Origin of the sequence: Methylocapsa palsarum, from assembly GCF_900114285.1 — a bacterium.
Classification (GTDB): Bacteria; Pseudomonadota; Alphaproteobacteria; order Rhizobiales; family Beijerinckiaceae; genus Methylocapsa; species Methylocapsa palsarum.
In genome coordinates this window covers 1-110,502 of record NZ_FOSN01000013.1, presented here as the reverse complement: position 1 = coordinate 110,502, position 110,502 = coordinate 1, and the positions used below count along the sequence as shown (strand labels likewise).

Annotated in this window: 83 protein-coding genes and 9 pseudogenes; 43 read left to right on the top strand and 49 right to left on the bottom strand. The window is 58.7% G+C overall.

All coding sequences use genetic code 11. The annotated features are described in order from the left end of the window. The coding region (locus BM177_RS14295) for an integrase core domain-containing protein (RefSeq protein ID WP_244532342.1) at nucleotides 1–457 on the top strand (457 nt) is incomplete at its 5' end. Nucleotides 458–655: 198 nt separating this feature from the next. Here the strand turns inward: BM177_RS14295 and BM177_RS14290 are convergent. Both BM177_RS14290 and BM177_RS20090 read right to left on the bottom strand, forming a co-directional pair. Then, the gene (locus BM177_RS14290) at nucleotides 656–997 is read right to left on the bottom strand and encodes a DUF5335 domain-containing protein (protein WP_091684788.1); all 342 of its coding nucleotides are present in this window, start codon (nucleotides 995–997) and stop codon (nucleotides 656–658) included. A gap of 433 nt (nucleotides 998–1,430) precedes the next feature. After that, complete coding sequence (locus tag BM177_RS20090) at nucleotides 1,431–1,808, bottom strand: hypothetical protein (RefSeq protein ID WP_175492612.1); 378 nt, start codon at nucleotides 1,806–1,808, stop codon at nucleotides 1,431–1,433. 23 nt (nucleotides 1,809–1,831) lie between these two features. Between BM177_RS20090 and BM177_RS20085 the strand changes: the two are divergent. The 4 genes and pseudogenes from BM177_RS20085 to BM177_RS14265 form a co-directional block, all read left to right on the top strand. Beyond that, nucleotides 1,832–2,100: pseudogene (locus BM177_RS20085) on the top strand (site-2 protease family protein); the annotation flags it as partial. Between the two features lie 151 nt (nucleotides 2,101–2,251). Continuing rightward, nucleotides 2,252–3,253 (top strand): aldo/keto reductase, encoded by a 1,002-nt coding sequence (locus tag BM177_RS14275; RefSeq protein ID WP_342028916.1) that lies wholly within the window; start codon nucleotides 2,252–2,254, stop codon nucleotides 3,251–3,253. Between the two features lie 28 nt (nucleotides 3,254–3,281). Continuing rightward, nucleotides 3,282–3,806 carry a DUF1993 domain-containing protein gene (locus BM177_RS14270; protein WP_091684779.1) on the top strand — a complete coding sequence of 175 codons (525 nt, stop codon included), beginning with the start codon at nucleotides 3,282–3,284 and terminating at the stop codon, nucleotides 3,804–3,806. 213 nt (nucleotides 3,807–4,019) lie between these two features. Then, nucleotides 4,020–4,583: a peroxiredoxin gene (locus BM177_RS14265; protein ID WP_091684817.1), complete on the top strand. Its 564-nt coding sequence runs from the start codon at nucleotides 4,020–4,022 to the stop codon at nucleotides 4,581–4,583. Between the two features lie 137 nt (nucleotides 4,584–4,720). On the opposite strand, the pseudogene BM177_RS14260 reads toward BM177_RS14265, so the two are convergent. Beyond that, a pseudogene (locus tag BM177_RS14260) lies at nucleotides 4,721–5,196 on the bottom strand (SDR family oxidoreductase); the annotation flags it as partial. Between the two features lie 58 nt (nucleotides 5,197–5,254). On the opposite strand from BM177_RS14260, the gene BM177_RS20710 reads away from it, so the two are divergent. Then, nucleotides 5,255–5,662 (top strand): hypothetical protein, encoded by a 408-nt coding sequence (locus BM177_RS20710; RefSeq protein ID WP_244532341.1) that lies wholly within the window; start codon nucleotides 5,255–5,257, stop codon nucleotides 5,660–5,662. A gap of 529 nt (nucleotides 5,663–6,191) precedes the next feature. Further along, nucleotides 6,192–6,428 (top strand): annotated as a pseudogene (locus tag BM177_RS14250) (ATP-binding protein); the annotation flags it as partial. A 243-nt stretch (nucleotides 6,429–6,671) separates the two neighbouring features. Here the strand turns inward: BM177_RS14250 and BM177_RS14245 are convergent. The 4 genes from BM177_RS14245 to BM177_RS14230 form a co-directional block, all read right to left on the bottom strand. Beyond that, nucleotides 6,672–6,980 carry a c-type cytochrome gene (locus BM177_RS14245; RefSeq protein ID WP_091684815.1) on the bottom strand — a complete coding sequence of 103 codons (309 nt, stop codon included), beginning with the start codon at nucleotides 6,978–6,980 and terminating at the stop codon, nucleotides 6,672–6,674. 121 nt (nucleotides 6,981–7,101) lie between these two features. Beyond that, the gene (locus BM177_RS14240; protein WP_091684773.1) at nucleotides 7,102–8,451 is read right to left on the bottom strand and encodes an erythromycin esterase family protein; all 1,350 of its coding nucleotides are present in this window, start codon (nucleotides 8,449–8,451) and stop codon (nucleotides 7,102–7,104) included. 186 nt (nucleotides 8,452–8,637) lie between these two features. Further along, nucleotides 8,638–8,982 (bottom strand): HPF/RaiA family ribosome-associated protein, encoded by a 345-nt coding sequence (locus BM177_RS21165; RefSeq protein ID WP_091684771.1) that lies wholly within the window; start codon nucleotides 8,980–8,982, stop codon nucleotides 8,638–8,640. Nucleotides 8,983–9,149: 167 nt separating this feature from the next. Continuing rightward, complete coding sequence (locus BM177_RS14230) at nucleotides 9,150–10,766, bottom strand: oleate hydratase (protein ID WP_244532340.1); 1,617 nt, start codon at nucleotides 10,764–10,766, stop codon at nucleotides 9,150–9,152. A 730-nt stretch (nucleotides 10,767–11,496) separates the two neighbouring features. Between BM177_RS14230 and BM177_RS14225 the strand changes: the two genes are divergently transcribed. The 8 genes and pseudogenes from BM177_RS14225 to BM177_RS14195 all read left to right on the top strand — a co-directional run. Next, nucleotides 11,497–12,144, top strand: coding sequence for a BON domain-containing protein (locus tag BM177_RS14225; RefSeq protein ID WP_091684768.1), 648 nt, complete (start codon nucleotides 11,497–11,499; stop codon nucleotides 12,142–12,144). Between the two features lie 150 nt (nucleotides 12,145–12,294). Further along, a pseudogene (locus tag BM177_RS21030) lies at nucleotides 12,295–12,969 on the top strand (NAD(P)H-hydrate epimerase); the annotation flags it as partial. Between the two features lie 39 nt (nucleotides 12,970–13,008). After that, nucleotides 13,009–13,923: an NAD(P)H-hydrate dehydratase gene (locus BM177_RS21025; RefSeq protein ID WP_342028917.1), complete on the top strand. Its 915-nt coding sequence runs from the start codon at nucleotides 13,009–13,011 to the stop codon at nucleotides 13,921–13,923. Nucleotides 13,924–13,974: 51 nt separating this feature from the next. Further along, nucleotides 13,975–14,958 (top strand): zinc-dependent alcohol dehydrogenase family protein, encoded by a 984-nt coding sequence (locus BM177_RS14215; RefSeq protein WP_091684764.1) that lies wholly within the window; start codon nucleotides 13,975–13,977, stop codon nucleotides 14,956–14,958. 53 nt (nucleotides 14,959–15,011) lie between these two features. Then, nucleotides 15,012–15,551, top strand: a pseudogene (locus BM177_RS14210) (ABC transporter permease subunit); the annotation flags it as partial. 3 nt (nucleotides 15,552–15,554) lie between these two features. After that, complete coding sequence (locus BM177_RS14205) at nucleotides 15,555–15,797, top strand: ABC transporter permease family protein (protein WP_091684763.1); 243 nt, start codon at nucleotides 15,555–15,557, stop codon at nucleotides 15,795–15,797. A gap of 25 nt (nucleotides 15,798–15,822) precedes the next feature. Continuing rightward, entirely contained in the window at nucleotides 15,823–16,224 is a 402-nt protein-coding gene (locus tag BM177_RS21160; protein ID WP_091684761.1) for a transposase, read from the top strand. A 27-nt stretch (nucleotides 16,225–16,251) separates the two neighbouring features. Next, nucleotides 16,252–16,626: pseudogene (locus BM177_RS14195) on the top strand (phosphate ABC transporter ATP-binding protein); the annotation flags it as partial. 179 nt (nucleotides 16,627–16,805) lie between these two features. Here the strand turns inward: BM177_RS14195 and tpiA are convergent. Together tpiA and BM177_RS14185 are read right to left on the bottom strand one after the other, a co-directional pair. Beyond that, the gene (gene tpiA, locus BM177_RS14190) at nucleotides 16,806–17,603 is read right to left on the bottom strand and encodes a triose-phosphate isomerase (protein ID WP_210185916.1); all 798 of its coding nucleotides are present in this window, start codon (nucleotides 17,601–17,603) and stop codon (nucleotides 16,806–16,808) included. 193 nt (nucleotides 17,604–17,796) lie between these two features. Further along, nucleotides 17,797–18,465 (bottom strand): sensor histidine kinase, encoded by a 669-nt coding sequence (locus tag BM177_RS14185; protein WP_175492618.1) that lies wholly within the window; start codon nucleotides 18,463–18,465, stop codon nucleotides 17,797–17,799. Nucleotides 18,466–18,847: 382 nt separating this feature from the next. Here BM177_RS14185 and BM177_RS14180 point away from each other — a divergent pair, with 382 nt between their 5' ends. From BM177_RS14180 to BM177_RS14145, 8 genes are all read left to right on the top strand, one after another. Next, nucleotides 18,848–20,650, top strand: a complete 1,803-nt coding sequence (locus BM177_RS14180) for a glycoside hydrolase family 15 protein (RefSeq protein WP_091684808.1) — start codon at nucleotides 18,848–18,850, stop codon at nucleotides 20,648–20,650. 681 nt (nucleotides 20,651–21,331) lie between these two features. After that, a complete protein-coding gene (locus BM177_RS14175; RefSeq protein ID WP_091684757.1) occupies nucleotides 21,332–21,934 on the top strand; it encodes an HdeD family acid-resistance protein in 603 nt (200 codons plus the stop codon). Nucleotides 21,935–22,214: 280 nt separating this feature from the next. Beyond that, on the top strand, nucleotides 22,215–22,820 hold the full coding sequence (locus BM177_RS21155; protein ID WP_210185914.1) for an RpiB/LacA/LacB family sugar-phosphate isomerase: 606 nt from the start codon (nucleotides 22,215–22,217) through the stop codon (nucleotides 22,818–22,820). A 500-nt stretch (nucleotides 22,821–23,320) separates the two neighbouring features. Then, nucleotides 23,321–25,750 (top strand): phosphoketolase family protein, encoded by a 2,430-nt coding sequence (locus tag BM177_RS14165; protein WP_091684755.1) that lies wholly within the window; start codon nucleotides 23,321–23,323, stop codon nucleotides 25,748–25,750. Continuing rightward, entirely contained in the window at nucleotides 25,747–26,844 is a 1,098-nt protein-coding gene (locus BM177_RS14160; protein ID WP_091684753.1) for a class I fructose-bisphosphate aldolase, read from the top strand. Before BM177_RS14165 ends, BM177_RS14160 begins: the two co-directional genes overlap by 4 nt. A 20-nt stretch (nucleotides 26,845–26,864) precedes the next feature. Then, nucleotides 26,865–27,473 carry a histidine phosphatase family protein gene (locus BM177_RS14155; RefSeq protein WP_175492620.1) on the top strand — a complete coding sequence of 203 codons (609 nt, stop codon included), beginning with the start codon at nucleotides 26,865–26,867 and terminating at the stop codon, nucleotides 27,471–27,473. A gap of 78 nt (nucleotides 27,474–27,551) precedes the next feature. Beyond that, nucleotides 27,552–28,295 carry an HAD family hydrolase gene (locus BM177_RS14150; RefSeq protein ID WP_091684750.1) on the top strand — a complete coding sequence of 248 codons (744 nt, stop codon included), beginning with the start codon at nucleotides 27,552–27,554 and terminating at the stop codon, nucleotides 28,293–28,295. After that, nucleotides 28,292–30,601 (top strand): glycoside hydrolase family 65 protein, encoded by a 2,310-nt coding sequence (locus BM177_RS14145; protein ID WP_091684748.1) that lies wholly within the window; start codon nucleotides 28,292–28,294, stop codon nucleotides 30,599–30,601. Before BM177_RS14150 ends, BM177_RS14145 begins: the two co-directional genes overlap by 4 nt. A 125-nt stretch (nucleotides 30,602–30,726) precedes the next feature. On the opposite strand, the gene rpe is transcribed toward BM177_RS14145, so the two are convergent. The 3 genes from rpe to BM177_RS14130 form a co-directional block, all read right to left on the bottom strand. Beyond that, nucleotides 30,727–31,506 carry a ribulose-phosphate 3-epimerase gene (gene rpe / locus BM177_RS14140; RefSeq protein ID WP_244532336.1) on the bottom strand — a complete coding sequence of 260 codons (780 nt, stop codon included), beginning with the start codon at nucleotides 31,504–31,506 and terminating at the stop codon, nucleotides 30,727–30,729. A 481-nt stretch (nucleotides 31,507–31,987) separates the two neighbouring features. Beyond that, nucleotides 31,988–33,001 carry a phosphogluconate dehydrogenase (NAD(+)-dependent, decarboxylating) gene (gene gnd, locus BM177_RS14135; protein WP_091684744.1) on the bottom strand — a complete coding sequence of 338 codons (1,014 nt, stop codon included), beginning with the start codon at nucleotides 32,999–33,001 and terminating at the stop codon, nucleotides 31,988–31,990. Nucleotides 33,002–33,032: 31 nt separating this feature from the next. Continuing rightward, nucleotides 33,033–35,861 (bottom strand): bifunctional transaldolase/phosoglucose isomerase, encoded by a 2,829-nt coding sequence (locus BM177_RS14130; RefSeq protein ID WP_091684741.1) that lies wholly within the window; start codon nucleotides 35,859–35,861, stop codon nucleotides 33,033–33,035. Nucleotides 35,862–36,611: 750 nt separating this feature from the next. Here BM177_RS14130 and BM177_RS14125 point away from each other — a divergent pair. From BM177_RS14125 to BM177_RS14115, 3 genes are all read left to right on the top strand, one after another. Then, nucleotides 36,612–36,938, top strand: coding sequence for an HdeA/HdeB family chaperone (locus BM177_RS14125; protein WP_175492617.1), 327 nt, complete (start codon nucleotides 36,612–36,614; stop codon nucleotides 36,936–36,938). A 733-nt stretch (nucleotides 36,939–37,671) separates the two neighbouring features. After that, a complete protein-coding gene (locus tag BM177_RS14120; protein ID WP_091684737.1) occupies nucleotides 37,672–41,196 on the top strand; it encodes a plasma-membrane proton-efflux P-type ATPase in 3,525 nt (1,174 codons plus the stop codon). A 245-nt stretch (nucleotides 41,197–41,441) separates the two neighbouring features. Continuing rightward, the gene (locus BM177_RS14115) at nucleotides 41,442–42,311 is read left to right on the top strand and encodes an ADP-polyphosphate phosphotransferase (protein ID WP_091684734.1); all 870 of its coding nucleotides are present in this window, start codon (nucleotides 41,442–41,444) and stop codon (nucleotides 42,309–42,311) included. Between the two features lie 82 nt (nucleotides 42,312–42,393). Here BM177_RS14115 and BM177_RS14110 read toward each other — a convergent pair whose 3' ends face one another. The 7 genes and pseudogenes from BM177_RS14110 to BM177_RS14080 form a co-directional block, all read right to left on the bottom strand. After that, nucleotides 42,394–43,563, bottom strand: coding sequence for a glycosyltransferase family 4 protein (locus BM177_RS14110; protein WP_091684732.1), 1,170 nt, complete (start codon nucleotides 43,561–43,563; stop codon nucleotides 42,394–42,396). 799 nt (nucleotides 43,564–44,362) lie between these two features. Next, nucleotides 44,363–45,439, bottom strand: a pseudogene (locus BM177_RS14105) (ISAzo13 family transposase); the annotation flags it as partial. Between the two features lie 358 nt (nucleotides 45,440–45,797). Continuing rightward, a complete protein-coding gene (locus BM177_RS14100) occupies nucleotides 45,798–46,952 on the bottom strand; it encodes an ABC transporter permease (protein WP_091684730.1) in 1,155 nt (384 codons plus the stop codon). Between the two features lie 5 nt (nucleotides 46,953–46,957). Further along, the gene (rbbA, locus tag BM177_RS14095) at nucleotides 46,958–49,768 is read right to left on the bottom strand and encodes a ribosome-associated ATPase/putative transporter RbbA (RefSeq protein ID WP_091684728.1); all 2,811 of its coding nucleotides are present in this window, start codon (nucleotides 49,766–49,768) and stop codon (nucleotides 46,958–46,960) included. Beyond that, nucleotides 49,765–50,733: an HlyD family secretion protein gene (locus tag BM177_RS14090; RefSeq protein WP_342028915.1), complete on the bottom strand. Its 969-nt coding sequence runs from the start codon at nucleotides 50,731–50,733 to the stop codon at nucleotides 49,765–49,767. The genes rbbA (BM177_RS14095) and BM177_RS14090 overlap by 4 nt, the downstream gene beginning before the upstream one ends. Before the next feature lie 490 nt (nucleotides 50,734–51,223). Further along, nucleotides 51,224–52,387 carry an alkene reductase gene (locus BM177_RS14085; RefSeq protein ID WP_091684724.1) on the bottom strand — a complete coding sequence of 388 codons (1,164 nt, stop codon included), beginning with the start codon at nucleotides 52,385–52,387 and terminating at the stop codon, nucleotides 51,224–51,226. 252 nt (nucleotides 52,388–52,639) lie between these two features. After that, nucleotides 52,640–52,909: a helix-turn-helix domain-containing protein gene (locus BM177_RS14080; protein WP_175492616.1), complete on the bottom strand. Its 270-nt coding sequence runs from the start codon at nucleotides 52,907–52,909 to the stop codon at nucleotides 52,640–52,642. A gap of 530 nt (nucleotides 52,910–53,439) precedes the next feature. Here BM177_RS14080 and BM177_RS14075 point away from each other — a divergent pair. From BM177_RS14075 to BM177_RS14040, 8 genes are all read left to right on the top strand, one after another. Further along, entirely contained in the window at nucleotides 53,440–55,125 is a 1,686-nt protein-coding gene (locus tag BM177_RS14075; protein WP_244532334.1) for a PHA/PHB synthase family protein, read from the top strand. Nucleotides 55,126–55,128: 3 nt separating this feature from the next. Next, entirely contained in the window at nucleotides 55,129–56,532 is a 1,404-nt protein-coding gene (locus BM177_RS14070; RefSeq protein ID WP_091684719.1) for a bifunctional enoyl-CoA hydratase/phosphate acetyltransferase, read from the top strand. Further along, nucleotides 56,529–57,725: an acetate/propionate family kinase gene (locus BM177_RS14065; protein ID WP_091684716.1), complete on the top strand. Its 1,197-nt coding sequence runs from the start codon at nucleotides 56,529–56,531 to the stop codon at nucleotides 57,723–57,725. The genes BM177_RS14070 and BM177_RS14065 overlap by 4 nt, the downstream gene beginning before the upstream one ends. Nucleotides 57,726–57,728: 3 nt before the next feature. Next, nucleotides 57,729–58,508 (top strand): enoyl-ACP reductase FabI, encoded by a 780-nt coding sequence (gene fabI, locus BM177_RS14060; protein ID WP_091684714.1) that lies wholly within the window; start codon nucleotides 57,729–57,731, stop codon nucleotides 58,506–58,508. A gap of 215 nt (nucleotides 58,509–58,723) precedes the next feature. After that, entirely contained in the window at nucleotides 58,724–59,803 is a 1,080-nt protein-coding gene (locus BM177_RS14055; protein ID WP_091684711.1) for an HlyD family secretion protein, read from the top strand. Next, on the top strand, nucleotides 59,800–62,538 hold the full coding sequence (gene rbbA, locus BM177_RS14050) for a ribosome-associated ATPase/putative transporter RbbA (protein ID WP_091684709.1): 2,739 nt from the start codon (nucleotides 59,800–59,802) through the stop codon (nucleotides 62,536–62,538). The genes BM177_RS14055 and rbbA (BM177_RS14050) overlap by 4 nt, the downstream gene beginning before the upstream one ends. A gap of 1 nt (nucleotide 62,539) precedes the next feature. Beyond that, nucleotides 62,540–63,742 carry an ABC transporter permease gene (locus BM177_RS14045; RefSeq protein ID WP_091684706.1) on the top strand — a complete coding sequence of 401 codons (1,203 nt, stop codon included), beginning with the start codon at nucleotides 62,540–62,542 and terminating at the stop codon, nucleotides 63,740–63,742. Nucleotides 63,743–64,897: 1,155 nt separating this feature from the next. After that, a complete protein-coding gene (locus BM177_RS14040) occupies nucleotides 64,898–65,962 on the top strand; it encodes a mechanosensitive ion channel family protein (RefSeq protein ID WP_091684704.1) in 1,065 nt (354 codons plus the stop codon). A gap of 260 nt (nucleotides 65,963–66,222) precedes the next feature. On the opposite strand, the gene BM177_RS14035 is transcribed toward BM177_RS14040, so the two are convergent. The 10 genes from BM177_RS14035 to BM177_RS13990 all read right to left on the bottom strand — a co-directional run bounded on the left by BM177_RS14035 (nucleotide 66,223) and on the right by BM177_RS13990 (nucleotide 77,161). Beyond that, entirely contained in the window at nucleotides 66,223–66,423 is a 201-nt protein-coding gene (locus BM177_RS14035) for a hypothetical protein (RefSeq protein WP_139223637.1), read from the bottom strand. A gap of 1,507 nt (nucleotides 66,424–67,930) precedes the next feature. Continuing rightward, nucleotides 67,931–68,581 carry a tetratricopeptide repeat protein gene (locus BM177_RS14030; protein ID WP_091684700.1) on the bottom strand — a complete coding sequence of 217 codons (651 nt, stop codon included), beginning with the start codon at nucleotides 68,579–68,581 and terminating at the stop codon, nucleotides 67,931–67,933. 61 nt (nucleotides 68,582–68,642) lie between these two features. After that, entirely contained in the window at nucleotides 68,643–69,722 is a 1,080-nt protein-coding gene (locus BM177_RS14025; protein ID WP_139223636.1) for a hypothetical protein, read from the bottom strand. A 254-nt stretch (nucleotides 69,723–69,976) separates the two neighbouring features. Beyond that, nucleotides 69,977–71,218, bottom strand: coding sequence for a plasmid replication protein RepC (repC, locus tag BM177_RS14020; protein WP_091684694.1), 1,242 nt, complete (start codon nucleotides 71,216–71,218; stop codon nucleotides 69,977–69,979). 203 nt (nucleotides 71,219–71,421) lie between these two features. After that, nucleotides 71,422–71,937 (bottom strand): helix-turn-helix domain-containing protein, encoded by a 516-nt coding sequence (locus BM177_RS14015; protein ID WP_175492615.1) that lies wholly within the window; start codon nucleotides 71,935–71,937, stop codon nucleotides 71,422–71,424. Between the two features lie 227 nt (nucleotides 71,938–72,164). Continuing rightward, nucleotides 72,165–73,184, bottom strand: coding sequence for a plasmid partitioning protein RepB (gene repB, locus BM177_RS14010; RefSeq protein WP_175492614.1), 1,020 nt, complete (start codon nucleotides 73,182–73,184; stop codon nucleotides 72,165–72,167). Then, nucleotides 73,181–74,371: a plasmid partitioning protein RepA gene (gene repA / locus BM177_RS14005; protein ID WP_091684687.1), complete on the bottom strand. Its 1,191-nt coding sequence runs from the start codon at nucleotides 74,369–74,371 to the stop codon at nucleotides 73,181–73,183. The genes repB and repA overlap by 4 nt, the downstream gene beginning before the upstream one ends. Before the next feature lie 736 nt (nucleotides 74,372–75,107). Further along, complete coding sequence (locus tag BM177_RS14000) at nucleotides 75,108–76,274, bottom strand: site-specific integrase (RefSeq protein WP_091684685.1); 1,167 nt, start codon at nucleotides 76,272–76,274, stop codon at nucleotides 75,108–75,110. Nucleotides 76,275–76,593: 319 nt separating this feature from the next. Next, the gene (locus BM177_RS13995) at nucleotides 76,594–76,932 is read right to left on the bottom strand and encodes a type II toxin-antitoxin system PemK/MazF family toxin (protein WP_210185912.1); all 339 of its coding nucleotides are present in this window, start codon (nucleotides 76,930–76,932) and stop codon (nucleotides 76,594–76,596) included. After that, nucleotides 76,922–77,161, bottom strand: a complete 240-nt coding sequence (locus BM177_RS13990) for an addiction module antitoxin (protein WP_091684679.1) — start codon at nucleotides 77,159–77,161, stop codon at nucleotides 76,922–76,924. The genes BM177_RS13995 and BM177_RS13990 overlap by 11 nt, the downstream gene beginning before the upstream one ends. Before the next feature lie 516 nt (nucleotides 77,162–77,677). On the opposite strand from BM177_RS13990, the gene BM177_RS13985 reads away from it, so the two are divergent. From BM177_RS13985 to BM177_RS13975, 3 genes are all read left to right on the top strand, one after another. Continuing rightward, nucleotides 77,678–78,847, top strand: coding sequence for an RHE_PE00001 family protein (locus BM177_RS13985; RefSeq protein ID WP_175492613.1), 1,170 nt, complete (start codon nucleotides 77,678–77,680; stop codon nucleotides 78,845–78,847). A gap of 254 nt (nucleotides 78,848–79,101) precedes the next feature. Continuing rightward, a complete protein-coding gene (locus BM177_RS13980; RefSeq protein ID WP_091684674.1) occupies nucleotides 79,102–80,388 on the top strand; it encodes a metallophosphoesterase family protein in 1,287 nt (428 codons plus the stop codon). Beyond that, nucleotides 80,378–83,848 carry an ATP-binding protein gene (locus BM177_RS13975; protein WP_091684671.1) on the top strand — a complete coding sequence of 1,157 codons (3,471 nt, stop codon included), beginning with the start codon at nucleotides 80,378–80,380 and terminating at the stop codon, nucleotides 83,846–83,848. Before BM177_RS13980 ends, BM177_RS13975 begins: the two co-directional genes overlap by 11 nt. 290 nt (nucleotides 83,849–84,138) lie before the next feature. Here BM177_RS13975 and BM177_RS13970 read toward each other — a convergent pair whose 3' ends face one another. From BM177_RS13970 to BM177_RS13955, 4 genes are all read right to left on the bottom strand, one after another. Next, nucleotides 84,139–84,717 (bottom strand): hypothetical protein, encoded by a 579-nt coding sequence (locus tag BM177_RS13970; RefSeq protein WP_091684669.1) that lies wholly within the window; start codon nucleotides 84,715–84,717, stop codon nucleotides 84,139–84,141. A 248-nt stretch (nucleotides 84,718–84,965) separates the two neighbouring features. Beyond that, nucleotides 84,966–85,283, bottom strand: a complete 318-nt coding sequence (locus BM177_RS13965) for a hypothetical protein (RefSeq protein WP_091684667.1) — start codon at nucleotides 85,281–85,283, stop codon at nucleotides 84,966–84,968. Between the two features lie 188 nt (nucleotides 85,284–85,471). Next, a complete protein-coding gene (locus BM177_RS13960; protein WP_091684664.1) occupies nucleotides 85,472–85,987 on the bottom strand; it encodes a GNAT family N-acetyltransferase in 516 nt (171 codons plus the stop codon). Beyond that, nucleotides 85,984–86,271: a type II toxin-antitoxin system TacA family antitoxin gene (locus BM177_RS13955; RefSeq protein ID WP_091684797.1), complete on the bottom strand. Its 288-nt coding sequence runs from the start codon at nucleotides 86,269–86,271 to the stop codon at nucleotides 85,984–85,986. Before BM177_RS13955 ends, BM177_RS13960 begins: the two co-directional genes overlap by 4 nt. Nucleotides 86,272–86,664: 393 nt before the next feature. Between BM177_RS13955 and BM177_RS19575 the strand changes: the two genes are divergently transcribed. Continuing rightward, nucleotides 86,665–87,105: a site-specific integrase gene (locus tag BM177_RS19575; RefSeq protein WP_139223635.1), complete on the top strand. Its 441-nt coding sequence runs from the start codon at nucleotides 86,665–86,667 to the stop codon at nucleotides 87,103–87,105. 71 nt (nucleotides 87,106–87,176) lie between these two features. Here the strand turns inward: BM177_RS19575 and BM177_RS13945 are convergent, their stop codons facing one another. The 4 genes from BM177_RS13945 to BM177_RS13925 form a co-directional block, all read right to left on the bottom strand. Then, a complete protein-coding gene (locus BM177_RS13945; RefSeq protein WP_210185915.1) occupies nucleotides 87,177–89,354 on the bottom strand; it encodes a copper-transporting P-type ATPase in 2,178 nt (725 codons plus the stop codon). A 622-nt stretch (nucleotides 89,355–89,976) separates the two neighbouring features. Then, a complete protein-coding gene (locus tag BM177_RS13935; protein WP_091684655.1) occupies nucleotides 89,977–90,828 on the bottom strand; it encodes a hypothetical protein in 852 nt (283 codons plus the stop codon). Nucleotides 90,829–90,867: 39 nt separating this feature from the next. Then, nucleotides 90,868–91,752 (bottom strand): IS1595 family transposase, encoded by an 885-nt coding sequence (locus BM177_RS13930; protein WP_139223634.1) that lies wholly within the window; start codon nucleotides 91,750–91,752, stop codon nucleotides 90,868–90,870. Between the two features lie 754 nt (nucleotides 91,753–92,506). Then, nucleotides 92,507–93,574 (bottom strand): transglutaminase family protein, encoded by a 1,068-nt coding sequence (locus BM177_RS13925; protein WP_244532332.1) that lies wholly within the window; start codon nucleotides 93,572–93,574, stop codon nucleotides 92,507–92,509. A 308-nt stretch (nucleotides 93,575–93,882) separates the two neighbouring features. Here BM177_RS13925 and BM177_RS13920 point away from each other — a divergent pair, with 308 nt between their 5' ends. Continuing rightward, nucleotides 93,883–94,689 carry a transglutaminase-like domain-containing protein gene (locus tag BM177_RS13920; RefSeq protein WP_091684649.1) on the top strand — a complete coding sequence of 269 codons (807 nt, stop codon included), beginning with the start codon at nucleotides 93,883–93,885 and terminating at the stop codon, nucleotides 94,687–94,689. 225 nt (nucleotides 94,690–94,914) lie between these two features. Here the strand turns inward: BM177_RS13920 and BM177_RS13915 are convergent, their stop codons facing one another. Further along, the gene (locus tag BM177_RS13915) at nucleotides 94,915–95,388 is read right to left on the bottom strand and encodes an HflX-like GTP-binding protein (protein WP_244532331.1); all 474 of its coding nucleotides are present in this window, start codon (nucleotides 95,386–95,388) and stop codon (nucleotides 94,915–94,917) included. Between the two features lie 974 nt (nucleotides 95,389–96,362). Beyond that, entirely contained in the window at nucleotides 96,363–96,701 is a 339-nt protein-coding gene (locus tag BM177_RS13905; RefSeq protein WP_091684795.1) for a hypothetical protein, read from the bottom strand. Nucleotides 96,702–96,814: 113 nt separating this feature from the next. On the opposite strand from BM177_RS13905, the gene BM177_RS13900 reads away from it, so the two are divergent. Next, nucleotides 96,815–97,849 carry a LysR family transcriptional regulator gene (locus BM177_RS13900; protein ID WP_091684793.1) on the top strand — a complete coding sequence of 345 codons (1,035 nt, stop codon included), beginning with the start codon at nucleotides 96,815–96,817 and terminating at the stop codon, nucleotides 97,847–97,849. 287 nt (nucleotides 97,850–98,136) lie between these two features. Continuing rightward, on the top strand, nucleotides 98,137–98,346 hold the full coding sequence (locus tag BM177_RS13895) for a cold-shock protein (protein WP_091684641.1): 210 nt from the start codon (nucleotides 98,137–98,139) through the stop codon (nucleotides 98,344–98,346). A gap of 128 nt (nucleotides 98,347–98,474) precedes the next feature. Here BM177_RS13895 and BM177_RS13890 read toward each other — a convergent pair whose 3' ends face one another. From BM177_RS13890 to dinB, 6 genes and pseudogenes are all read right to left on the bottom strand, one after another. Next, complete coding sequence (locus tag BM177_RS13890) at nucleotides 98,475–98,813, bottom strand: Ros/MucR family transcriptional regulator (RefSeq protein WP_280140563.1); 339 nt, start codon at nucleotides 98,811–98,813, stop codon at nucleotides 98,475–98,477. 18 nt (nucleotides 98,814–98,831) lie between these two features. Beyond that, nucleotides 98,832–99,080, bottom strand: a complete 249-nt coding sequence (locus tag BM177_RS13885; RefSeq protein WP_091684636.1) for a zinc-finger domain-containing protein — start codon at nucleotides 99,078–99,080, stop codon at nucleotides 98,832–98,834. 92 nt (nucleotides 99,081–99,172) lie between these two features. After that, complete coding sequence (locus BM177_RS13880) at nucleotides 99,173–99,526, bottom strand: hypothetical protein (RefSeq protein ID WP_210185911.1); 354 nt, start codon at nucleotides 99,524–99,526, stop codon at nucleotides 99,173–99,175. Between the two features lie 148 nt (nucleotides 99,527–99,674). Next, nucleotides 99,675–99,965, bottom strand: coding sequence for a hypothetical protein (locus tag BM177_RS13875; RefSeq protein WP_139223633.1), 291 nt, complete (start codon nucleotides 99,963–99,965; stop codon nucleotides 99,675–99,677). Nucleotides 99,966–100,195: 230 nt separating this feature from the next. After that, on the bottom strand, nucleotides 100,196–100,468 hold the full coding sequence (locus BM177_RS13870; protein ID WP_139223632.1) for a hypothetical protein: 273 nt from the start codon (nucleotides 100,466–100,468) through the stop codon (nucleotides 100,196–100,198). 128 nt (nucleotides 100,469–100,596) lie between these two features. Next, nucleotides 100,597–101,260, bottom strand: a pseudogene (gene dinB / locus BM177_RS13865) (DNA polymerase IV); the annotation flags it as partial. On the opposite strand from dinB, the pseudogene BM177_RS13860 reads away from it, so the two are divergent. Next, nucleotides 101,259–101,435 (top strand): annotated as a pseudogene (locus BM177_RS13860) (helix-turn-helix domain-containing protein); the annotation flags it as partial. The pseudogenes dinB and BM177_RS13860 sit on opposite strands and share 2 nt — an antisense overlap. Nucleotides 101,436–101,805: 370 nt before the next feature. Here BM177_RS13860 and BM177_RS13855 read toward each other — a convergent pair. Then, the gene (locus BM177_RS13855) at nucleotides 101,806–102,705 is read right to left on the bottom strand and encodes a LysR family transcriptional regulator (protein WP_091684625.1); all 900 of its coding nucleotides are present in this window, start codon (nucleotides 102,703–102,705) and stop codon (nucleotides 101,806–101,808) included. Nucleotides 102,706–102,811: 106 nt separating this feature from the next. On the opposite strand from BM177_RS13855, the gene BM177_RS13850 reads away from it, so the two are divergent. Then, nucleotides 102,812–104,032: a hypothetical protein gene (locus BM177_RS13850; RefSeq protein ID WP_244532330.1), complete on the top strand. Its 1,221-nt coding sequence runs from the start codon at nucleotides 102,812–102,814 to the stop codon at nucleotides 104,030–104,032. A 558-nt stretch (nucleotides 104,033–104,590) separates the two neighbouring features. Here BM177_RS13850 and BM177_RS13845 read toward each other — a convergent pair. The 3 genes from BM177_RS13845 to BM177_RS13840 all read right to left on the bottom strand — a co-directional run bounded on the left by BM177_RS13845 (nucleotide 104,591) and on the right by BM177_RS13840 (nucleotide 110,407). Then, entirely contained in the window at nucleotides 104,591–106,849 is a 2,259-nt protein-coding gene (locus tag BM177_RS13845; RefSeq protein ID WP_244532343.1) for an ATP-binding protein, read from the bottom strand. 253 nt (nucleotides 106,850–107,102) lie between these two features. Beyond that, nucleotides 107,103–107,678: a Swt1 family HEPN domain-containing protein gene (locus BM177_RS20690; RefSeq protein WP_244532329.1), complete on the bottom strand. Its 576-nt coding sequence runs from the start codon at nucleotides 107,676–107,678 to the stop codon at nucleotides 107,103–107,105. 8 nt (nucleotides 107,679–107,686) lie between these two features. Further along, entirely contained in the window at nucleotides 107,687–110,407 is a 2,721-nt protein-coding gene (locus BM177_RS13840) for a DUF1156 domain-containing protein (RefSeq protein WP_091684622.1), read from the bottom strand. Between the last annotated feature and the right edge of the window lie 95 nt (nucleotides 110,408–110,502).

Here is a 110,502-nt window from a genome sequence, read left to right as displayed (position 1 = left end):
ACTCCCATTTCCGCCAAGCTCGTCGCCAATCTCATTACAAGGGCGGGCGCCGATCGTGTTCTTACAGTTGATCTTCATGCCGGCCAAATTCAGGGTTTCTTCGATATACCGACGGATAATCTTTATTCGGATCGCCGCCGTCGGATCCCAGACGGCCTATATCGAGCCCGGCAGCCCGTGGGAGAATGGCTACTGCGAGAGCTTCAATTCGAAGCTCCGCGACGAGCTGCTTAACGGTGAGTTGTTCTTCAGCCTGGCCGAGGCTCAGGTGATGATCGAGGCCTGGCGGCGGCATTTCAACGCCGTGCGCCCACACAGCTCTCTCAGCTATCGGCCGCCAGCGCCCGAGACAATTATCCCCCGCGGCGGAACCATCGCGCCATGGGCGAGCGCGCCAGCTATTGGAAGCGCGCGCTCGCCCAACCCCAGAATGGCGTCAGAACGCCGAATGCACTAACATTGAACCTGGATCACCCCTCGGGGCCAGGCCAATGTGATCCGTCCTTGTCACCGCTTCCCAACCTTTTCGCAGTTAGCAATCGAACCGAAAGGCCTCGCACTCAGTGAAACGGAGAGGATCAGACCGCGATCCCCCGGAGCTTAATTTTGGTCGAGCAATCGCTGGAGCATCTCGAAAGGAGACCGGCCGGCTCGCTTACGATGACTTAACCGGCGCGCCGACTGGCTCCTTGAGCTTGACGATCTGATGGTAATTGTCGCCATCGATGATTTCCACGCTGAAAAGCTTTCCGGCTTCCTCTTCCACATTGACTTCGCGCGGCCTATGGATGAGGTGGTCGAGCCCCTTGAGGGCGATCTCGCAGATATCGTCCTTCTGGTCGTAGACAATGCCAAACAGAGGTAACCAGTTAACCTGAACCTGGTCGCCAAGTTTCAGCGAGGCTATTTCAACCTGGGCCTGCGCATCCTTGAGGCCTTTCGACAGGTCATTGAAGAATTGACCCCATTCGGACTTTTCGAGTTTTCTCACGGTCATTGCCGTCTTCCTTCTTGGTTGTGGGGCAAGTGCTTATTGGCCTGCTGGGACGAAAAAAGCTCGACTAGTCGAACAGGAATGCGGTCAAGGGCGCGATGGCTTCGCTTCTTAGTCAAGCCTGTTCTGGCAGAGGGTGCCGTAGAGATAACACCGTTTTTCCGGTCCAAAACCGATTAATCTACCCTACCCCCACCCAACGTTTTATAAGCGGCAAGACCGCGGCGATGCGAAGATCGCCATCATTTGCTGGCGGCGTCACTACAAAAACGTGCGCCCTCATAATCGCTGGGCTACAAGGCACCGCCCCCGCAGGTCCGCGTTCCCACCATGATCGCGTTGGCCACAGGACCGTCAATGCAATATAATTTGAACTGGATCCGGCAGGAGGAGATCGCCCAGTCATTGTCGAACTGAAACTTGAAGTCATAGGAGATCAGCGAATTGCACGGCGTCCGGCGGCTGGTTCGGGTCGCCGAACGAGCGGGTTACCGGGATGTTCGCCGGATACAGAGTAGCGCGGACGGGCGTATAGGGATTGAAGTTGAGGTACGGGCCGGAGCTTCTGCTGGCCGACATAATCTTGTGAGTTCTGATGCGTATATTCGGCTTCAATGGTGAATCTGGTCGAGGGATCGATATTCCAGGATGAGGCAGGCGCGAGAAACACGTTTTGATTAGTGATGAAGTCGACGAATTGGCCGCCATGCGTAACGCTGCAGGAAAGCCGGTAGCTGACGGACTTGTCGGCGAGGCGCTGAATCTGGACAGGTCCGGTCAGATCGAATGCGCCAAACGACGGTAATTTACCCACTCGAATTTCAAAAGAGCCTGCTTATCTTTGTTTGCGTCGTTCTCCACGAATTCGGCCACATCCTCATGGCGCGGCGCTTCGGCATCGAGACGCCCGACGTGACCTTGATGCCCATTGGGGGCGTAGCGAGCATGAAGCGCATGTCTGAAAAGCCCGCGCAGGAACTCGCGGTCGCGCTCGCGGGCCGATGGTGAACGTCGTAATCGCTTTTGTTCTCTTCCTCCTCCTTGGCGCGATCCAACCCGAGGACTTGGCGCACATTGACGACCCACGAATCTCGTTTCTTGCGCGGACGTTTATGAACGCTGCGCCGGCCGGCACGCGCGTTAACACGGCGACGGAGGCCATCGTTCGGCGCAATCGCTAGTCGGCTGTTCATCGACCTCATCAAAGGACCTAGATTTTATGCAAATGGGACTCATAAACTCACGAGGAGTATAGCTGTGGCTGTTCAAGTCCAAGCTTCCGTTAAACACGTTGAATTCTGTGAAATCCCCGGCACGTCATCAAAGGCATCACGAATCGCTCTCGGCACCTGGGCGATCGGCGGCTGGATGTGGGGTGGAACCGATGAAGCACAATCGATTTCGACAATCCGTACTGCGTTGGACCATGGCCTCAATCTTATCGACACTGCCCCCGTCTATGGCTTTGGCCGATCCGAAGAGATCGTTGGCAAGGCGATCGCCGAAGGCGGTCTTCGCTCGCGGTTCTTGATCGCAACAAAGGTCGGGCTGGAATGGCGGGACGGCAAGGTGTTTCGCAACGCCAGCCGAAGCCGCATTATGCGAGAGATAGAGGATTCCCTGCGCAGGTTGCAAACTGATCAAATTGACATCTATCAGGTTCACTGGCCGGACCCGCTAATTCCAATCGAGGAAACTGCGGATGCGATGCTTGAGCTCTTGAAACAGGGTAAGTTCAGGGCGATCGGAGTTAGCAATTTCTCCGTGGAGCAAATGGAGAGGTTCAGGGCCGTAGCGCCGATCCACGTGCTTCAGTCGCCCTATAATTTATTTGAACGTGAAATCGACACGGATATCCTTCCCTATTGTCGAAAAAACAATATTGCGACGTTCGGCTATGGAGCTCTCTGCCGAGGCCTCCTCTCCGGAAGGATGAGACGAGACACCGTTTTCAATGGCGATGATTTGCGCCGCTCAGACCCGAAGTTTCAAAAGCCCCGATTCGCCCAATATCTCCAAGCCGTGGAGCGCCTTGACGATTTCGCGCAGACTCGCTTCGGCAAGCGCGTTATTCATCTCGCAGTCCGCTGGGTTCTCGACCAAGGCGTTACGACGGCGTTGTGGGGCGCACGCCGTCCGGATCAGTTGCAGCCGGTCGACGGCGTGTTTGATTGGTCCCTCGACGCAACCGCAAAGGCGGAAATCGATCAACTCTTGATTGAATCAATCTCAGACCCGATCGGCCCCGAGCGCCAATGACAAACATATCAAAGAGGGAACACCTGTTATGCCATTTTCGATGTCACAAGCCTCACTGCCGACCTTCAAGATTGGCCTCACTGCGTTGTCATCAATTCTCGATAAGGCGGCACTTTTTGCCTCGGCGAAAAAAATCAACGAGACAGTGCTTCTTCAATCACGCCTCTCGCCCGACATGTTTCCACTCGTCCGTCAAGTGCAAGTCGCCGCAGATCTCGCCAAGAATGGCTCAGCGCGCCTTGCCGGCTTGGATGCTCCAAATTACGAGGATAACGAGCTAACCATCGATCAACTTAAGGCTCGCCTTGTAAAAACGGTTGCGTACATCAAAACGCTGGATCCGAAGCAAATCGACGCCTCAGCAGATCGTGAGATTATATTCCCCTTGGGTCCGGCTGACAAAGGCCGCATGAAGGGAGACGACTACCTGAACCATTTCGTGCTGCCGAATTTCTATTTTCACCTCACGACTGCCTATGCGATCTTGCGGCATTGCGGCGTGGAAATCGGGAAACGCGACTTTCTCGGGGAAATACCAATTACGATGACCTAACACAGCGCAATCGCGCTTCGCTTGATTACGAGGCGGTCTCGCGATCGGGTTCGTCTAAATTTTTGGCCTGCCTGAGCCCTCAACACCGCGCGCTGCTTTGCGATCACATTGCGTAAGTAAACCACGACGCTTGTTGAACAGAGCGCAAGACGCCCTACGTCATGGGTTTCGCCGGCGCGCGCAGCGGAGCCGGATCGTATGGAGAACCACCAGATGAAACCAACTCTCCCATTGCTTTGCCTTGGCTTTTTTCTTGGCCTCGCACTTTCCAGTGGCGGCGCGTGGGCCGCGCTGAAGCTGGGCGACGCAGCGCCCGATTTCGCCGTCGAGGCCGCGCAAGGCGGAAGGGAGTTCCCATTCTCATTGGCCGAGGCTTTGAAAAAAGGGCCGGTGGTTTTGTATTTTTATCCAAAGTCCTTCACCAGCGTCTGCACGCAGGAGGCGCATGAATTTGCCGAGAATATCGCGAATTTCGAGGCCGCCGGCGCGAGCGTCATTGGCCTCTCTGGCGACAAGATCGAGACGCAAAAGGAGTTTTCAGCCTCCGAATGCCGCGATAAATTCCCGGTCGGCGCAGACCCGAGTCTCTCGGTCGCCAAGGTCTATGACGCGGCCTTCAATGTTCCGGTCATGGGCGCGGCCTTTGCTAGCCGCATTTCCTACGTGATCTCGCCCGAAGGCAAGATTCTCTACTCCTATTCCGATTCGAGCGCCGAAAAACACATAGAGAATACCCTCGCCGTTGTGAGGACCTGGCGCGAACAGCACAAGAACTGAACAAGAGTGACGCGCCGTCTTCTTCCATGGTGAGTGACACTATTGGACATCAAAGTTCTCCACGCGCCAAGCGAGGGACGGCGTCAAATGCGCATGTCTTTGTCGGCGGTTACCTTGCGACGCGTTTAGCCTTTGATTCACCAGGGCACAGGCTCGCCGCGCCAGTCGAAGAAACCGCCATTGGCATCTGCCGCGAGTTCATCGACGACGGCGAGAAGATGGCGGGTCGCGGCCGAAGGAGTGTGGACTTCCAGCGCGGTCGTCGCGAAGATAGCGTCGTGGCGACCGTGCCGGGATGAAGGGCGATGCAAAGCGCCTCCGGGGATCGACGCGCCAATTTCACAGCAGCAGTCCGCACGAGTTGATTGAGAGCCGCCTTGGACGCGCGGTACGAATACCAGCCACCCAGTCGATTATCCCCGATGCTTCCAACCCTGGCCGACAGCGTCGCGAAGACGGCCTTGCCCGATCGAGGCAACAGGGGAAGCACATGCTTCATGATCAATGCCGGTCCAATGGCGTTCAGCGCGAACGCACGCGCCAGTTTGGCCGCATCGAGTTGCCGCCAGCTCTTCTCCGGCCCTTGGCGTTCATCGTGCAGAAATCCCGTCGCAAATCACCAGTCTCAATCGCGCCGCCAGTTTCCTGGACTTCTGCGTACGCATGAGGGGATGCTGACCTCTATTCTCGAACAGACCGCGAACAGCAAGCTCGAGGCGAAACGTGAAATCTCAAGAAGCATCTGGTTCGGCTTTGGAATGTCGGGCCCCAGCGTGGCCGACGCGGAAGCGACTCCCTGGCGGCTCATTACCGAATCTTACGCCGGTCCCTCAACGAAGAAATTGTCCGGATTCTCGTTTCAACGCACCACTCAGCGCCCCTTAACTCAGCTTGCGGCTCAATCGATGCAGAACGCCGGCCTCATCAGCTATCGCCGGGGAATGATGCAAGTTCTTGATCGTTCTGCCCTCGAAAAGGCCTCGTGCGAATGCTACGCGATCGTCAAGGAGCGGTTTGACGCCTTTCTCGCCCCGCCCTCGACCGCGTTTCGGGGCGATACAAAAGGGCGAATAAACTGAGGACGATTGACGACAGGCGCGCGACGTTGCGCGTGCGCGGCTGGCAGCCGCCCATCACCTCGGGCTCTCGGGCTCTGATAATGGACGTCGGTCTGGACCATTGCCTTTGGGAGGGGCTGGTGGACAGCGCGCACCTCTCTTGTCTCAAGGCGGACCGAGCCGAGTCTGGCAATAGCGGCAAATAGGGTGCGCAGGGCGCAACCGAGGCCCGGGGGCCGTTTCGGCTGCGTAGCCGAAGCTTGCTCCCCGCCGCCGAACTTGGCCTGGGCCGACAATTCCGCCTGGCGTTCAGCGACATAAAAACGTTCAGGCACCCCCTTCGCCATGTCCGCGCTCCCCCAAACAAGAATAAGTGAATTAACTCAATGCCGATTCGGCCAGTAGTTTTGGTGATGCGGTCAGTGGGCTCGCCTTGGCCATACTGCCCAGGCATTCCAAAGGAGATGACTACCGTCGAGCTATATGCCGCCTTAGATGTCGCGCTCGAGAACACCGCCTTATGCATCGTCGACCGCGCCGGTCCACATAGGATGATTGGGGGCCCGAGGCCCTGACGCCCGAGCAGGCGCGCGACCTCCTGGAAATCGTCGAAGACCGATACGATAAGGGGTCTCTCATCATCACCAGCCAGATCCCGGTCGACCGCTGGCACGACATGATTGGGATCGCGACGCTCGCCGACGCGATCCTCGACCGCGTCGTCCACAACGCCTATCGGATCGATTTGGCGGGACAAACTCTGCGCAAGAGTCGTTCGTCCGCATGAAATCCACGAATCCATGCACCCTTGACCAATCAGAAACGGCGAAACATCATCAATCCTGACCTGTGGCAGCAAACTGCAAGTGGCCGGCATCAAATCGGAACGCTGGCCGGCTTCAGATCGGAATGCATGGCCGGCTTCGTCGGTATCCGCAAATATATCTGTAAGCTCTGGACAAAAGAGCCAAACAGATTCAATCTAGACCCGCTCCATCATATGCCGGGACTAAACATCTAGCTGCCGATTCTACTTCTGAGAAAGAGCGAGAATATAGGCAGTGATGGAGTTGATTTCCTGGCGAGACAAAATGAGGTCGGGCATGGGCGGATGCGATGACCTTAGAAACACTTTGATTGCAAGTTCGTTCGTCGAAGGCATACGACTGATGTCTATAAAACTAGGCGCGGCAGAGTTGGGCCTCGGCGTTGTTGAGGCGGGGTCAATTTGATGGCAACCGCTACATTCCGCCTCCGCGAGGCGGCGGCCAGTAGAAGGATCGGACCCTTGTGCACGAACGGACGTGACGGACGCAAAGGAACCAACAAGCACTGCCATAACTATTAATATTATCATTGTTAAACTCCGCAGCCTTTTCGGCAGGCCAGTCTTATAAAGGTGAGACTTCGATGATTTCCGTGAGCATTTCGTCAACGTCTCATCCGCGCTTTCGGCATCGCTAAAGTCCAAAGGGGTAAGTGTCCGGCGCGCCGTGAGGGGACCCTCCGGAGAGCGGCGTCACCGCGCTGGTTTGTTCGAACCAGACATAGGCGTCGAACTGGTCGCAGAGGACAGCCTGAAAATAGTGGCTCGCGAACTCAGTTTCGGGGCGGTAGATAACGCCAATGGCGCGCTCAAGCCGGGGTTTTGACAAGACATCGCGCAATTCATGGCTGCGCCCGCTTCGCCAGTCGGTCAAGGACCGCTCAACCGAAGTTTCACGAAAAACGCGCTCATAGCTGTCGGGACGCGCTGGAACCACAGTCTTCACCTCCATCGGACCATCCCAATCGCTGGCGGCCGCGACCGTCCCGCGATCCGTGCCGAAACCAATCAGAGCCGCGGAGTCGGCGAAGGCGGCCCGGCAAAGCTCCCCGATGTTGAACTCGCCCTGCCAGCCCATGGCCGTCGCCGCCGCGTTGCCGATGTGCGAATTGTGCGCCCAGACGACGGCTTTGGCGTCGTCGCCCCTCGCATCGAGTAGCCGCGCAAGCGTCTGGAACATGTGACGATCGCGAAGATTCCACGAATCCATGGAGCTGCGGTACATCACGCGATAGTAGTGTTCGGCGGCCAGCACAATCCGGGCGTTCTGCGCCGCGTCGAAAAAGGAGTCTCCGTCGCGGCGCATATAGGCAAGTCTATTTTCAAGGAGAGCGCCAAGTTCCGCGACAACTCCGTCTTCACATGGGGGTTTGGCGAGATGACGGGCAGCGCGACCATAGCCGCTGGGATCTTCCTGCCATGGGGTCAAACACCCGTATCGCTTGCGCGCCATCTTGGCTTCGTCCGGGTCGACCCGATCGAGATACGCCAGAACGGCGGCGATCGAGCTTCCCAGACTGTAGATGTCGAGCCCTCTGAATTGCGTTCGCGCCTTCGACGGTTGCGCCTCGTTATGCACGCGCAGCCATTCCACGAAGTCATGGACTTCGACATTTCGCCACATCCAAGTCGGGAAGCGTGAAAAGGCTTCCTCGGACGATGGTTCATGCGCGTGGTGGCGGACGTGGCGGTCGATCCGCGCCGCGTCCGGCCAGTCTGCTTCAATAGCTACGATGTTGAACCCATGCTTTTCAATCAGGCGCCGCGTGATCGCGGCGCGGGCCAGGTAGAACTGCGAAGTGCCATGCGTCGCCTCGCCGAGAAGGACGACTTTCGCATCCCCGAAACGATCGAAAGCCTGGCCGAAATCCGTCGCCTCCTCGGGCGGCGGCAGAGGCTCGCAACAAGCGTGAACGATCGCGACGGCTTCGGCATCGCCTTCGCACTTTACTTTAAGTGCCTCAGAATTAGCGAGATCGGACATGACAGATCCTCACTTGAAATCGTGTTCGCCAATGAGCGAACCGTGACCTGCGCGACCCCGACCACAATTTGGGCGACGGGGCGGATTTCTGCGGATGCGCTGGGCAACGAAGGCGTCGTCGAGCACGCTACCGCGACGGAAGTAAACCTCGCCGTCGCCGGCCGCTTCGATGGATGCGCAATCCGCTTAATGCGGATTCGCCTGACTGCGCATTTCTCGAACGCACTCCTCAAGCTGGCGCTGCGCCGCCGCAAAGGCATCCTTGATCGCCACCATGAGGTGTTCATGCTCCGGCGCGTCGCCGTGCGTTTTACTGACGATGATGTCCTTATGTTCCGGCATCGCGATGCGAATGTCGATTTTGAACAGATCGCCATGCCGATGCCGTGTCTGAGGCGCAATGACCGTCACGTCGCAACTCGTGATCCGATCAGAGAATCTCTCCAGACGTTTGGCCTGCCTTTCGATTTCCAATCGGATCGTTTCAGAGGGCTCGGTATTCTGGAAAGCGATTTCAAGCGGCGTTTGCATCTTACGGTCCCTTTTTGAGGCTCCAACGGCGCGGCATCTCCAACGCGTCGTAGGTCAGATTAGACCCCAAAAAGCCCTCTTCAAGATAGTCCGACACGAGAGGATCTCGATCACATCGTTTGACGGCCGATCTTGGGGTGAGAAAGCATGATCCTGCAGGCCGCGCTTCACGTGAACGCTTTGATCAGGGCGTCAAGTCTGACCTTGTTTGACTGATCGTGATGGAGCACCGGCGGGATTTCCTTGTCGATTCCCAGCAGCTGATAGACGGCGGTCTGAGCCGCTCGCACCGAGTATTCTACGGTGAACACAGTATCCTCTGGCAACTCAACGAACTGGCTGACAAAGGCGAGATTCCGGCTATTGGCGGGAACGGGCAAAGGCCGATCGCCGACTGTGCGGGGCATGAACATCGAGGTGATGTAAGGCATCCGGCACGGGATGCAATTAGCGCTCGCAAGAACCCGCCGGTCGAAATTCAGGTGACCGCAAAGTTCCTGAAGAATGTCTGCGCCCGTGCAATCGCTCATCGACTTTACGACGAAATTGCCGATGCGATCCGGGTGAAGGGCGTAGCCCCAAAAGACCTGAACATCTTCTGGTTGGTTTGCAAAATGAGGCTGGTGCGCCAGCACAACTGACATCAGCCAGTTCGAGTCCTTGAAGGTCACAAGCCCACCAGTGCCCGCTAAGTCGCCGGTGAAGTCCTCCATGGCGTCAAAAAACGCGCTGTCGTGAAGCGTGACGGTAAAGGACTCCCACAAGGATTCAGGAACGCTGCGGGTAAAAGCTGCGGGATTGCCGAATTCTGGGCGACCGGCAGCCAGTTTCTCCCACAGCGCCCATCCACCACTGTCGGCCTTGGTCAATTGGGCCGGCGCCATCGTCATCGAGCCATAGGTCGAGGCATCGGTCATCGATCCGTTCTGGAAGAATACCAGATCGCTATCGGCCACCGGGACTGTCTCGATCTTCCCCGACCGTATCAAGCTCAGCGCTTCGGCGATGACCTCTCCATCTTCGAGGCGCAGCGCGATGTCGCTTACTTGACAATCGGTCACAAATTGCACGCCCGCATCGCGCAGCCAAGCGACCAGCGGCGCAACGAGCGAGTCATACTGGTTAAACACCGTTCGCTTCACCCCGGCCAATGTCTCGATGCGGGTGAACTCTAGTATGAAGCGATGAAGATAGCGCCGAAACTCAACGGCGCTGTGCCAAGGCTGAAAAGCGAACGTGGTAGCCCACATGAACCAGAAATTTGTGCGGAAAAATTCCGGTGAGAGCCAGTCGGTGACCCGGCTGTCCCCAAGCATCGCCTCATCGGCTGCGACGAGTTTGAAGAGGTCGACCCGATCCGCCATGGAAAACCCCATGGATTTCACATCCAGACGATGCCGGTTGGCGTCGACCAGACGGGCGTCGGCGTGGGCGATATTGGCCTCGTTGAACGCCACGGTATCGTCGCGAACGCTACGGTCGGCATTTGTCAGGGACGGGATCGTGTCAAATAACCCCCATGTACATTCGTAATTGTCGGTCGTCAGCATCCTCCCGCCGCGCATAGTGTAGCCGTCAGTCGCGTTGCCTCCGCCGTCAAGACTGCCCCCAAGGGTCAACATGGCTTCATAGATCGTGATGCTGGATCCCAGAATGCCACCGTCGCGGATCATGAACGCAGCCGCCGCCAAAGATCCGATGCCGCTCCCCACGAGGTAGGCTTTGGTGCTTCGCAAGTTCATTGAAGCAGTATTCATGTGGATCGGCGTGATCTCGATATCCATGGTAACGTACCTGTCAAGGGCGCTGCGGCACAGGGTGGCACTCTCGCCACGCTGAACTGCCTTCGCGCGACAATCGTTCCGCTACCGCTGCGCGGAGTCTGCCGGCACCAGTCGCGATACTCGACCCTTTGGGGAGTTGGACCAGGGACCGGCCAAACGGCAAGCCTCGGAAACTACTCATTGCGACTCTGCGCTTTGGCACGGAGGCTTGCATGGAAATTACTCGCCTAACGAAGCCGAAGCAGGCTTGCATGAGGACCGTCGCCGCCTAGTCTAGTACCCAGAATCACCGAACCGCGGAGATTGGCTTGAGGCGTTTCTGATGGACCTCGGACGCTGTCCTTTCGAAGGGCTTTGCGGTCTCGTTGTAGAGCCTCGAGAGGAAATTAGAAGCATCCGGCTAGTCCCGGAATGCTCGCTGAACGCGGGGCAGCGTCTGATTCAAAAAGCCTGAAAAGGCTTGTCCGCGTAGACAAATAGAGAAGAGCAATTTCTGCACGCCGAAACATATCGCCATCTTCAGCTGAGCTCTCAACCTACATCCGCAGCTTTTCTACTTTCAAGCGCCTGATTAGATTCCGACCCTGTCTTAAAATTTGCCTTGTCGGTAATAAGCCAAAATCGGCGGCCATACGCTTGGAGCCAGGGTCTCGAAACAGCCCCTCTGGATCAATGAGAGCGTAACAGCGGCGTCGAGCAATACCTCGCAACGAAAACTCCGGAGAAATTCATGTTTGACGATAAACAATTAAAGCAGGCCGTGCTTGACGAACTGGCCTGGGAGCCAAGCGTGAATGCAGCTCACATTGGCGTTACTGCAAAGAATGGCGTTGTGACGCTCATGGGCCACGTTGAAATCTATGCTCAAAAGTCCGCGGCGGAAAGAGCCACAAGGCGTGTCAAGGGCGTAAAGGCAGTTGCCGAGGAACTGGAAGTTCAGTTGCCGTTCAGCTTTAAGCGAAGCGACGAAGAAATTGCTGCAGCGGCGATAGCCCGACTGGCCTGGGACGCGGCGGTTCCGATGGATTCTGTCAAGGTTAAAGTGGAAAAGGGTTGGGTCACTCTGACCGGTGAAGTCGATTGGCACTATCAGCAGCAGTCAGCAAGTGACGACATCCGCGGACTGTCAGGCGTGATCGGCGTATCCAATGATATAAAGATCAAGCCCAGGGTCAATGCGGAGAACATCAGAGAAGATATCATGGTCGCGCTTCATCGGTCATGGTTCGAGCCAAATCGGATCAATGTGAGCTCGCAGGGCGGAAAAGTGCAACTAACTGGATCGGTGCACTACTGGTCTGAGCGAGAGGAGGCTGGGTCGACCGCGTGGGCGGCGCCGGGTGTGATCTCTGTCGAGAATGATATCAGAGTCGACTGATTTAGGCGGCGCGCCGTTGGTCTGTTTTAAGGGGCCGGCGGCGTCCTTTTTTAGATGCGATTTGTCTTGCCGAAAACCTGAAGACTTAACCAAAAGTGTTTCAGCTTCGGAAAGAACGTGACAAATGCCCTTCAATCGGCTTGGAGCCTCATGCGCCCTCACCTCAATCCTGATCGCGAAACGGCGGACTTGGCGCAGTTGCCGCAGCCCACCGGCGTTGAAAACTTTAGGCCGCCCATTCTGGAACACAACGTTTCACGGCGGGTCTCTTCAAACAGCAAACTCGTACTCCTAACGCCTGCGGAAATGGACAGCGCCGACAACTTGACTGTATCGAGGGGAGCCAACGAGTCTGAGCTCATGGAATCCGCTGGCAGAGCGGTCTCCGTCGCAGTCGGAACGCGATGGCTGATGCGGCCTGTCACGGTCTTGTGCGGGCCAGGGAACAATGGCGGAGACGGCTTTGTCGCCGCTCGCCACCTCGCTGATGCTGGTTGGCCGGTAAAACTGGCTCTTTTGGGATTGCGCGATAAGCTTGCGGACGAAGCCGCCCGAGCCGCTTGTCTATGGAGTGGACCGATCGAGCCCTTCACCCCGAATTGCCTCGACGGCGCGGGGATCGTTGTCGATGCTATTTTCGGTTCAGGTCTGTCCCGGCCCGTGGCCGGGCCGGCGCGCGAAATGCTCGAGGCGCTGAAAACGCGCCGGATTCCAACCTGCGCCATCGACGTTCCAAGCGGCCTCGACGGCGCCAACGGAAATGTTCTGGGCGCTGTAGCGCCTGCGGACCTTACAGTTACCTTTTTCCGCAAAAAGCCTGGCCATCTGCTCTTTCCTGGGCGAGGGCTTTGCGGAGATGTTGTCGTGGCCGACATCGGCATCCAGACCGCTGTACTTGATGTCATCAATGCGAGGACATGGGAGAACGGTCCTGAAATATGGCTCGACGTTTACCCGTGGCCCGAGCCTGAAAGTTACAAGTATGAGCGCGGCCAAGTCCTCATCCTTGGCGGGGAGGCGATAACCGGCGCAAGCCGCATGACCGCGGCAGCTGCCGCTCGCGCCGGTGCGGGAATGGTTACCCTCGCCGCTCCAGCCAAGGTATGGAGCATCTACGCGGCGTCGTTGCTCGATACGATCGTCCGCAGTTTCGACAGCCTGGCGGAATTCGAGGCTTTATTAGCCGACGTCCGCCGCAATGTCTTCGCGATTGGGCCGGGAGCGGGTGTGGGCCCATCGACCCGGCAATATGTTTTGTCTGCGCTCGCGACAAAACGGGCGATAGTGCTTGACGCTGACGCCCTGACCTCGTTCGCGGAGGCGCCAGAGGATCTGTTCGAAGCTATTCGCGGACCCTGCGTATTAACGCCGCATGCGGGTGAGTTCATGCGGCTCTTTCATTGCGAGGGGGACAAGCTGCAACGCACCCGGAGCGCGGCCAATCAGTGCAACGCCGTGGTCTTACTAAAAGGTCCCGACACCGTCATCGCTGCGCCGGACGGACGAGCGATTATTAACTCAAACGCCCCCGCCCAGCTTGCAACTGGCGGCAGTGGCGACGTCCTGACGGGCTTTGTCGCAGCGCTACTCGCCCAAGGAATGGAGCCCTTCGAGGCAGCCGCCGCTGCGGCTTGGCTGCATGGGGCGGCGGCAGAGGCATTGGGCCTGGGTCTGGTGGCGAAGGATCTCCCCGACGCCCTCCCCCGCGTGCTGCAAAAGCTCAAAGCACTGTTCGACGCCAAGGATCGCACAGTCGTTCGACCTTTCTCTTGCGCCTAACGGGGCGCAAGGCCTTCCTCAGCGGTGCTTTGGCCGAACAAGGATAGTACAATGCAGGCGATGGTGCTCAGCAAACCAGGTACGCCACTCGTGTGGACCGAACTGCCCGATCGGGATCCAGGGGCGGGCGAAATTCGGGTGAAGGTTCTCGCCTGCGGCGTCTGCCGCACCGATCTTCATGTTCTAGACGGAGAACTGCCGCATCCGAAGTCGCCGATCATTCCGGGGCACGAGATTGTCGGGCGGATCGATGCGATCGGGCCGGGCGTCGCCGGCCTCGCGATGGATCAGCGAGTGGGCATTCCCTGGCTCGGCCACACCTGCGGCGTCTGCCCCTATTGCGAGGCGAAGCGGGAAAACCTGTGCGACGCGCCCCTCTTCACCGGCTATACGCGCGACGGCGGCTACGCGACGGCGGCGATCGCGGACGCGCGGTTCGCGTTTCCCCTCGGCGAAACCGGAAGCGACGTGTCGCTGGCGCCACTCCTCTGCGCGGGATTGATCGGCTGGCGCTCGCTCGTGATCGCGGGCGAAGCCAGGAAGCTCGGACTTTACGGGTTCGGAGCCGCCGCTCATATCCTCGCACAAGCCGCAAAGTGGCAAGGGCGGGAGGTGTTCGCGTTCACCCGACCCGGCGACGACACCAATCAGGAATTCGCCCGAAGCCTCGGCGCGGTTTGGGCGGGCGGGTCCGACGAGGCGCCGCCCGAACCGCTCGACGCCGCGATCATCTTCGCGACCGTCGGCGATCTCGTCCCATTGGCGCTGAAGGCGGTGCGAAAAGGCGGACGCGTAGTTTGCGCCGGCATACATATGAGCGATATTCCGAGTTTTCCCTATGAAATTTTATGGGAAGAACGCCAACTCGCCTCCGTCGCCAATCTCACGCGGCAGGACGGCCTCGATTTTCTTGCGCTCGTTCCGCGGATGGGCATCGTCACGAAGACAACGGCTTACCCGCTTGAGCAAGCCAACGAAGCGCTAGCCGATCTGCGAGCAGGCGCTTTCGAGGGTGCGGCGGTGCTCTTGCCGTAAATGGTTTTGGAGCATCTTCTCCGCCTCACTGTGGGCGCCCGTCGATCATCTAGGGCATTTGGGGCCTGTTCGTCTTCGCTCCTTTTCTCCAACAGCATCTCCAGCCGGCGCTGATCGCCGCCTTCGCCCATGTTCCCGTGTTGTCCTCGCTCTTCACCGGGCCACCCTATGGGATCGTGGTGCTTCCCGTCGTCGCCTCGATCTCGCGCGACGTGTTCGAAACAGTGCCCGCGGTGTTGAAGGAGTCCGCATACGCCTGCGGCTGCACGAAGTGGGAAGTCATCCGCTCGATCGTGATCCCCTACACCCGCGGTGGCGTCATCGGCGGCGTCATGCTGGGCCTTGGCCGCGCGCTCGGCGAAACCATGGCGGTAACCTTCGTTATTGGCAACGCCCACCGGATATCGAGTTCGCTGCTTGCGCCGGGAACCACGATCTCGGCGAGCATCGCCAATGAATTCACTGAGGCGGTCGGCGATCTCTATACATCCGCTCTAATGGCTCTCGGCCTCATCCTTTTCGTCATTACTTTTTTCATTCTGGCGATCGCGCGCTATTTGTTGATGCGGCTTGATCGTCAGACACGGAGGTGATTTGTGGCGCTCTGCGATAAACGCCGCCGCGCCAACGTAATTTATCTTGGATTATGCTACGCCGCGACCGCGCTCGGCCTGAGCTGGCTGGTCATCATTTTGTTCGAACTCATCGTCCAGGGTTTCAACGGCCTGTCGTTCTCCGTCTTCACGCAGATGACGCCGCCGCCCGGTCAATCCGGAGGCCTTCTGAACGAAAGCGTTGTTTGGGCCTCACCTTCAAGAGAATGGTTTTTGCGGCGATAGTCGGAGCAACGAAGAGCTCCGGCATATGTCGATGTCAGTGTCTAAGCCTATGTCGAAGCCGGACGCCGCTCCGGCGCGACGGATCGAGTTGTTCACGGGGGCCGGCCGGCGACGCGCATGGACGCCGGAGGAGAAGGCGGCGATCGTCGCTGACAGTTACGCCGGCGGGGCGAGTGTCAGCGAGATCGCTCGGCGTCGAGGCCTGACGCCGACGCAGCTTTTCACGTGGCGCCGGGAGGCGCGCAAACGCGGGACGCAAAATTGCGCGCCAACGCCTCTCTTCGTTCCGGCGCGGTGGCGAGCCGTGAGCCTGTCGCCAGGCGTCGCGCCGGTCCGTCACGGCGTGCGGCTGCGGTGGAACTGGAGATCGACGGCGTCGTCGTGTGCGTCGCGTCCGGTGCCGACGAGGCGACCATCGCGGCGGTGATCGGGGCCCTGAAGGCGCGCGGGTGGCGTCTCCTTTCCGCTCTATGCAAACAGGGTGATTTCGTTCATCGGACCGTCCGGCTGTGGAAAATCGACCTTACTCCGCATGATGAACCGCATGTATGACCTTTATCCGAACCAGAGGGCGGAAGGCGAAGTCATTCTGGACGGAGCGAACATATTGCGTTCGGGCGAAGACCTCAACTCTCTGCGCGCCCGGGTCGGAATGGTGTTTTAGAAGCGAACGCCATTTCCGATGTGGATCTATGACAATATCGCATTTGGCATCAGGCTGTACGAAAAGATCGACAAGTCCGAACTCGACGAAAGAGTCAAGTCGGCCCTCGAGAGGGCCGCCCTCTGGTCGGAGGTCAAGGAGAGGAGTGGCGCGAACTTGTTGTCTCCTGCCCTCTTGCAGTGGAACGCGGCAACGAGCCCATCGTCGCGCAGCGTTCGTCAATGCTCGATCTCGTTTCACCATCGAACGTATTACCGCCGCATTCAACAGTGAGCGGGTTCAGCCAGATGGTCGGCGCTCAGGGTCACATGCAAAAAGGGTCGCCTCTGATGCTTGGTGATGCATCAGCCAACGTTGGAAGACGAGATCAGACATTTCGACGGAACAACCCTCAAAATTGAATCGAACTCTTTCGCCTTTAGGCTTTCTCCCCCAACCAGCAAACCGCCGACCTCCGGCAAGGCCATAATTTCACGCGCATTGGACGGATCAACGGACCCGCCATATAGAATTCGAAGGTTTCTCCCCTTTGCGCCAAAACGTGTCACCAAGCACTTTCGGATATAAGCATGAACTTCTACGATTTCGTCATGTGTCGCCGACCGTCCTGTTCCGATCGCCCATAAAGGTTCGTAGCCTATCGCGTTGGCGGCGAGCGTCATTTCATCGGGAACGCTCCCAGCAATCTGGTGGCCACAAGTAGACAAGGCCTGACCCTCCCGGCGTTGTGTCGCAGTCTCGCCGATGCAGATAATCGCCAGAATTCCCGCACGCCAAGCAGCCTGCGCCTTTTTGGCGACCATTGAATTGCTTTCTCCGTAATGTTTACGCCGTTCTGAATGCCCAACGATCACCGTCGAGGCGCCGGCATCTTTTAGCATTTCCGCGCTGACGTCTCCAGTGAATGGCCCGTCGGCTTCACTCCTGCAGTCCTGTCCGCCAATGTTAAGCCGCCCAGCCGACTTTTGGACCGCTCGCGAAATTAGCGTCGAGGGAGGGCAAATCAACACATCCACGGCTGGCGGCGAAGCCTTTACAGACGCTGCTATGGTCTCGATCTCGTCAAGCTGCGCCTCAAGCCCATGCATCTTCCAATTTCCGGCTATCAAAGCGCGCATTTTTTCCTCATCGCAATTCTCCATCAGCAAATCGAGGAGTTTTAATCGCCGCAAATCAGCTAGGCTTCAGCTCTTGATCCGAACGACTTCGCGTTCGCGGTCTAAAATTGGATGAAATCCTAACGAGGAAGAACCGAAGACATCGCGTATTGTCTAAGGGATCTGGGCTGATACAGTATGCTCGTGATATCACGTCACGCCTTCGCGTGTCGAATAGTTATGAGAACAACACCACGTATTGTGTACATTCATTTTTAGTTGCACGATTGGTCAGTAACTCACCGCCGATACTTTCGACAAGCGATCGAATAATATTCATCCCAAGCCCTTTTTGAGAAGTCGTATCGGTCGCTTCCGAAAATGCAGGACCATCGTCAGAGACCGATAGTGCATAACCCTTTTGGAAATGCAGCTCTAACCGGATTGTGATGCTGCCTTTTCCATATTTAGCGGCATTCGTGATCAGTTCACTAACGACGAAGCCGAGAGGAATACCGGTCGCCGTTGGAAGCTCGACTTCAATCGCCTCCACGACGATCGCCCTATCTGGGCAGCCCGGACAACTCAACAGCGCTGTGAAGTCCCGTCCAAGATCTTCGAGAAAGGGCCTAAAGGCGACGGTTGGTACGTTATCCAAATAGTGAAGCCGCCGGTGGACTCGCGCGATGCTAGCTACCCGATTAGCCGCCACGTTTAATTGAGCGGCGGTGCCGACGTTCTCCGCCGAGCGGCTTTGAAGCGAAAGCAGACTTATGATCATTTGAAGCCCATTCAGAAATCTATGTTCCGATTCTTGCCTTAGAATTTCATAGCGTCCAATCAATGCGTCCGTTTCACGCCGCAAAGTCTCTTCTCGGTATAGCCCCTCTCTAAGGCGGATTTCCATAGACTGGAGCGGCGTGCAGAGCGTTTTGTACCCCGCAGCCACGCAAAGCGCAGGCCCTTGAGACGTAAGGTCTGTATGACGGTCAGAGCATGACAAAAATTGCACCATAGTCATTTCGAATGCCATTCTAATGGGGTTTGGAGCTCAAATGCCACATCAACCATTAGATACAAGATCAGACACGGTGAAGTTAGCTAGGGAAACTACTCAGTCGCCGCGCTCGTATGAGCCGTCGACTTTTGGAGACGACGAGCGGCATTTCCGCTTCAAGAGGTTGTTGTCCGTCGGATCGATTGAAGTGCAAAACGGACGCAATTCCTGGGCGTGGGCTTGTTTTGGCGATCTATAATCGTGGCGAATGTCACAAAACCGAGAGGGACCCATGCCAAGCCGCATCGAAGACTACGCTGTCATCGGGAATTGTGAAACGATCGCGCTCGTAGGGCGAGATGGCTCGATTGACTGGCTAGGCTTTCCTCGATTCGACAGCGCCGCATGCTTCTCGGCTCTGCTGGGCGAGGCTCGCCACGGGCGATGGCTCGTCGCGCCGGTCAAGGGCGATGGCCGGATCACGCGGCGGTACAGAGGTGACACGCTTGTTCTGGAAACCACCTTCGAGAACGAAGGCGCCGCAGTCTGCGTCATTGATTTCATGGCGCGCCGGGAAGGCGTATCAGACATCGTTCGCTTAGTTCGAGGAATACGTGGAACAATCTCGATGCGGACCGAACTCGTGGTTCGCTTCGACTATGGCTCAATTGTTCCTTGGGTGACGCGCGTGGAAGACGGCCGACTCCAACTCACGGCCGGTCCAGATCGGCTATGGTTTGATACGACGATTCGACTGCAGGGAGAGGATTTGAAAACCGTCGGCGAGTTCGACGTGACGGCTGGCGAGGAAATCGGGTTCACCTTGTCCTGGACGCCATCATTTCATCCCGCTCCAGCACGGCTCGATGCGCAAAAGGTTCTAGAGCAGGTTGAGCACTACTGGACGAATTGGGCGTCAACGTTCAAGCCGAAGAACGAATGGTCGGACGCTGTCCTTAGATCACTCTTGACCCTAAAGGCGTTAGCACACTGGGAGACTGGCGGGATCGTCGCCGCAGGGACGACCTCCCTTCCCGAGAAGTTTGGCGGATCGCGCAACTGGGATTATAGATATTGCTGGCTTCGCGACGCCACTTTCACCCTTTATGCATTGACCGGCGCGGGATTTCTAAGCGAAGCGAAGGCTTGGCGTGACTGGCTGCTCCGCGCCGTCGCGGGGAGCCCAGACGAGCTTCAAATAATGTATGGTGTGGCGGGTGAGCGCAGGCTATTGGAGTATATAGCGCCTTGGCTCCCCGGCTATGAAGGCGCGCTTCCAGTTCGTATTGGCAATTCAGCCGCACAGCAGGTGCAACTCGACGTTTACGGTGAGGTTTTAGGTGCTCTTTATGCAGCTCGTCTAACCGGGCTGTCGCCTGATCCCTCAAGCTGGGCGCTGGAATGCGCCCTCCTCGCGCATCTTGAGACGATATGGGATAAGCCGGACGACGGCATATGGGAGAGCCGGGGCGGCCGTAAGCATTTCACGCATTCTAAAGTCATGGCATGGGTCGCTTTCGACTGCGCGATACGATCGGTTGAGGAATTCGGGTTGGAGGCGCCTGTTTCCCGCTGGCAGGCTGTGAGGAAAGCAATCCACGAACAGGTTTGTACGCAGGGGTTCGATTCTTCGCAGAACTCTTTCGTGCAATCGTATGGCGCCGCTTCATTAGACGCCAGTCTGCTGCTGATCCCAATTGTTGGATTTCTGCCATCGTCGGATCAGCGCGTCTTAGGCACCTTGTCCGCTATCGAACGCAATCTTATCCGCGACGGACTTGTCATCCGGTACGAAACTGAAACAGGTATAGATGGTCTCTCACCCGGCGAAGGCGCCTTTTTGCCATGCAGCTTCTGGCTTGCCGACAATTATGCGCTACAGGGACGCACTGACGAAGCTCGAGTATTGTTTGAACGGCTATTGTCTCTTCGCAACGATGTTGGTCTTCTCGCAGAAGAATACGACACGGGCCGCGGACGGCAACTTGGCAATTTTCCGCAGGCCTTTTCGCATCTGGCGCTCATCAACACCGCTCGCAATATTGAACGCGCCAGCAAGAACTCTATCGATATTCCGATAAAAGCCACCCGGTGAACCCCGAAATTGGCCGGTCGATCGATGCTCGTTCGTGACGGCCAAGGCCTCGGCGTTTGAACGGCAACCTCACAAACGATCGATTTTCCTAAACGCATTGGTTATCCGCGGCAATCCCCTTTCGAAGCAATCGCCAAGAACTTTGTAAAAGAAACAATATCTTATGCGCGTTTGAAGATGAGTGCAGGTCGATACCTTGTCATTACTCGCGGGGACCATAAATCTCGACACGTCCTGCCGAAGACCCCGCAATCCGCGACCAGAAATCAGCGGCGTTAATGCCCCTGCATTTTTCTGGTCAGCTAAATGCACTGATTAGTTTCCGAATCTATTTTTCGATCGCGCGGCCAGGTACTCTCGCTTCACCATGACGGGTTGGGCGGCGATATAAATGAATGTTCGCCCGGCCAGTGATGCGGCCGTTCGATCCTAGATATCGGTCGTTATTCATTCAAAGCTAGGTTACCGAGTTTAGTTGCGCATCGCACAGTTAGAGCGTGCACAATTTTAACTTGATCGAAACGGCAATCCGTCTTGGAGGGGTCGCCTTTAACTGTTGAGCGAGTTCCGATATCGGAACCCAGATGTTAAACACTTCAATTCAAGAGTTGGCCGCCGCGATTCAACTAATGCTGACTTTCGCGGGTCACCTTCACTAAGGCGCAAACGAGGAAATAGATCATGATTGATGTTCCCGCGACCAACACAAATGCACCGCTTAATTACTCCGACGTCTCAGCTGAGATTGGCAAACCCATCGGCGCTCATTGGAAAATATTCCTTGGAGAGGGCACCGTCTTGATCCTGCTTGGAATTCTTGCGATCCTTTCTCCTTTCTTTGCTGGTCTGGCTACCACGCTATTTATCGGCTGGCTGCTATTGTTAGCGGGCGTTTCAGGATTAATATTCTCATATCAATCGCGGGCCACTCCAGGTTTCTGGTGGGGGATACTGTCTTCGACCCTGGCGTTATTCGTCGGCGTAAGTTTGCTTTGGAATCCCGTTGGAGGTCTGTTTACTCTCACGTTGCTCCTGATCGGCTACTTTCTCGCGGACGGCGTCTTGACCATCATTCTTGGGTTGAATCATCGGCGCGAGCACACAGACCGGTGGCAATGGATCGTCGGAAGCGGCGTTATCGATCTCTTTCTAGCGGCGATTCTCATTTCCGGACTGCCGGGCACTGCCTTCTGGGGGTTCGGCCTTCTGGTCGGTGTTGATCTTGCTTTCGCTGGCGTCTCTATCGTTGCAGTTGCAATGGCGGGGCGCATGGCTGCTGCGTAAGCGAGAGAGACATCCAATCGTCGTAAAGTGCTTGCTGCTAAAGCGTTGGTGGATTGTTCACGCTCTGATGCCTGCGTTGTTCCCAGACGCGAATGTGATGTGGGTTTCCCCACGCGACAGTCCGAACCTAGGGATCTATTCGAACCACGGGCCAATTCCCGGGCGGCGGCGGTGGTTTCTGCGGCTTGGGCGCCGGGGCAGGGGCAGGCGTCGCCTGCTGTTGCGGCGGCTGCTTCGGGGCCCCTTCCCGTACGCCTAGCGGTTCGAGGAGCACAATTGAATGATATGGTCGATCGGAACCGGGACCTTGAGAACCCAAAAGGAGGCTGAGAAAGTGGAGGCGCAGAGTCGCAACCGTCTAATCGCGCATTTGGGCTCCCGGAAAGCGGCTGTGCGCATAGGAATAGCTTCCGACCATGGCGGGTTCGTCCTCAAATGCGAGATGGCGGCATCGTTGGAGTCCGCGGGGTATGAGGTCGTTGATTTTGGCGCACACCAATTAAACCCCGAAGATGACTATCCTGACTACATAATTCCCTTAGCTCGAGCCGTCGCCGCGGGCCAGCTTGAGCGCGGCGTGGCGCTCTGCGGCAGCGGCGTTGGAGCCTCCATCGCCGCGAACAAGATTCCAGGAGTGCGCGCGGGGCTCATCCATGATGTTTTCTCCGCCCATCAGGGAGTTGAGGATGACGACATGAACGTCTTTTGTTTGGGCGGGCAAGTGGTTGGGACGGCGCTCGCGCTGGAGTTGATCGAGACTTTCCTGAGCGCTCATTTCAGCGGCGCTCCACGCCATCGACGGAGACTGGCGAAGGTTCAGGCGCTTGAAACAATCCTGCCGCGAGGCTTCCTCGAGACGTTACGCCAGCGTGCACAAAATCCATAACTGCCTCGGCACATGACCGTCTTGCCAGCCCGATAATTAGTTCGCAGCCCAATTCGCAACGTCGAACAGGCCTCGCCCGTTTCCGACCAGTAAACCTGTCAAGTTTCCCTTGTTTGTACTCCACGCGCTCCCCCGCCTCCCCTATCGTCGCTTTTTACGTCACGTCTTAAAATCACAGGCATGAGTAAATTCCGAACCTGCCTCAACTGCTTTCCGTCAGCTACGGTCCATCAGGTCAATATCAACACACCAAGATTTGACACTCTTGTGTCCCTTTCCTGACTCTTTCAACCGCTCGATATGCCACGTCGTTCTATTGTGATCACCCCACAAAGGTTGGGGGAGCTTCAGCCTGACGCAGCAACCCGATCGACCGCTTTAATAGATTGAAGCTTGAAGCGAACCGAGGCGACGTCTTTATTACAATCCGTCCGCTGTACTAACGAGTTCGTCGAAAATCGAGGCCGCGCCAATTACGAAATTCAGGGAGTCACTAGAAAATGAACGTACCCGTTTCGACGTTGGAAGGTGTGACCCGAAACAACACAAACGCGCCCGCTAAAAGCGAGGGACTCCTTGCGCAGGACGAGTTGCAAAAGTTGAATGCGTATTGGCGGGCGGCCAATTACGTTTCCGTCGGTCAGATCTATCTTTATGATAACCCGCTGTTGCGCGAACCGCTGACTCTTGCGGACGTGAAGCCCCTGGTCGTCGGACATTGGGGCACCGTGCCGGGCCAGAACTTCATTTATGTGCATTTGAACCGGGCGATCAAGAAATATGATTTGAATATGTTCTATATCTCTGGCCCCGGCCACGGAGGGGCCGCACTGGTTGGCACCACCTATCTAGAGGGTACATACAGCGAGATCTATCCAGATATCAGCCAGGATGAAGTAGGGCTAAAAAAACTATTCAAGCAGTTTTCGTTTCCAGGGGGAATTTCCAGCCATGTCGCGCCAACGACGCCGGGGTCGATTCACGAAGGCGGTGAATTGGGATATTCGTTAAGCCACGCTTTCGGCGCCGTGTTCGACAATCCCGACCTTATCGTCGCCTGCGTTGTCGGCGACGGCGAAGCTGAAACAGGCCCTTTGGCTACCTCCTGGCAATCCAACAAGTTGCTCGACCCGATCACCGACGGAGCCGTTCTGCCGATCCTTCACCTTAACGGATACAAGATCAGCAATCCCACTATCCTCGCGCGTATCGAACATGAGGAACTAGAGCAGTTTTTCAGAGGCTGCGGCTGGACGCCCTTGTTCGTGGAAGGCGATGACCCTGAAACCATGCATCAACTCATGGCTGCCGCAGTGGACAAGGCCGTGGAAGACATTCGGCAGATCCAGAGGAATGCGCGGGACACAAAAAACGCGGCCCGGCCGCGCTGGCCGATGATTGTTCTTAAATCCCCTAAGGGCTGGACCGGACCTAAAGTCGTCGATGGTCTCCATATCGAGGGCACTTTTCGGGCCCACCAAGTTCCTCTCATCGTGGATCCCGCTCATCCCGATCACGTGGCGCTGTTAGAGAGTTGGATGAAGAGCTACAAGGCTGAGGAACTGTTCGATAGAAACGGACGTCTATTCCCAGAATTGGCGGATCTCGCACCAAAGGGCGAGCGGCGGATGGGAGCCAATCCGCATGCTAATGGCGGACTTCTCTTGCGCGATTTGCGCATGCCGGATTTTCGCCTTCACGCGGTCAGCGTGGCTTCACCCGGCGCCGTTGACGCCCAGGATACGCTGGTGCTCGGTAAGTTCCTTCGCGATGTTGCCATTTTGAATCAGGATCAGCGCAATTTCCGCGTCTTCGGTCCAGATGAGACGCTCTCCAATCTATTAGGCGCAGTGTTTGAGGCCACCGACCGTCAGTGGGACGCCCAAACGCTCACAAATGATGAATTTCTTGCGCCCGCCGGACGCGTTCTGGATTCGATGCTCAGCGAGCATCAGTGTGAGGGCTGGCTCGAAGGCTATCTGCTGACTGGCCGGCACGGTCTGTTCAACAGCTACGAGGCTTTCATCCGCATCATCGATTCGATGTTCAGCCAGCACGCCAAATGGCTGAAGGTGACATTGGAATTGCCCTGGCGCAGAAAGATCGCATCACTTAACTATCTGCTCGCCTCTCACGTCTGGCAGCAGGATCACAATGGATTTACGCACCAGGACCCAGGCTTCCTCGATCATGTTATCAACAAAAAGGCGGATATCGTTCGCGTCTACCTGCCGCCAGACGCCAACTGTCTGCTGTCAGTTTTTGACCACTGCCTGCGCAGCCGCCATTACGTGAACGTTGTGGTGGCTGGCAAGCATGCGCTGCCGCAATGGTTGTCCATGGAAGCCGCAGTCGTACATTGCACGGAGGGCATCGGTATCTGGCAGTGGGCCAGCAACGACCAGGACAGTGACCCAGATGTTGTGATGGCCTGCTGCGGAGATACGCCGACTTTGGAAATTCTGGCCGCCGTGTCAATCCTCAGGAAGCATATTCCCGAGCTTAAAGTCAGGGTGATCAATGTCGTCGATCTCATGAGGCTCCAATCGTGCAGCGAGCATCCGCATGGACTGAATGAAACCGACTATGATTCGCTTTTCACGAAAGACAAGCACATCATCTTCGGCTTTCATGGATATTCCTCGCTGGTGCATCGGCTAACCTATCGGCGGACGAATCGCAATCTTCATGTCCGAGGGTACAAGGAGGAAGGCACGATCACGACCGCCTTCGACATGCGTGTACAGAATGACCTTGACCGCTTTCATCTCGTGCAGGATGTGGTGGATCGCCTGCCGCACCTGGGTGCCAAGGGGGCATATCTGAAACAGATGGCTCGGGACAAGCTTATCGAGCACAAGCATTACATCGATAAGCATGGCGAGGATATGCCCGAGATCCGGAATTGGAAGTGGGGCGATTCCAAATGAACGCGCAAGCGCTGATCGACACCGCCGAGGCGCTGGTCGCCGACGACAAAGGCCTGCTCGCGATGGATGAGAGCAATACCACCTGCAACAAGCGATTCGCCGCGGCGGGGATCGCCCAGACCGAAGAGACCCGACGTTCCTATCGGGAATTGCTTATTACCACACCAGATCTGGAAGAATGCATCAGCGGCGCGATTCTCTATGACGAGACAATTCGCCAGCAGACGAAGGATGGGACGCTTTTTGTTGAAGTTCTCAAAGATGCAGGCGTCATTCCAGGGATAAAAGTCGATATTGGCGCAAAGGATTTGGCAGGCCACCCAGGCGAGAAAGTTACCGAAGGGCTTGATGGATTGCGCATTCGACTTCACTCGTATTTTGAGATGGGCGCTCGTTTCGCCAAATGGCGCGCGGTGATCGCTTTGGGCGACGGCATCCCGAGCCAGGGTTGCATCGAGGCGAACGCTCAAGCGTTGGCCCGCTATGCGGCCCTGTGTCAAGAAAGTGGATTGGTTCCCGTCGTTGAACCCGAGGTGCTCATGGATGGCGATCATGGGATCGAGACCTGCCGCGCGGCGACATCGGAGGTCCTGTTTAGGGTTTTCGGCGAGCTTCACTCCCAAGGCGTGATGCTGGAGGGGATGATCCTGAAGCCCAATATGGTGCTTCCGGGATTAACCTGCGCCACTCAGGAATCGGTGGACGAAATCGCGGAAGCCACAGTGAGGTGTCTCCTGCGAATGGTTCCGGCCGCCGTTCCGGGGATTGCGTTTCTGTCGGGCGGCCAGGACGGCACACTGGCCTCAGCCCGGTTGAGTGCCATGAATGCGAGGTTCAAGCCGCCGAACGCACGCGTTCCTTGGGCGCTAGCGTTTTCTTTCGCGCGCGCGATCCAGAACCCGGCTTTGGAGATCTGGGCCGGCAAGGAAGCGAACCGATCAAAGGCCCAGAAAGCTCTTTATCATCGGGCGAAGTGCAACAGAGCTGCTCGCCGCGGGGAATATAGCGTGGCGATGGAACTAGTTGACGCGGACGACAAGTTTTCAGCAGGTTTAGCGCATGCAGGTCAGGGCCTGGAAAGAGCCAAACAGTGATCGCGCCTCCCAATGAACTGCTGCAGCTTTACTTCATCCGACACGGCGAAACCGCTTGGTCTCTCTCCGGCCAGCACACGGGAGTGACAGACATTCCCTTGACTGCGCATGGCGAAGAGGAGGCGCAGGAACTCGATCCATGGCTCCGAAAAATCAAGTTCGCTCTCGTCCTCACCAGTCCCCGCGAACGCGCCCGGCAGACCTGCGCACTCGCCGGGCTCAGTGCTCTGGCGAAGATTGAACCCGACCTATCCGAATGGGACTATGGCGATTACGAAGGAAGGTTGTCCGCGGACATTCATAAAGAGCGACCGGAGTGGAATGTATTTCAGGACGGTTGTCCTCATGGTGAAACGCCTGAGGAGGTTTCTGACCGAGCCGATAGGGTCATAACGCGCCTCCAGGCGCTTAAGGGCAATGTCGCGCTCTTTTCGCACGGCCAGTTCGGGCGCGCCCTCGCCGCGCGATGGATCGGTTTGTCTTTGACCGAAGGGCGGCATTTTGCCCTTAGCGCGGCCTCGCTCAGCATTCTCGGTCATGAAGCCAGTCACCCCAAAACACCGGTCATAGTTCTATGGAACGCGGTCCCCGCATTACTGTCAGCCGCCTCAGAAACCACGCAGAGATAACACTAGATTTAGCCGACTTCATCTTGTCTGCATCTCTTCTCGTTTTAGGCTCAAATAAAAGCTAAGGCGCAAAGCATCATGACCATCTCCGATCCGGAAATACACAGCTCTGAGCGTCAACGGACGCTAGCGGCCGCCATTTTCGACGTCGACGGCGTCTTGCTTGAATCCCCTCATGAGCGCGCTTGGCGTGAAGCGCTTAGAGGTCTTGCCGACCCGGCGCGTTTTACCTCAAAGATGTATCAGGCCTATGTCGCGGGCAAACCCCGCATGGCTGGCGCTCGTGCGGCGCTGCAGGAGTTGGGCGTGCCTGACGCCGATCGGCAAGCCATCGTTTATGCGAAGCACAAACAAAAGCTGCTTGAGGAGCTAATCCACGCTGGCGGCGTCGCCGCCTTTCCCGACGCGCTGCGCTTCATTCAAGCTGTTGCGGGGTTGGGTTGGCCTATGGCTGTCGCATCGTCTTCGAAAAATGCCAACAGCATGATGAAAACGATCCGTCTCGCTTCCGGTAAGCGCCTCTTCGATATGTTCAGCGTCAACGTCTGCGGTCGCGATTTGCCGCTTGGCAAGCCGAACCCGGCAATTTTCCTGCTCGCTGCTACAGAATTAAGGGTCGACCCCACATGCTGCTTCGTCGCCGAGGATGCCTCCGTCGGCGTCGAGGCGGCCCGCGCAGGCGGCATGACCGCGCTTGGCGTCGCCCGGCGGGGGGACGCGATCCCTTTGAGGACGGCGGGCGCGGATCTGGTGGTCGCAAGCCTCGATGAAATCGCAATCGATGAACTCGCCGATGGGCGGCTGGAGCGGCGGACTACATGATCGAAACTGGGACGATGGAACAGATGTTGCGGCCGACCGCGGATCCTGCCTGGCTTCTCGCCACGGAAGGCTACGACCCGCTTCGAGAGAGCAGCTTTGAGTCCCGTTTTGCGATCAGCAATGGATTTCTTGGCGTAAGGGGCGGTCGCGCGGCGACTCGAGGCGCCCGTTGGGTGGTTCCCGCGCGCACCTACGTCGCCGGCTTATTCGACAAATCCGACGCCCAGCACGCTATTCCCGAGCTAATCCCGGCCGCGGACTGGATGAAGCTTCGGATATTGCTTCCCGGCGGAGCTCTGATCCAGCATCCCGGCGACGTGTCGTCGCATCGCATTACGCTCGATTTGCAGCGCGGCGCGCTGCTGAGCGAATGCAGCCGGCTGAAGGCGCCTGATATCAGCCTCCGCCTACGCACGTTGCGCTTCGTGTCGCTAAGCGATCGCGCGCTCGGGCTGCAATTGATCCAGCTAGAGATCGAGGAGGGAGAGGTCGAGGTCACCCTTGAAGCGTCATTTGAAGGAATGAACCTGGGGCTCGCGTCCGTGCAGATCGATCAGCATGTCGGCGTTTGGCGCACCGAGCATTCGGGCAAAAGTATCGCGATGGCGAGCGGCTCTTCGCTCCAGGTCGATGGCCATGATCTTTTCGGGACAGCGCTTGGCCAATTGAAATCGTCCTGGAGCTGGAAAACCCGTGCGGGGCAAGTCGTCTGTTTCGAGCGCTCGGTAGCTATCGTGCGAAGCGACGTTGAAGCGTTCAATCCGGCTGCCGCCGCAATCGAAAAGCTTGGTGCGGCGCGACAGCTTGGCTGGCATGGTGTTACAGCGGCGCACGAGGCGGCCTGGGCAAGCCGCTGGCTGCTTAGTGACGTTCTGGTTGACGGCGATGCATCAGTTCAGCAGGCCTTGCGGTTCGCGATCTACCATCTGAACAGCGCCGCAAACCCCGGCGATGAGCGGGTTTCGATTGGCGCGCGGGCGCTAACCGGGGCCGACTATCATGGACATGTCTTCTGGGACACCGAGATCTTTCTGTTGCCCTTTTACATCTTCACTTGGCCTGAAGCAGCGCGAGCGCTCCTCATGTATCGCTTCCACACCCTCGATGGCGCGCGGGCGAAAGCGACGAGGATGGGCTGGCGCGGCGCGCTGTACGCCTGGGAATCCGCTTTGACCGGAGCGGAGGCGGCGCCGGCCCAGGCGATTGGCCCGGATCGTCAGGTCATCCCTATCCTCTGCGGCTCGCAGGAGCAGCATATCAGCGCGGATGTCGCCTATGCGGTCTGGCAATACTGGCAAGCAACGGGGGATGACAGGTTCCTCCGCGAGGCGGGCGCAGAAATTATTCTGGAGACGGGCAGGTTCTGGTCCAGCCGCGCCAAGCTTGAGGCTGATGGACGCCGTCACATCCGGGGAGTCATCGGTCCGGATGAATACCATGAAGATATTGACGACAACGCCTACACGAATGTGATGGCGCGCTGGAACGTTCGGCGGGCGCTTGATATCGCTGCTTTACTACACGAGCGCTGGCCGGAGTGTTGGCAAAGTTTGGCGTCCCGCCTCGACATCGGCGAAGCCGAGTTGAAGCAATGGCGGATCGTCGCCGAGTCAATCGCGGCAAATCCTGACCCAAAAACAGGACTTTTCCAGGAGTTCTCAGGCTACTTCGAACTCGAGAGGATCAATTTAGCTGACTATGCGGGCCGTTCCGTGCCAATGGACGTCGTGCTGGGTCGGGAGCGGACGCAAAAGTCTCAGGTGATCAAACAGGCCGACGTGGTTGCGTTGCTCGCACTATTGCCGAATGAGTTCGCTGGCGAGACGGGGGCGGAAAACTTTCGTTATTATGAGCCTCGATGCGACCACGGCAGCTCTTTGAGTCCCGCCATGCATGGCCTAGTCGCCGCGCGACTCGGCCAATCCGAAAAGGCGCTCCGATACTTTCGAAAAGCCGCCGCAATTGATCTTTCCGATACTCACGTGGCGATCGACGGCGGTGTCCACATCGCCGCGCTCGGGGGGAACTGGATGCTGGTTGTGCTTGGATTTGCGGGGTTGTCCCTTCGGGACGATGGAATTGGCGTTGACCCACAACTGCCGGCAGCCTGGCGCAGCCTTTCTTTCGGCGTCCAGTGGCGCGGCCGCAGCCTCAAGATCAGGATCGATCAGGAGAAAAACCGTCTTGAGGCGACGCTTGAATCAGGAGCGCCGATGATGCTCGTCGTCGGCGGCGCGCCGCCGCGGGAACTTCGCCAGGGCAACGCGCTCCAGGTTGATCTCAGCGCGGAACTGGCGCCAGCCTGAGGCTGGGTATAGGGTTCAACTTTCAGGCCCGTTGGAAGGGTTCATGACGTTCTGGATCGATCCGGCGCCTGCATAAAACTATAAGCTGCCGAGCGGGCTGGGTGAAGGCATGCTTCACGTTGGCGTCATAGCTCTCTCGAAGTCAACGGCCGGACAGTATCCCGGAGGGCTGTGATCGCTGCGACGTAATCGCCAGATCCGAAGATTGCGGACCCTGCGACGATGGCGGTCGCGCCAGCCTCAATCGATTGCCCGGCTGTTTCGTGATTTTGTCCACCGTCAACCTCGATGATCGGGTCGAGACCGCGCTTTGCGCAAAGCTCACGCAATCGGCGGATCTTAGGTAAAATTTCCGGAATGAATTTCTGACCACCAAAGCCAGGGCTGACGGTCATGACAAGTACGAAGTCGCAGAGATGAAGGACATATTCGATCATCTCTGCGGGTGTTTCAGGATCGAGTGCGACCCCGGCTTTCTTTCCGAGGGCGTGAATTTGCGAAAGGACGCTGTAGAGATGTAATGTTGATGACGTCTCCGCCTGGATTAGAAGATGATCGGCGCCGGCCTTGACAAAGTCGACGATATAGCGCTCCGGTTCGACAATCATAAGATGAACGTTGAGCGGTTTACGGGTGTGGCGCCGCACCGTTTGGACAATGACCGGGCCGAACGTGATATTTGACACGAACCGGCCGTCCATGACGTCGACGTGGATCCAGTCGGCGCCCGCCGTGTCGACGGCGCGAATCTCATCGGCGAGATAACCAAAATCCGCCGACAAGATCGACGGGGCGATGATGATAGACTTACGCGGCGCGCTTTCAGCCGGGGGTTCCTTGGCGATCAACATTTCGTCCGAAACAGTTTGCGAGGAAATTGATGTTGCGATGATCCCGCGTGGCATTCATATAGCCTTCGTTATCAGTCGCCAATGTTTCACTCAACTCCGCCGGCGACATCAACGAGCTCGAATGGACATCGCGTAAGAATTTTCGCGAGCTCGACAGTGAAACGTTTTCTTATCGTCGCGATCGAGTTTTCGAAGTGCCGTTCCGCTCGGATCAGGGGGCCGGCAATGGTCGGAACCCTTTCGATAGCGTAGGCATCTTGCGCTGCCGTAAGTTTGAGAGGACCCGCTTCCCGTTGGCCAAAAGGGAAGCCATAAGCTGCGATGCAGAGTGTTGTATGCTGGTAAAATCATGTCCACCTCGGCCTTTTAATAGGCCAATCCAAGTTCGCTTTTCAGCTCCCTAGTAATCGCGTTCAATGCTCCATTGCAGTTTGGATTTGTCGACGAAAATCTGCAAAGACATGTCCTTGGACAAGGCCGAGAGCCAATATTTCGTTGGCTCGGCTTTCTCCATTTGGACCATTCAAGCGTAACTTCAAGATGCCGGCTGTTTTGGCTCTGGGTCGATGGATTCGCCACCTTCGACGTGACCGCCAAAGCCAAAGCGCATGGCTGAGAGCATCCTTTCCCCGAAAGTATGGTTCTTCCGCGAGCGAAATCTTGCATAAAGCGCCGTAGAGAGCACGTCCGCCGGGACCGCTTCCTCAATCGCCGCCTCCACTGTCCAGCGGCCTTCGCCGGAATCCTGAACAAAACCTGAAAAACCATCCAGCCGCGGGTCCGTCGCCAGCGCGGCGGCGCTAAGGTCGAGCAGCCACGAAGAGATGACGCTGCCACGCCGCCAAACCTCTGCGATATCCGCCATATCTAATGCGAAGCGCTCGCCCTCGGGCAGATCTTTCGAATTTTTGCCGTACAAAATGTCGAAGCCCTCGGCATAGGCCTGCATTAACCCATATTCAATTCCGTTATGGACCATCTTGACGAAGTGTCCGGCGCCAGAAGGCCCCGCATGAAGGTAGCCGCGCTCCGCGCGCGTTTCGCCTTGGTCGCGGCCTGGCGTGCGAGTGATATCTCCTAAACCCGGCGCGAGCGCCGAGAAGATCGGATCGAGGTAATCCACCGCCTCCTTTGGGCCGCCGATCATCATGCAATAGCCACGTTCGATACCCCAGACGCCGCCGGAGGTGCCGCAATCGAGGTAGCGAATGCGCTTTTCCCCTAATATCTTTGCGCGTCGGATATCATCTTTATAAAAAGAATTGCCGCCATCAATGATAATGTCGTCTGGTCCTACCAGGGCGCCAAGACTGTCGACTGTCTGTTCGGTAATTTGGCCGGAAGGCAGCATCAACCATATGACGCGATGCTTTTCCTCGAGGGTCCGCACTATCTCGCGCAGAGACTCAACGGCGGTTGCGCCCTCCTTGGCTAGCGAATCGCGTGCTCTGGCGTTGACATCGAACACCACGCATTGATGCCCCGCTTTCATCAGACGACGAGAAATGTTGCCTCCCATGCGGCCTAATCCAATTATGCCTATCTGCATCTTCTTTATTCCTTAGTAAAAAGGGGCATCGCTACTCGAACGCCGCATTCACTGCGCGCGCCAAACCGGCGATGCCGGCGTCAACATACCCGAGGTGGATGCGGAGGGCGCGCCGCCCGCGCTCCACCAGCACATCGAGATCACCGCGCGCTTGCGCTTCTTTCACAACGCCAAAGCTGTAGGAATGACCGGGGACAACGATATCGATTGGATCGTCGCAAGTGATCTGTAGGAATACGCCGGTATTCGGGCCGCCCTTGTAGATTTGTCCGGTCGAGTGCTGAAAACGGGGTCCGAAGCCGAGACAAGTGGCGGCGTGAGTCCCGTCACGGATGCGGCCGCGCATGGCCGTCAGAGCCTGCGTGTTTGCCTCATTACGCTGGATGTACGCCAGAAGCGCCACATAGTCGCCAGCGTGGACGCGGCTAAAATGGCTTTTGAGATAGCCGGATAAAGTGTTGTGGCGGCCAAGCTCAGCGGCGTTGCGCGGATCGGCATAGAGCGACAATCCATTTTCACGAAACACCGGTTCCTCATTGGGTAGACTGTGCGACTTCTCATAGTCCTCCATGAGCGTACGCGTCTTGTCCTTGCTCGCTTCGACATCAGGCTGATCAAAAGGGTCGATTCCGATGATCGCGCCGGCGACGGCGACGGCGATCTCCCAGCGGAAGAACTCCTGGCCTAAATGCCAGATATCCTTCACGTTAATCCGTACGATCGGATGGCCGGCCCGCTCCAGCGCCGCGATCGTCTCACGTTGCAAATGATTGATTTGCCCATCCAATTCGAGATCGACGAAGAACCGGTCGCTCCCGTAACGCTCAGGCCCGGTGAGTGGCTCGCCGGCTATCGGAATTAGCCCACGTCCTTGCTTTCCGGTGCTTTCGGCGAGAAGCTGTTCAAGCCAGGCGGCGAAATCTGCAATCCCTGGCGACGGGATGATTGTTACCTTGTCGCGGCCGAATTGTGTTGCGGCGACAGCCAGGGCAACGCCGAGCTGGACCCCCGGATTCTCAATCGGCGGGACATCAGAACCGCATCCGCGCTCCATCTGCCGCGCATTGTCAAGCAGACGTCGGACATCGACACCGATGGCCGCCGCCGGCGCGAGACCGAACTTCGACAGCACGGAGTACCGGCCGCCAATCGCGGGTGCGCCATAGAAAATATGCGAAAAGCGTAGCGATTTGGCGCGTCTTTCAAGAGGGGACCCCGGATCCGTAACTGCGACGAAGTGTTCGCCGACGTTTCCCTTGTCTCGCACCGCGCCGAGGCGATCAAGGAAGTAATCCAAAAAAATGTTGGGCTCCAGCGTTGTTCCCGATTTGGAGGAGACGATGAACAGTGTCTTGGAGAGATCGACAGCCCGTTCGATCGCCCCGATCTGCGCAGGATCCGTACTGTCCAGCATGTGGAAGAGCGGCCAGTCGGGCTGGCGGCCGAAGGTCTCGCTCAGCACTTCCGGACCGAGGCTCGATCCTCCCATACCCAGCAGTAAAACGTCGGTGAAGCCGCGTGACTTAGCCGTCGCCGCAAAGCTGCCCAACTGGGCGAGATCGGCCAGCTCCAGCTCCACGACGCGCAGCCACCCAACCCATTTGTCCTCGTCCATCCCAGACCATAGCGACTTGTCGCCGTCCCAAAGCCGGCGTATGCGCCCCTCCCTGCGCCAGATCTCCATTTCCGCATCGAGGGCGGCCTTAAACTCCGCGGAGCCCGGTCCAATCTCCATCCGAGGACGCGCGCCATAAAGTAATGTCCGCCGGCGCCGCGCAATTGCCCCAAACAGCTTATCGAAGGCGTCCGAAAACCCCTGCACCCCCTCGCGAAGAAGTTCTTCGCAGACCTCCTCCAGCGAAACGCCATATCGCCCCAACTCGGCGAGCGTCGCACGTGCGGATGCGACATCCTGTTCGATGGCGTCGGGCATCACATTTCCATGCGCGCGAAATGCCTCCAGGGTCGCTGGCGGCATCGTATTCACGGTGTCGCGGCCAATCAGTGCATCCACGTACATTGTGTCCCTGAAGGCTGGACTCTTTGTGCTGGTTGAAGCCCACAGGAGGCGCTGCGTTCGCGCTCCCGATCCGGCCAAATCCTGCCAGCGTGCGCTGGAGAACAGCGATTTGTACCGTGCATAGGCCAATTTCGCATTGGCGATGGCCACTTTCCCGCGCAAACCCTCCGCGACTGTCGTATCGTCCAGCTTATCCAGCCGCTTGTCGATCAAAGTGTCGATCCGACTGACGAAGATGCTGGCGACGCTGCCAATTTTGGAGACGTCCCCGCCCGCTCGGGCCAGATCCTCGAGCCCAGCGATGTAGGCTTCGGCCACCCGCTCATAAATACTGATGGAAAAAAGCAAGGTGACGTTGATGTTCAGCCCGCTCCCGATTAACTGACGTATCACCTCAAGTCCTACAGGGGTCGCCGGGACCTTAACCATCAGATTTGGGCGCGATACCTTGGTCCACAGCCGCCGCGCTTCCGCTAAAGTCGCCTTGGCGTCATTAGCCAAGTACGGGGAGCATTCGAGGCTGACATAACCATCACGTCCTTTCGTCTTTTCGTAGACCGGCAGCAGAACATCGGCGGCGGAGCGGATGTCGGCGATCGCCAGCTGCTCATAAATGCCGGAAATGCTGTGGTCAGCTTGCGTCTGAAACTGCTCCAGCGCCTCCGCGTAGTCGTCGGTCTCACCAATCGTCTTCTCGAAAATCGAAGGGTTCGACGTCAGGCCTTTCAAGCCGTCACGCTCGATAAGAGTGCGCAAGTCCCCGCTTTCAACCAGGCTTCGCCCCAGATCGTCGAGCCAAGGCGATTGACCACATGTTTCCAGTTGTTTCAATCGGGTCATGCCTTATGTCCTTGACTTTGGCGCGCCGGCGCGTCTCAGGTGCAGGCCGAGCGTTCACTTTGACCTTCACTGACAGCCCTCGTGGAAATTTCCTCAGATGGATTATAGCTGGCGGTTCGTCCAGGGCCGTAGCCTCGGAAACTAATCAGATGGCGTCGCGCCCGACCTTTTGGTTTGTTAAATATCTATCCCAGGCGCTCTCGTCAGAGTTCCCGCAAGGGTCGATCAGAGCGTCATCTGAGATTTCTGCAATTTAATTGAAATCGAAGCTTTTTGCCGGCAGCTTGCTTCCGCTTTTCGAATCGTGGAATCAGATCTCCAGCCGAACGCCTAAGAGGCGAGCGTTATGATGGCCTGAGCGAAAGTGTCGCCCCGGCGGCTCGGGCATTCCTCAGCTCAACACGGAGACCCCGCGATCTCCGCGGACATGGTTTATCCCCACGGGCCAATATTCCACTCAGAACATGACCATAGGTAATTTCCGAACCTATCATAGCATTGTAAATCGGCGGTATTAAACAACAAGTCTATGTTTGTAAGCCGAACACTTCAAACGTCCTCTATGCGCGGCCTCCCAGAATCGATAATCAGTTGAACCAATAAGGATCGATATTGCACAGCTCGTTGGGAGTACCGTGTTTATATGCTTAGTGTGGCGCACCTTGACGGGCTGGATGATGATCGGCTTTTACATGATGCGGTATTACCCCTCTCACCAGCAGCTCAACAATGTCGTTATGGAGTAATGTGATGACGAAGATTTTTTCGACAATTTTGTGTGTCATTGGAACGTCTGCTTTGGCGGTCATTTCCTTGACTTCTACTGTTCAAGCCAAAAAAGCGGGGGATTGGACCTGCGAAGATTTCCTTCAGCTTTCAGATGCGGCAAAATCACGCGTCGTTTACTGGTTGGTGGGTCTCAACAAGCAGGAGATGAAAGAGGCGCCGAATATAACCGCTAAGGATTTTGGCATTCCTGTCTCAAAAGTTGTCCAATATTGTCACCAGAATCGTCCAGCAAACCTCTGGGACGCAATTGTTGCGCGTTTCTACTGGAGGGCGATGCAGATTCCATAAAGCAGGCGCGCGTCTCTGAGCGACGGGCATCGCCGACTGCCCGGCGGACGCCACTAGTTCGCGCAATCATGCCTTGCAAATCTTCAGGTCTCACTCACAAAGCCATCGCGTCGTCACATCTGCCAGAAAGGAGAGAATATTCTGGAACTGTTCTCCGCGCACTCTTCGAAAGTCACCGCTCAAACAAGAGCCGGATCGCAACCTGACTGAGCCCCTTCCATACGCGCAACGTGCGCATCTGAGAGTCCCAAGAGTTATAGAAGCGGCGCTAGCTGTCTACGTTGACTAGAGCCAAGGGTGACGTTTTTTCACGACCAAGAATGGGCGCTGGATGCTGATTTATGCGTTGGGAGCTTGATTGCTTTGCCCCTCCCCTCTGTCTAGATACTGAAGTAATATGTAGATGATTTGTTTCAGACCATCGCGAGTGAATTCGCCGTAGTGGCCCTTTACGCCTTTGGCTGCTCTACCAATATTGGAGCCGCTTGCCACCCTTGAAATTGGTTAGCCCAGCGATAGGCACCTCGCCTGGGGACTCGATAGTCGGGGCCTCATCGCCATCGCGGGCACGTTATGATGACGCGGCGATGGCGTGGCGCAGTTCTCGATAGGAATCTTTTGACTCTTTCATCGATAGGACCGCGTGCATTAACCCCAATGGCGAGGCCAGGAACATTAAGACTCGTCTCCCCCGGCTCACAATTTGAAACTCGCTAGGACAAAGAGAATCCTCATGCCGAAATCTGACGTCGCGCAGCCCAAGGCTCCCAGATCAAAGCCTTTAACGGAGGGAGATTTGAAATCGCTTCCCTTGCCGGAGGTTGAGAAAGAGCTCGGTTCGACGCCGGAGGGGCTCAGTCAGGCCGAGGCGGAAAGGCGCCTGACCCAATATGGGCCGAACGAGATCGAGGAAAAGAAGACCAATCCAATCCTGAAATTCCTCAGCTATTTCTGGGGTCCTATCCCGTGGATGATCGAGGTTGCGGTGATCTTGTCGGGCGTGGTCAGGCATTGGCCGGATTTCTTCATCATCCTCCTTCTGCTCCTAGCCAATGCCTTTGTCGGTTTTTGGGAGGAGCGTCAGGCTGGCAACGCCATCGCCGCGCTGAAGGCGACGCTAGCGATCAAGGCCCGCGTGAAACGGGATGGGAAGTGGACCGCGCCGGCGGCGCGAGACTTGGTGCCAGGCGACGTCATCCGACTGCGACTGGGCGACATCGTGCCGGCGGACGCGCGTCTGCTGGAGGGCGATCCGGTGGAGGTTGATCAGTCGGCGCTGACCGGCGAATCCCTTCCGGTCACGCGCAATCTTGGCGACGCGGTGTTTTCCGGCTCAATCCTCCGTCAAGGCGAAACCGGCGCAATGGTCTACGCGACCGGCGCCGACACATACTTCGGCAAGACGGCGCAGCTTGTGCAAGACGTGCACACCGTCAGCCACTTTCAACGCGCCGTTCTGAAGATCGGTAATTACCTGATCGTCCTTGCGGTGGCTTTGGTCGGGGTGATTATTGCTTTCGCGATGTTCCGCGGCGATCCGATCCTCACGACGCTGCAATTCGCATTGGTGCTGACTGTCGCCGCAATTCCCGTAGCGATGCCCACGGTTTTGTCGGTGACGATGGCGGTCGGAGCGCGGCTGCTCGCCAAAAAGCAGGCGGTCATCAGCCATCTGGTAGCGATCGAGGAATTGGCCGGCGTAGACATCCTGTGCGCGGACAAAACCGGCACATTGACCCAGAACAGGCTGACGCTCGGCGATTCATTCAGCGTCAACAATGTTCCCGCCGACCAAGTCATCCTCAACGCAGCACTGGCCTCGCGCGCGGACAATAACGATACGATTGATCTCGCCGTTCTGGGCGGCCTCAAAGGCAACGAGGCGTTGAAGGGTTACGACGTCACTCATTTCCAGCCGTTCGACCCGGTGCATAAACGCACCGAGGCCGCCGTCAAAGATGCGGACGGAAGGGCTTTCAAGGTTACGAAGGGTGCGCCGCAGGTCATTCTGGCGCTTTCAGCCAACGCCGAGCAAGTGAAGGCCGCCGTCGACAAAGCTATCGATGGTTTCGCCGTTCGCGGCTTCCGTTCGTTGGGCGTGGCGCGGGCCGACGGAGATGGCCAATGGCAATTTCTCGGCGTATTGCCCCTATTCGATCCGCCACGGGAAGACGCCAAGGCGACCATCGCAATGGCGCGCCAGATGGGCGTGAAGGTCATGATGGTAACGGGCGATGCGCTGGCCATTGCTGAGGAAACCGCCAAGAAACTTGCGATGGGCGCCAATATTCTCGACGCCAGAAGCCTCGGCGACGAGAAGCAGCAAGAGTCGGCCGCGAAGGCCCTGACCATCGAGAAGGCCGACGGCTTCGCCCAGGTATTTCCTGAACACAAATTCCACATTGTGGATGATTTGCAGAAACGCGGCCACATCGTCGGCATGACAGGCGACGGCGTGAACGATGCGCCTGCGCTGAAAAAAGCCGATTGCGGCATCGCCGTCTCCGGCGCGACCGACGCAGCGCGGGCGGCGGCGGACATCGTGCTGATGACGCCCGGGCTGTCCGTCATCATTGACGCGATCAAGGAAAGCCGCCGCATCTTCCAGCGGATGAATAGCTATGCGATCTACCGCATCGCCGAGACGCTGCGCGTCCTGTTCTTCATGACACTGGCGATCCTGATCTTCAATTTTTATCCATTGACCGCGGTGATGATCGTCATGCTCGCGCTGCTCAACGACGGCGCGATCCTGTCCATCGCCTACGACAATGTGCACTACAAAGATAAGCCCGAGGCCTGGAATATGCGCCTGGTTCTGGGCGTCGCCACGGCGCTGGGCGTTATCGGGGTCGTCGCCGCGTTTGGCCTATTTTATCTGGGGGAGCGCGTTTTTCACCTAAATCGCGCGCTCATCCAGACTCTTATGTATTTAAAGCTCTCCGTAGCGGGACATCTGACTATTTTCCTGACGCGCACGCGCGGCCCGTTCTGGTCCATACGACCCGCTCGGATTCTTTTGATGGCCGTGTTTAGCACGCAAGCGATCGCTACTCTGATTGCGGTTTACGGGGTATTTATGACGCCGCTCGGGTGGGGTTGGGCCCTGTTCGTCTGGGGCTATGCTCTTGCCTGGTTCCTTGTGAACGACCGTGTAAAACTACTCGCTTATTCAATTCTTGATCCAGCCGTGAAGGATGCCGCGAGAACACCAGAAGCCTGGACTTGGCGCGAGCCGCCACATCAGCGAACATCAGCCGGATCGTCCGGACGCGGACAGTTTCAATCGGATGGGACGGCGAACCAGACAGCTTTTGGCTGGGTCCCCGCACATTGGCGAATCTCCGCCGTAGCCGTTTCAGCCATCGTTCTGGCTTTCGGCGGCGGCTGGTTCTATTGGTCGACCCATCGCACGGCCCCCGTTCACTACGCGACGCAGAAACTCGGATTCGGCCAGATCGCACGTACCATAACCGCGAGGGGCGTCGTCGCACCCTTGGCGACCGTCCCAGTCGAAGCCGGCGTCTCCGGCGTAGTCCAGGCGATCTCTTGCGCTACGAACACGAAAGTGAAGGCGGGTCAGCTCTGCGCAAAAATTGACCCTCACCCTTATCAAGTCATAGCAGACCAGGACGCGGCCGATCTTTCGGCAGCCGAGGCTCGATCCCAAAATGACGAAGTCGCTCTCACACGGACACAAGCAGCTTTCGAGCATCGTGAGTTCTTGGCGAGGCGTCGGGCTATTTCGAAGAAAGCGCTCAAGGTGTCGCGTAATGCCCTTGAGCGTGCTCAGGCACGAACAACGCGCGACGAAGAAACGGTCGCACAGCTTCAAGCTGACGCCGAGACATCCCGGAGCAAACTCCTCCAAACAGATATCATTTCGCCGATCGATGGAACAGTGGTCTCACGCGACGCAGAAAGGGGTCAGTTGGTCGCGGCAGGCTCCGAGGAGCCGCTTTTCCGCATCGCCGCAGATGTCAGCGTTATACGGATCAACGCCTCTATCAGCGACCTCGCAATCGGCGAAATCAAGCTCCGCGATAAGGCCTCGATCACAGTCGATTCCTCTCCCGGCCGATCCTTCCCCGGCGAGGTGACGGAAATTGGGCCGTCGCAGCACACGATCAAGGGAATAACGGCCTATGACGTCGTCATCACTGCGGCCAATCCGGACCTGATGCTCGATCCTGGTATGGCGGCGACGATCAAAATCGTGGCCGCCAGCCGCAAGGATGCGCTCCGCTCTCCTGATTAAGCGCTGCGTTATTCTAAAGCCGCGGACGCGGCCCGATCGACTTTCGGCCGAACAAAAGGCTGCCCTCAAGTCTGGGTACTGCGTCGCGGGGAGCCACAAGCTGCGCCTCTTCAGCTCAGCCTCGACATTGGCGGCTACTCGGAAATTGTCAAGAGCGACATTCAGCCCCGCGAGGATCTGGTATTTAGTGAAGGCAGTGACCACGCACATCAAGCGATTGTCAAAAGAACGCTAAAAGGACGCACATGAAAATCAATCCAAAAGAGTTCTCCGTGAAGGAAGGCGACGACGTTGATCTGGGAAAGTGGCCAACGACAGTTGATGCGTCGTATAAGTCGAAAGACGACTATCATAGACTGCTGGAAGAGCACGTTTCGAAACTGAGCGCATTGCAGCAGCTTCACTACGCGTCCGACCGCTATGCGCTTCTTCTGATCTTTCAGGCGATGGATGCGGCCGGTAAAGACGGCGCGATTAAGCACGTCATGTCAGGCGTCAATCCGCAAGGCTGCCAGGTCTTTAGCTTCAAACATCCGAGTGCCGCCGAGTTGCAGCATGATTTTCTCTGGCGCACAACCCGGAATCTGCCGGAGCGCGGGCAGATAGGAATCTTCAACCGATCTTACTACGAGGAGGTGCTGATCCTCCGGGTGCATCCTGAAATCCTACGCAGTGAAGCGATCCCCAACGCTCCGAGCGATGAAAAGGACATTTGGCGCGATCGCTATCGATCTATCGTCGATTTGGAGCGGCATCTGCATGTGAATGGAACCCGCATCATCAAGTTCTACTTGCATCTCTCGAAGGCAGAGCAGCGTAAACGCTTCCTTGAGCGCATTGATGAACCGCAAAAGAACTGGAAGTTCAGCCTTGCGGACATCGCGGAGCGGAAATTCTGGGGCAACTATATGAAGGCGTATGAGGAATGCATCACTGCGACAAGCACGAGCCGGGCGCCTTGGTATGTCGTTCCGGCGGACGATAAAAAGAATGCCAGGCTGATCGTATCCCAGATCATTCTAGATAGGTTCGAAGAGCTTGGAATGAGCTATCCGAAGACGACCGACGCCCGCAAGAAGGAATTGATCGAAATCCGCAAACAACTGACAAATTGAGCGACCCAGCCACGCTGATCGGAGAGCCGCCTCTGCTTACCGGAACGGTAGCAAGCGTTTGCCGCCTAAGTACTCTACCTCGTCAAACAGGGTCAAGAATGTTTTGCGCATCGGTTCGACATTGGCTTGCCCCGTTGAAAGCCTGCGCGGGGATGAAAGTCTGCGCGGAGAGCCTCTTCCTGACCCCAAGAGGTATCACTGATGCCAGATTCCGCGCGTTTACCGGCGCAAGCGCGAGCAGCGAACGGTAGGCGGTGAGGTAGGATTCGGCCATCCGTTCGGCCGTGAAGCGCTTTTCGAATTCCGCGCGCACACTGGATCTGGACATTAGCGAGACCGTGGCGATAGCAGCCACCGCGTCATCCATGGATTCTACAATTCGGCCCGTCACGCCATTTGAAATGACCTCTGGGACTGAGCCGTTGCGCCACGCGATGACTGGCGTTCCGGCTGACATCGCTTCAATCATAACGAGACCGAATGGTTCGGGCCAATCAATCGGGAAGAGCAACGCGCACGCGCCGCCAAGAAACTCACGCTTGTCGCTCTCGTTGATTTCGCCGATAAACTCGATAAGCGGGTCATTGAGCATCGGCTCGATTACAGTCTTGAAGTATTCGAGATCGGCATTATCCACCTTCGCGGCGATCCTCAACCGCACCCCTGACCGCTTGGCGATTTCGATGGCTCGATCGGGCCGCTTTTCTGGTGAAATACGGCCAAGGAAAGCGAGATAATCGCCCCCTTTCGAATTGAACGGACAAATATGGGCGGGGAGCCCATGCATGATAGTCGCCAGCCAGTTTGCGGATTTTGGCATCGGGCTGCGTTGAGAATCCGAAATGGAGACCAGGGGCATTTCCGGAAACGCCTCATAGAGCGGATGGGCGTCTCTAAGATCGAGGCGCCCATGAAGCGTCACGAGGCATTTGTGCGCGAGGTCCTGAAATAGCGCGTTCGGCAGCAGGTCAATGTGAAAATGAATGACGTCGAATTCGGCGGCCCTGCGTCTGACTTCTCGCAACATGGCGAGTGTGCTGCCAATATGGTCCCGAATACCCGCCAATCTGAGGCTTTGCCGCGCGCACGACACGAAGTTGGCCGATGTTTCCGAGTCGGCGCTGGCAAACAAAGTTATTTTATGACCTTTCCGGACAAGCTCCTCGGCTAGCCACGATACAACGCGCTCGGTTCCGCCATAGAGCTTTGGCGGCACTGCTTCAGCTAAGGGAGCAACGAGCGCTATACGCATTGAGTATTCCTTTCGATGGATGTCACGAGTTGATCGACGCTAAAAGCAATTCGATGCCGCGTCGGCGCTCGCTTGCATTACGGGCTGTATTCGCGACCTAAACGCGGCTTCGGATCGGTAATCTATGTGGCTCGTTTAGCGTCCCGAACATGATCTCTTGGCGGAGAATAGTTTGCATGTCATGCGATGACGATGGGCAATGGTTTCTTTAACGGGGAAGCCCCGGCAGCGACCGTATGATCTTGTTTTTCGGGAATGCGCAGGCGGCGTGACAAATCAAATGCGACGCACAGAGCAGGACTGTCTCTCCTGTCGCGCCAATGATGAGACGATGAATGGCATGCCATTGCCTTCCTCCCCTACCGCGACGGATAGAAAGGTGTTGATTTTCGAGTAAGATAAAACACGGAACTGATAGCGTCATGTCGACCGCTCATCTTTTTAGCCATAATTCCGGGACCAACGAATAGGATGGAGCTCTGCCACCCTCAGTTACTACAACGTTACCTTACTTCGCGATCGAGCGCGGTACTAGATTCGGAAAATACTCAGACCTCCCAAGTCGACGCGAGCCTATTTCCTCAACAAAACCACTAAGAGTCAAACCTGCGACCTATCACCTTCTCGAGCTATACGATCAGCCGGTAGGCACTCAAACCGTTGATGGGCCTTCGTTCCACAATTCTATCGCACGCGCTTCTTGATGCCTGAGCTTGGCGCCCAGGCTATCAATCCATGCCGAGCCATAGCAAAATGCCGGCATTCGGTCCCATTTAGGAGACGCCCACAAATAAGTGCGTTATATTATGCGCGTGGGCGATCGCGGCGCGATTACGTAATTCCATTCTGGATGAAATGCATCAGCCTCGATGTTTAACGCGGCCATTTGAGCGTCGGTTATCTTGATGCCCTTCGCATAGATATTGTTGTCGAGTTCGCAACGGACCTCGAGGCCCGACTTGGTGGTGGTCGCTCCAATCAGTTCGTCCACGGCCAGGCGACTGCTCAGCGGCCTACCACGCCAGTTCTGAGTGATGTGGCAGAACATGCGGTGCTCTATCTTGTTCCATTTCGATGTCCCGAGCGGATAGTGACACACCACAAGAGTCAGGCCTGTGGCATCGGCAAGTTCTTGAAGTTTGACCTTCCACAGCCGGACGCGGCTGCCATTGGAGCCGCCGCCGTCGGCCGTGATCATCAGCCGGTCGGTCGTCGGGTATCGCTCCTGTCCCATCATCTCTAGCCAGCGATGAATGCTGTTGACGGCGAACTCCTCTGTGTCGTGATCAACGCCGACGCTGACCTAGCCGGCATTGGCGCCAATATCGTAGACGCCATAGGGAATGGCTTTGCCGAGTTCTTTGTCGACGAAGTCATGCACATTCACTTTATCCGGGCAAGCTTCCGGCCGATAGTCGCTGCCCGCATTCTTGTAGTCGCCGATCAGCTCCCTCTTCTTGGTATCGACCGAGATGACCGGCTGGCCAGCAGCCTGAAAGGCCATGGCTTGCTGATTGATGAGCTCGAATTGAGCGTCACGATCGGGGTGATGGCTCCCTTCCTTGGTCTTGCGATTCACTTGGCGGCGGTAGTGAAGCTGTTCAAGAAGCTTTGGGATGCTGCTTTCCGCAACCTGATGCCCCATGGCACACAACGCCACCGCGAGCTTGGCGTGGCTCTTCGACACCCAAAGCAGCGGCCGCATCGGGTCGCCAAGCGTCGACGGTTCGATGATCCGTCGCAAATCGTCCAGAAGCGTTGCAGCCGTCCGCGTGAGCGAGCGCCGTCCTCCCCCAGCACGTCGAACCTTTCCCTGGGAAAACCCGGACGCCTCCAGATCCTTCAACCCGCGGCCGATCGTGCTTCGCGCTATCCCCACCGCCTGTCCTCAGGCTGGACTATTCCGAGATCTGGCCGCCGTCTTACAGGACAGCCACCATCCTGAACCAGAGGCTCGGGCTGGGGCCATTACGGCATCTAAACGCTTTGAAAAGGGGCTTGCGAGCCGAGGAAATTTGCATTGGCGTTTCGCCAGCGGGAGCCATCCCAGCACACATCCCAGTTCGGCCCTTCCTCCCGATCGTATCCTCCCGATCGAATGGCTCAGAACCGCTCGGCTTTTGCCCGGCTCCCAAACAAAAGCGATAAATCATGATCGTCTGGTCACGCCATCGCTACGATGCTAATAGCCACCTGCGCGGCGCCCACGAAGTAAAACGCTGTAAGCGGCAGGTTCAACCACTTTGAATGGTGACCGCCCGGAAACGGATCAACGCAAGAAACAGGAAGAGCCCTCCAACCATGGCGACAAAAAGAAAGTCGGGCCATACCACGGTGAGGCCTGCGCCACGATAGAGAATTGATTGTGCAAACGCCACAAAATGAGTTGACGGAACCGCCGTCATAATAGTGCGAAGCGCAAGCGGCATGGATTCGAGCGGCGTATTGCTTCCCGAAAGCATATTCATCGGCATGGCGACGAGAAGGTAAAGAAGACCGAGCTGGGGCATAGTCCGCGCGATCGTCGCTAGAAAGATACCGATAGCCGTAGCAAAAAACAGGTATATAGCCACGCCGACCATGAAGAGGGGAACCGAGCCGACGACGGGAATGGAGAGCAGCATGCGTACTACGATCGTCAGCGACAGGCCGACTGCAATCGTGATCACAAGGCTGTTGGCCCAGACTTTCGACATGGCGATTTCAAAAGGCGTCACAGGCATGACCAGAAGATGGTCCATTGTTCCGTGTTCACGCTCTCGAATAATCGCGGCGCCGGCGAGGATGATCGCGAGCATCGTGACGCTATTGATGATGCCCATGATGCTTGTGAACCACGATGTCGTCACATTCGGGTTAAAGGCGACGCGGACCGCGAGCGTGACCGATGATTGTGAAGTTCCTTGGGATCGAGACGAGAAAGCACCCTCGTTGCGTGAAACGAAATTGCTGATCTCGGTCGAGAATATTTGCTGGATATAATTGGAGCCGAGCCCCGCCTGCACCATCGCTGTCGCATCGATATCCACTTGAACGGCCGGATATCGTCTAGCGAGAACATCGCGCTCGAAGTCCGGCGGAATCACGATGACGAAAGTGTAGCGCGCCGTATCCATCAGGCGCTCAATGTCGCTTGCGATGATCGCCTGAGGCGGCTTAAAATAAGGTGGCAGAAGCGCCGCGATCATTCGGCGCGATAGCGGTGAATGGTCTTCATCTGCTACACCCACGGAAGCATTGTGCAGCTCCTGAGAGTTGCTTTGCGCCTGCGTGTAGACAGAAAATGTGAATGACCAGATCACAAAACCAAGCAAGACATAATCCTTGAAAAAGCTGCGAAGCTCCTTTGTTCCAAGCCAGAAAATATTGCTGAGAGTATTGGAGGACATTGAGGTTAGTCCTCCTGCTTGCGTAAAACAATGAGGCTAAGTCCTATAAGAATCGGGATGAAGACCGCCAGCGTGAGTAAGCTGCCCTGCATCTCAATGAAACCAAGCGCTTTAGTGAACGCGCCAACACTGATCTTCAGGAAATAGGTCATCGGGAAACAACGCCCCATGATTGCGGGAAATCCAGCAAGAGAGGACACTGGCGTCATCATTCCGCTGAACTGAGTCGCAATCAGTACTGTAACGATAGCGGTGCCGAACAGCGCCGCGATTTGCGTGCGGCAGAAAGCCGAGACTAGCATGCCGATACCGGTCGTTGACGTCACATACAATAAGGCGCCGAGAAGCAAAGCCGGAAAACTTCCCTTTAGGGGCACCCGAAATAAGAAGACGATAATGAGAAAGAGTAATGCGAAATTGACCATGGCGACGCCGATATAAGGGAGTTGCTTGCCGAGAAGGAACTCAAGGCGCGTTACGGGCGTGACATAGAGATTCGTGATCGAGCCTAATTCCTTTTCGCGCACGATGGCGAGCGCCATCAGAATTGCCGGGATAAGGGCGAGCAGCAGCGCCATGCTGCCAGGCGCCATGGCGTATATGCTGTCGAAGTCCTGATTGTAACTAAATCGCACTTCGATTCTGGCCGGCGGAACCGCCCGCGCGGCAGCAGCGCCGAGTAAAGCGAGATCAGAATTGCGAAGCGCGTCGCGCGCCTCATCAAATGTAGCGGCTGCGCGTTGACCGCTGCGAATAGCAAGGTCAGATAAAAATTGCTGGTGGGCGGCCTGGAGGTATCCCCGGATCGTCTCGGCGCGAAACGGCATAGCTCCGTCAATCCAGGCCGCTACAGAAGTCGGAACCGCTTTTTTGATGAAACGGCCGAAGTTGGGCGGGATTTCAATTGCAGCCTTGATATCGCCTGATTGCATGCGTTTTTCGAGGCTGGATTCATCGGCGATTGCCGCTTTTTCGATGAAATATGAGGAGCCGCGCAATTCCTCGAGATAAGCTCTACTTTCCGGCGTATTGTCGCGATCGAGGACGGCGAAGGATAAATTGTCGACGTCAGTGGAAATGCCGGCTGCAAAGACGATCATGAGGAAGGTCGTGCCAAGCAACGCGAAGCCGATGCGGATCGGGTCGCGCGCGAGTTCGAGGCCTTCGCGGATCGCATAAGCGAATAGGCGACGCAGGCTGAACCACACGGCTGGATGTCGCTTCGGCGCTTTCCGTGTCGGGAGGCGAACTAGACTGGCGCCAGAGTTGGAGGCTTGCGGGCCTTCTGCCTGCTCAAGATAGGAAATGAAGGCGTCTTCGAGATTAGCGCAATGACGCGCCGCAACGAGATCCGCGGGAGTTCCCATCGCAAGCACACGGCCTGCATCCATCAGCGCTATGCGGTCGCAGCGCGCGGCCTCGTTCATAAAATGTGTGGACACGAAAATCGTTACGCTTTGATTGCGGGAGAGATCGACCAGAAGCTCCCAAAACTCGTCACGCGCGAGCGGGTCGACCCCGGAGGTGGGCTCATCGAGGATGAGGATTTCTGGCGCGTGAACGATGGCGACAGCGAGGGATAGGCGCTGGCGAATGCCGAGCGGGAGATCGCCAGCGTTCTGATCGAGATAGGGGCGTAGCCCAAAGCGTTCGACGAGGGTGGCGATGCGCGCTTTAGCCTCTTCTTTAGGAAGGTGGAACAGGCGCGCATGCAAGTCTATATTCTGACGGACTGTGAGCTCGGTATAGAGAGAAAAAGATTGCGACATATAGCCGACGCGAAAACGGGCCCGCTTGTCGGCTGCGTCGAGCCGCTTGCCGAATAAAAAGGCTTCGCCGGAACTGGCTGGCAAAAGGCCGGTCAGCATCTTCATCGTCGTCGTCTTGCCGCAGCCATTCGAGCCAAGAAAGCCAAAGATCTCGCCCCTCTGGATCGAGAAACTTACATGATCGACGGCGGTGAAGTCGCCGAAGCGGCGCGTGAGGTCACGCGCAACGATCACCGGCTCTCCGCCGCCTCGCTTTAGCGGCGGAATAGTGAAGACCTTGCGAGCGCGCTGCTTCTCTTGAGGCAATAGCGCGATAAAGGCCTCCTCGAGAGACGACGCTCCTGTCTTTGTCTCGATAGCCATCGGCGTTCCCGTGGCGAGCACGCGGCCTTCATTCATAACGACAAGCCAATCGAATTGCTCAGCTTCCTCCATGTAGGCCGTCGCCGTAATAACGCTCATGTCTTGTCGCTGAGAGCGCATGCGCGCGATGAGGCTCCAGAATTGACGCCTTGAAAGCGGATCGACGCCCGTCGTCGGCTCGTCGAGAATCAGGAGATCGGGATCGTGAATCAGCGCGCAACAAAGGCCAAGCTTCTGGCGCATGCCGCCGGAAAGTTTTGCCGCAAGCCGCTCCGAAAAGCGAGAGAGCCCCGTTGCTTGAAGCAGTTCCGAGATGCGCCGCTTACGTTCTTTCAGCGGCTGATCGAAGAGGCGCCCGAAAAAGTCGATGTTCTCCCTCACGCTGAGGTCGGGATAAAGATTTTTCCCGAGCCCCTGCGGCATATAGGCGATACGGGGGCAGACGTCCGCGCGGTTGCGGCGATCGCTAAAGTCGCAGCCAAGAACATGGACATCGCCATTTTGGATGCGGCGGGCGCCGGCGATAAGGCTTAAGAGCGAAGACTTTCCGACTCCGTCAGGGCCAATCAGCCCGACCATGCAGCCGCCCGGAAGGGCCAACGTCACATCGTCAAGCGCTTTTGTCACGCCATAGCGCAACGAAACGCCGGAAAGCTCAGCCACTGAAGCGCGGGAAACTTTCACTGCGAACTGGTCGAAGCGGGCACCCGCAGCTCCGCAGGCCACTTCACTTTGGAATCGACCAGCACGTAGGCGATTCCAGGAAGACCCGTCCGCACATCAGCGGCGTGCGCGCGCAAAATCTCGGGATCGACGCGCACCTTCACGCGGAACATCAGCTTGTCGCGCTCATTCTTGGTCTCGACCGCTTTCGGCGTGAACTGCGCCTGCGTCGCAATAAAGGAGACATGCGCCGAGATCGGAAACGTCGGATAGGCGTCGAGCAAAAGCCTCGCGTCAGACCCTACGCCCGCCCGGCCGGCGTCACTCGTTGGCAGGTAGACATCCATATAGACATTTGAAACATCGAGAAGGGTGAAGACCTTGCCGCCCGCCGGAAGCACCTCGCCAACATTGGCAATCCGATATTGAACGCGGCCAATCGTTGGCGACACCAGCGTGTTGTCGGCGATATTGACCTTGAAAAACTCGACGTCATGGGTCGCGGCGTCGCGCGCGCGCTCAGCCTCGCCGACGCGGGCGTTTGCCGCGTTGAGCGCGGCCAACGCGCCGGTTAAACCTTGTTGGCGTTGATCCAGCAATTGCTTAGTTGCGAATCCGCGCGTCACGAGCGCCATGGTGCGTTCGATTTCCTGCTTGGCAAGCGTGACCTGTGTTTTCTGCTGCTCTACGTTCGCGTTTGCTTCGTCAAGGCTGCGCTGGGCTTGCTGAACCTGGGACTCGGCCTTCGCGAGAGAGGCCTCAAGATCGCGGACGTCCATGCGCGCAACGATCTGTCCTGGCGCGACCATATCACCTTCGTCGACGAACAATTGCGCGACCCGACCAGCAAATTTGGTTTCGATATCAATTTCCTGCGCCTCCACCCGCCCATTGCCGGACACGATCCCGGCCGGAAGCCGCGCCTGGCGCTGACGCCACCAATAAAAGCCCCCGCAGACGACGACGGCAATCAGGATGAGAGCCAAAATAAGCTTCCAAACCGGTCTTCGGCGATCGGAAAGCGGCGGAGTTGGAATCGCTAGAGGCGCCTCGGCTACCCGCACTAGAGCTCTGCTGGGGGTTTCGGTTTCGCCGGACGCGACCTCTTCGTCTTTCAAAACATTGGAAGGATCGGGTTCGCGCATGGGTTCGCTGTGCACTCTCATTGCTTGTGGCCACGGAGCGGAACATTCATGCGAACCGCGCAGCACTTAGCTCATTTATATTGTTAAACACTTCAAAGGCTAATGGTAACTCTTGCAAAGGCGCTCGCCTTCTCAGGGCGGGTAATGCGTCGGTTGCGTTAGCCCTGTTTTCCAAGCGAGCCCGAGCCGAGCCGCCTCCCGCAGGCGCGTCGTTATGAGAGATCTGTCAAATCTCAGCAGTGAACAAATTCGCCGCCAATCTTCATCGCCTTGTGGATGATATGCCAGACCGAAGTTTAGACAGCGTGCGCGCTCCAGATCATATACAAGTTTAGACGACCGGACTCAAACCGAGGCCCTCCTCGGCGACTTCATCCGATGAGCGCGCTTGTTGGAGGGTCGGATAATCGGTATAGCCGTGCGCGCCGCCGCCATAGAACGTGTCCTGACCCATCAGTTTGTTGAGAGGGGCGTTTTCCCTGAAGCGCTCCACCAAATCCGGATTGGCGATGAAGAGACGGCCAAACGACACCAGATCGGCGCGGCCACTCGCCACCGCATCGATCGCCATCTGGCGATCATAGCCGTTGTTGACCATCCAGACGCCGTCGAAGCGATCATGGAGCGCACAATAGTCGAATGGAATACTATCTCGCTTGCCGCCCGTCTCGCCTTCCACGACGTGCAGATAGGCCAAGCCAAGGAGATTGAGGTTTTCGACGACATAATTGAAGAGAGCCTGCGGATCGCTGTCATGGGAATCGCCGGCGGTGGAGACTGGAGATATTCGCACGCCCAGACGATCGGAGCCGATCGCGTCCGCACACCTCTTGGCGACCTCAAGGATCAATCTGGCGCGGTTCGCAATAGCTCCGCCATAGGCGTCAGTGCGATGGTTCGTCCCGTCGCGCAAGAAAGCGTCAAGCAGGTACCCGTGCGCGCCGTGCAGCTCCACGCCATCGAAACCGGCCTCGATGGCGCGAAGTGAGGCGTAGCGGAAGTCCTGAATAATCCCAGGCATCTCGTCCAGCCCGAGCGCGCGAGGCATCGATACTTCGACGAAGCCCTGGCCGGCAACGAACGTCTTGGTGTTTGCCCGGATCGTCGAAGGACCCACGGGCGCTTGGCCGTCTAACTGGAAGCTTGTATGTGAGACCCTGCCCGTGTGCCAAAGCTGAACCACAATGGTCCCGCCCTTGGCATGCACGGCATCCGTGATCTTTTTCCAACCTCGGACCTGATCGTCGCTATAACAGCCCGGCGTATCTGCGTAGCCTTGCGCCTGGGCGGAGATCTGCGTGGCTTCGGCGATTATCAGGCCGGCCGTCGCGCGTTGAGCGTAGTATTCTGCCGCGAATTCGCCCGGGACCAAGCCGGGACCGGCGCGGTTTCGCGTCAGTGGCGCCATAACGATGCGATTAGCTAATCTCAAAGCCCCCGCGCGGTTAGGTTCGAAGAGCGCTCGCTCGGAGTGCTCTTGGTAAATATGCGTCATTCTATGGCTCCGTATTCATTCGTCGCACGGCGATCCGCATTTAACGGCCTTGAGGCGCGTCTCGGCGCAAAGTTAGGACCAATCGCTGACAAAATTCTCAGCAAGCCGATCATTCTTTGATTGTCCATGCGGTGACCGAGAGCTTAGGTCCCCGGGCCAGATAGTGTCAGAGTCGGATTCTACTCACGGAGACCGCCGGCCGAAACGCTAAACTCAGGAGCTGCCTCTGTAAATTGTAGTAGAGCTCGAGCTTCATGTGGCCGGAAGAGATAATTGTTCCCTTGAGTGACGCCTCCTCCATTCTAAACTCATGTTCTCGCGCTTACGGCCACCAATTGGCTTCCGCTCGAGCGCCTTGAGGCCGCCGCGGTCATAGGCCATGTGCGCTCGGTTCACCGTGCTGAGCGACACGCCCATTGCCGCGGATATCAAAGGCTGCGTCATTCCGCTCTCGCGCAGTAAAACCATCTGGACGCGCTGCCGCTGTTCCGCAGGAAGCTTCCATCGCAGCGCCGTTTTCAACTTCCGTATCTGGGCTTTGGTGCACTTTATCATCTGTTCACCTCGAATCAGATGATCAGACCGAATCACATCTTGCATCCCCTTGAAAGCGGTGGTCGCCCAAAATCCAAAAGCGCCTCGATTCAGGGTTTGGAGGCGGTATGACCTCACAGTCCTTCAAACATTGGTTGGCTTTCCGACGGGCCATATCGCCAATTGCGACACCATTCCGAAACGCGCAAATCACACCTCCTCGGCGGACGCTTTGCGCGACGCTATTGGATCGAGAATGGTCGTCTCCATTGAAGATTCGCATGGGTAGATTCCGAAGCTATTAAGGCGGCGGCGGACGATATACTGCATTGCAACAAGAAACACCGAAACGATCCGAGTATAGGCCTGGATCGGCGGGAGCGCTGGCAGGTTCGCATTTGATCCCGGCCGACGCAGCCGCTGTTTAAGGATAATTCGTCATGTTGGACACGCCAAAGCTGAAACCTCCGGTCAAGCTGTCTACGAATATGCGCTCTCCACCTTGCACGGTTGCACCTATGAGCGCCGACGCCAACCTCGATCGCATGCTTCACGCCTGGCAGAGCCGTTACACCGGCGGGCGATCGCCAAGCACCCTCGCGCTCGCGTTTCTCGATTGGACCGCTCATGCCGCGAACGCGCCATTTCAGACATCCGCTTTGAGCCAAAAGGCCCTGGCGCAGTGGCAACGCCTCGCGCAGATCGCCATGGAGAACGAAGAGCCGATCGCGCCAAAGGCCGGCGATCATCGCTTCGCCCATCCTGCTTGGGGTAAGCCTCCCTATGACCTGCTCGTCCAATCGGTTCTTTTGGCCGAGGAATGGTGTCTAGGCGTCATGAACAGTCCGGACGGAGTGGACGCAGCCAATCGGCGCATCATCGCCTTTGCGATGCGGCAATGGCTCGACTTGATCTCTCCTTCGAACATGCCTTGGCTCAACCCGGAGGTCATCGAGGTCACCCGCGCCAGCGGAGGCGCCAACCTCGCCGCCGGCCTACGTAATTTTCTGCGCGACCAGGCGGCCGCCCAAGGCGGCGCGGTCCCGAAAGACTTCGCCTTGGGCGTCGATCTCGCCGCAACGCCGGGGAAGGTCGTATTTCGCAATTCGCTGATGGAGTTGATCCAGTACGCCCCGACAACCGCCACGGTTGGCGCCGAGCCGGTTCTGATCGTGCCGGCATGGATCATGAAATATTATATCCTCGACCTTTCGCCGGGTAATTCGTTGATCCGCTGGTTGGTGGGACAGGGGCGCACAGTATTCGCGATCTCCTGGCGCAATCCAGGCGCTGACATGCGCGACACGTCGCTCGATGATTACCGCACGCAGGGGGTCATGGCCGCCCTCGACGCGGTCGAGGCAATCTGTGGCAATTCGAAGATTCACGCCACCGGCTACTGCCTCGGCGGCACGCTGCTGACCATCGCCGCCGCCGCAATGGCGCGCGAAAATGACGACCGGTTCGCCACGCTATCGCTGTTCGCCTCGCAGACCGATTTCACCGAGTCAGGCGCACTTCAATTGTTTATCACTGAGGATCAGCTCAATTTCCTCGACGATATGATGGAGACGCAAGGCTATTTGACCAGCGCGCAGATGGGCGGCGCGTTCCAGATGTTGAGGGAGAACGACCTCGTGTGGTCTCACGCGATCCGCGCTTATCTGCTCGGCGAACAGGATGCGCCGTTCGATCTGATGGCCTGGGATGCTGACGGAACCCGTCTGCCGGCGCGCATGCACATCGAGTATCTTAGAACTCTCTATCTTCATAATGCGCTCGCAGAGGGTCGCTTCCAGGTCGAAGGGCGCTCGCTTGCGCTCGATGACATCAGGCTGCCGATGTTCCTTGTGAGCACGGAACGAGACTATGTCGCGCCGTGGCATTCGGTCTTCAAGATGCATTATCTGAACGACGGCGAACTGACCTTTGTTCTGACTTCAGGCGGCCACAATGCGGGGATCGTCAGCGAGCCCGGCCACCCGCGCCGCCATTTTCGCATCCGTGTCCGCGACGCCGGCGCGCGCACGCTTGATCCCGATGAATGGGAACACGATACGGCGCCTCGCGAGGGCTCCTGGTGGCCGGAATGGGAGAAGTGGCTCGAGCGGTGCTCGGGGCCGCGCATCGCTCCGCCGCCGATGGGCGCAAAGGGCTTTGCGCCGATTTGCGACGCCCCAGGCCAATATGTTCGGGAGGAATGAACCATGCTCGATAAACCTGACGACGCCTTTATCGAGAACCGCACCTTCGATGAGCTGACCATCGGCGAGAGCGCCAGTTCGTCGCATCTCGTAACGCAGCGCGATATCGACCTCTTTTCGACCGTCACGGGCGACGTCAATCCCGCGCATGTCGATCCCGCCTACGCCGAAACGGACATGTTTCATCATATCATCATCCAAGGCATGTGGGGGGCGGGGCTGATTTCCGCTGTCCTTGGCACGAAGCTGCCGGGTCCGGGGACGATCTATCTCGGCCAGGATCTGCATTTCCGACGTCCAGTTTCGATCGGCGACACGATTACCGCGACACTGAAAGTGAAGGAGAAGAAGCCTGAAAAAGGCGACGTGATCCTCGACTGCCTCTGCGCCAATCAGAATGGCGAAGCCGTAATCACCGGCACCGCCTACACCCGCGCGCCTAGAGGGAAGGTTCGTCGCCTGCGGGTTACGTTGCCCCGCGTCGAGGTCGACCGCCACGACGCAATGCTCGCCATTCTCGCCAGCGCCGCTGGAGGCGTTCCTGTTCCGACCGCGGTCGTGAATCCGGTCGACACCGCCTCCTTGCTTGCCGCGCTCGACGCGGCGAAGGCGGGGCTGATCGCGCCGGTTCTCATCGGGCCAGCGGTTCGGATAGCTGAAGCCGCAAAGGCGGCGGGAGCGGACATTTCCGCTCTGCGCCTCATCGATGTGCCGGACGGCCGCGCCGCTGCCGCGCAGGCGGTCGTGCTGGCCCGTGCCGGCGAAGTCGGGCTCTTGATGAAGGGCGATCTGCACACCGACGAAATGATGCATCCTGTCATCGCGTCTGAGACCGGTTTGCGCATGGCGCGCCAGATCAGCCATGTCTATCTGATGGATGTGCCAGACTATCCGCGCCCGCTTCTGCTCACTGACGCCGCTATCAACATCCGGCCGACGCTGGCGGAAAAGGTCGGCATTGCGCAAAACGCGATCGATCTTGCGCATGTGATTGGCATTGCCCAACCGCGCGTCGCTATCCTCGCCGCAGTCGAGATGGTCAGCGAGCGGATGCCCTCCACGATCGACGCCGCGGCGCTGTGCAAGATGGCCGAACGCGGCCAGATCACCGGCGGCGTCCTGGATGGTCCGCTCGCCTTTGACAACGCGATCAACGAGGCCGCCGCATCGGAGAAGCATATCATTTCGCTGGTCGCCGGCCGCGCGGACATCCTCGTGGTTCCCGATCTGGAAGCCGGGAACATGCTCGCCAAGCAGCTCACCTTCCTCTCGGGGGCAGAGGCCGCCGGCGTGGTGCTTGGCGCGCGCGTGCCAATCATCCTGACCAGTCGCGCCGACAGCGCGCCTACGCGCCTCGCGTCCTGCGCCCTCGGCGCTCTGGTGGCGAGAGCCGCCTGGGCGAAATGAAGGGATCGATTCTCACGCTGAACGCGGGCTCGTCGAGCGTGAAATTTGCTATCTTCGACGGTGCCACCTTAAAGGACATGGTTCGCGGCGAGATCGAGGACCTCGACGAGGCTGCGCCGCATATGATCGCCCGTGACGCCGCTGGCGCGGTCCTCGCGGAACGACGCTGGACTGCGAATTCGGAACACCCCTTCGCCGACGCGCTTGATGCGTTGCTGGCGTTCGCGGACGCTCATCTTGGTAGCGATGGGCTCGCGGCCGCCGGCCATCGCGTCGTGGATGGCGGCGCTGATCATATCGCGCCCGAGACAGTCACGCCGGCGTCGCTCTCGGCGCTGGAGGCGCTGACGCCGCTTGATCCGTTGCATATGCCGCTCAACCTTGCGCCGATACGCGCGCTTGCCGCTGCCCGGCCCAGACTCGTGCAGGTCGCCTGCTTCGACACGGCTTTTCACCATACCATGCCGCCAGTCGCAACCCGTTTCGCCCTGCCGCGGGAGTTGGCCGCGTTGGGCGTGCGGCGCTATGGTTTTCATGGCTTGTCCTACGAGTACATCGCCAGCTGTTTGAAGCAGCAATCGCCGCAATTAGCGCATGGCCGTGTCATTGTCGCGCATCTTGGCTCCGGCGCCAGCCTCTGCGCGCTCCAGGGCGGCGTCAGCGTCGAAACGACCACCGGCTTCAGTGCGCTTGACGGTCTCGTCATGTCCACTCGTTGCGGCAGCCTCGATCCTGGCGTCATCCTTTATCTAGGGCGTCAAGGGCACGGGTTTGCCGATATCGAGGACATGCTTTACCGACGTTCAGGCCTACTCGGCGCATCGGGCATAAGCGGCGACGTCCGCGTGCTTCTCGCAAGCGAAGATCCGCACGCAAAAGAAGCGATAGACCTGTTCATCTATCGCATCGCCTGCCAGGCAGCGGCGCTGGTCAATGCGCTCGAGGGGCTCGACGGTCTCGTCTTCACGGCCGGCATTGGCGAACATTCCGCGCCAGTCCGTGCCGCCGTATGCGCTCGCCTCGGCTGGCTCGGCCTACGACTCGACAGCGCCGCCAATGAGGCCAATGCCGCCTGTATCAGTGCGCCAGATAGCAAAGTCGAAATTCGCGTCATCGCCACGGACGAAGAAGCGATGATCGCTCGCCACACGCAGGCGACAATATACCGGCTAGCCGCCTCACAGGAGCCTTAAGTCATGGACTTGACAATTACGACCAGTCTCAAAGGGAAGCGCGGCCTTGTCGTCGGCATCGCCAACAAGGCCAGTATAGCGGCAGGTTGCGCGCGGGCCTTTGTCGACGCAGGCGCCGGGGTCGCGGCGACTTACCTAAATGATAAGGCGCTGCCCTATGTCAGCCCTGTCGCTGACTCTCTCGGCTGCAAGCTGCTGCTTCCCTGTAATGTCGAAAGGCCCGGTCAGCTGGAGGCGGTCTTCGAGAGGATCCGCGCGGAATGGGGCCAATTGGACTTTCTGCTTCATGCGATCGCCTTCGCGCCCGCCGACGATTTGCACGGCCGGGTGGTCGATTGCAGCGCGGCCGGATTCTCCCTGGCCATGGACGTGTCGTGCCATTCGTTCTTGCGCATGGCGCATCTTGCCGAGCCACTGATGACCAAAGGCGGCTCTCTTCTGACGGTCACGTTCTACGGTTCAGAACGGGTGGTCGCGAACTACAATCTGATGGGTCCGGTGAAGGCCGCCTTGGAAAGCGCGGTTCGCTACGTCGCCGCGGAGCTCGGCGCCAAAGGCATTCGCGCCAACGCAATCTCGCCTGGCGCCATCCGCACCAGGGCGGGCAGCGGAATCGCTCACTTCGACGACATGCTGGCCACGGAAGCCGCCGCCGCCCCTGAGCACCAGCTTGTCGACATTGAGGACGTCGGCGCTCTGGCTGCGTTCCTGGTCAGCGACGGCGCGCGCCACATCACCGGGACCATCATTCCCGTCGATGGCGGCCAGCATGTGATCGCATAACAAGTCGCCGCGCTTACTCGCGGTTTGTCCGCTCAGAAGGATTTCGAACCGAGACGACCGCAAAAATCCAATCAGTGCGCCCTTCAGTGATTGTCCTGAATCGACGTCGATCGCCGTTTCATTTGCAGGGGAATGCCAAACGCTTGAGCGTCCGCTGCGTCTCAGATCTGGCGTTCCTTAAATCTGGGTTATATCCAGTCTGAAGGAGACTCTTAATGTCTATTCGCGTAGCGGCCGGCGCATTACTCGGGGCTGCTCTATTGTTCTCGGGCCTTTCCGGGTCGACGCTCGCCGAAGCGGCGCCGCAAAGCCCTGCCGCACGGGCCGAATCCGCAGTGGAAGGCGCCGCCGCCAAAGCCGGCGCGGCGTTGCAGACGCTGATCGCGCGGCTGCGCCGTCGCGCCATGCCCAAAGGGATTGTAAAATCGAACGGCCGCATCGAGGCGACCCAGGTCGACGTCGGCGCTAAATACGCGGGTCGACTTGCGACGCTGACCGTCGAGGAAGGCGACGAAGTCACGGCTGGACAGGTCGTCGGCACGATCGCATCACCGGAATACGAAGCCCAGCTGAGGGGTGCGCAGGCTCAGGTGCTGAAAGCCAAACAGGCTTTGGCGGAAGCGATTGCGCTCATCGCGCAGCGAACCAGCGACATGACCTACGCCAGGACCGATTTGGAACGCGGACAAAGCCTGCTGGCGCGTGGAAATATCACGCAACAGGCCGTCGACCAGAGACGCAATAAATCTGAGGCGGCGGACGCGAATTATCATGCGACGACCGCCCAGCGCGATCAGGCTCAATCCGCGATCAAGGCGGCCCAAGCCGAGGTCGAACGACTACAATCGATTCTCGTTGATCTGGTGCTCGTTTCCCCAAGAAGCGGACGCGTTGAATACAGGCTCACTCGCGCCGGCGAGGTGGTCGCCGAGGGTCAGCGCGTTCTGACAATCCTCGACCTCAACGACGTTTACATGACGATCTACCTGCCGGCCGACGACGCGGGTAAGCTCGCTCTCGGCGATGAAGCGCGCATCATTGCCGACCCCATTCCCCAATATGTGATTCCCGCAACCGTCAGCTTCGTCGCGACCGATGCCCAGTTTACGCCAAAGAGCGTCGAGACCGAAGAGGAGCGCCAGAAGCTGATGTTTCGCGTCAAGCTGCAGGTCGACCCCAAGGTTCTCGAGAAATACCACCGGCAGGTCAAAACAGGGGTCCGCGGCCTTGGCTTTGCGCGCCTGAACCCCAACATAGCGTGGCCGGACGATCTCGTCGTGAAGCTCCCGCAATGATCGAGAAGACCATCGCCGAGCTTCAGCACGTGACCCACCGGTACGGGACCACAATCGCGCTCGCCGACGTAAATCTCGAGATACCCGCACGCCGCATGGCCGGAATAATCGGACCGGATGGCGTCGGCAAATCCACGCTGCTTGCGCTGGTATCCGGGGTGCGCAGGATCCAGGACGGCCATGTGACCGTCTTCGAAGGAGACATGGAGAATCGCGCCTTTCGCACCGCAAATTGCGGCCGCATCGCCTACATGCCGCAAGGACTTGGGCGCAATCTCTATCCAACGCTCAGTGTTTTTGAAAACATTGATTTCTTCGGCCGTCTTTTCGGCCAGCCATCGGCCGACCGGCGCGGACGCATCGACGAACTCTTGCGGGCGACGGATCTCGATCCGTTCGAAGACCGCCCCGCCGGCAAGCTATCCGGCGGCATGAAGCAGAAACTCAGCCTGTGCTGCGCGCTGATGCATGATCCTGACCTTCTCGTTCTCGACGAGCCGACGACCGGCGTCGATCCGCTGTCGCGCAGGCAGTTCTGGGACCTCATCAATTCGATCCGCAAGCGGCGTCCGCAAATGAGCGTCATCGTTGCGACAGCCTATATGGACGAGGCCGCCCGGTTCGATTGGCTTGCAGCCATGGACGACGGCAAGGTCATCGCGCAAGGCGCGCCGAAGGAGATCCTGCAACGGACGAACGCGGCCACGCTCGAGGACGCATTCATCGCGCTCCTTCCGGAAGAAAAGCGCGCGCAACATAAAAAGGTGGCGATGCGCCCGCGCCCGGCGAGCGCCGACGCGACCCCGGCGATCGAGGCGGAGGGGCTGACCCGCCGCTTCGGCGATTTCGTCGCTGTGGACCATGTCAGCTTTCGCATAGCACGGGGCGAGATTTTTGGCTTCCTCGGTTCGAACGGCTGCGGAAAAACGACGACGATGAAAATGCTGACGGGTCTTCTTCCGGCGACTGAGGGCTCGGCGAAGCTATTTGGCGAGCCGATAGACTCCGACGACATGGAGATGCGCCGCCACGTCGGCTATATGTCGCAGGGGTTTTCACTTTATAGCGAACTGACCGTCCGCCAAAATCTCGATTTGCACGCCCATCTCTACCATCTGCCGGAAAACGAGATCGCGGGGCGCATCGACGAACTGCTGCGAAACTATGATCTGAAGCATGTCGCGGATGCGCGGCCGGATAGCCTGCCGCTCGGCGTCAAGCAGAGGCTCCAGCTCGCCGTGGCTGTCCTTCACCGGCCCGCAATCCTGATCCTGGACGAGCCGACCTCCGGCGTCGATCCTATCGCGCGCGACGCCTTCTGGAGCACGTTGATCGATCTTTCCCGCGATGACGGCGTCACTATCTTTCTCTCGACCCATTTCATGAACGAGGCCGAACGGTGCGATCGGATTTCGCTGATGAACGCGGGCAAGGTCCTCGCGGTTGGAACGCCCGCCGAAATCGTCGAGCGGCGCGGCGTCAAGTCCCTGGAAGAGGCGTTCATCAGCTATCTTGTCGAAGCGACCGGCGCAGATCGTTCGCGGAAGACCGAACAACCGACCGATGGCGCATCACTGCCCACGGCCAACCTTGCGCACGCGCCGGGACGGTTCTCCCCGGGGCGCCTTTGGGCTTACGCCCGCCGTGAAACCATTGAGCTGCTGCGCGATCCAATCCGGCTCAGCTTCGCCGTCATTGGTCCGCTGATTTTGATGATGGCGTTCGGCTACGGCATTTCCTTCGATGTCGAAAATCTGAAGTACGCCGCCTTCGACCAAGACCAGACTCAGGAAAGTCGCACGCTGGTCGATAGTTTCGCGGGTTCGCGCTATTTTTCCGAACAGCCTCCCATCGGGACCACTTCCGAGATGGAACAAAGATTCAGAAGCGGGGAACTGCAGCTCGTCGTCGAGATTCCGTCCGGATTCGGCCGCGACCTCGAAAATAGTCGGACGCCCGAAATAGCCGTCTGGATCGACGGCGCTATGCCGTTCCGGGGCGAGACCGCGCGGAGCTACGTTTCAGGGATTTCGGCGCAATACGTCAAGCAGCTCGCCGTGGAACGCTATGGTCCCAACGCGGTATTAAGCCCCGTCAATGTGGAGACGCGCTTTCGCTATAACCAGTCTTTCGAGAGCGTCAACGCCATCCTTCCAAGCGTTATTATGCTCGTGCTGATCCTGATCCCCGCCATCATGTCGGCAGTCGCGGTGGTGCGCGAGAAAGAAACCGGCTCGATTGCTAATTTCCGGTCGACGCCCACCAGTAAGTTCGAGTTCCTGTTCGGCAAGCAGCTTCCCTATGTGGCGGTCTCGATGGCGAGCTTCGTCCTTCTTGCGCTTCTCGCTATTGTCTTGTTCCATGTGTCGGTGAAGGGATCTTTCGCCACGCTCGCGCTCGGAACGCTGCTCTACGTATTCGCAACAACGGGATTCGGTCAGCTCGTCTCGACATTTACACGCACGCAGGTGGCGGCGGTCTTCGCGACCTCCATCCTTTCCATCATCCCGGCTGTAAACTTTTCCGGCCTGCTGACGCCGGTATCCTCCCTGTCAGGGGGGGCGCGGTTCATCGGCCTGACATTCCCGCCTGCCTGGTATCAGCCTATCAGCGTCGGCACGTTTACGAAGGCGCTCGAGCTATCGGATCTGTGGTTTAATCTCGTGATCCTAGCCTGCTTTGCACTCGTTTACCTCATGGCCGCGCAAATATTCCTGAAGAAACAGGAGGACTAAGATGTCCTCCCCCGACCAGCAGGCGACTTCGCAAAAACGTAAGACTCTGTATAATTCGAAAACAAAAAGCAGCAGCCTGAGCTGGCATCTCTCCAATATATATCGGTTGACGGTCAAGGAGTTGCGGAGCATCAGGTCCGACCCGGTGATGCTGATTCTTGTGCTTTATGCTTTCAGCATCGCCGTTTACACCGTCGCGACCGGCGCCTCGACCGAAGCGACGAATCTTGCGGTCGGGTTCGTCGATGAAGACCACTCCGATCTCTCCCGCCGCATCGCGGATGGCCTCACTCCGCCGCTTTTCAAACCAGCGGTTGAAATCGCCGCTCCGGCGATCGACGCGGAGATGGATGCTGGACGCCTCGTCTTCGTCATCGAGATACCGCCGAAGTTCGAGGCCGATGTTCTTGCCGGCCGGCAGCCAACGGTTCAGGTGAACGTCGACGCGACGGCTATAACCCAGGCCGGCAATGGCGCGATCTATCTCCAGACCATAATCGCCAATGAGGTGTCCGCATTCAGAACCGGCCGCGGTGGAACCTCCGATATCCCTGTGAACGTGGAAATCCGCGAAAAATTCAACCCAAACACTAAGTCGAGCTGGTTCACCTCCGTGATGCAGGTCATCAACAACGTCACAATTCTGACGGTGATTCTTACCGGCGCGGCGCTGATCCGCGAGCGCGAGCAGGGCACGGTCGAGCACCTTCTCGTCATGCCGGTGGTCCCGGCCGAGATCATGCTGGCGAAAATCCTGGCCAATGGCCTCGTCATTCTGACAGCCGCCGGACTTTCGCTGCTGCTTGTAGTGGAGTGGTGGCTACACGTGCCGATCGCCGGATCGATCCTGCTTTTCCTCTCCGGCTCAAGCATTTATGTTTTCACGGTCGCCGCGCTCGGCATTCTTCTCGGCACGATCGCGACCTCCATGGGGCAGTTCGGATTGCTCGCTATCCCTGTGCTCTTGGTCATGCAGCTTCTTTCGGGAAGCACGACGCCCATGGAAAGCATGCCAGTGTGGCTGCGATATGCGATGCAGATTATCAGTCCGACGCCGCATTACGTCGCTTTCGCTCAGGGCGTTCTTTATCGCGGCGCAGACCTTTCCATCGTTTGGCCACAACTCGTCGCGATGGCCGTCATTGGAGCAGGCTATTTCGCCTTCGCATTGCATCGCTTCCGCCAGGTCATCTTCGGCGCTTGAGTCGCCCCGGCAGGTGGATGCTTATCTGCAAAAACCTGATCAGACAGGAGGCGAATTTAGCCGTCGCGCCGTGGTTTCGTGGTGACAGGCGATGCTTTCTGAGATCAGTCGATCCGCGGAATTAGACTGAGATGACGGGGCCGTCAGACATGTCGCGGAAAAGCCGGGCGAGAGACCATTCAGGCTCCACAGCCGGTATCTCGGATCGGCGCGGCTATAAAATCCGCTAAATCCGGTTCAGATGGGGCATCGCCCGATTGGCCATCATTCCCGTTTCCAATGAACTGAGAGACCGCAATGAGTAGTTTCCGAGGCTTCCGTTGCTGCATGGATGAGGTCAGTGTGCCGGGGAATGCAATGATAGCAGATCGTAGCCCCAGCGCTAGATTTAGCTCGATCAAAGCCGGGAAGGAGATTGCATTATGATATCCTTCAGGGACGGTCTGTACGATAGCTGCACAAAGGCGCAAGCAAGAGTCTCGGTGTGCCGGCAGATTTGGGCGTGACCGTGATCACTGTGCCGACAATGTCCGCGGCAAGTCGAGCACAACCGAGAACCGCATTCATCGTAAGGTGCGGTTCTGTGTCTATTCATCTACTTCCTTTAGTATGCGCTTCGTTCGGCGCCTAAGGTGATGATTCCTGAACTCACCGTTGTGTTCGCTATCACAACACTTTGCGTCGCCGCGCTCCCCGGCATGTACTATTATACTACGCCGCCTTCGCGCTCGTTTCGGGCACAACGCTTGATCCCGTCGGCGCTAGCCGTACGTCATCTGAGTTCTGGCCACGCCCTTTGGCAGTGTATTATTTGGGTTCGGGGCGATCACGACCGTAGAGGGAGGACGTCTGCTGCAAAGCGAAGGCTCGGCTTTTGCTTTGACCGGCGCCGTTTATCTCGCGTTACATGATTGACCCGCCACCCATTCCGACGCACCAGGACGGCATCCATATCCCACGCGAGGCGTCCGAGGCGGTATCGCCCCACGCGCCGCAACGTATCTCAAAAACGCGAGATTGTTTTGAACGGTCTCCGTGCCAGCTGATTGGACCGCGCCACCGTTCTTGTATCCTGAGCAGCGCTCTGGATTAGATCATTTAACGCGCACGAAGCCGAGAACGACACTGGAACTCGCCAAAGGATTCTAAAGCAAGATGTTCGGTTGGACAGAGATCTGCCTGCTTTCGGCGGCAACAACACTTCTGCTGCTTCGTACGTTGCCGTGCCTTAGATCCTACCACCCGCTTATCGGCGGGAGTGGCGTGTTACTCCTGATAACCGCCTTATTTCCGCGAACAGATAACCCTCTCGGACAATTTCTCTTTGGCGCGACCGGGGATGGTTTGCGACTGCCACGCGAATTGTTCGGGATCGTCTGGTGGATTTTGGGGGCGTGGCTGTTAAAAAGCCTGCTGGACCTGGTGCTTCTCCGAACTTTGTTTCCAGATAATGACGAGCCTCACGCGCGACGCCTATTCGCGGATCTCGCATCGGGGCTAATCTATGTCTTTGCCTTCGTCGGCATTGTCGGCACCGTATTTAAACAACCGGTCTCAACCTTCCTGGCGACTTCCGGCGTCTTGGCAATTGTACTTGGTCTCGCGTTACAGAACACCCTTGGCGACGTACTTGCCGGCCTCGCGATCAACATTGAACGTCCATTTGAAGCCGGTGACTGGATTACCATGTCCGATCAGGTCTCTGGCCAAGTAATGCAGGTCAATTGGAGAGCTACCCGGCTCAGGACATGGTCACATGACATGGTCGTGATTCCGAACAGCGTCGTTTCAAAAGCTATCGTGACGAACCACAGCCGTCCAAAAGGTCCTCATCGCTGCATCATTCGTCTCAGCGTCGATCTAACAGTACCTCCTTCGCGAGTAATCGAAGCGTTGAAAATGGCGGCAACCGGTAGCCCCGACGTCGCCCGCGGCACCATAGCGCAGGCCTACGCCCGCACATTCTCGGACTCCCTCGTAGACTACGAATTGGCTTTCGCGATCGACAGCTTTGCGCTAGCACCTGCCGCAAAATCGGAGATGGTCGCTCGCATAGCGGAAACCTTCCAGCGTCTCGATATCGGCATTGGCGCAGAGGCTATGGATATCCGGATGATTCCGCAGCATAATCTCACTGTCCCTACAGGCGCAACAGATGGTGCAGCGCTTCAACCGCCGAAGGAAAGCGGGCCGGCGCGTCCGATGAACGTAATATTGTAATTGAGCCTCATCATACTTGGCCACCCTCATATCGATCTGTTCGCGGTGGCTGCCCCAACAGCCTGGGAGCGCGTCAACTCCGCTCGCAGAACGTCAAGTCGCGTCCGCAGCTCGCCTGCAGCTCGGGCCTTGGCGAGTTCGGCCTCGCGGGCGAACAATTGCGCGCAGAAGGCTCGGCTGGCGGATGCAGTGGCCATGGCGCAACCGTGAGCGGCGCGCCATCGGCGATCCTGCTTCAAGCCAGCAATCTCCGCTGCGATTTAGCTTTCCGGCCGGGTGCTCCCCAACGTCGCCAACCGCGCCTCGGTCTCGCCGAGCGCCGGAAGCGCCAACTCAAATCGCATGGCCATCGTCGCCCGGCTTCCCGCAACCGCGCCGCAATTGCTCGCGACGAAGCCGCCGTCGATGTCGTCAAGGCGCTTTTGCCGGTTTTGATGGGCGCCGCCTGGGCTCATCGCCAATGGCTGCGGGTCGGGCTTGGCTTTAACCTGTTCGCCCTCTTCTTTAGCTTTTCACTTCTGTCCGCTTTGGGATCGAAACCAGGCCGAGGATCTCCCCTTCGAACGCCGTCTTGCCCTGCCCGCGCATAAACATCCAATTCATCGCCGCAGACGCGGCGATGAACACGACGCCCGCGAGCCCTACGAAGCCAGAAGCTACAATTTGTACCCGCGCAATCCGTCGTTTGGTCAATCCTTGACGATAAGCCTAGCACAGCCAACAACGACGGAATAACCGATATCTATGATATCGGATATCTACAATTGCAATCATCTGGAGACCGGATCAACCTCGGGCCTTTTGCGAATGGCAGTTTGCCTATGCTGCGAACCAGGAGGCGGCCTTGCGAAGAGCATCGTGACCGCTCTGGCAGTGAACTCCAATTCGAACCTGCCCTCTCAGCAGGGAACCGCACGCTCATGATCAACTTAAAATTCGAAGCCTATAAGCTTAGTCTTTACTTTTTTTGCGAAGGAGCAGTGACATTGCGTCGCACAATAAACTTGACCTGTTGTGCGCTGCACTATAAGTCAAAAAAACCGTCCCGATCGGCGCGGGTTATCTCTACTCGACAAAGGAAGCGTTGATGGCCAATAACGTGGAAGATTTCCAGAAATTCAGCAAAGATCAAATTGCGACTGTCAGATGGCAGTTAATACTGAGACAGCCTCACACGCATTTTCCAAGATGTTCAATAGTTTAGAAAAGCACTTAATGTGAGACGTATCATCTAATCGTCAGAATATTGCATGTTCTATGGCAATTAAGCTGAGATTCTGTCTTTCCCACATTTGACTCTGCTAATTCCTGCCATCCGGTCAGGCAATGTGCCATTCTGCATTGATATTACACCACAAATACAACCAACGCTGTCTCAAAATAGCTGCCATTGTGAGGATTATTATGGGATTTTGTCTCGCAAATAAGTGCCCCATTTCGTGAATATAGCCAGAATCTCATCGTTACGTGCCATCTGACAACCGCGATAAGCGACCGGGCGCTCGATTTCTTTAATGACAGACAATCCTAAGAATCGCTTCCAGCGGGAGGACTACAGCATCGGCGGCATTACTTGCACAACGAATCAAAGACGTGAACCTCTACGCTTTACCGATTAGGATTGGTACAAGGCGAAAATGGGACAATTGACATCGATGGCGGCGCACTGAGAAGTGCGTTCGGCATTCGTCGGTTGAGCTACGGATTTTCACGGGCTCAATAGGATGAGCACAACTGCGAAAGCGAGAATCCGGGAATGCCCCTCCCCGCGCCATGAGAAAGGCTCCGCCGATGGCGCAGCAAGCCCTTTCGCCGACCTCGTGCGACATGATGGCGTCGAGAGCGAATTTTGCGGCGGCGGGATCCGTCAGCCGGCCGTACCAGGCCGCGGCTTCCGCCTAGTCCTGCGGCACGCCAGCGCCATGAGCCTATACGATGCACAGATAGGCACACGCGCCGGCATGTCCTCTACCCGCACTTTTCCGAACCCATTGAGCCGCCTTGGCATAGTCCTGGGGAAGCGCCGGCGCCATAGTCTTGGAGGACGCCGAGGGCGTATTGAGCGTAGACATCGCCTTGGCGCGCAGCCCGTTCAAACCATGCCGCGGCCCGAGCGTCGTCCTTCGCCACGCCGGCGCCATAAGCGTATAAGATTCCAAGTGCGCACTGGTCCGCCCGACTGCCCTGATCGGCGGCTTTCTCGAACCAGGCCGCAGCCTTGCTGAAGTCCTGGCGGACGCCGTAGCCATTGGCATAGATCCGGCCAAGCTTCGACTGCGCCTCGGCGACATCGAAAGAGGCCGCCTTGAGACACCACTTCCGCGCCTCCGCATAGTTTTTCGGCACGCCATGGCCAAAATAATACATGTGCCCGAGATGAGTTTGCGCCCCTGCGTGACCCTTTTCAGCGAGCTTCCGTGTCGAATTCGCATCGGCGTTTTCACTGCCCTGCCCTGAGATGTTTTCTCGAAAAACGTCGGAAAGAGTAGCGAGGATTTGCGGCGTCAATTCGGGAGCGATTTGATGCCGAGCTTCCCTTGAGCGCATGTTCGATCCGTGTTCGCGCCGTTTCTTCAAAAGGAACAGAGCCCGGCGCGAAACAGAAATCAAGCCCAGCATCGTTCCCCTCCGTCGTCCAAAAAGGGCGCCGAGCAGCGAAACGCGGACGTTCAAGCTGTGTTCAGCGCATCAGAGGATCGGAGGCGAGCAGCCGCTGGATCTGCTCTGGCGTCAGTGTTCCCGTTTGCATTTCTGAGATCGCGCTCTGCCATTTGAAGATTGACCGACGGGTTCCGGTCATCTGCCCAAAGCGTCGCTTCGGTCCGCCTGGTTTGCCGTCGATCTTTCCGTGGTAAAACTGTCTGTCGGCCAACGCCTTCTGAATTTGGAGCCATTGTTTGGGCGACAGATCATCTTCAGACTCGCCGCCGATCGGTTTAGACCTCTTATTTTCTTCGATGTCGGCAATTCGGGCCTTAAGACAAAGAAGCTGCCCGCGAACCGCATCCGGGCCCTCCGCGAGCGGCGGCCGGTCACATAACGAAGGCTGCGCGGCGCCCAAATCGTCTCGCAGCTGCTTCATTCGTGGGATAATCTCTTTGTTTAACTCGGCTTCCTGCGCGTCGATTTGGCTCTTGATTTCGCTCAACCGCTTACTGTCTTGCGGCATCGCAGGATAGAGGGATTCGAGCTGCTTGGAGACGTCCTCCCTCAAGGCTGCCGCCTGCTGTGCGGATCGGTCGCCGGCTTCGGCCGCCATTTGCTCGTACTGGCCCACTTTCGCGGCGATGTAGAGCCCCCCGGCCGCCAGCAACGCCGCCGCGAACAGACCGGCGCACATGATTTTGAAGGCCGGCGATCCGTAAAACTTGTCTTTGAAAGCCGTAAACACTTCAGCTTGTGCTGAATTAAGCGTGCTCATCGTCGCCAATGCAGTTTGCCGTGGGGAAGGACGTTCCTCGGCGGCGCCTTTCGGCGAAGCTCCGAGCGAAATAAGCTGCGCCATGAGCACGCGTTCAAACATGTCGAGGGCCACGGAAAATCGGAGATAATCTGATCCCGCACGAACAGACGAAAGCAAAAGCGTCCGGACGCTCTCGGCGTCTTCGCCGCCCTTCGAATTTGCTCTTTCCCCAGGGAGGTCGCCCTCTTTGAGCAGCCCAAGCAAAGCTTCGATCTCCACCGCCCGGGCGTGGCCCATATCCTCATCCAAGGACCATTCCCAACTAAAGCTGCTGCTATCGCGGAGAGAGCGGGCCATCGCATAGGCCGCCTGCAGCCGTCTGGTCCGCCGGAGGTCCGCAGAGGGATGGATTTCTTTTTCAGGCGCATCGTCAGCCATTTTGCGTCCCCATCACCTTTCGCCGCGACAGGGCGCCGAGCATAAGCCGACGGATTCGATCGGCGAACAAAAAGACCGAAAATGCGTCTGGGTTCATGGCGCAGGACCCACGCGAATGCCGGAAAACGAGATCTCGTTTTAGAAATCGAATGAGACATTGACGCGAACTCAAATCAGGCGCGTTTTTGGGTGGACGCGCGCATTTTCGCATTGATCAAAGCCATGAGCACAGGCCCGAGTGAAAAGGCCCCTGCCCTCGCCTTCTCTGTCAGATTGCGCAGATAGCCGCCTGGGCTGTTGATTGAACTCGATCGTTGCAGGATTGCGGCGACGATGACAGCAGCGTCTTCGGGGCCAAGGACTGCGTTGGCCTCCTCCCACGCGCTTGGACTGATTCCGAGCCATGGCCGCACCAGCGTGGCCGCCGTCATCAATTCCCGCCAGGAACGAATTCCATTTGGCGCATGTTCGGCAATGTCCGGGCAAGCTTCAAGGACCATAGGAAGCGGGAAGCTCCGTTTTGGGGGTTGTTGCGTCGCCTCAAGTTCCAAAGGCGTCTTTGGAGCCACATTTGGCTCGATCCCCGCCTCTTTCTTTTCTGGAAGACTCATTTCAGATTCAGAAATTGAGTTCGGTTTTGAATTCTGTATGTGCCGCTCATCATGGGCGCCATTGGCGCTTATTTTAGTGGTTTGGAGATGATCTTCCAGGATGGCGCGGATCTGATCCGCCACGTGTTCGAGCGCGCCCGCCAAAGGCCCAAGGACTTCCGCAGGCGCCTTCCGCGGTATCCGCCCATTGAGACCAGCGAAGCTTTTAGAGAATGCGTTCCAATCGGCGCCGACCTCCTCGTAGAGGCCTGTAGCTATCATCTTGTCGATGTCGCGGCGGGAGATGGTGATGCGATCCCGGAGAGAACGAAGGAGCTGCTCCCTTGCCCTTGCCTCTGCCGCCAGGCCTTTGAATTCCGCGGCGCGGGCGACGAGCGGGCTGAGATCAAACCCGAAGGCCTCCTCAATTTCACCCCCCTCCCCTTTTCGGGCATAGCGCTTGCCGTTGGGACTGTCCCTCCGGAGGATGAGCCCAAGCTCCACCAGCGCGGCCAAATGGCGTCTCAACGTATTGTCCGCCATGCCGTTAGCCCGCTGTGCGAGATTCTTGTTTGACGGAAAGACAATGATTGCCTCCCCGCCGTTAAGAATTGTGTCCTGGTGAAACGAGAGAAGCGCGTTGAGCACCGAAAGAGTGCGATCGGAAACGCCGAGAGCGGCGTTCGCCTTTCGGATGTCGTCGAGGACGCGCCATTTATCGACGATTGTCTGAGACGATGAGGATTTTGCGGCGATCTGGTTCGCCAAAAGGGCGAGCGAATACGGCCGCCGCCCATAGGGCGTCGTTGATTGAGCGGTTTGCATGGTCTTTACCCTTTTTTTGGGCAAAGAAAACCGTTCGCCGAAACGGCGTTGTGCCTTGACAAGAAAGTGTGGGGAGCGCTATCTAAAAATTGCGAGTTTCTTGATAGAGCTTCCGGATCGGCGACGCTTCGGGAGCTTTTTCTTTGCCTAAATTCTCCTGATATGTTGATCGAATACGCGGTTCACACATCCGCGCGACGTGGTCACGCCGCGAAGATCATTCTCGCCGCAGAATCGTCGACGGCTAAGAATCGCAGCATCCGGGCGCATGGCGCGAATGCGAACAAGAATTTGAAAACATTTTTGGGGCGGTTCGAGGTGCGCCGATGGGCCTCCTCGGGGCGAGCAAGCAAGGGGGCTACCCGGTTTCGGTTAGCGGACTTTCTGCGGATCGCGAGCTCGGCTACGCCAAGCGCAGTGATATCGAGGCACGAGGTCGCCAGCGGTATGCCGCTAGGCCTAAGGGGCAATTCTTTGTTTGACGCGAACACGATGATGCTCGCCGACGCGTCGTAGCTGGACAACGCCGGCGCGGTTTCCTGGCGACAATTCACTAGCATATGGAGGACCGTGAGCGCGCGATTGGTAACGCCGGGTTGTTCCTCGGCTTTTGTGAGCGAGAGGAACAGCCGCCGTTTGTGAACATCCACGCCATGCGACTCAGGGTTTACTACGAATTTCCGCGTGGTCACCCGGCTCGCCAGCATGGCGAGCGTCATCGGCCGCAGCCCAAAAGGTGCCGTCGATTCTTCGTTCATCGTCTTTCGCCTTTCAGGATTCAGGCAAAAGAAATACGCTCGCCGAAACGGCACCGACTATTGACAGCGATTCGCGGAAGTGGTTCTGTGACTCTGCGAACTGTTACAGAGGCTTCCGGGACGGAGACGTTTCGGGGGCCTTTTCCTTTTGCGTGCTATCTCCTCGTTTGGAGTGATGATGGATGGATCTAAGGTTGTGAGATTACAACCATAGTTCCATCCGAATCCGCTGCGCCAGTAGCAGGTCTTTCCGAATCTAGCGTGCTTGTGGCACCTTCGATCAGGAACTGGCGGTAGATTTCCGGCAGCTTCTCCGTGAGCCAGGCCGAGAAACGTGACTCGGCCTTGGCGATCGCTAGAACATCCCCCTTAGCGGTCGAGGAAAGTCGAGCGATCGACCTGCCCTCGGAGCTCCGAATCTCCCTTCTGCCGCTATGCGGTGCCAGACTGGATTGCCCGCAGAGAGCGCGCAAAAGTCCAACGAACTTTTGATCAGAGGTCAGCGAAGAGATTTCCTTGCTTTGAAGGATCGAGGCGGCACGTTTGATGGCGCCATCTATTGCAAGGGCATCTACCAATTCCTGCCAACGTGGCTGCCCAATCCCCGGTGCGCGGCCAATCGATCGAATCAGGTGATCAGGGATAGTGTCGACCACCGCTCGCATTTTGGAGAGGCCTGACTTATCGACGCCGATGGTCGTCCAAATTGTTTTTGACGGGTGCCCCTGCCCTTCCATTTCTTTGGCGAACAAAGCGCGTTCGATCCAGGTCAGCCCTTCACGTCCTCCATTCTCCGCGCCCTGTTCGAGGATCAGTTCTGCGTCCGTCAGATTTCGGATGAAGGCCTTGGCTTTACGATTCAGTATTCGAAGGACCTGCAGTCGGCGGTGTCCATAAGCAAGCTGATATCGTCCCTCGATCTTAGGATGAGGCCGGACCAGCAAAGGAAGCCGCTGCCCCTCGGCCTCTATGGCGGCCAGGAGAAGGTTCGTCGCCTCTTCGTCATATTCGAGCCGATCGCCAAAAGGCGACGGGTCGATGAGCGCCGGGTCGATGGTCGCGACTGAGTCTGCTGCAAGGTCGTCGAGGCTGCGCCCCAGTCCGGCAATTGCTGTCGAAGGTACTCTTTGACGTAATGGATGAGCCATCGGTGGTGAAGACGACTCAACACCAGAGTTGAGCTTGCTCAGGATTGACGGCTTGCTCATGATCTGCCCCATGCTTTGTGGACAAGCGCCAGGATTTCGGCGTTAACGGCATCCATACTCTCGAGCGCCCGTTTCAGGGATTCGCGTGGCACTTCGCCGGGCTCCAACTCGTAGAGAGATTTTTTGGCGAGGCCGGCGGCGGCGACAGAGGTACTCTCGAGCGCCGTAGCGACGAAAACATGCTCGTCAAAGAGATGCCGCAGAAGGCCGACGATATGGGCCTGCGGTGCATCGTTCGGAGTGTGTCGGGTGACGAGGAACCGAATCCAGTCCTGTTTGAGACTCGCGCCGTTCTTAGCGAGTTCGTCGGTGAGATCCCGGAGCATAATCAAGTATTGATTCATGCTGGCCACGTCGAGCATGGCGGGGTGAACGGTAATAATGAAAATTGTCGCCGCAAAGAGACCGGCGAGCGTCCCGAAGCCAAGATTCGGCGGGGTATCGAGGATCACGATATCGAAGTTGTCTGCAACCGATTTGATTACCCTTTCAAGCCTCATGAAAAAGAGACCCAGATCGTCTCTTTCCCGAGAGGAGAGCGAATGCGCGGTGTCGTGTTCGAACTCCATGAGCTCGAGGTTTCCAGGAACGATCGAGAGGCCGGGCATATATGTCTCCCGGATGATCGATTTCAGAGGTTTGTGCTCTCCATAGCGGATCGCCGAATAGACGGTCTCGTTCGGGCCAACATCGAATTCTGGTTGGAGGCCGAAAAGGCTAGTCAGGGAGGCTTGCGGATCGAGATCGATGCACAAGGTTCGATAGCCTTGGATCGCGAGATAATGCGCAAGATGGACACTCTGCGTGGTCTTGCTCGATCCGCCCTTGAAATTTCCGCAAGCTATGATCTGCAACTGCTCGTTGGGGCGGCGCCAGGGCTTCATCGCCAGGGCTTCGTCTGGCCTCGATTCGGCAAGATAGGCCCGCAGTGCCCATACCTGTTCCAAAGTATAGACCCTGCGGCCGTTATCGAGTCGCGCTGGCTGGGGTCCTTTCCCGTCGAGGGTCAGGGTACGAAGGGTCGATTCTGGAACCTTGAGGAGGCGAACGAGATCGTTCGTAGTGAACAGGCGATCGAAGCTCTTCTTCGATGCGGGCGGATAGAGCCGACCGCGCAAGGAAAGCAATTCCCTGGACAGAACGTTCGTAAAGACGTCGATCTTAGTTGGTGTGGCCGCCGTCGTCATACGCCCCAATATCCTCTTTGACGGTTTTTCCGTCAGCTGCGAAGGATTACCGTCAGCTTTTAGCGATTCTGTCACCATGGCAAGCGAAAAATAGTTAATCAAAGCTTAAGCTCGTGCCTGGAAGTGGGCGGAGAGTCGCTCAATGCCCGTTCGCCGGGTTGTAAGCTCACAACCTCTCGCACGTTCTTCTATGTCTTTCGATGTTCGGGATTCTTCTAGTTCGCGTTCTCGTCGCGTCAAAACGATCAGGAAAGGTATTAAATAATAAGTCCGGCACGAATGGCTTTTGTGACCGAGTGGCCTCACTTAAGCGCTCGCAATTTTTTGGCGGCGGCTCTGGATGGGATCTAGTTGCTAATGAGTGCGTAGCCGACGACTGTGAGAACCTTTTTAATGAGCTGCCGGCGGCGGGCGCCCACTCAAAGCCGCTTTCATTCGATGTGATAATAAATAGCGCTCACAGACCTTTTGTCGGGCCTCGTACTGCATGGTCATGCCTTGCAGCCCATTCTAGCGTCCCGAGGCCGAAATCGCGCGCGGGGCAGCCCGGAGAATTAAGGTCGGCCGGATCGGACGGGACCGCCACCTCTTCGACAAGCTCGACGCGAAGCCCCTCGACTTCGCTGCGCTGCTCCACCAGATTTGAATACAGCCTCGCGGACGCACAAAACTAAAGCCCAAGCGCGGAACTGTTGCTTTGCTTCAGTTTCACCGCGGCTTATTCCACTTTAGCAGATCAAATCAATCTCGCCGCCCTGCCCTGCTTGCGCTCAGCGTCATTGTAATAGCTCGCCGCCTGCTGCACCGAGCGATGCTGGGACTGCTGCATCGCCTCCTGCAAGGAGACCCCTGACCGCGCCGCCTCGGTCAGATAGCCGGCGCGCAGGCCATGCGCGGAATAAAGCTTCGGATCGAGCCCCGCCGCCGCGGCGCGCCGCTTCAGGATCCAGTTCACCGCCTGCGGGGTCATCGCCTTGTCGTCGAGCCCGCCCCATTGGTCGATCGCGCGAAAAATCGGGCCTTTCGCAATCCCAGCGCGCAGCAGCCATTCCCGCACCGCCTCGACCGGCCGCCCGACCAGAAACACCCGAGCGTCCTCGTCGGCCTTCGCCGTCTTGGTTCGGCCAAGCCGAATCGCCAGGCACGGCAGCGCGCGCGAATTCGGATCGTCCGGATCCTCTAGGATCGAGGCTTCCTCAATCAGCTGCTCGACGCGCAGGCTCGCGACTTCGCTGCGCCGGCGCCCGCCCGAGGCGAAGGCGACGAGCAGCAACGCGGCGTCGCGCGTATCGGCCAGCCGGCCGGAGCCGCAGGTCGCCAGCAGCGCCTCCAGAATGTCGCGCGTCACCGCGCGCTGGCTCTTGCGCATCCGCGGCCGCGCGCCGGCGCGGACCGACAACCGCAGAGCGGACCGCAGCGACGTGGACTTGAACGGACCGGCCGCGCCTTTCCAATGATGCAAGGTCGCCCAGCTTGACAGTCGCCGGCGCACGGTAGACGGGGCGTGCGGGCCATCGGCGCGCAACAGATCCTGCGCCCGTAAAGTCTCCGCAACGTCCGCCGGCATGCCGTGGCTCGGATCGGCCTCCCGCCGCGCCGGGTCCCACAAATGATGCGCGACAAATTTTAAAGCCAAAGCCTCGGGCGCCGGCCAGGGCAGGGGGTTCCCAGTCGAGGCCCAAGCCCAGGCCTCGAGATAGGCGAGGTCGGAGGCGAGCGCCTTGAGGCTGTTCTCGCCCATGCCTTCCTTGGCCAGATGTTTGAGGGTGGCCACATCATCGTCGGTCAGGATTTCGGCGAGCCGGTCGCGCCGGTCCATCGGCAGGATCGCCGCCAGCGCGTCGAGCTCCAACGCGCGCCGCGTGACCGTATTGCGTGGAAGGGCAGGGGAGGAATCAGTCATGTGGCGTTCAATCCTCCGCCCGGGCTCCTGGGCGGTCGCCTCTGCCCCGATTCAAAGTGTTGTCAGTTTAGCGCCTTGGCGGAGCCGCGTGAATCCCTTTGCGCGCGCTCAATCCGGCTGGTTAGAACCTTCCGCTTGGTCGTAGCCTTTTCCCAAACAGGAAAAGGCTATGACCGCTGATTCCGACCGCCTTCGCAAACAGCAGACGAAAAAAGTCGCCCACGCGCCTCAACGGCTGGCGATGGGCCCGCTGGGGCGCGCTCGTCTCATTCGCGCGCGCTACACGCCGCCGCGTCCGAGCAGAGAATCTTGGACGGCGTCAAATCCCAAGCTGCAGCCTCACGGCCCGGGCGACGGCGTCGAGATCGTCCGCCTTGAGCGCCCCGACGCGCCTTATCAGCCGGCGCGTGCTGGCGGTCGCCATTTGATCGGCCATGGCCTTGCGCCGCTCGCCGTTGAGCGTGACGGCGGCTTCGGCGGGATATAGGATGCCCATCTGACTTGAGATCGGCACGACCTGGACCCTGTTCAGCACGGCGTTGGCGGCGTCGTTGCTCAGGACCACGGCTGGCCTCGTCTTCTGGATTTCGCCGCCCACGGAGGGGTCGAAGGACACCAGCCAGACCTCGCCGCGGCGGGGATGCGGATCAACGGTCACGGCGCGGTTCGCCGGCGACGTCGGCGAGGAGCGCCTCGGCCCAGGCCTCCGCTTCGGCCTCTCGGCCCTCATCCGCCGCCATGGCGGCATAGGCGGCGGAGAGGTCCTGACCGACGACATGCGGCCGGGCGAGATCATTTAGGAAACGGCTGATGCGGCGCCGGCCGATGACGCTATGCAAGCCGTCATAGACCTCGGCGTCGACCGTGATGGTGAGTTTCTTCAACATTTGCAGCTCTCCTAATACGTATAGTAATACGTCTAGAGCGCCAAAAAAGCAATCGCTCCGAGGCCGAGCCGCCCGGCGTCGGCGGCGCCGATTCCTCACTGCGAGCCGGCGCACGATCATTTGGCCCGAAATCCGAAGGCCGTGTTCGACGCTTTGGCGATGGGCTGAGGGGTGAACGGCCGCTCGCCCGCCGGCCTGCGGACGGGCAGGGCGCGCCGGGCGAAGGCCGCGGCCGACGTTTCCGGGCCGCGCCGCCGCTGTGCGCGGTTTTATCGTCCGGCATTGCCCGAACCGCGCCCAGAACCCGGGCCAAACCCGCCTCATCCCGCCCGAAATCGCCCGTTTTCCGCACCGTTTCCGCGCGCGCGCCCATCCCCATCGATAAACGCTAATTATCGATGGTGAGGAGTCCGAACTGGAGGCGTCCAGGTGAAACAGTTTAATCGCCTTCTAGCTTGTGTTATGGTCTCTTTCGTTCTGATTCTCAAGATGTTTACCGCTTTCGCCTGGTCCCGAATGTCCCTCAAGACCGCCGCCGCCTGTATCGACAACGCTCCGCCGCCGCCCGCGTTCGATCTCGGCCCCCAGGCGCTAGCCGAAATCATCGGCCCGATGTCGGCGGCTGATGACGCGCTCGCCAGGCTCGACGAACGGCTGCGCAAAAGCCCGGTCCGCGGCGGCGTCCTCGCAAGGCTCGACGCGCGGGAGGCCTGCGCCGCTCTCTGGGCCGAGGCGGAGCTGGTCCAACTGGAGGATCTCGTGCTGCACGACGCCGGCATGGACGTGCGCAGCCCCAGCCATGAACTCGTCCGCGCCCATTCCTATCTGCGGCTGCGTCGCCGGGCGGCTGAGGGCGACCCCAAAGCCTTGCTCAGACCTGAGGGAATCCTGCGCCTGGCCGGGCGGTCGGCGTCGGGTCCGGCCGCGGACGGTCCAGCCGGGAGGGCAGGGGGCTCGGGCGAAGCAGAAGACGCCGACCCGGATGGCCGCGGTTTTGATGGCGATCGCGACGGCGATTCGGACGAATTCGCGGCCGAACAAGCGGGCGCCTCGGCCGCGGCCGCGGCCGCCCAGAGTTTGCTGCTCCGCCTCAGCGCCGGCGCGAGAGACTCGCTTGTCTATGACGAAGACTGGGACGAGGCTGGCCGGCTTAAAGCCTGGAGCGCGGGCCTGACAGAGGCCGACGCCTTTCCGCCGCTGCTCGGCGCGCTTCTGCTGGCCCGCGCCTGGCGCCACCAGCAGCCGTTGCAGCGCCAGGGTTTTCTCGCGCCGGTTCTGGCCGCCCTTTATCTGCGCCGGCGCGGCCGGACCGTCGCGCATCTTCTCGTCTTCCATCTGGGTCTCCGCCGCCTAAAACCCGCGCTGCGGCGTCTCCGCACGCCCCTCGATGACCTTCAGCACAGCCTCGCCATCGTCGCGGCCGGGGCGGGCGAAGCTTTGGCGCTGCACGACCGGCTGACGCTCGCGCGCGAGCTTCTTGCGCGGAAGTGCAAAGGGAAAAGGGGGAGTTCGAACCTGCCGGCCCTTGCTGAGCTGCTGCTGGAGGCGCCGCTGGTCAGCGTCCCGCTGATCGCGCAAAGGCTCAAGATCAGCCCGCAGGCGGCGCAGCTGCTCGTTGCAGAGCTCGGCTCCTCTTTAAGGGAAATCACCGGCCGCAAACGCTACCGCGCCTGGACGATCGGATGAGGCGATTTTCGTAAGATCTGGGCAGGACTGGGCGAAGCTAACGAGGGTTCGCCTGACTTCGCAATTTCTCTGCGCGCCGCTTTCGTGGAGCCTCAAACGGATCGCCAGCCAAACGCCCGCAATGATGTGAATAAGCGCCGCTCGTCGGCCATCGGCTTTAGGGACGGTGCCCATTTCGGGGTAATCTGATCCGCGCTGGAAAGCCGAATCGTCGGCATAATTGATCTCCGCGCCGTGATCATGAGGAGGGGCAAATCGCGGCGTACCGCTTCGTCCATGCGGCGGACATCCATCTCGATTCCCCGCTTCGCTCTTTGGCGCTACGTGATCCGAACCTCGCCGAATTGGTCGGGAACGCCACGCGTCGCGCGTTCGTGCGCATCGTCGATCTTTGTCTTGACGAGCAGGTCGACGCGCTGATCCTGGCCGGCGATCTCTATGACGGCGACCAGACCTCCATGAAGACGGCGCGGTTCCTCTCCGAGCAGATTCGGCGGCTGCATGAGGCCGGCGTCTTCGTCTACGTCATCCGCGGCAACCACGACGCACTGTCGCGAATCACGAAGGAGCTGACATTCCCGGATTCGGTGAAGCTGTTTGGCGGCCGCGCCGAGGCAGTCATGGCGGTCCGCTCCGACCGCGATTTTCAAGTTGCGATCCACGGCCTGAGCTTCGCCAATCCGCTCGCGCCCGAAAGCCTGATCAGCAAATACAAGCCTCGCATCGACGACGCCGTGAACATCGGCATTGCACATACGAGCCTCGGCGGCGCCCCAGGGCACGATCCCTACGCCCCCTGTAGCGTCGCCGACCTTCAGGCGACGGGCTTCGCCTATTGGGCGCTCGGTCACGTTCACAAGCGCTCGGTCGTGGAGGGGAAATGCGCGATCGTGATGCCCGGCATGCCGCAGGGCCGCGACATCAACGAGGACGGCGCCAAGTCCGTCACTTTGGTGACGATCGCCGACGACCGATCGATCCGGATCGAGGAGCGCGTCACAAGCGCCGCGCAGTTTGAGAGACTGTCGTTCGATGCGACAGGCGTCGACGATTGGCGCCAGCTCGTCGGCGCGCTCGGCGAAGCGCTCGAACGCGCGCTCGCTGGCGTCGCGTCAGAGCATTGGGTGGCCCGCGTTCGCCTGACGGGCGCAACGCCGCTCGCCTGGCGCATCCGCCGCGATCTTGATCTCCTCAAGGCCGAGGTCGATGACCGCGGCTCCGTCATCGGGACCTGCTGGGTCGAGAAGCTCGAAGTCGCCTGCCGGCCACCGGGGGCGATGGACAGCCCAGCAGATGATCCAGTTACGCAATTGCGGCGCCTGATCGGCGCGGAGATTCTCCGTTCCGAAGCCTATCAGGCGGAGGTGGTCGATATCGCCGAGGAGCTGAGGGCGCAACTTCCGCCGGAATGCAGAGGCCTATTCGGCGGCGACGAACCGGCCTTCAAGGCCGTCCTCGCGGAGCTGGTGAAGGAGGGCGCCGAAGACGTGCTCGCCCGGCTCCATTCGAGCGCGGAAGGCGGCGGCCCTGATGCGTCTTAATCGCCTCGACCTCATCCGGTACGGTAAATTCACGGATAAGCGGATCGATTTCGGCGCGCAAAGTCCTGGCGCGCCCGACCTGCATATCGTTTATGGTCCGAACGAAGCGGGGAAATCGACGGCGCTCGCCGCTTTTCTTGATCTCCTCTTCGGCATCGAGACACGGAGCCGTTTCAATTTCCTGCATCCCTACGCGGCGATGCGGATCGGCGGCGCCCTGGAGGTCGCCGGCGAGCCCCGCGAACTTCTTCGCCTCAAGCGACCTCACAACAGCCTCCTCGACGCGAGCGAACAGCCCATTCCCGAGGGCTTCATTCTAGGCGAACTCGGAGGCTTGGATCGCGAGTCCTATCGCGCCATGTTTTCGCTCGACGACGAAACGCTGGAAGCCGGCGGCGAGGGCATTCTCGCCAGCAAGGGCGATCTCGGCCAACTCCTTTTCTCGGCAAGCGCAGGCCTCGCCGACCTGAGCCGCAGCCTTGGCGAACTCAGGACCGAAGCCGACGGATTTTACAAATATCGCGCCCGCAGCGGCGAGCTCCTGGACCTCAAAGCCCGTCTCGCCGCCCTGAAAGACGAGCGGGATCGCATCGACACCCTGGCGTCGGCCTACGGGCAGCTTGTCGAGACCCGCGATCGGCTGGCCGCCCAATACGAGAAGGCGATCGGCGAGCGCGGCGCAACCCAGTCGCGGCTGGACGAGATACAGCGGCTCCTGGGCGCCTTGCCGCGGCTGACCGATTTGAGAATCCTCCGCGAGCAGATTGACCCGCTTGCGGGCCTCCCGGAAGCGCCCCTGGGCTGGGCCGAAGAGCTGCCGCGTCTCCAGAAAGAGGAGATCGAACTTGCGACGCGCGCGCAAGGCGTCGCGGATGAAATCGCGCAGTTGGCCTCCGACTTGGAGAGCCAGCCTGTGGACGAAGCCGCAGCGAACCTCGCCGACCGAATAGACATGTTGGCGGATCTCCGCGCGCGCCATGTGACCGCGGCGAAGGACCTCCCCGAACGCCGCCTGCAGTTGCGGGAGGAGGACCTGACAATTGCCGGGATCCTCAGCCGGGTCGACCAAAAGGAGGAGGGCGATCCGGCTCGTCTTGTGCTCGGCGCCTCCATTGTCGGCGCCCTGCGCAAGCTGATCGAAACGCGTTCGGGCGTCGAGGCCGCGGCGAAGGCGGCCGATAACGAACTCTCGGAGGCAAGGCGTCGCCTCGACGAGGCCGGCTCCAACCTCGAGGCGGCGGGCGACAGACAGGACGCGGGGCAGGGGAACGCCGCTCGGATGTCGTCGCTCGCGGCGACCGTCGCCGCGCTTCGCGCCGACGATCACGCCGCGCGCCGCCGTCTCGCCGCCCAGTCCCGCGCCGCTCATCTTCAGACCCTGGCTGCCCGCATCGGCGAGTTGCGGCCTTGGCAGGGCGACGTCGAGGGCCTCTTCGCAATGGCGGTCCCCCAGCCCGACACGATCGAATGCTGGAAAGCAGCGGCGGCCGAGGCGCAAAAGCGCATCGGGGTGCGCGGCGGCGAGGTCGAGCGGCTGACGACGGAGCGACTCCGGGTCAAGGCCGAAGAGGAGGCGATTGACGGCGTCGTCGCGGTTGTCAGCGACGCAGAGACGGCGAAGAGTCGCGCCGCCCGCGAGCAGGCATGGGCCAGCCATCGCCGCACGCTCGACGCCGCGTCCGCGGACGCCTTCGAGGGGGCGCTTCGGCAGGATGATATCGTCACAAGCGCGCGTCTCGGACACGCGGGCGACCTCGCGAAGCTTCAGCAAACCACCCTCGCGCTCGCCGCGCTCGAGGCTGACCTCAGCCGCGCGCGCCAACTCCTCGCTGCGGCGGAAACTTCTTTCAGAACCGTTCACGACGAGATTGAGGAATTTGTGCGTGCGATGACGCCGGCTTTAGCGGATGCGACCCTCTCTTGGCTCGAGGGCTGGCTCACCCGCCGCGCCAAGGCGCTCGAGACGCGGGAGTTTCTTCTGGCGGCCGAGCGCGATCTCGCCGAGGCGGATGCAGACGCCCAAGCCGCTCGGGATCGATTGACGGCCGCTCTTGGCGCGGCAGGCGTCGTTTATGAAGCGGACGCAAGCTTTGAGACGCTTTTGGCGACGGCGCAAGCAGCCATCGACCATGAGACCGAAGTGAGAAGCTTGCGGGATGCGGTCAAGGATCGCCAGCGCGACCTTAATAATCGCGTGAGCGACGCGGAAAAGGCTGCCGCCGCTGATCAGGCCTGGGCCGCGTTATGGGCCAAGGCGTGTTCGGAGTGTTGGCTTGGCGAAGCCGGCGCTGCGCCCTCGCTCGAAACGGTTCGCGAAATCCTGGCCGCCATCGCCGAGCTCGGCCCCGCGCTCGAAAAAAAGGCGAGTCTCGCGGACCGCATCGCCAAAATGGAGAAGGATCAGGCCGATTTCGCAGTTGAGGTGACGGCGATCGCTCGCGAACTGGGCGTTCCCTCGTCGGACGCCATCCTTGACGTTTCAAGAGCGATCAATGATCGCGCGCAAGCGGCGAAGGCGTCACGGGCGAAACGGGACCTCACGCAACAAAAGTTCGAGACAGCCCGCGACGGACAGCGCGCGCTTGCAGAGGCGCTTACAATTCAGACAACGCGCACAACTGAAATGACGGCCTATTTTGGAGTCAATTCGCTGGCCGAAGTCGGGGCGAAACTGCAGGGCGTCTTAAAGAAGGCCGATCTCGCCAAGCAGGCGGTTGCAGCTGAGCGCGATATCCTCAACGCTCTCCGGTCGCCAACCCTGGAAGAGGCTGAACGCGCGCTCGACGCCGCTGATAGAGCTGCGCTCGATGCGGAGGTCGCCGAGCTGAAAGCGCGCTTTGACGATCAGGACCGCCGCAGCCGCGATCTGTTCTCCGAGCACAGCAAGGCGGCCGACCGCATCGAGGCGGTCGGAGGCGACGACGCTGTCGCGCGACTCGAAGGGCGACGGCGAACGACGCTTCTCGAAATCGAAGAAAAGGCGGTTCGCTACCTCACGATTCGCGCCGGCTGCGCCGCCGCCGAGCAGGCCCTGCGCGCCTATCGCGACCGGCATCGCAGCTCGATGATGGCGCGCGCGTCCGACGCATTTCGAACGATGAGCCGGGGCGCCTATACGGGCCTTCGCGCTCAACTCGACAAGGACAATGAAATTCTGATCGCGCTGGGCGCGGACGGCGGTTCGAAAATCGCCTCAGAATTATCGAAGGGCGCGCGATTTCAGCTCTATCTGGCGCTGCGCGTCGCGGGCTATTACGAATTCGCGCGATCGCGCCGGCCACCGCCTTTCATCGCCGACGACATCATGGAGACCTTCGACGATTTTCGGGCGGAGGAAGCGTTTCGGCTCTTCGCCGAAATGGCCGCGGTCGGCCAGGTGATCTACCTCACCCACCATCGGCATTTGTGTGAAATTGCAAAGCAGATCTGCCCCACCGCACAGGTGCACAGACTCGGATAGCGTGAGGCCGAATAACTGCGAGACCCTGTTTTCTGACGCTTTGAAAGGTCATTCGGAATTGGTTCGGGAGACGCCGAAAGGGTGATAAACGGCACAATTTGACCAAAACGCCTGGTATTCAAAGCCGCTTGCAAAATCAATCAGCGGGCACTTTTTCATACAAAGTGAGGAAGACCCACCGTAGTTTGGGGGTACGCCAATCGAACGGTAGTTTGTGGGGCGCGTAAGGGGTCAGTCCATCGCCCTGAATACCCGAAGACTCTCGCGCCAACATGTCCCGTGACAACCGATCAGCTATTCCCTACAAAGTCTAGATCAGACAACACGATAAGCTCCGGCACCGTCAGGGTTCTCATAGCGTGGTCTGTCGCCGCAGCAAAATTCCCCAATGGCTCATGACCGATCGCGCTGACCATGGCGGATGCAAGTTCGTCGAACTTGAAAACATTCTCAAAATCGACGAAAGCGCCGACCTCTGCACTCTGGTTGTTGATGATGACCAATTTGAAATGCGACTGGTTTGCAGCCGATAAAACGAGGCGCAGCGCGCCAATATCTTGGGCGTTGAGGTATTGTTCGACCATGACTTCCTGGGGCGAACCCGCGGCAATCTGCCAAACGATGAAGGCGACTATTCCGCACGGCGTGCGGACGAGGCCCGTGTGGGCGATTAGGTTGAGTGGGATAGCTTGTCCATATTGGTCCGCGTAGTCGGGCTCCTCCCTAAAGAGAGCATAAACTTCCTCACCCACGGACGGGTCGAAGGTAGCCCGTTGTAAACTGCATCCATGGCGGCCTCTGAGGTTGTCTGGAAGATCGGGGAGAACGAAATGATGCTGCCCAAGTGTCCATTGGTTTTCCTTGCGCATGGGTTATGACCTTAGGTTCGCGCCAACATGGGCTAAATTGCTTGATGCGCCGCCTGAGGGCAAAGACGCAGAGAGTTTGGCGGCGTTGCCGCGTTGCCGGGAAGAATGAAGCTTCGTGCGCAATATCGGGCTTCCCGATTTGGCGCGAGAACATACCTGCCGGGACTCGAGAACCTAACGCCACTCGCTTCCAGAATCGCGGCCAGCAACGAAGGCAAAGCTGGACACTTTTTCATAGTCGGATCCCACTAGCCGCCACCACTCCCCAATTCATCCCCGATCGCCAGCTCGAGCCGCCGTCGCGCCAACCCGCTGAGTCGCTTCACGCCGAATAAGCGCGCGACCTCAACGACGATATCCGGCCCGCGCGCAAGTTCGACCGCTGCGCGGATCTCCTCAAATGGGATCTCCTCAACAGGTCGAGAGTCTGACTCTGCGCTGGGAACACGGAACGAACGCCAGGTCGCTGAATCTTCGCTCGCGATCCATACGAACTGCGTCCCCGTCGCATCTGAAACGACGTTGTGATAACGATTTGCGAACGTCATCACGCGGTCGCGGATCAAGCGACCGGAACGTTGGAAGCCGTGCGCCCGGGCAATCCTGTTCACGAGGGACCGACGGACGGCATAGGGTCGCCTGGCTACGCGATCGCGGCGTGGAAGCTTTACCGATTGAGGTGCCCCCGAATCAGGCCGAAACGATGCGGACAAGGTTCGGGACAGCGTGCCGAGAAACGTCTCTGAATCGCTCCTTATCTGATGGATTTCGCGTCCAGGGCTTGCAGAGCGGTGGCGATCGGCAGGAATAGCGACGCGGGCTTGCTGGCGAAGCGCCGGAATCCATGATGCTGATAGAAACCGACAGCCGCGTCGTCTTTTGCGTCGACGATGAGCGCGAAGATGGCCGACTCGGCGCGCCCCGCACGCGTCGCGGCATCCATGATGAGCGCGCCACCGAGCCGCTGGCCACGAAATCGTCGATCGACCGCGAGGCGGCCGATCAAGCCGGCGGGCAGGAGCGCGTAGCGCGGCAAGCGTTTTGTTTCGTCGGCGGACAATTCCGTGAGCGGGAAACTTGCTGCGGCGAAGGTGTAATAACCGGCGATCAAACCGGCGGTGTCGACCGCAATAAAGCAATTGCTGACCCGCCGCTTGATGTCCTGTGTCGCCAGATCGCGCAGATAGCGATCGAGCGGCTCGACGCCGCTCGTAAAATTCTTGCGGTCATGCGCCGAGGTCAGAGCTTCGATCCTGAAGCCCTGCGTCACTGCGAGTCCTTGATGATACTCCGATAGGCTTCAGCCGCACGCAACAGCGCCGGCGTCGGTTCACGCGGATTGAGGATCGCATCGACAAAGATGCGTTGATCCTCAACCGAGAGACGGATGATTTGCGTGTCCTCGATCGTGCGGTTCGCAGCTTCCTGAGCTGCGGCGACCACGAAGTCGCTAACGCTGCGGCCGGTGATCTCAGCGGCGCGCTTGACGACAGCTAGAGCGTCGGGCGCGATACGCGCTTCGATGCGGGCTGTGCGGTTGGTTTCTTGGGCCATCATGTACCCTCTCTTTCTTGATTATAATGTACGGCATTTAACCGTACAATTCAAGAAATAGATTTTCGGTCTAGCTCCCGCTTACAAAGCTGGTTGGCCGGGATATTAACGTAACATAAAGGACGTTATGTTACTCTAACGGGCGTGGAAAACGATGGCGCATCAAAGGCTCTTGCGCCAGCCGAATCCCGGCCGCTGACCGGCGTCGCCGGCCGCGGCGGCATTGTCGTGCCGCGGGTGATCGCCGCTGCGGGTGACCAGAGCCGCACGGCGCTTTCTGGAATTCTTCGCCGCGACCATCCGCAACAAGAATACGCGGGCGGCCTATCACCATGCCGCCGTCCAGTTTTTCGCCTGGTGCGATCGGCGAAATCGCCGACATCGAGCCGCTGCATGTCGCCGCCATATCGAAACGCTCGGCAAGACCTTCGAGCAGCCGACGGTCAAGCAGCACCTCGCCGCCATCCGCAAGCTGTTCGATGGCTCGTCACCGGCCAAGTCGTCGCGACGAACCCGGCCCATGCGGTCCGCGGCCCAAAGCATGTCGTCAAGACCGGCAAGACCGCGGTTTTGGATGGAGACCAGGCGCGAAAGCTTCTGAATAGCATCGATACGTCGACGCTCGTCGGGCTGCGGGACCGGGCGCTGATTTCCGTCATGACCTTCGCCTTCGCCCTGATCGGTGCCGTCGTCGCCACGCGCGTCGAGGATTATTACCCCGAGGGCAAACGCTGGTGGGCCGGCTCCACGAAAAAAGCGGCAAGCGGCACGAGGCGCGGCCTGTGGGGGAGGAGAAACCCGCCGGGGACGGACGTCACCACGCTACGGATTTGAGAGAAGGCAAATAGACGGCGAACCACTCTCAGTTCGGTCGGAAGTACCTTTCGTTCGGCTTCAAGGTGCTGTCAGAGATTGAGCGTACGCAAGCGCAGAGCGTTCGCGATCACGGAAACGGAGCTGAGCGACATCGCGAGCGCGCCGATAATCGGACTGAGAAGGATTCCGAAGGCTGGGTAGAGGACGCCAGCGGCAATTGGGATGCCGATTGCGTTGTAGGCGAAGGCGAAGATCAGATTTTCGCGGATGTTCCGCATCGTCGCGTGACTTAGGACAATCGCCCGCGCAATCCCCGCAAGATCGCCCTTCACCAAGGTGATTCCGGCACTCTGAATTGCGGCTTCGGTTCCTGTTCCCATCGCGATGCCAACAGACGCCTCGGCCAGTGCCGGTGCGTCGTTCACGCCGTCGCCCGCCATGGCGACAATGCGCCCCTCGGACGTGAGCTTCTTGACGATGCGGTTCTTGTCCTGCGGCAAAACGTCGGCTTCGACTTCCTTGATGCCCAGCTTGCGGGCAACCGCTTCGGCGGTCGTCTTGTTGTCGCCGGTCAGCATCACGATCCGTATGCCATCGCTCCGAAGAGTATCGAGGGCGGCTTGTGTCGTCGCCTTGATCGGATCGGCAATGGCGATGACGCCACCAGGTTTGTCGCCGATTGCGAGAAAAAGAGCCGTCGCACCGTCGGCGCGAAGCTCCTCCGCCCTGCGATCAAGATCGCCGAATGCTATGTCGAGGTCAGCCATCAGCTTGGCGTTGCCCAAAGCCACCGGCCTGCCATCGATCTTGCCGGTGACGCCCTTGCCGGTGACGGAGACGAAGTCCGTCGGCTCCTTCGTCGTCACCCCGCGATCCTTCGCCGCCGCGACGATGGCGGCGGCGAGCGGGTGTTCGCTGGACTTCTCCAGACTGGCCGCCAAAGGCAAAAGCTCCGCCTCGGACAATCCGGCGGCGGGAACAATGGCCGTCACCCTCGGCTTGCCTTCGGTGAGCGTCCCCGTCTTGTCGACGACCAGAGTATCGACCTTCTCCATACGCTCAAGGGCTTCAGCCGACTTGATCAGGACACCTGCGCCCGCGCCCTTGCCGATCGCAACGCCGATTGACATTGGGGTGGCGAGACCCAGCGCGCAGGGACAGGCGATGATGACGACGGAAACGGCCGCGATCAGCGCATAGGAAAGCGCGGGGGCGGGACCGAATGCCGCCCACGCAACGAAAGCAATAACCGCCACGCCGAGCACGGCGGGGACGAAATAGCCAGACACTTTGTCCGCCAGCGCCTGAATCGGCGCGCGGCTTCGTTGCGCCTCGCTGACCATAGTGACGATGCGTGCGAGCATCGTGTCCGCGCCGACTTTGTCCGCGCGCATCACCAAAGAGCCCGTGCCGTTTACAGTCCCTCCTATGAGCTTGTCGCCGGATTTCTTGGCCGCAGGCATCGACTCGCCGGTAACCATGGACTCGTCCACGGCTCCCTTGCCCTCAAGCACTTCGCCATCGACGGGCACGCCGTCGCCTGGCCGAACCCTGAGACGGTCGCCGACTTGAATCAGCTCAAGGGCGACTTCCTCGTCCTGGCCATCGGCTTTCAAGCGGTGTGCGGTCTTGGGAGCCAATTTCAGCAACGCGCGGATCGCGCCGCCGGTCTGCTCGCGGGCGCGCAATTCCAGCACCTGTCCCAGCAATACGAGAACCGTAATCACTGCTGCGGCTTCGAAATAAACAGCGACCGTGCCCCCCATGCCGTGAAAACCGGTTGGGAACAGATCAGGCGCGAAGGTTGCGAAGAGACTGTAAAGGTAAGCCGAGCCGGTGCCGAGGGCGATCAGGCTGAACATGTTCAGGCTGCGGTGGATGATCGACGCCCATGCGCGTTGGAAAAACGGCCAACCCGCCCACACGACGACCGGCGTAGATAGTGCGAACTGAATCCATGTCGAGACTTGCGGTGACACAAGGCCGTGCAGTCCAAGGGCGGGAATATGGCTGCCCATTTCGAGGACGAACACCGGCAAGGTTAGAGCGAACCCGATCCAGAATCGCCACGTCATGTCACTCAGTGCGTCGTTTTCGCTCGCCTCTGCCGTTGCCTTGACCGGCTCCAGCGTCATTCCGCATATGGGGCAATTCCCCGGCCCAACCTGGCGTATTTCGGGATGCATCGGGCAGGTGTAGATGGCCCCGGTGACGGTTGGGCCCGTGGACGCTATAGATGGTTCGTCGTGGATGCGAAGGTCAGTCATAGCGAGCATGCTAGCACGGTTCGTCCTCGACTGCTTGCTCGGAATCTACTCACCATCATGGTACTGGGTGATCCCCTGTCGGACGCTCCAGAATTTCTGCTTGATGTAGATCGCGTCGGCTTCCCGGTTGATCAGTCCGCCAAAGGCCTTGGCGAAAGCAGAAACCTCGCTCCGCGCTATGCCCTTGTCGCACCCTTCGGGGTGAAGCTGCCGGCCTGCTCGATCTCAGCTCGTCGTCAAAGGTCGGCGCATGGGAGATGAGTGCGTCGGTTATTTAGTTGTCCAATGGAGGTCTTTTTTCGCCAAACATGATGAAGTCGGCGGTGGTTGATCGCCAAGGCGGTGGTGACCCCTGGCCGGGAGTTCGCAAGATCGCTATCGGCAAAGCAAACACGGCGACCAATTACAGCAATAACAAGTTGGCTCTGTCTACGGCCAATCTTTTTGCGTCAACGCAGCCGAATGGAGCACTTTACGGACTATCCAACTCTTTCCCCTTTGACGCGCTCTTATTGGCGATTATGCGGAACTTGACACGACGCGGCAAGTTGGCTATATCTGGCAAATAGCCCGGCGCTTCATCATTGCATTGACTGTGGTATCTTCTATAGCTCTGAATTTGTCAGTAGGTCAGGCTGCTGTGCCCATAAACCGCCCTGACGCGGATATCTTCTCTTTTGATCGTTTCATAAGGGCTGATAGTTCCATTAATAGCACCAGTATTTTTTTCAACGGTATATATCGAATACAAAACGCTAGTTTCGTGATGCTCATCATTAATTGTGTAATCGACGCACCCCAAAATAAACAAACTGATATTGTCCCCGTTGTGCGATATTTTTATATGGTTCACAATTTGATCCACAGTAACCATGTAAGAAAGTTCTGGATTGAAAATATCGCTCCTGGTTATTTCGTCTGGGAACAAAACAACACTGAGCAAGTCAGGTTGAGACCTCAGATGTTCGCATGCTTCTTTCAGCGTGGTAATTATATCATCTCCTTTGCTCTGCGGAGCATACAACCTAATCGAAGTCCTAGTATTAAATGCGGGAGTATGCCCAACATTTTTGAGTGTAAGATGGAAGCGCAGGGTGCCTCCCAGATAAGGGAGGAACGTATAATCTCCGTCAATCACGATAGCTGCGCTAACCCAAGCGCGTTCTTGCTCTCGCATGATTCCAACTTGCTCTTGTGCAGCGTTAGCTTGTCTTTGAGCTTCTTTAAAAGCCCTATAAGACAGACTCGCACTTACAAATGCCCCAATGAGCGCGAGGCTGCCGACAACAACAGTAATACACTGAGCCCAATTCTGGATAGTCCAGTGGCGGCGTTCGGCGGCTTTGTGGTCTTCGTCTTCGGATGGTTCATCATGTTTCATGGCCTGCACCCACGCAGGGAATGGCTTGGTGGTGCAGGATTTCTTATGATTGTTGTGGGTGGCGTGATAGCCGCCATCTATCTTATCAATCATTCTGATACCGCTTCCGCCTCCCACGGCTCTTTCTGCGTTTCAGCAGCGTGCTATTGCCGCGCCAAAAATGTCAGGATTGCCCCGATTGTTGTACCGGAACTCAAATTCAGCGACGTACAACGGAAGATATTTGCGGCTGACTTTGTGATAGCTGCCCATGATGCCGCGCTTCAGGAGCGACCAGAACCCATCAATGGTCTGCGTATGGACAACGCCATCAACGTACTGCCCAGCGCTATGCGTGACGGTTCTATGCTTCTTGAGCGACCGATAGCCGGGGTGCTCGTCAGTCGCTATGAGGCTAACTTTTTCGGAGACGGCTTCGCGGATGAAGGCGTTCAGGGTTTCGGTATCGGCCCGCTCGATGACGCGAGCGACAAGGTTGCCTCTGCGCTCGACGGCGCCGATGACAGTAGCCTTGCCCACGCCGCCACGGCCGATGTGCTTTCGATCCGCTTCGTGCTTGTTCTTTTCCTTGCCGCCGATGTAAGTCTCGTCAACCTCGACAATGCCCATAAGCTTGCGGAACTCAGGGTCAGCGAGGCCCGCGCGGATGCGGTGGCACATATAATGGGCCGTCGAATAGGAGCCGAACCCGAACATGCGCTGGACCTGCAAGGCAGAGGTGCCCTTTTTACTGGTCAGCATCAAATAGATGACTTTGAACCACGTTTTGAGACCAACGTTGGTGTTCTCAAAAATTGTGCCGACCAAAACGGAGAAGCGGTAGCCGGTAGCAGAACAAGCGCGGCACTGCCAGTGGAACGCCTTAGAGCTAATCTCAGCAAGCTTTTCATTTCCACAGCGCGGGCAACGGATGCCAGCAGGCCAGCGACGCGAAACAAGATAGCTCTTGCAGGCGTCGTCAGTCGAGAACATAGCCTCGAACTGTGGGACGGTCATTTGCTTGGTGAAACTGGCCATAGGAGTGATTCCCTTGCTTGAGAACAACCCTACGCCAACATTAAAACCGTGTCAAGTTCCGCATAATCGCCCTCTTATTCCCTGACAAAGACTCTGCGGGGGGCCAAGTGCTCAGAACGCGGCCCCAGCCCTCAATTCAACAGGCTTATGTTCTTCGCGACAGCGTGGAGACGATGGCGCGTGGCGCTGCGGGCCCGCGAAAGGCGATGCTACCGGCTTTTTCGTCGAGAGCCGCACCGGCGTCATCGAGGAGGTCTATTTCGCGGAAGGCAACCCGCCGCCCAGGCGAAGTTGTGGACGGCGGACCAGGGCGCATTCGCCTCCGGAAAATCGAGGAGTTCCCCGCCGCCTCGCTTCACGCGCCAACCTGACGCAAGGCGCGACGATCTAAACTGACGTATGGGCGGCGTATTCGGGCGCGCCGATTAGTTTTGACGACATCTGAGAATTCGAAGGGACCATCGTGTTCTGCGGAGTTTGATTTTTGATTCACCCTGGCGCGTGCTTTTACCATTTCGATGACAGAGATCCTCGATCCACGGGTAGGTCGACGAGGTTACTCCGGCGCGTGTCGTTTGAGGCAAGTCCAGAAAGCGGGAATCATTTGAGGCGCGCGCAGTTTCGGTACGTCGAAAACCTCTTCGGCGCGCGCAAGCGGAGCCTTGCAGGATCATATGCTTTAAAAAATATGGAAAAAAGTTCCGTTGCTGCCTCGCGTCACCGAACATGGGGTCTCAATCATCGCAGGCCGACATTATCCTCCAGTGCCCGTCCGGGCGCCACGTCCATCGCATGCATCCGGCGCCGCGGTGACCCTGACCGCGACTTTCATTGCGAGATGATCGGACGCGGTCCCAATCCACGTGCCCTGCAGCGGTATCGCCTCGCGTGGCTCGTGCGCAACTGCGACGCGCACGAGGTTTTCATTCCCGACCATTCCACTCGACGGATCCAAGTCGACCCAGCCGGGGCCGGGAACGTACACCTGGACCCAAGCATGGGTGTTTCCGCCAGCGTCTTCCTCGTCATCGTCATCGCCAAGATGCAAATATCCGGAAACGAAGCGCGCGGCGATTCCAAGAGAGCGAAGAGCAGCGATCATCAGCACAGCAAGGTCGCGACAACTCCCGCTGGCGAGCTCCAGCGTCCGGACCGGGTCCTGAATTCCCTTCTCATGTCGCGCCACATGCTTGAAGGTCCGCCTGATGGTCTGCGTCATGTCGAAGAGAAGCTCGCCGGTATCGGCCGATCCGTCCTTTCGGAGGAATGTGGCGGCCCAACGATCGAGTTTGGGGTGCTGGGACAGCGGCGTGAGGAAGCACGCGAGACTGTGCCTATCTTCCTCGGCGTAAGCAAACGGATGGGTCTGAGCAAAATCCTCGATATCGGCCGCGCGGAATTCACCCGGCGCGTGGTCGAGACGAATCGTGCTTTCGACGCGGAGCTCTGAGGCGCGTTCCGCGAAATGCGCGATCGCGACATGGTTGCCGAAGCTATCTCGCGTCCAAGAGATTTCGCTCGGCGCGGGCGTGACTTTGAGCTCGGCTTCGAGCACCCTCTGGTCATCGTCGTCGCGTGGGCGCAGCATCATTCGGTGCTCGCCGAACCCGACAGGATCCTTATAATGGTACGTAGTGACGTGCCTGATGGTAAAAATCGGCATTGCGGCCCCACGATGATGCGTTTTCAATAAAGCAATTTCCATGCCAAGATGCGAGCGCTCATCGCTGTGCGCCGTTGCTGCTTCAACGAGGGCGAGCGCAGATGAACGAGATACCATGCAGCCGGATCTGTCACCCACGCCCAATATTTCTGCATCCATTGGATTTGTAGCTTGCTATTCGTGTCCTCGATCGTCACTCATGGGCCGGCGCCTCCGTCGGGTTCCCACGGACCATCTCTGCATGGAGGTGCAAGTGATCCTAACGTCCAGTATGCCCAATGGATCTGGACGAACCGTAAACGCACCGCTTCGCTCCAACACCGCCCCCCGCTTTGATCAACTTCGCGACGCGGTCGAGGTATGTCGATAAGACGCACCGACATTCGTAGGTCGGGGTTCCGAGGTCTCGCAGCCATGCGATGGCAGGTTCATTGCGCCTATGAGATCGTGAAATGAGATGATGTAGAATGAAGATCCGTGTTGGTTATGAAATAATATACGACTTTCCGCAAACCACTCCTGTGATTATGGTTCTGGGCATCCATTCCAGCCGAACACCTGACGTCATCGTGCCTGACAACCTGACCACCAGCCCATCCGTGCCGATCTCCCGCTACCGCGACGTCTACAGCAATTGGTGCAGCCGTATAATTGCTCCTGCCGGCCGAATGCACTTATCAGCCGATGGCCTCGTTCGTGACAGCGGCCTACCGGACGCGGTTTTTGCTTCTGCTTCCCAACACGCGGTGGAGGATTTACCAGCTGAGACCCTGCTCTTTCTTCTCGGCAGCCGTTACTGCGAGACACAACGCCTCTCCAACGTGGCCTGGAACCTCTTCGAAAAGTCTCCGCCCGGGTGGGCCCGCGTCCAAGCGATCTGCGATTTCGTCCATCGCCACATTGCCTTCGGCTATGAGAATGCGCGCGCGACGATGACCGCCTGGGAGGTCTTCAACGAAGGCAAGGGTGTGTGTCGCGACTATGCACACCTCGCGATCACGCTCTGCCGCTGCATGAACATTCCGGCACGCTATTGCACCGGCTACCTCGGGGATATCGGCGTGCCGCCGCCCTATGGCCCAATGGATTTTGCCGGCTGGTTCGAGGCCTATCTTGGAGGGAAGTGGCACACATTCGATCCGCGGAACAACACGCCTCGAATAGGCCGCGTGCTGATCGCTCAGGGCCGCGACGCGGCTGACGTCCCGATCACGCACACCTTCGGCCCTAACACTCTAGTCAGTTTCAAGGTCTGGACGGACGAGGTCAGCTAAAGACGCGCCTAGAAGACGTTCGGACTCATCGCCATCGTTATGAACCTCAATGATACACGAGTAAGTCCCTGGCGCCCCGATTGCCTCCTCCCGCACCCATGGATGAGCGATCTATCGCCGATCACAACCTGATGAGCCGGAGCGGGGGACGAGAGCGTAAATGGGAGCGCAAAACACGCGATAGCGGAAAACGCACATTTCATTTATATCCTCCGAGATCTCCACCTACAGCTTCGCCTCACGGCTATGTGCATGGCGGTGGAAGATCTCCACGATCACGCCGGTCCGATCAAGCACCTGCGCGCCGGTTGCACGCTCAAGGTTGCGTGCCTGGCTCGGCGAGATCTCGTGATCGACGATCACGAACTCCGGCTTCGGCGGCGCCTCCGGATCAGGCTCGACTTGCGGGGCATCAGGCTTCTTCTCGTTGGCATCCTCAAAGCGCTCGCGGGCCTTCGACTTCTGCGGGATTGCCATCGATCCCACGACGCCCGTCCCGCCGGTGATCGCCGCGAGTTCCTCAAGCCGCCCCTTGCCGAGCACCGTCCCACCGCCGATCCCGTCGCGCTTCTGCGACATCGTTCCGACGACCTCGTAACCGAGTGTCTTCACTAGACGGCCCAGCTCCTCGATGCTCGCGGCGTGCGCGACGTCGTCGACGCTCGGGACCTGGATGCCGACAAGGATCGCGCGGGGCACGGGCGGTTTAGTTTCCATGATCAAGGAGGTAGCACGAATCGCGCAGGAGCATGGGGGGATAAGAAAAACGCGACCAGCCAAATTCGTTGACGACATTTAACGGCTTCATTCCCATCTGGTCTCGTCGCAACGGCGGCGCGCAGAGCATGCCGCTCACTGTACGACGCAAACGACCGAAATTCGCCTCTCGGCCCGCCGCACGCGCGTCATCCAAAATCCCATCGCAGATTTTGGGACAAAACAATTGTCCGGCGTCATCGCCTTTAAGACAAAATTAGCGGGTTGAAGAACGAAGGATTTCTTGCTCATCGTAACCAATGAGGAGTGGAGATGAGCCAGAAATCCGGAACCCCGAAATTGTCGTCGGAGCGGATCGTGAAGGACATACGCCGGGCGACGCGGAAGCAATACTCAGCCGAGGAGAAAATCGCCGCTTGATGCATCAAATGCAAGCTGCATAAAATCAACCGTCAGATGAGCCAGGTCCTCCATGAATTACGCCGCCTTCTGTCTCAAAAACTCTGACGACGGACAGGTTGACATGCTGAGCCATGGGCACTGCAAATGGTGGACGCACCCTTTGGCGCAGAAATACCACTCAATTGATCCGTTGACGCTGCTGCAGATGTGCCGAGCTGACGAACGCAGCATCATTCATGATGCGGAGACCTGCTGACGAGATACACTTTCAAATCGCCGGCCAGGATAATTGTCGGCGTGCAGGAGGTTTAGGCTTAAGGTTGACAATTGGCTCCCGATGGCGTCTGGGGCAGTTGACACCGTCTCAAGCGTACAGAAAATACCAACCCTTGCACTGACCCCGATTTCGATCCTCTGCCCGACATCGTCCGTTTCCGCGCGCGGATGCGCGCCGGTCAGCATGTTGCAGAATGATTGACGTCGGCGACATTGGAACCAAGCCTCAGTCGTCTCTCATCCCTATCCTTGCAACACGCCGACCGGCGCTGCCGGGCTCAGTTCACGAGGCTCGTCTTGTGCACGAGCACATGGTCGTTCCACCGGCTTATCTCGACGGCGTCGGGCCCGGCGCCCACGCCGCGAGGCGTGGAGAACGTGACGCTCTGGCCGGGCGCGAGGACGGTCTCGACGCGCACGGGCACTCCATCCTCGCCCTGCTGCGCGAGGGTGGCGACAATGTGGAAGCCATCGCGCTCCACCGTGTAGTAGGCGACGCCGGACAAATTGCCGAGATCAACGGCTTGGCCCTCAATCGGCTTCAGTCCCTCCGCCTGGACCACGCCGAGCGACGCGAGCGCAATTGCGGCCGCTATGATGCTGCAGTGAATTTTCATGATCTTTTCCTTCATAATCTGGTTTGGCTTGGCGCCGCGCTCAAAGCCCGACATCCGCCGTTGACACAGAGATGATCTCCGCTACATCATTAGTCAAATAGATTGGATCAATGATGGCCATCGATTATGCTAATTTAACTCGCCTCGACCTCAATCTGCTCGTCGCCTTCGACGCCCTGCTTTCGGAGCGCAGCGTCACCCGCGCCGCGGCGCGCATTGGCATCGGGCAGTCGGCAATGAGCCACAACCTTTCGCGCTTGCGCGCGCTGTTTGGCGACGAACTCCTCACGCGCGCCCCGGCCGGCCTGCGCCCGACGCCCCGCGCCCTGGCGCTCATCGACCCTGTGCGGGTTGCGCTCTCCCAAATCGAGGCGCTGGTGTCGCGCGAAAAGCCCTTCGATCCCCGCACCGCCGATCACGTATTCCGTATAGGACTGCCGGATAGCGTCGAGGTGCTGCTTGGCCCCGCGCTCCTCGCCTGTCTTTGCGAAACGGCGCCTGGCGTCAGGCTGCGGCTGCATAGCATCGACTCGTCGCAGGTTCTCGAGAATCTCGACGTGGACCGCCTCGACCTCGCATTCGGGATCGGTTCGTTCGCAGAAGGGCAGACGCACCATAAGCAACGGCCTCTATTCAGCGAAACCTATTTGTGCATGTTCAACGCTGCGCGGGTGGGGCTCTCGCCGCCAATCTCCCTCGACGATTATGTGCGACTGCCGCATGTGCTCACGAGCTTGCGGCCAGGCGAGCATGGGCCGGTGGACGACGCGCTTTTGAAGCTCGGCCTCAAGCGTACGATCGTCCTGACCACGCCGCGATTCATTGCGGTGCCGTTCCTTGTGCGCGGCGCGCCGGTGATCACGACCATGCATGCACGGCTCGCACGCTTCTTTGCCGACGCGCTCGGCCTCGCCCTCAGCCCTCCACCGGTGGATTTGCCGGAAATATCCATCTCGCTGCTGTGGCATGCCTCCTACGATCACGACCCAGCGCATATGTGGCTACGCCAGACCGTCGCACGCCTCGCGGTCGAATCGGCGAGGGGGCATGACCAAGACAAGCACTTTCAAGCGAAGCAGCTTGCTCAAAACAAGCCCAACGAAAAACCCAGGACGACATCACGGACGCCGGTGCGAAGGAGGATTTGACCCTACGTGACGAGGCGCTTTGCGCCCATTACGGCTTGACGCCGACCCGCGCCGTCGACGCCTGTTATCATCGCCAGACCGATATGATGTCAGCCCCGCGCTTGGTCTGTTTGCGACACCAATGCCGTGTTTCAGCAATGTTCAAGAAAAGTCCATATGCGAGCCCCCCTGTCGCTTTATGGATTCAAGCTTGATATCCAAGCGCAATGTAGCCTAAAAGCATTTGTCATTTTTGTAGGCAGACTCATTGGTTGTCCGGTGCTTGACGCGCGCAATTGGAGAGACAGATGCCGAACGGCACAGTGAAGTGGTTCAATCCTACAAAGGGTTTCGGGTTTGTTCAGCCGGATAGTGGCGGCGCCGACATTTTCGTTCACATAAGCGCCGTCGAGCGTGCGGGTCTGAGCAGCTTGGATGAAGGGCAAAAGGTGTCGTTTGACGAAGAGCGCGACCCAAAGAAGGGAAAGACCTCCGCCGTCAACATAAAGCTTCTCTAAGTTCCTACGATAGGGACAGTCGTGCCCGCCAGGAGGCCGTCTCGAACCTCTGGGGGGGGCATGGCGTTCTGGCCGTCATTGACTGAGGAGCGTTGACCAACCACACGGCTTTCCGTCTGCAAAAGGGACTACGCCGTCTCCTTCCGTGGCCGCCCGTCCTTGCGCTTAACACCGTCTCCGCGCAGTTGGCCAAGCTCAAACCGCTTCGCCATTTCTGATCGCTGCGTCGCGTAGTTAGGGGCGACGATCGGATAGTCAGCCGGCAGCTTCCACTTCGCACGGTATTCGTCCGGCGTCATTCCAAGCGCCCCCAGGCGCCGCCGCAAAGACTTGAATTTAAGGCCGTCGTCCAGACATACGAGATCATCCGGTGCGATCGACTTACGAATCGATACCGCTGCCGCTGCTGGTTCCGGCGCGTCTGACGTAACCGCCCCGCTTAGGATCTTCACCAACGTCGCATGCACAGATTGATTCAGTGCTCTTCAAACTGCGTTATGGTCAGGAACAAAACTGTAAGGCGGGTTGGCATCGAGCGTCGTCAATCGAGGATCGAAGCGGAACCGCGTCGCGCAGTAGGGACAGAGGATCGTGTCCGGCTCGCCCATATTGATGTAGACGTGCGGGTGGTCCTGCGGTGGGAACTCGCCGATGCACATGAATTCCCTTACTCCCATGCAGATTTCCGGAGCGCCGCGGTCGTTCCTGAACTTCGGATAACTGCCGCCGGACATCGACTCACGCCGTTGTGATTGGTGGGAATCTGCACAATCCGCTGCCCCGCTTAGGGGTCGGGTTAGTTTCGGTGAGCATGATGTCCTCGGTGTTAGTTGTCGCCCGAACCGCCCCAGCAAGCGAAGACGGCATTCAGCTCGCTGGCGTGAAACATCCTCGCGTCCTGACCGTCCGGATCGCCCGCGAACCGGCCGAGACGTCGGGCGCAATCGAAGAACCCAGGCCCCGGCAGGCAGCCACGCGTCTTGCTGATGGCGAGCGCCGCGATGAACGGGCGGTCCGCCGCCGCGTCCTCCTCCATCAGGCGCTCCAGGGCTTCCGTCACCCGATGGATCGAATGGGGTGGCGATATCTGAAGAGCCTTCGCCAACTCCTGGTAGGTAATGAGGATTCGGCGCTTCGCGATGCTTTCGAGAAATGCACGCTCCCTTGCATGCGTTGGCACCCGATTCTCCCTCCCGAATGTTCGGCATTGCCCCCAACGATGCCGCCGCCTCGGTTAGCCTCCCGCGCGGGTCGGCCGGAATCGCTTAAGCCCAATATGGAACGCGCTCTGCTTCCAAAACGCTTCGAAGACATATCGTGCCTATGCCTTACGAGGAATAGCTTTGCAGCGCGCCACTCGGCAACGCCTCCGACTTCAGACGTGAAGAAGGTCCTAGTCTTTCGCCGGCTTCGCCGTCATTGATCCTCAAATGAGTCTGTTCAGCGAGCCCATGCGATGGGTGACGCGCGTCGCCGCGACGATTTTGTTGGCGAACGTAGGTAATCAACGCCTCGGGGTGTTCAGTCTTGACCTTAAGCGCGGCGATGAGCGCATCTTCTGCGTCCACAGAGATGTGGTCCGACTTGCCTTTAAGTTTAAGCCCGACGGTAAATTGCACTGGCGCGCCTCCCTGTTCATCCTTTGGGTTTGCTATCGCTTGGCGGGGAGCGCGGCTTCTCTCTTTCGCAGCTCCGCGAGCCCTTGTTCCCATCGCCCCAGGTTTGAGAGGGTTTCAAAGTCTAATGCCAAACCTTGCGCTGACCTCCAGCGGCCACGGCGGAGTTCCCATCTCCCAATGGAAGGGCATTGCACATTTCGAGCTCTGTTGCGCCGCCGACAGCGATGAATTCAATCAATTATGTGAGACCGATGGGCCACCGTGATGGCGAAGGCGCGAGCGCTGCCGGAAAAGAACTCCGGCGTATGGGTCGCGCCTTCTTTGGCGATAACCTTGATCGATTCAGATAAGATTTTCTTGCCGTGTGCATTCGTGACGACAAAAAATTTGAAGCGGTGGCCCTCCGCCGTGTGACATACTACAATTTCGTCGCGGGCTCGTGAGAGCACCTCGAATGCATGAGCGGACATGGTCGCCTCAGAAATCTGCAAAACTAGTAACATTTTTTTGGTTCCGTTGCATCTTTTCCTTTCGGCGCGAAATGATTGCGGCGAGCCGATCGGCGCCGTGCTGCTGGGCTCACCGGCTCGGCCAGTTTCCAAAGGAAGTGACGGCGCATAAACCTTCAGCGCCAGACCTTGTCCACAATCGGCAGCAGCGCGTCGCGCGCCGCATCGAAAGTGAAGAGGTCCGCGGCGAAGGTGTTTTCCGCGCCGACAGACTCGCGGATCCGATCGGCCCCGCGCGATCCAGTAATAGTATGGCCCTGCTTTGCCGAATTGCTCCTGGAGCAAGGCCAGCGAACGAGCCTTGAGGTCGAGCCCCGTCTCGATGCCGAGGCTCATCATCTTCGCGGCCGTGGCGGGTCCGACGCCGTGGAACTTTCGCACCGGTAGCGTCTCGACAAAGGCCGGTCCCATCTTTGGCGTGATCACAAACAGCCCGTCGGGCTTGCGATGATCCGATGCGAGTTTCGCCAGAAATTTGTTGTACGAGACCCCGGCCGAAGCGGTGAGGTCTGTCGCCGCGCGAATCCTGGCGCGGATCTCTTCGGCGATCTCCGTCGCCGAAATTATGTTCCTGAGATTGTCCGTCACGTCGAGATAGGCCTCATCCAGCGAAAGCGGTTCGAAGAGAGGCGTGTATTCGGCGAAGATCGCGCGCATTTGCTGCGAGATTTCCTTGTAGACATCAAACTTCGGCTTCACGAAAATCAGATCCGGGCATTGGCGCTTGGCCTTGATCGAGGGCATCGCCGAGCGCACCCCGAACTGGCGCGCCTCATAGCTCGCGGCGAGCTCCCGGCTGCCGGCTTTGGCGGATTATATTCTGTCGCGCCCCATCGCCTCCGCCGGCATGATCGCGGCCGAACTCGGCGTCACCCCCCGCGCGGAGCAAGACATGGTCGCCGAGCTTGGGCTGCGTGAAATGACCGGCCGCGACCGCTATCGCGCCTGGGGGATTTTGTGAGTTTTGCGGCGCGGCGCCCGAGGCGCGGCCGCCTTCGACCAAAATCTGCCAGCCAGGTCGGGGGTTCGAGTCGCGGGAGCGCTACCGCCAATATCGCGCTGCGACGATTTTCGCGTGTTGACTTCACTAGGCATTTGCAGTTGCTGTATCCAAAGTGTGGCCTGAAGGTGCACTATTTCCCGCCATTGCGCTTGCTGGGCTCGGTGCGATCAAGCGTCTTGCAGGTCTTGCTTCAGGCGCGGTAGAGGATTTCGCAAATCACGCGGGCGTTGTTTTCAATTCGTTTCGCGCGCCGTAGACCAGCATGAGGGGGCGGCTGAGCGATATTTTGCGCACCTGACGTGCGTCCAGAGCGGCGGAGGTCTCGCAATCATCTTAATACCGACTGCGGCGGTTTTGGGGCGGTGAGCAGATGGGCAAGGAGAGGATTAGGGAAACGCCGCTTCTGTACGATCGCGTAGAAGGTTTCGCCGACCTCTGGGATTTGGCAGTGCTCGACCAGAACGCCGGTTTCCAGTTCATCGCGCACAACAATTGGGGGCACAAGCGTGACGCCTTCGCGTTCGCGCGCTAGCAGTCGCAGCATCGCCATGTCGTCGACCTCGGCGAGAACTATCGGCCTGATTCCGGCTAGTTCGAGGATCCGGTCGAACGCCACGCGGATATCGCTGTCGAGACTCGGCAGGAGCAATGGCTCCGTGCGGAGATCATCCGGGAATTTGAATTTTCGCCTACCTGACCGAGGGCGGCCGACCAGGCTAACCGGCTGCTGATTGAGCAGGTGGATGCGCAGCGGCGAGCGGGGGTCGCCGGGCGCGGCGCTGTTCGCCAGAACGACGTCGATGGCGTGAGCCTCCAACTGCGCGAGTAGGTCGCGGATGTTGCCGGACCGAACGATTAGCTCCACGTCCGAGCGGCCGACCAATGGCCGAAGGAATTCGAGCTGGAAGTTTCGTGACAGCGTCGTGAGCGCGCCGACTCTGAGAACCTGACGGTTGGCCACAGGCTGCCCTCGAAGGGTGCTCAACAGCTCGTCGCCGGCCTTGAACACCGTGTCCGCGTAGTCGAGCGTGATCCCGCCAGCCTCGGTCAGGACGAGCTTTCTGCCGACGCGCTCGAAGAGCGGATGTCCTATCTGAAGCTCGAGTTTTCGGATCTGCACCGACAGCGCCGATTGCGACAGGTTCATACGGTCGGCGGCCCGCGTAAGACTGCCTTCGTGTGCGACCGCCCAAAAATAACGTAGGTGGTTATAGTTTAGGTCCCTCATATTGTTCTATTAAAGCGAACGATATTGACGAAACAATGAATTTTTCTCGCCCAAAGCGATGCCTTACGACTCTCCACGAAGCGCACCGCGTCGAAGGAGACATCCCGTGCCTAGCTATCTTTTCTATCTTGCGCCGTTAGCGGCGCCCGTTCCGCTGCTCATCAGCGCGGCGATCGGCTTCCTGGACAAAGGGCGTAGGCCCAAAATCCTCCCCAAGCTGGCGGAAGCCGCCGCGCTTCTGGCTCTCGTCGCGGCGCTCGCCGCGGCGGCCGCGCTGATCGTTCACCGACCCGGCGTCAGCCCAGCAATCGGGCTTTACGGCGTCGGATTGTCGGTCCGGCTGGACGCCGTGAGCGTCGCGATGCTGCTCCTCGTCACGTTTATCGGCTGGGTCGTCGTTCGCTATGCGGGGATCTATCTGGACGGCGAGGCCCGGCAAGGTCCTTTCACGGGATGGCTCTGCCTAACGCTCGCCTCGGTTCTTTTGCTCGTCGCCGCAGGCAATCTCTTTCAGCTTGTCCTGCAAACAGGTGTGGCCGCGGCTGCTAAGACGGATGGGCGGGCCGGCGACGGTGTGCTGACTGTCGACGAATGGGAGGCCGGGGAGAAAATCGTGTTGCCGAACCATGAAGTGTTCCAGCTTGCCGCCGGAACGCTCGATCCGGTTGCCGGCATCGGCGACCTCATCATCGTGAGCAATTATGCGCATATCAATCCGCGCAACCTTGTGATAACCGTGTCAGGCAGTGCGTTGCTCGCGCGGCGCCTTAACAGGCCTGAGAACCATTCCGAGATTGTCGTCTTGACCGGCCAGGCAGTCGATCCATCGACGCTGCCGCAACCAGTTATTGTTCAGCCGGACGCCAGTTTCCGCAAAATCGTTGGTACGCTCTTCGCAGCACATCTGTTGCCTGCGCCTCCCATCGACCCCGATAGGGAGTTTGCAGCACTGCCAGATCCCAACATCATCGACCAAATGCTTAGGGGCGCACGGCTGTTTAAAGTGAAGGGTAGTAGCGCAGAACCGGTCGCCTTGGAGGGACAATATCTGATCACACGAGGTAAGTCGATCAAGGCGGAGGCCATTGCGTCACTTGAGGGACGACTGATAGTTGGCATTGACGAGGACGGTGCGCGCTATTTCAAGCGCCTCCGCTGCCACGGAATGATTGTTGTACTGGAAAGCCTCAACCCTGATGGATCGACTGCGGCGGAAATTCTGAGCCTCGATTGCTCTCACGCGTTGCCGAAGATCACTGAAGCGCTCGAAGTCATTGGCGTTCTATTTGAGTTGCCGAGCGCGAAGGAGGTAAGCGCCCTGTCCTGATCGCGCCGTGGAGGCAATCGCATTGTTGCACAGATGTGGGCCGCAACGTCAGAGGAGGAGGGGATGCCTCAAGGTTTGTTTGCCGCACTATCGATCAATCTAAGGCCAAATCAATTGGTTGGGAAAAAGGGCACTCGACGACAGGGCTTATCGATGTCGAGTAGGTTCTCACTTTCTTCCCATGATTAAGCTCGAGGTTCTCCCGTTGTCTGAGTCAACGAGGTTTGGCGAGCAAACCCTAAGGTGCCCCCAAGAATTCAAAAAGCGATGCGCACGAAATCGCCGCAGTCCCATGCTAGCCTTCCTCGAAACCTTGTGTGGTGAACTTCAGCGTTCGTCCATTCTCGGTGACAGTCCTGATAACGTTTTCGGGCACGCCGTCAGGAACTGAAGCTTGGATCTCCAACGTGACCGTCACGGTGGCACCAACCAAGCCCGAAAGATGCGCAATGACTTCCTCGGCGATGCGACCCGCGTCCCGCCCCACTCGCGTTGCATCGAGGGTCGCCGTTCCATAGTAGCGATTCGGGCGGGACTTCGGCGCTGCGGGACCGCTGCTTACGCCACCGGGCGTCCCGCTCGTCCGGCCAAAGCCGTTGCTGCCACCCATTGTGTTCGTTGTGTACCTCCGGTAGCTCCAGCGGCAGTAGCCTTGTCCGCTTCGTACTGCTTGAGGGCAACCTCTGCCTTAACAACGAGACCATCGCCGGCCTGCTGGACGAAATCGACGCGCTGACCGCAGCGCAACCCACGATAGCGGCCCGTCGCTTCATCAAATCTATCCGCATAGGCGAATGATTCCTGTTCCCAAAGCAGGAGTCCGAGGCCGTCCTGCACGGCGGCGACGACGACATCGGGGTCACGTAGCCGCGGCAGATACACGTATCGGGCAAAGTCCTCGATGAGCTGGCTCACCGCGACGTGATTGCCGCGCCAAAGCGGGATGCCATCAAGCTCCATTCGGAGTCGTGTGCCTGCGAGCGAGGGGACCAGAAATTCCTCTGACCGGAGCTTCTTGCTGGCCCTGACGGCGAGCCCATCTTGTCCAGAGAGGCGGAACGCTTGCCACTGGACCGCGGACTGCGGCGTCGGCTGAGTCGGAACTAGAAGCCACTGATAGGCTTCCGGCAAGCGCGCGACGACGGCTCCGTCAGCAGCCTTCTTCTGCGTTTCTGCCTGCCGGACCTGATGCGGATCGAGATTCAGCTCGTTCTTTTCTTCGAGAATTGATGACCAGGCAAGATACCGACGGACCGATTCGTCGAGGTCCTGTAACCGGGTTTGGTCGACAGCCAGGAAGACGAGCGTGTTCTGGAACAGGCGGGGCGCATTGCCCCGACTTTGCAGGATCGCTGTCCCAGCGGCTTGCGCCTTGTTCGCTGCATCTTTGCTATAGGGATGCTCCGCGCCAAGCACCACGAGTCGCGTTTCCATGTCATCCGGGACGTCAGCCCCTGATTGCGGCATCGGATGAATGCGCCGGAAATCCCCGGTTCCCCGAAGGTCCGCGCGTAGCCTTTCCTCGATCTCAACGACGACACGATCGGCGTTGCGCTTTAACTGATCGGCGCGGTCCTCGGCAAGCTTAGTGACCGTCGGCTGGGTCGAGTACCAGTATCGGGCGCCGTCCTGGTAAAGGAAGGTAGCTGAAGAGCTTAGTCGCCTCAGCGCGTCGCCAAACACGGCTGGCGACTCGCCGGGCATCACGCAGCCGAGCTTGATCCGCCGATCTTCGATCCCCCGATTGGCCGCTGAGGCCGTGGGCGCAGAGCCGAGATAAAGCGTGCGGGCGACGCGCCGAGTCGCGGCGAATTTACCGAGGTTCGGCACCTCGCCGTCGATGCGCAAAGGAAGGGCGTTCGGTCCATCCACGTCCTTCTCTATGATCGGCTTCCACTGGTCCGGCAGGTAGCGGGTGAGTTCGTCCCGAACGCGCGGATCGTCGATCGGAATGTTCGAGGGCATGATCAACGGATTGCGGTCGCCCTTCTCCCAAAGGCTATGGATCACCGCCGCCATCAGACGCAGAACGCCCCGCGTGCGCTGGAATTTCACCAGCGTCGACCAATCCGTATAGAGCCTGTCGAAGACTTCGGGGTGGATCGGGTAGGCCGCTCGCAGTCGCTTCTCGTAATCCGAATCCCGGCACTCTGGCGGGAACTCCTGGTGCTGCGTCCGGTAAAGGTCGGCGAACGCGCGGGCGACATTGTCCCGGCCGGTGAACTGATCGCGTTCGACCAACGGCTCGAACAGTCGGCGGCGAACGATCTCGAAGCCTTCCTCGGTGCTCGCCGGCGCCCACGAGGACTCAACGCGGCCAATGACGTTCCTCAGTCGCATTAGCGACGCACGACCGCGCAGGCCGCCGACTTCTTCATCATCTGCCTGCGCGTGCGGCGATGTCGCTGTGTCAGATGACGGCAAGCTGATGACCAGCATGCAGTGCTTCGCCAGCTTGGCGGATTCTGTCAGCGCCTGCGCAAAGCTGAAATGCGTCTCGAAGCTGCCGGCCGGAAGGTCCGCATCGTCGTGCAGCTGGCGCGCATAGGCGACCCATTCGTCGATCAGAATGAGGCAGGGTCCGTATTCATTCATCAGCACCCGCAGCGTATCGCCGGGGTTCGTCGCGCGCTCGTCGTCCTGCCGGACCTTCTCGAACGCTGGCTTTCCACCGAGTTGCCAGGCGAGCTCGCCCCACAGTGTCTTCACCACCGTTCCGTCGCTCTTGATCGATGGGTTACCGGGCGAAATCTTATTGCCGACCAGCACGACGCGCGTGACCTTTTCGGGCAGCTTGGTGATGCCTGCGTCCGCCATCAGCGCATCGATGCCCAGCATCTCGCCCGGCGCGACTCCGGAGAACGAGTGATACAGCGCCAGCATCGAGTGGGTCTTGCCGCCGCCAAAGTTTGTCTGGAGCTGGACGACGGGATCGCCACCCTTGCCAGACAGCCGCTCCATCGCGCCTTTCAGAAGGTCGTGAAGGCTCTGGGTCAGATAGGTGCGTCGGAAGAACTCGGCCGGATTGCGATACTCGTCGGAGCCCTCGCCGATGTACACCTGCCAAAGATCAGCTGCGAACTCCGCTTGCTGGTAGCGGCCGCTCGCCACATCGCGGTGTGGGCTCACAACCTCGCGCCACGGCTTGAGGCTTCCGGTCACCTGGCTTTCGATCGTCGTGCCAGCGCCCTTGCGCCTCTCCCTGCGCGCCTGCTCTTCGAAGATCAGCCGCCGGAGCTCGGTCTTCATTCGATTGACGTCGTCCGCCTTGCTGCGCGGACACCGCCGTGAGCAGGCGAGCGATCGAATCGAGCGCACGGTCCGTATCGTCGCCGGTGAAGGGCTCCTGATGGGCCCAACGGTTCCGATAGCCGCGGATCTCGCCGACGAGCCCGCGTTCCGCTGGCCCCAGCACATCGCGGAACACGTCGTTCCAGCTGTCCCACATCAGCTTCAGTAGAAGCGAGGCGTCCCACTTCGAGATCGCTTTTTCCTTGAACAGCGGGTCTTCGGCGAGAGCGCGGATTGCCGGGACCTGGCGACCTTTTTCGAGAGCGTTCCGGATCTCCCGCTCGGCGAAGGGCGCAAGTCCCTCTTTCAGAAGATCGAGGGCCTTGGCGATGCGTTCCTGATTGGTGATTGCCATAGGTTACCTCACGCGAAAAGGTCGGGTTCGGCCGGAGCCGCGCTGGCGGGGGTTTCGCGCGCGAGGCGCATGATTTCCGGCCAGCTTTGCACGAGACTGTTGTAGGACAGCGCCTCGGCCGCCCGCTTCTTGCGCTCGCAGACTGTGTAAAGCCGGTAGGCGAGTTCGCGCGCGATTTCGGCTCTGACGCCGAGTTTGGCGGCGAGTGCGCCAGTCGCACTTTCACCGTCGGCCTCCAGAACGCGAATGAGGTGATGGACCATTTCCCAGACGGTGAGACGTGGATCGACGGCGGGGTCCCATTCTTCGGGCAACTCGTCCGGTTTCAAGAGCCGCACCTTGCCGCCTTTGGCGGAGAGGATGGTTCCGCCGCGCGGATCGGCCATTGCGGCGACGCTGGTCGCCTTAGCGCGGGCCAGCACGTCGGCGACGCCGAAATCGCCCTCTGCGAAACCGAACTGTTCGAACCAGGCGATGGCGAAACGGCTATCGGCGTCGAAGTCGCCTTCCTGCTCGGCCAGCACCTCATCGAGCACCTGGTTGATGAGGGCCAGAGCGTCACGCACTGTGAGCGACTTGCCTTCGGCGTCGACGACCTTCGCGTAGCGGGTGAATACTGCCATGCCGGGGCCTATAGACGCTTGCGCGAGATCAACCGGAGCGATGTTGCCGCGTTGGAGTTGGCGCAACGCCTCAGGGAGTTCGGCCTTAAGCTGATTCAGGAAGTTGCGGCGCGGGACCGTCTCTGCATCGGCGTCACGCTTACGACAAACGAGGACGATGCTCGATGCGAGCGAATTTGTGTTAATCACACGGAGCCCGTGTGGCTGTTCTGTCCGCGCTGGCCATGTTCCGGTGATCGAAAGACCGGAACGAATTACAGCATCGAGGAATGTTTCCCATCCTGTGTTTGCCGTGCCTACATCACTTTCTGTTTCAGACTGCTTGAACGCGTAATAAATCGTAATCGGGAACGCCGGGTGGGTTTGGTCGGCGAGGCGGTGCATCGCCCTTGTCATTCCGTCGAGAAAGAACGCCTCCGCTTTATCCTTGCTACCGTGACGAAACGGAGCCGCTATCAGCTCTTCGGCTTTCGGTACGGCAAGGGTGCTAAACAGACAAGGGAAGACAGGCTTCAACGACCGACGAAGCCATACGTAAAAGAAGTCCGATAGGTCAGCATAGCCGATATTGTCATAATAGGGCGGGTCGGTTGAAATGACGGGCGAGAACTCCAGAGTTCCAGTCGCAGCATCGGACTGCGTCGCGTGGCTGATTGGACCCCCAGTGGCCAAAGCGCCTTCGAGAACTTCGGCTACCCATGAGGCTGTGGCAGCAATACTCCCCGTAGCTTCGAGAAGCGGATTGACTTCCGCGAAATCCCAGGTCATTGGGATCGCTTGCCGTGAGAAAGCAGCCATCGTCGAATCTCGGTCCCGATACCAGACTGTCTGGGTAGAATTTCGAGTTAGCGCCTTGCTAAGGGCAAACGCCAGATAAACGGCCAGAGCGTCAGCATAAGCGTCTGCGCCAACGCCACCAGCTGCGAGCGGCTTGCCGTCGTTGATTAGCGCAGCGGCATTTCCGTCGCGCTTTGCCTGGTCTCGCGCCTCTTGCACCAAGTCGCAGAATGTCACGAGCGTGACAAGCTGTCGGTTGCTAAAGAGGTCACGCCATCGCGTCATCCCATATTCCTGTACACGAAATCCGAGCGCCTTTTTCGGAAGATCAGTTTCCGGGACATCGTGCGGCCGCGCGCTAAGCGCGATCGTTTCCATATCTTCGCTCGGCGGCAAGTAAACCCGCCCACGCTCGCCTTGGGCCACCATCGCCATTAGCCGCGCGCCCATGCTCCCGGCCTTTGCTTGCTTTCGGAGATACTCGTAGGGCATCGGTACTCCCGACATCAGGCAAAGAAAGCTGCTGCCGGATTTAGTGCCGCGCTTTACTGCTTCGGCGTTCATTGGGACGCCGGTCCTCACTGTGAATCGGTAGCTACCATTCTCTATAATCGGCACAGCGTACGCTTCCTTGCCGGCCTTGGTGGAGAGCATAAAAGTGGGCGCTAGCGGCACGTCTACCCGTGTGAAGGCGGGGTTGGGACTCTTCACGGTACGTGCCCAGAGCCAAGCGATGATGGTGAGCTTCTCTCCCACAAGCTCGTTCAAATCGGGGCGCCCCTTCGCAATGTCTGGCGTGATTTCGACCTTGGGATACAAGTCCCCGATGCGCTTTTCCGCCTCGTCGCGCATCCATTGGCCGTAATAGCGAACGTCCGCCGCCAGCCCTTGCGCGCCTTTCCACGCCCGCAACGCGCCGTGCTCGGCTTCCTTGCGCGCCGCGGGGTTCACCGGCGGCTGGCCTGCGAACTTTGGCGGAATCTCGATCATCGCCTTGTTGATCAGCACCGCCACCGGGTTGAGATCGGAAGCATACGCCCCCAGACCCAGACGCTGCGCCTCCAGCGGCAGCGCGCCGCCGCCCGCGAAAGGATCATGGAAGGCGGGCAGCTTATGCCGGTTGAAGAGCTCAGCTGCGCGAGGATGGCCGACATTATCGGCGCAGGCGCGCCGCCAGCTCTGCCAGATTTCGGCGCGCGCTTTGTCCAGCACCGCCTCGTTGGTCGTGTTCTCCCACTTGACCAGCTCTTCGATGATGCGGAACAGGCGCTGGCGTTCGACATCGGCGGCGCAGTCGTCGAGCGTTGGCTCCGGGCCCGGCTCAGGCACTGTCCGTCGTCAGATGATTTGAGACAGTTTCAGGTTATTCGGAACGGAGGTTCTGGCTCATCGACATTAAAGGTTAAGCGGCCTGCAGTTGGTGC

Excerpts from the sequence above, each read along its gene's own strand:
- BM177_RS14130 (WP_091684741.1), bottom strand. The coding sequence starts at position 35,861 with ATGACCCGATTGAAACAACTGGAAACATGTGGTCAATCGCCTTGGCTC.
- BM177_RS13945 (WP_210185915.1), bottom strand. The coding sequence starts at position 89,354 with ATGACTGACCTTCGCATCCACGACGAACCATCTATAGCGTCCACGGGC.
- BM177_RS13955 (WP_091684797.1), bottom strand. The coding sequence starts at position 86,271 with ATGGCCCAAGAAACCAACCGCACAGCCCGCATCGAAGCGCGTATCGCG.
- rbbA (WP_091684709.1), top strand. The coding sequence starts at position 59,800 with ATGATCGAGAAGACCATCGCCGAGCTTCAGCACGTGACCCACCGGTAC.
- BM177_RS20710 (WP_244532341.1), top strand. The coding sequence starts at position 5,255 with ATGCTGACCTCTATTCTCGAACAGACCGCGAACAGCAAGCTCGAGGCG.
- BM177_RS13970 (WP_091684669.1), bottom strand. The coding sequence starts at position 84,717 with ATGCGCAAGGAAAACCAATGGACACTTGGGCAGCATCATTTCGTTCTC.
- BM177_RS14150 (WP_091684750.1), top strand. The coding sequence starts at position 27,552 with ATGACCATCTCCGATCCGGAAATACACAGCTCTGAGCGTCAACGGACG.
- BM177_RS14125 (WP_175492617.1), top strand. The coding sequence starts at position 36,612 with ATGACGAAGATTTTTTCGACAATTTTGTGTGTCATTGGAACGTCTGCT.
- BM177_RS21160 (WP_091684761.1), top strand. The coding sequence starts at position 15,823 with ATGTCGATGTCAGTGTCTAAGCCTATGTCGAAGCCGGACGCCGCTCCG.
- BM177_RS14265 (WP_091684817.1), top strand. The coding sequence starts at position 4,020 with ATGAAACCAACTCTCCCATTGCTTTGCCTTGGCTTTTTTCTTGGCCTC.
- BM177_RS14015 (WP_175492615.1), bottom strand. The coding sequence starts at position 71,937 with ATGACGCTCGCCATGCTGGCGAGCCGGGTGACCACGCGGAAATTCGTA.
- BM177_RS21155 (WP_210185914.1), top strand. The coding sequence starts at position 22,215 with ATGATATGGTCGATCGGAACCGGGACCTTGAGAACCCAAAAGGAGGCT.
- BM177_RS14165 (WP_091684755.1), top strand. The coding sequence starts at position 23,321 with ATGAACGTACCCGTTTCGACGTTGGAAGGTGTGACCCGAAACAACACA.
- BM177_RS14000 (WP_091684685.1), bottom strand. The coding sequence starts at position 76,274 with ATGACTGATTCCTCCCCTGCCCTTCCACGCAATACGGTCACGCGGCGC.
- BM177_RS13845 (WP_244532343.1), bottom strand. The coding sequence starts at position 106,849 with ATGGCGGACGCAGGCATCACCAAGCTGCCCGAAAAGGTCACGCGCGTC.
- BM177_RS13870 (WP_139223632.1), bottom strand. The coding sequence starts at position 100,468 with ATGTTACTAGTTTTGCAGATTTCTGAGGCGACCATGTCCGCTCATGCA.
- BM177_RS14245 (WP_091684815.1), bottom strand. The coding sequence starts at position 6,980 with ATGGCAGTGCTTGTTGGTTCCTTTGCGTCCGTCACGTCCGTTCGTGCA.
- BM177_RS14055 (WP_091684711.1), top strand. The coding sequence starts at position 58,724 with ATGTCTATTCGCGTAGCGGCCGGCGCATTACTCGGGGCTGCTCTATTG.
- BM177_RS20690 (WP_244532329.1), bottom strand. The coding sequence starts at position 107,678 with ATGGCAATCACCAATCAGGAACGCATCGCCAAGGCCCTCGATCTTCTG.
- rpe (WP_244532336.1), bottom strand. The coding sequence starts at position 31,506 with ATGCCACGCGGGATCATCGCAACATCAATTTCCTCGCAAACTGTTTCG.
- BM177_RS13895 (WP_091684641.1), top strand. The coding sequence starts at position 98,137 with ATGCCGAACGGCACAGTGAAGTGGTTCAATCCTACAAAGGGTTTCGGG.
- BM177_RS14110 (WP_091684732.1), bottom strand. The coding sequence starts at position 43,563 with ATGCGTATAGCGCTCGTTGCTCCCTTAGCTGAAGCAGTGCCGCCAAAG.
- BM177_RS19575 (WP_139223635.1), top strand. The coding sequence starts at position 86,665 with ATGTCGCCGCCATATCGAAACGCTCGGCAAGACCTTCGAGCAGCCGAC.
- BM177_RS13990 (WP_091684679.1), bottom strand. The coding sequence starts at position 77,161 with ATGTTGAAGAAACTCACCATCACGGTCGACGCCGAGGTCTATGACGGC.
- BM177_RS13855 (WP_091684625.1), bottom strand. The coding sequence starts at position 102,705 with ATGAGGGACCTAAACTATAACCACCTACGTTATTTTTGGGCGGTCGCA.
- BM177_RS14075 (WP_244532334.1), top strand. The coding sequence starts at position 53,440 with ATGAGCGCCGACGCCAACCTCGATCGCATGCTTCACGCCTGGCAGAGC.
- BM177_RS13885 (WP_091684636.1), bottom strand. The coding sequence starts at position 99,080 with ATGTCCGGCGGCAGTTATCCGAAGTTCAGGAACGACCGCGGCGCTCCG.
- repB (WP_175492614.1), bottom strand. The coding sequence starts at position 73,184 with ATGAGCAAGCCGTCAATCCTGAGCAAGCTCAACTCTGGTGTTGAGTCG.
- BM177_RS14185 (WP_175492618.1), bottom strand. The coding sequence starts at position 18,465 with ATGGAAATCCGCCTTAGAGAGGGGCTATACCGAGAAGAGACTTTGCGG.
- BM177_RS14085 (WP_091684724.1), bottom strand. The coding sequence starts at position 52,387 with ATGACGCATATTTACCAAGAGCACTCCGAGCGAGCGCTCTTCGAACCT.
- BM177_RS13900 (WP_091684793.1), top strand. The coding sequence starts at position 96,815 with ATGGCCATCGATTATGCTAATTTAACTCGCCTCGACCTCAATCTGCTC.
- BM177_RS13930 (WP_139223634.1), bottom strand. The coding sequence starts at position 91,752 with ATGGCCAGTTTCACCAAGCAAATGACCGTCCCACAGTTCGAGGCTATG.
- BM177_RS14240 (WP_091684773.1), bottom strand. The coding sequence starts at position 8,451 with ATGTCCGATCTCGCTAATTCTGAGGCACTTAAAGTAAAGTGCGAAGGC.
- BM177_RS14225 (WP_091684768.1), top strand. The coding sequence starts at position 11,497 with ATGTTTGACGATAAACAATTAAAGCAGGCCGTGCTTGACGAACTGGCC.
- BM177_RS14045 (WP_091684706.1), top strand. The coding sequence starts at position 62,540 with ATGTCCTCCCCCGACCAGCAGGCGACTTCGCAAAAACGTAAGACTCTG.
- gnd (WP_091684744.1), bottom strand. The coding sequence starts at position 33,001 with ATGCAGATAGGCATAATTGGATTAGGCCGCATGGGAGGCAACATTTCT.
- tpiA (WP_210185916.1), bottom strand. The coding sequence starts at position 17,603 with ATGGAGAATTGCGATGAGGAAAAAATGCGCGCTTTGATAGCCGGAAAT.
- BM177_RS14070 (WP_091684719.1), top strand. The coding sequence starts at position 55,129 with ATGCTCGATAAACCTGACGACGCCTTTATCGAGAACCGCACCTTCGAT.
- BM177_RS21165 (WP_091684771.1), bottom strand. The coding sequence starts at position 8,982 with ATGCAAACGCCGCTTGAAATCGCTTTCCAGAATACCGAGCCCTCTGAA.
- BM177_RS14040 (WP_091684704.1), top strand. The coding sequence starts at position 64,898 with ATGTTCGGTTGGACAGAGATCTGCCTGCTTTCGGCGGCAACAACACTT.
- BM177_RS14145 (WP_091684748.1), top strand. The coding sequence starts at position 28,292 with ATGATCGAAACTGGGACGATGGAACAGATGTTGCGGCCGACCGCGGAT.
- BM177_RS14115 (WP_091684734.1), top strand. The coding sequence starts at position 41,442 with ATGAAAATCAATCCAAAAGAGTTCTCCGTGAAGGAAGGCGACGACGTT.
- repA (WP_091684687.1), bottom strand. The coding sequence starts at position 74,371 with ATGACGACGGCGGCCACACCAACTAAGATCGACGTCTTTACGAACGTT.
- BM177_RS14175 (WP_091684757.1), top strand. The coding sequence starts at position 21,332 with ATGATTGATGTTCCCGCGACCAACACAAATGCACCGCTTAATTACTCC.
- BM177_RS13935 (WP_091684655.1), bottom strand. The coding sequence starts at position 90,828 with ATGATTGATAAGATAGATGGCGGCTATCACGCCACCCACAACAATCAT.
- fabI (WP_091684714.1), top strand. The coding sequence starts at position 57,729 with ATGGACTTGACAATTACGACCAGTCTCAAAGGGAAGCGCGGCCTTGTC.
- BM177_RS14160 (WP_091684753.1), top strand. The coding sequence starts at position 25,747 with ATGAACGCGCAAGCGCTGATCGACACCGCCGAGGCGCTGGTCGCCGAC.
- BM177_RS13985 (WP_175492613.1), top strand. The coding sequence starts at position 77,678 with ATGTCCCTCAAGACCGCCGCCGCCTGTATCGACAACGCTCCGCCGCCG.
- BM177_RS14290 (WP_091684788.1), bottom strand. The coding sequence starts at position 997 with ATGACCGTGAGAAAACTCGAAAAGTCCGAATGGGGTCAATTCTTCAAT.
- BM177_RS14100 (WP_091684730.1), bottom strand. The coding sequence starts at position 46,952 with ATGTCCTCCAATACTCTCAGCAATATTTTCTGGCTTGGAACAAAGGAG.
- BM177_RS13975 (WP_091684671.1), top strand. The coding sequence starts at position 80,378 with ATGCGTCTTAATCGCCTCGACCTCATCCGGTACGGTAAATTCACGGAT.
- repC (WP_091684694.1), bottom strand. The coding sequence starts at position 71,218 with ATGCAAACCGCTCAATCAACGACGCCCTATGGGCGGCGGCCGTATTCG.
- BM177_RS13905 (WP_091684795.1), bottom strand. The coding sequence starts at position 96,701 with ATGAAAATTCACTGCAGCATCATAGCGGCCGCAATTGCGCTCGCGTCG.
- BM177_RS13920 (WP_091684649.1), top strand. The coding sequence starts at position 93,883 with ATGAAGATCCGTGTTGGTTATGAAATAATATACGACTTTCCGCAAACC.
- BM177_RS14180 (WP_091684808.1), top strand. The coding sequence starts at position 18,848 with ATGCCAAGCCGCATCGAAGACTACGCTGTCATCGGGAATTGTGAAACG.
- BM177_RS14030 (WP_091684700.1), bottom strand. The coding sequence starts at position 68,581 with ATGCTGGGCTTGATTTCTGTTTCGCGCCGGGCTCTGTTCCTTTTGAAG.
- BM177_RS13925 (WP_244532332.1), bottom strand. The coding sequence starts at position 93,574 with ATGGATGCAGAAATATTGGGCGTGGGTGACAGATCCGGCTGCATGGTA.
- BM177_RS14065 (WP_091684716.1), top strand. The coding sequence starts at position 56,529 with ATGAAGGGATCGATTCTCACGCTGAACGCGGGCTCGTCGAGCGTGAAA.
- BM177_RS14270 (WP_091684779.1), top strand. The coding sequence starts at position 3,282 with ATGCCATTTTCGATGTCACAAGCCTCACTGCCGACCTTCAAGATTGGC.
- BM177_RS14215 (WP_091684764.1), top strand. The coding sequence starts at position 13,975 with ATGCAGGCGATGGTGCTCAGCAAACCAGGTACGCCACTCGTGTGGACC.
- BM177_RS14025 (WP_139223636.1), bottom strand. The coding sequence starts at position 69,722 with ATGGCCCGCTCTCTCCGCGATAGCAGCAGCTTTAGTTGGGAATGGTCC.
- BM177_RS14230 (WP_244532340.1), bottom strand. The coding sequence starts at position 10,766 with ATGGATATCGAGATCACGCCGATCCACATGAATACTGCTTCAATGAAC.
- BM177_RS14120 (WP_091684737.1), top strand. The coding sequence starts at position 37,672 with ATGCCGAAATCTGACGTCGCGCAGCCCAAGGCTCCCAGATCAAAGCCT.